Annotated in this window: 70 protein-coding genes, 1 tRNA gene and 1 pseudogene; 40 read left to right on the top strand and 32 right to left on the bottom strand. The window is 72.3% G+C overall.

Going from position 1 to position 83,528, the window contains the following annotated elements; all coding sequences use genetic code 11:
* Window positions 1-154 precede the first annotated feature (154 nt).
* From ACFC79_RS22805 to ACFC79_RS22785, 5 genes are all read left to right on the top strand, one after another.
* A complete protein-coding gene (locus tag ACFC79_RS22805) occupies window positions 155-3,505 on the top strand; it encodes an adenylate/guanylate cyclase domain-containing protein (RefSeq protein WP_376242850.1) in 3,351 nt (1,116 codons plus the stop codon).
* Window positions 3,506-3,508: 3 nt separating this feature from the next.
* The gene (locus ACFC79_RS22800; protein ID WP_376242848.1) at window positions 3,509-4,390 is read left to right on the top strand and encodes a S8 family serine peptidase; all 882 of its coding nucleotides are present in this window, start codon (window positions 3,509-3,511) and stop codon (window positions 4,388-4,390) included.
* The gene (locus ACFC79_RS22795) at window positions 4,374-4,994 is read left to right on the top strand and encodes a GAF domain-containing protein (RefSeq protein WP_376242846.1); all 621 of its coding nucleotides are present in this window, start codon (window positions 4,374-4,376) and stop codon (window positions 4,992-4,994) included. The genes ACFC79_RS22800 and ACFC79_RS22795 overlap by 17 nt, the downstream gene beginning before the upstream one ends.
* Window positions 4,995-5,125: 131 nt before the next feature.
* Complete coding sequence (locus ACFC79_RS22790) at window positions 5,126-5,914, top strand: sugar phosphate isomerase/epimerase family protein (protein ID WP_376242844.1); 789 nt, start codon at window positions 5,126-5,128, stop codon at window positions 5,912-5,914.
* A 195-nt stretch (window positions 5,915-6,109) separates the two neighbouring features.
* On the top strand, window positions 6,110-6,670 hold the full coding sequence (locus tag ACFC79_RS22785) for a hypothetical protein (protein ID WP_376242842.1): 561 nt from the start codon (window positions 6,110-6,112) through the stop codon (window positions 6,668-6,670).
* A 148-nt stretch (window positions 6,671-6,818) separates the two neighbouring features.
* Here the strand turns inward: ACFC79_RS22785 and ACFC79_RS22780 are convergent, their stop codons facing one another.
* Window positions 6,819-7,778, bottom strand: coding sequence for an EamA family transporter (locus ACFC79_RS22780; protein WP_376242840.1), 960 nt, complete (start codon window positions 7,776-7,778; stop codon window positions 6,819-6,821).
* A gap of 127 nt (window positions 7,779-7,905) precedes the next feature.
* On the opposite strand from ACFC79_RS22780, the gene ACFC79_RS22775 reads away from it, so the two are divergent.
* Together ACFC79_RS22775 and ACFC79_RS22770 are read left to right on the top strand one after the other, a co-directional pair.
* A complete protein-coding gene (locus ACFC79_RS22775; protein ID WP_376242838.1) occupies window positions 7,906-8,949 on the top strand; it encodes a LysR family transcriptional regulator in 1,044 nt (347 codons plus the stop codon).
* A 216-nt stretch (window positions 8,950-9,165) separates the two neighbouring features.
* Entirely contained in the window at window positions 9,166-11,031 is a 1,866-nt protein-coding gene (locus ACFC79_RS22770; protein ID WP_376242836.1) for a glycoside hydrolase family 3 protein, read from the top strand.
* A gap of 149 nt (window positions 11,032-11,180) precedes the next feature.
* Here the strand turns inward: ACFC79_RS22770 and ACFC79_RS22765 are convergent, their stop codons facing one another.
* Both ACFC79_RS22765 and ACFC79_RS22760 read right to left on the bottom strand, forming a co-directional pair.
* The gene (locus tag ACFC79_RS22765; protein WP_376242834.1) at window positions 11,181-12,653 is read right to left on the bottom strand and encodes a S28 family serine protease; all 1,473 of its coding nucleotides are present in this window, start codon (window positions 12,651-12,653) and stop codon (window positions 11,181-11,183) included.
* 191 nt (window positions 12,654-12,844) lie between these two features.
* Window positions 12,845-13,297, bottom strand: coding sequence for a hypothetical protein (locus tag ACFC79_RS22760; protein WP_376242832.1), 453 nt, complete (start codon window positions 13,295-13,297; stop codon window positions 12,845-12,847).
* Window positions 13,298-13,460: 163 nt separating this feature from the next.
* Between ACFC79_RS22760 and ACFC79_RS22755 the strand changes: the two genes are divergently transcribed.
* A complete protein-coding gene (locus ACFC79_RS22755; protein ID WP_376242830.1) occupies window positions 13,461-13,958 on the top strand; it encodes a hypothetical protein in 498 nt (165 codons plus the stop codon).
* A gap of 198 nt (window positions 13,959-14,156) precedes the next feature.
* On the opposite strand, the gene ACFC79_RS22750 is transcribed toward ACFC79_RS22755, so the two are convergent.
* The gene (locus ACFC79_RS22750) at window positions 14,157-18,089 is read right to left on the bottom strand and encodes an ABC transporter ATP-binding protein (RefSeq protein ID WP_376242828.1); all 3,933 of its coding nucleotides are present in this window, start codon (window positions 18,087-18,089) and stop codon (window positions 14,157-14,159) included.
* 343 nt (window positions 18,090-18,432) lie between these two features.
* Window positions 18,433-19,395 carry a serine hydrolase gene (locus tag ACFC79_RS22745; RefSeq protein ID WP_376242909.1) on the bottom strand — a complete coding sequence of 321 codons (963 nt, stop codon included), beginning with the start codon at window positions 19,393-19,395 and terminating at the stop codon, window positions 18,433-18,435.
* Window positions 19,396-19,673: 278 nt separating this feature from the next.
* On the opposite strand from ACFC79_RS22745, the gene ACFC79_RS22740 reads away from it, so the two are divergent.
* Window positions 19,674-20,054: a hypothetical protein gene (locus tag ACFC79_RS22740; protein WP_376242826.1), complete on the top strand. Its 381-nt coding sequence runs from the start codon at window positions 19,674-19,676 to the stop codon at window positions 20,052-20,054.
* A gap of 90 nt (window positions 20,055-20,144) precedes the next feature.
* Here ACFC79_RS22740 and ACFC79_RS22735 read toward each other — a convergent pair.
* The 5 genes and pseudogenes from ACFC79_RS22735 to ACFC79_RS22715 form a co-directional block, all read right to left on the bottom strand.
* Window positions 20,145-20,484 (bottom strand): annotated as a pseudogene (locus tag ACFC79_RS22735) (thiamine pyrophosphate-binding protein); the annotation flags it as partial.
* A 21-nt stretch (window positions 20,485-20,505) separates the two neighbouring features.
* Window positions 20,506-21,852, bottom strand: a complete 1,347-nt coding sequence (locus tag ACFC79_RS22730; protein ID WP_376242824.1) for a lanthionine synthetase LanC family protein — start codon at window positions 21,850-21,852, stop codon at window positions 20,506-20,508.
* 91 nt (window positions 21,853-21,943) lie between these two features.
* Complete coding sequence (locus ACFC79_RS22725) at window positions 21,944-22,090, bottom strand: hypothetical protein (RefSeq protein WP_376242822.1); 147 nt, start codon at window positions 22,088-22,090, stop codon at window positions 21,944-21,946.
* On the bottom strand, window positions 22,063-25,074 hold the full coding sequence (locus ACFC79_RS22720; RefSeq protein ID WP_376242820.1) for a lantibiotic dehydratase: 3,012 nt from the start codon (window positions 25,072-25,074) through the stop codon (window positions 22,063-22,065). The genes ACFC79_RS22725 and ACFC79_RS22720 overlap by 28 nt, the downstream gene beginning before the upstream one ends.
* Window position 25,075: 1 nt before the next feature.
* Window positions 25,076-25,909, bottom strand: coding sequence for a thiopeptide-type bacteriocin biosynthesis protein (locus ACFC79_RS22715; RefSeq protein WP_376242818.1), 834 nt, complete (start codon window positions 25,907-25,909; stop codon window positions 25,076-25,078).
* A 553-nt stretch (window positions 25,910-26,462) separates the two neighbouring features.
* Here ACFC79_RS22715 and ACFC79_RS22710 point away from each other — a divergent pair.
* The 5 genes from ACFC79_RS22710 (at window position 26,463) to ACFC79_RS22690 (ending at window position 30,762) form a co-directional block, all read left to right on the top strand.
* Window positions 26,463-26,834: a toxin-antitoxin system YwqK family antitoxin gene (locus ACFC79_RS22710; RefSeq protein ID WP_376242816.1), complete on the top strand. Its 372-nt coding sequence runs from the start codon at window positions 26,463-26,465 to the stop codon at window positions 26,832-26,834.
* 289 nt (window positions 26,835-27,123) lie between these two features.
* Entirely contained in the window at window positions 27,124-27,531 is a 408-nt protein-coding gene (locus tag ACFC79_RS22705) for a peptidase inhibitor family I36 protein (protein WP_376242814.1), read from the top strand.
* Between the two features lie 296 nt (window positions 27,532-27,827).
* Window positions 27,828-28,985, top strand: coding sequence for an acyl-CoA dehydrogenase family protein (locus tag ACFC79_RS22700; RefSeq protein WP_376242812.1), 1,158 nt, complete (start codon window positions 27,828-27,830; stop codon window positions 28,983-28,985).
* A gap of 18 nt (window positions 28,986-29,003) precedes the next feature.
* Window positions 29,004-29,879, top strand: a complete 876-nt coding sequence (gene tesB, locus ACFC79_RS22695) for an acyl-CoA thioesterase II (protein ID WP_376242810.1) — start codon at window positions 29,004-29,006, stop codon at window positions 29,877-29,879.
* Between the two features lie 145 nt (window positions 29,880-30,024).
* Window positions 30,025-30,762: an SAM-dependent methyltransferase gene (locus ACFC79_RS22690; protein ID WP_376242808.1), complete on the top strand. Its 738-nt coding sequence runs from the start codon at window positions 30,025-30,027 to the stop codon at window positions 30,760-30,762.
* Window positions 30,763-30,939: 177 nt separating this feature from the next.
* On the opposite strand, the gene ACFC79_RS22685 is transcribed toward ACFC79_RS22690, so the two are convergent.
* The 4 genes from ACFC79_RS22685 to ACFC79_RS22670 all read right to left on the bottom strand — a co-directional run bounded on the left by ACFC79_RS22685 (window position 30,940) and on the right by ACFC79_RS22670 (window position 35,957).
* Window positions 30,940-31,719, bottom strand: coding sequence for a phosphatase (locus ACFC79_RS22685; RefSeq protein ID WP_376242806.1), 780 nt, complete (start codon window positions 31,717-31,719; stop codon window positions 30,940-30,942).
* 82 nt (window positions 31,720-31,801) lie between these two features.
* Window positions 31,802-33,415, bottom strand: coding sequence for a DUF6056 family protein (locus ACFC79_RS22680; RefSeq protein ID WP_376242804.1), 1,614 nt, complete (start codon window positions 33,413-33,415; stop codon window positions 31,802-31,804).
* A gap of 148 nt (window positions 33,416-33,563) precedes the next feature.
* Window positions 33,564-35,051, bottom strand: a complete 1,488-nt coding sequence (locus ACFC79_RS22675; RefSeq protein WP_376242802.1) for a glycosyltransferase — start codon at window positions 35,049-35,051, stop codon at window positions 33,564-33,566.
* 288 nt (window positions 35,052-35,339) lie between these two features.
* On the bottom strand, window positions 35,340-35,957 hold the full coding sequence (locus ACFC79_RS22670) for a TetR/AcrR family transcriptional regulator (protein ID WP_376242800.1): 618 nt from the start codon (window positions 35,955-35,957) through the stop codon (window positions 35,340-35,342).
* Window positions 35,958-36,154: 197 nt separating this feature from the next.
* On the opposite strand from ACFC79_RS22670, the gene ACFC79_RS22665 reads away from it, so the two are divergent.
* The 4 genes from ACFC79_RS22665 to ACFC79_RS22650 are packed head-to-tail and all read left to right on the top strand — an operon-like array spanning window position 36,155 to window position 42,071.
* Window positions 36,155-37,777, top strand: coding sequence for a carboxyl transferase domain-containing protein (locus tag ACFC79_RS22665; RefSeq protein WP_376242798.1), 1,623 nt, complete (start codon window positions 36,155-36,157; stop codon window positions 37,775-37,777).
* A 13-nt stretch (window positions 37,778-37,790) separates the two neighbouring features.
* The gene (locus tag ACFC79_RS22660) at window positions 37,791-39,938 is read left to right on the top strand and encodes an acetyl-CoA carboxylase biotin carboxylase subunit (protein WP_376242907.1); all 2,148 of its coding nucleotides are present in this window, start codon (window positions 37,791-37,793) and stop codon (window positions 39,936-39,938) included.
* Window positions 39,935-40,873 carry a hydroxymethylglutaryl-CoA lyase gene (locus ACFC79_RS22655; RefSeq protein ID WP_376242796.1) on the top strand — a complete coding sequence of 313 codons (939 nt, stop codon included), beginning with the start codon at window positions 39,935-39,937 and terminating at the stop codon, window positions 40,871-40,873. The genes ACFC79_RS22660 and ACFC79_RS22655 overlap by 4 nt, the downstream gene beginning before the upstream one ends.
* A 31-nt stretch (window positions 40,874-40,904) precedes the next feature.
* On the top strand, window positions 40,905-42,071 hold the full coding sequence (locus ACFC79_RS22650; RefSeq protein ID WP_376242794.1) for an acyl-CoA dehydrogenase family protein: 1,167 nt from the start codon (window positions 40,905-40,907) through the stop codon (window positions 42,069-42,071).
* 88 nt (window positions 42,072-42,159) lie between these two features.
* Here ACFC79_RS22650 and ACFC79_RS22645 read toward each other — a convergent pair whose 3' ends face one another.
* Window positions 42,160-43,770 (bottom strand): beta-N-acetylhexosaminidase, encoded by a 1,611-nt coding sequence (locus ACFC79_RS22645; protein ID WP_376242792.1) that lies wholly within the window; start codon window positions 43,768-43,770, stop codon window positions 42,160-42,162.
* Window positions 43,771-44,078: 308 nt separating this feature from the next.
* Between ACFC79_RS22645 and ACFC79_RS22640 the strand changes: the two genes are divergently transcribed.
* From ACFC79_RS22640 to glmS, 3 genes are all read left to right on the top strand, one after another.
* The gene (locus tag ACFC79_RS22640; protein ID WP_376242790.1) at window positions 44,079-45,011 is read left to right on the top strand and encodes a DUF4429 domain-containing protein; all 933 of its coding nucleotides are present in this window, start codon (window positions 44,079-44,081) and stop codon (window positions 45,009-45,011) included.
* Between the two features lie 199 nt (window positions 45,012-45,210).
* The gene (locus tag ACFC79_RS22635) at window positions 45,211-45,486 is read left to right on the top strand and encodes a hypothetical protein (RefSeq protein WP_073783215.1); all 276 of its coding nucleotides are present in this window, start codon (window positions 45,211-45,213) and stop codon (window positions 45,484-45,486) included.
* A gap of 124 nt (window positions 45,487-45,610) precedes the next feature.
* On the top strand, window positions 45,611-47,440 hold the full coding sequence (gene glmS / locus ACFC79_RS22630; protein WP_376242788.1) for a glutamine--fructose-6-phosphate transaminase (isomerizing): 1,830 nt from the start codon (window positions 45,611-45,613) through the stop codon (window positions 47,438-47,440).
* 563 nt (window positions 47,441-48,003) lie between these two features.
* Here the strand turns inward: glmS and ACFC79_RS22625 are convergent.
* A complete protein-coding gene (locus ACFC79_RS22625; RefSeq protein WP_376242786.1) occupies window positions 48,004-48,525 on the bottom strand; it encodes a universal stress protein in 522 nt (173 codons plus the stop codon).
* Between the two features lie 937 nt (window positions 48,526-49,462).
* Between ACFC79_RS22625 and ACFC79_RS22620 the strand changes: the two genes are divergently transcribed.
* From ACFC79_RS22620 to ACFC79_RS22600, 5 genes are all read left to right on the top strand, one after another.
* Complete coding sequence (locus ACFC79_RS22620) at window positions 49,463-50,695, top strand: helix-turn-helix domain-containing protein (protein WP_376242785.1); 1,233 nt, start codon at window positions 49,463-49,465, stop codon at window positions 50,693-50,695.
* Between the two features lie 9 nt (window positions 50,696-50,704).
* Window positions 50,705-51,307 (top strand): oligoribonuclease, encoded by a 603-nt coding sequence (gene orn / locus ACFC79_RS22615; protein WP_376242783.1) that lies wholly within the window; start codon window positions 50,705-50,707, stop codon window positions 51,305-51,307.
* 201 nt (window positions 51,308-51,508) lie between these two features.
* Window positions 51,509-51,581 (top strand) — tRNA-His (locus tag ACFC79_RS22610).
* 108 nt (window positions 51,582-51,689) lie between these two features.
* Window positions 51,690-51,854: a hypothetical protein gene (locus ACFC79_RS22605; RefSeq protein ID WP_376242782.1), complete on the top strand. Its 165-nt coding sequence runs from the start codon at window positions 51,690-51,692 to the stop codon at window positions 51,852-51,854.
* Window positions 51,855-52,251: 397 nt separating this feature from the next.
* Complete coding sequence (locus ACFC79_RS22600; protein ID WP_376242780.1) at window positions 52,252-52,785, top strand: Ig-like domain-containing protein; 534 nt, start codon at window positions 52,252-52,254, stop codon at window positions 52,783-52,785.
* Window positions 52,786-53,217: 432 nt separating this feature from the next.
* Here the strand turns inward: ACFC79_RS22600 and ACFC79_RS22595 are convergent, their stop codons facing one another.
* Complete coding sequence (locus tag ACFC79_RS22595) at window positions 53,218-53,355, bottom strand: hypothetical protein (RefSeq protein WP_376242778.1); 138 nt, start codon at window positions 53,353-53,355, stop codon at window positions 53,218-53,220.
* A gap of 288 nt (window positions 53,356-53,643) precedes the next feature.
* Between ACFC79_RS22595 and ACFC79_RS22590 the strand changes: the two genes are divergently transcribed.
* Entirely contained in the window at window positions 53,644-53,913 is a 270-nt protein-coding gene (locus tag ACFC79_RS22590; protein WP_376242776.1) for a Scr1 family TA system antitoxin-like transcriptional regulator, read from the top strand.
* Window positions 53,914-53,931: 18 nt separating this feature from the next.
* Here the strand turns inward: ACFC79_RS22590 and ACFC79_RS22585 are convergent, their stop codons facing one another.
* A complete protein-coding gene (locus ACFC79_RS22585) occupies window positions 53,932-54,084 on the bottom strand; it encodes a helix-turn-helix domain-containing protein (protein WP_376242774.1) in 153 nt (50 codons plus the stop codon).
* A 79-nt stretch (window positions 54,085-54,163) separates the two neighbouring features.
* On the opposite strand from ACFC79_RS22585, the gene ACFC79_RS22580 reads away from it, so the two are divergent.
* Window positions 54,164-54,505 carry a hypothetical protein gene (locus ACFC79_RS22580; RefSeq protein ID WP_376242772.1) on the top strand — a complete coding sequence of 114 codons (342 nt, stop codon included), beginning with the start codon at window positions 54,164-54,166 and terminating at the stop codon, window positions 54,503-54,505.
* 467 nt (window positions 54,506-54,972) lie between these two features.
* Here the strand turns inward: ACFC79_RS22580 and ACFC79_RS22575 are convergent, their stop codons facing one another.
* Window positions 54,973-55,551 (bottom strand): flavoprotein, encoded by a 579-nt coding sequence (locus ACFC79_RS22575; RefSeq protein ID WP_376242770.1) that lies wholly within the window; start codon window positions 55,549-55,551, stop codon window positions 54,973-54,975.
* Entirely contained in the window at window positions 55,548-55,742 is a 195-nt protein-coding gene (locus ACFC79_RS22570; RefSeq protein ID WP_376242768.1) for a hypothetical protein, read from the bottom strand. Before ACFC79_RS22570 ends, ACFC79_RS22575 begins: the two co-directional genes overlap by 4 nt.
* A gap of 245 nt (window positions 55,743-55,987) precedes the next feature.
* Between ACFC79_RS22570 and ACFC79_RS22565 the strand changes: the two genes are divergently transcribed.
* From ACFC79_RS22565 to ACFC79_RS22555, 3 genes are all read left to right on the top strand, one after another.
* Entirely contained in the window at window positions 55,988-56,440 is a 453-nt protein-coding gene (locus ACFC79_RS22565; RefSeq protein ID WP_376242766.1) for a hypothetical protein, read from the top strand.
* A gap of 72 nt (window positions 56,441-56,512) precedes the next feature.
* Window positions 56,513-57,346 (top strand): transposase family protein, encoded by an 834-nt coding sequence (locus ACFC79_RS22560; RefSeq protein ID WP_376242764.1) that lies wholly within the window; start codon window positions 56,513-56,515, stop codon window positions 57,344-57,346.
* Window positions 57,347-57,452: 106 nt separating this feature from the next.
* Window positions 57,453-57,953: a hypothetical protein gene (locus ACFC79_RS22555; RefSeq protein ID WP_376242762.1), complete on the top strand. Its 501-nt coding sequence runs from the start codon at window positions 57,453-57,455 to the stop codon at window positions 57,951-57,953.
* Window positions 57,954-57,999: 46 nt separating this feature from the next.
* Here ACFC79_RS22555 and ACFC79_RS22550 read toward each other — a convergent pair whose 3' ends face one another.
* Window positions 58,000-58,764, bottom strand: a complete 765-nt coding sequence (locus tag ACFC79_RS22550; RefSeq protein WP_376242760.1) for a helix-turn-helix domain-containing protein — start codon at window positions 58,762-58,764, stop codon at window positions 58,000-58,002.
* A 266-nt stretch (window positions 58,765-59,030) separates the two neighbouring features.
* Here ACFC79_RS22550 and ACFC79_RS22545 point away from each other — a divergent pair, with 266 nt between their 5' ends.
* Window positions 59,031-59,216, top strand: a complete 186-nt coding sequence (locus tag ACFC79_RS22545) for a hypothetical protein (RefSeq protein ID WP_376242759.1) — start codon at window positions 59,031-59,033, stop codon at window positions 59,214-59,216.
* Between the two features lie 135 nt (window positions 59,217-59,351).
* Here ACFC79_RS22545 and ACFC79_RS22540 read toward each other — a convergent pair whose 3' ends face one another.
* Window positions 59,352-60,116, bottom strand: coding sequence for a GntR family transcriptional regulator (locus ACFC79_RS22540; protein WP_376242757.1), 765 nt, complete (start codon window positions 60,114-60,116; stop codon window positions 59,352-59,354).
* 110 nt (window positions 60,117-60,226) lie between these two features.
* On the opposite strand from ACFC79_RS22540, the gene ACFC79_RS22535 reads away from it, so the two are divergent.
* Both ACFC79_RS22535 and ACFC79_RS22530 read left to right on the top strand, forming a co-directional pair.
* Window positions 60,227-60,619 carry a hypothetical protein gene (locus ACFC79_RS22535; protein WP_376242755.1) on the top strand — a complete coding sequence of 131 codons (393 nt, stop codon included), beginning with the start codon at window positions 60,227-60,229 and terminating at the stop codon, window positions 60,617-60,619.
* A gap of 198 nt (window positions 60,620-60,817) precedes the next feature.
* Entirely contained in the window at window positions 60,818-61,030 is a 213-nt protein-coding gene (locus ACFC79_RS22530) for a hypothetical protein (RefSeq protein WP_376242753.1), read from the top strand.
* Window positions 61,031-61,103: 73 nt separating this feature from the next.
* Here the strand turns inward: ACFC79_RS22530 and ACFC79_RS22525 are convergent, their stop codons facing one another.
* The 7 genes from ACFC79_RS22525 to ACFC79_RS22495 form a co-directional block, all read right to left on the bottom strand.
* Window positions 61,104-63,251, bottom strand: coding sequence for a TerD family protein (locus ACFC79_RS22525; RefSeq protein ID WP_376242751.1), 2,148 nt, complete (start codon window positions 63,249-63,251; stop codon window positions 61,104-61,106).
* A gap of 181 nt (window positions 63,252-63,432) precedes the next feature.
* On the bottom strand, window positions 63,433-64,464 hold the full coding sequence (locus ACFC79_RS22520; protein WP_376242749.1) for a LacI family DNA-binding transcriptional regulator: 1,032 nt from the start codon (window positions 64,462-64,464) through the stop codon (window positions 63,433-63,435).
* 245 nt (window positions 64,465-64,709) lie between these two features.
* Complete coding sequence (locus ACFC79_RS22515) at window positions 64,710-66,170, bottom strand: GH1 family beta-glucosidase (protein ID WP_376242747.1); 1,461 nt, start codon at window positions 66,168-66,170, stop codon at window positions 64,710-64,712.
* Window positions 66,171-66,470: 300 nt separating this feature from the next.
* The gene (locus ACFC79_RS22510; protein ID WP_376242745.1) at window positions 66,471-67,388 is read right to left on the bottom strand and encodes a carbohydrate ABC transporter permease; all 918 of its coding nucleotides are present in this window, start codon (window positions 67,386-67,388) and stop codon (window positions 66,471-66,473) included.
* A 15-nt stretch (window positions 67,389-67,403) separates the two neighbouring features.
* Window positions 67,404-68,402: a carbohydrate ABC transporter permease gene (locus tag ACFC79_RS22505; RefSeq protein ID WP_376242743.1), complete on the bottom strand. Its 999-nt coding sequence runs from the start codon at window positions 68,400-68,402 to the stop codon at window positions 67,404-67,406.
* 446 nt (window positions 68,403-68,848) lie between these two features.
* The gene (locus ACFC79_RS22500; protein WP_376242741.1) at window positions 68,849-70,177 is read right to left on the bottom strand and encodes an extracellular solute-binding protein; all 1,329 of its coding nucleotides are present in this window, start codon (window positions 70,175-70,177) and stop codon (window positions 68,849-68,851) included.
* A gap of 726 nt (window positions 70,178-70,903) precedes the next feature.
* Entirely contained in the window at window positions 70,904-71,605 is a 702-nt protein-coding gene (locus ACFC79_RS22495; RefSeq protein ID WP_376242739.1) for a FadR/GntR family transcriptional regulator, read from the bottom strand.
* Window positions 71,606-71,770: 165 nt separating this feature from the next.
* Here ACFC79_RS22495 and leuA point away from each other — a divergent pair, with 165 nt between their 5' ends.
* Window positions 71,771-73,546: a 2-isopropylmalate synthase gene (gene leuA, locus ACFC79_RS22490; protein ID WP_376242737.1), complete on the top strand. Its 1,776-nt coding sequence runs from the start codon at window positions 71,771-71,773 to the stop codon at window positions 73,544-73,546.
* 51 nt (window positions 73,547-73,597) lie between these two features.
* On the opposite strand, the gene ACFC79_RS22485 is transcribed toward leuA, so the two are convergent.
* Window positions 73,598-74,521 carry a spermidine synthase gene (locus ACFC79_RS22485; protein WP_376242735.1) on the bottom strand — a complete coding sequence of 308 codons (924 nt, stop codon included), beginning with the start codon at window positions 74,519-74,521 and terminating at the stop codon, window positions 73,598-73,600.
* A gap of 165 nt (window positions 74,522-74,686) precedes the next feature.
* Window positions 74,687-75,136, bottom strand: coding sequence for a hypothetical protein (locus ACFC79_RS22480; RefSeq protein ID WP_376242733.1), 450 nt, complete (start codon window positions 75,134-75,136; stop codon window positions 74,687-74,689).
* A gap of 302 nt (window positions 75,137-75,438) precedes the next feature.
* On the opposite strand from ACFC79_RS22480, the gene ACFC79_RS22475 reads away from it, so the two are divergent.
* The gene (locus tag ACFC79_RS22475; protein ID WP_376242731.1) at window positions 75,439-76,794 is read left to right on the top strand and encodes a tetratricopeptide repeat protein; all 1,356 of its coding nucleotides are present in this window, start codon (window positions 75,439-75,441) and stop codon (window positions 76,792-76,794) included.
* A 157-nt stretch (window positions 76,795-76,951) separates the two neighbouring features.
* On the opposite strand, the gene ACFC79_RS22470 is transcribed toward ACFC79_RS22475, so the two are convergent.
* Entirely contained in the window at window positions 76,952-77,548 is a 597-nt protein-coding gene (locus ACFC79_RS22470) for a histidine phosphatase family protein (RefSeq protein WP_376242729.1), read from the bottom strand.
* 232 nt (window positions 77,549-77,780) lie between these two features.
* Between ACFC79_RS22470 and ACFC79_RS22465 the strand changes: the two genes are divergently transcribed.
* The 4 genes from ACFC79_RS22465 to ACFC79_RS22450 all read left to right on the top strand — a co-directional run bounded on the left by ACFC79_RS22465 (window position 77,781) and on the right by ACFC79_RS22450 (window position 83,427).
* On the top strand, window positions 77,781-78,779 hold the full coding sequence (locus ACFC79_RS22465; protein ID WP_376242727.1) for a phosphatase PAP2 family protein: 999 nt from the start codon (window positions 77,781-77,783) through the stop codon (window positions 78,777-78,779).
* 1,092 nt (window positions 78,780-79,871) lie between these two features.
* Window positions 79,872-81,485: a hypothetical protein gene (locus tag ACFC79_RS22460; protein ID WP_376242725.1), complete on the top strand. Its 1,614-nt coding sequence runs from the start codon at window positions 79,872-79,874 to the stop codon at window positions 81,483-81,485.
* Window positions 81,482-82,816 (top strand): AAA domain-containing protein, encoded by a 1,335-nt coding sequence (locus ACFC79_RS22455; protein ID WP_376242723.1) that lies wholly within the window; start codon window positions 81,482-81,484, stop codon window positions 82,814-82,816. The genes ACFC79_RS22460 and ACFC79_RS22455 overlap by 4 nt, the downstream gene beginning before the upstream one ends.
* Before the next feature lie 269 nt (window positions 82,817-83,085).
* Window positions 83,086-83,427 (top strand): hypothetical protein, encoded by a 342-nt coding sequence (locus tag ACFC79_RS22450; RefSeq protein ID WP_376242721.1) that lies wholly within the window; start codon window positions 83,086-83,088, stop codon window positions 83,425-83,427.
* Window positions 83,428-83,528: the final 101 nt, after the last annotated feature.

The following is an 83,528-nucleotide window of genomic DNA, read 5'->3' as shown; positions in this document are numbered from 1 at the left end:
GGGGGGGGGGGGGGGCCCGGTGTGGGGGGGCGCCCCCCCCCCCGGCGCGGGCCCGGGGGGGGGGGGGGGCCCGGGCGGGGGGGGGGGGGGGGGGGGGGGGGCCCCGCCCCCCGCCCCCCCCCACGGCCGGGCCGAGCAGAGGAAGGAAGCGCTCATGAACTGCACCTCGTGCCGGCACGAACTGCCCGCCGACGCACGGTTCTGCCCGTCCTGCGGCACCCCGTGCCCGGCACCCGCGGCCTCGGCGCCGGAGGACGAACGCAAGCTGGTCACCGCGGTCTTCTGCGATCTGGTGGGCTCCACGGCGCTGTCCGGGCAGCTCGATCCGGAGACCCTGCGCACCGTGACCCTGCGCTATTTCGCCGTCATGAGCGAGCGCATCGAGGCGCACGGCGGCACCCCGGAGAAGTTCATCGGCGACGCCGTGATGGCCGTGTTCGGGGTGCCCGTGATGCGCGAGGACGACGCCCGGCGGGCACTCGCCGCCGCCCTCGGCATGCGCGAGGCGCTCGCCGATCTCAACACCGAACTGGAGGCCGCCCTCGGCATCCGGCTCGGCATCCGGATCGGCGTCAACACCGGTACGGTCGTGGCGAGTTCCGATGCCAGCACCCGGCAGGCGCTGATCTCCGGCGAGACCGTGAACGTGGCCGCCCGGCTGGAACAGAACGCGGCCACCGGCGAGATCCTGATCGGTCCGCAGACCCTGGAGGCCGCCGGGCCGACCGTGGTCGTGGAGGAGACCGGCCCGCTGCGGCTCAAGGGCAAGAGCGACGCCGTGCACGCGTACCGGCTGATCGCGCTGGGCGCCGACGACCCGGAGCTGCTGCGCCGCTTCGACGTGCCGTTCATCGGCCGGGTCGCGGAGCGGGCCGCGCTGGACGAGTCCCTGGCGCTCACGGCCCGTGGGGCGGGCCCGGGGCTGGTCCGTCTCGTCGGCGACGCCGGGATCGGCAAGACCCGGCTGGCGCGCGAGTGGCTGGCCGGGCTCGCCGGGCCGACGCGGCCGGTCGTCGGCACCGGGCGCTGCCGCAGTTACGGGGACCACGGCACCCTGACCCCGCTGGCCGACGCGGTACGGGAGGCGCTCGGCTCATCCGACGCGCGCGAGGCCCTGGACGCGGCGACCGGGTGGGCGGGGGCGGCGGTGGCGGACGCGCGGGCCTTGCTGCGCGGCGGCCTGCTGCACGACGGCACGCCCAACGCCCCCTTCGAGGACATGTGTGCCGCGCTGATCACCGTGCTGAGCCGGGCCGCCGGGCGGCTTCCGGTGGTCCTGGTCCTCGACGACTGGCACTGGGCCGAGCCGCTGCTGGTACGCACGGTGGACCGGCTGGCCGGCCCGCTCGCCCGGACGGGTGTGCTCATCGTGTGCCCGGGCCGACCGGACGGACCGCCCGCCGCAGCGGATCCGCCCGAGCGTCCGGCACGAATCCTGCCGCTGGCCGGACTGCCCCGCGACGAGGCGGACCTCCTCGTCCGCGAACTCACCGCCGCGAACAGCGAGGGCGCCCGGCCCGACGGCCTCCCCGGCAGCCTTCCCGGCAGTCCTCCCCGCAGCCTTCCCGGCCCCGACGGGCCGCCGGGGCCGGGGCCGGACGGCGACCGGGACTCGTACGACCGGGACCTGTACGACCGTGCCGAGGGCAATCCGCTGTACCTGGAACAGCTCCTGATCGCGGCCGGACCGGACCGGTCGGCGCCCCGCGGCACCGGTGATCCGAGGCTGCCCCCGACCCTCCAGGCACTGCTCGGCGCCCGGATCGGCGCGCTGGAACGCATCGAGCGCACCACGCTCGACCTGGCAGCGGTCGTCGGCCGGGACTTCACCGCGCCGGAACTCGTCCGGCTGACCCGGGCGGCGCGCGAGGCGGAGGCCGCGGACCGCCCCGACCCGATGGGACGGACGGACTCCACGGACCCTGCCGATCCGACGAGCCCGGCGGAGCCCTCCGACCGCCCCGGTCCCGATCACGACGACCGCGGCCGGGTGGCGCGGGCCCTGTCCCGGCTGCGCCACCGCAGGCTCGTCGAGACCACGCCGGGCGGTGACCCGGACGCGGGCCGGCACCGGTTCAGCAGCGGTCTGGTCCAGGAGGTCGCGTACGCCTCGCTGTCCAAGCGGGCCAAGGCCGAGCGGCACGCCTGGGCGGCGGAGCTGCCCAGTGTCACGACGGCCGGCGAGGCCGCGGTCGGCGGGCACCTGGAGCGGGCCTACCGGTACCGCACCGAACTCGGCCTGGCCGACGGCCGGGCCGCCGCCCTGCGGACGCGGGCCGCCGCCGCGCTCGCGGCGGCCGGTGCGCAGGCGCTCGCCCGTTCCGACCTGCACTGGGCACAGGGGCTGCTGGACCGGGCCGTGGACCTGCACCCGGCGGGCGATCCCGCCGCGGCACCGGCGCTGCGGCGGCTCGGCGAGGTCCGGCTGGCGCTCGGTCACCCGGAGGACGGCGAACGGCTGTTGCGGCAGGTGCTCGCGATGGGGACGGCACCGGTCGAGGCGGCGCACGCCCGGCTCGCGCTGGCCGTGCTGGACCCGGCCGCGGCGAACGTGTCGTCCACCGCCCGTGCGGTGCTGCCGCTCTTCGAGTCCGCGGCGGACTCCGTCGGACAGGCACGGGCCCGGCTGCGGCTGGCGCAGCAGTTGCAGCGGGCCGGGCGGCACGAGGAGGCCGACCGCGACCTGACGCTGGCGCTGGACCACGCGGTGCGGGCCGGGGCGGAACCGGAACGGGCGGCGGCGCTCGGAGCCATCGGGATCTCACTGTGGCGGGGGCCGGAGCCGGTACCGGTGGCGGTGGCCCGCTGCCGGGACCTGCTCGCCGCGCACGGCCCCGGCCGGCCCGCCGTACGCACCACGTTGAACTGCCCGCTGGCCGTGCTCCACGCACTGCGCGGCCGGGCGGACCGGGCCGGGGCGTGCCTGGACGAGGCCGACCGGCTCGCCGCGGAACTCGACTACGCGGAGGCGGGGTTCTTCCTGCCGGTGTTCCGCGCGACCGTCGAGGCGCTGCTCGGACGCACCGGGGCCGCCCTGGACCTGCTCGTCCGGGCGGACCGGGCCGCGGCGCGCGCGGGCGCCCGCTCGATGCGGCCGGCCATCGCGCTGGAGACGGCCCGGTTGCTGCTCGACGACGGGCGGCCGGACGAGGCCGGAAGCCGGCTCGCCGACATCGGCGACACGGACTCGCTGCCGTACGCCGACCGGGTGGACCTGACGGGGCTGCGCGCCCGGCTGGCGGCTCGGGCCGGGGACCGGGAGCGGGCGAGGCGCCACGCGGACCGTGCCGTACGGGACGCCCTGCTCACCGACTCCCCGCTGGTGCGGGCCACCGCGTCGCTGGACCGGGCGCGGACGCTGGCGCTGCTGGACGACCCGACGGGGGCGACGGCGGCGGCGCGGGAGGCCGGGAAGCGGTTCGCGGAGAAGGGACATCTGCCGGGCGAGCGATGGGCCGCACGGCTCGTCGCCGAACCGGTGGCGGCCACGACGGAGAAGAGCTGAGGGATGGCGACCACGGACACGGCACCGGGGCCGGGACTTACCTGGAGTCTGCGCGGGCGCGGCCCCGACGACGTGGCGGTCCACGCGGACCGCGGCCCCGGGCACGAGGAGGACGGCCCCGTACCGGGCACCGGGCGGGGCGTGCGGGTCTGCGTGGTGGACTCCGGGGTCGAGCGCGACCACCCGGGGGTCGGGCCGGTCGCCGGGTCCTGGGTGGTGGTCAAGGATCCGGACACCGGCGACACCGAGGTCCGGGAGACCGACACCGGCGACACCTGCGGGCACGGCACCGCGTGCGCGGGCATCATCCGGCGGACCGCGCCGGAGTGCGAGCTGTACAGCGTGCGAGTGCTGGGGGAACGGTTCTCCGGCACCGGGGACGTGCTGCTCGCCGGGTTGCGGTGGGCGGTCGAGCAGGGCTTCGACGTGGTGAACCTGTCGTTGTCCACCACCCGCGCCCGGTTCGCCGAGGAGCTGCACGCACTGGCCGACCGCGCCTACTTCACCCGTACGGTCGTCGTCGCCTCGGCGCACAACAGCCCGGTGGAGAGCTATCCGTGGCGGTTCGCCTCGGTGATCTCCGTCGGCAGCCACCAGGAGGACGACCAGGACCTGCACCTCTACAACCCCGAACCACCGGTGGAGTTCTTCGCCCCCGGCCAGAACGTGTCGGTGCCCTGGCTGGGCGGTACGTCGATCCGCACCACCGGGAACAGCTTCGCGACCCCGTACATCAGCGGGCTGTGCGCACGTCTCCTGTCGGCACATCCCAGGATGACGGCCTTCCAGCTCAAGAACGCCCTCTATCTCTCCGCGGCGAACGTGCGGTTCGGCCCGCGGCATCCCGATCCGGCAGGAGAGGTCTGTGATGACTCCGAGAACTGAATCAGCGTCCGCCGCGGGAGCGGCACCGGGGTCGGTGCCCGCGGTGGTCTCGGCCCGGCGCGAACTCCTCCAGTCCGTCGTCGACGTGGCCCGGGCGATCTTCGGCGCGGCGGCGAGTTCGGTGTTCCTGCTGGACGAGGAGGCCGACGAGCTGGTCTTCCAGGCGGTGTCCGGCGAGGGCGAGGAGTTCCTGGTGGGCCGCCGGTTCCCGGCCGGGCGCGGGATCGCCGGCTGGGTGGCGACCTCCGGCGAGCCGATGGTGGTGGACGACCTGACCGCCGACCCGTCGTTCGACCGGTCGCTCGCCGAGTCCACCGAGTACGTACCGAACGCGCTGATGGCGGCCCCGCTGATCAGCGACGGCGGGGTGCTCGGCGTGCTGGAGGTGCTCGATCCGTCGCCGTGCGCCCGGACGAACCTGCGGGAGCTGGACCTGCTCGCCATGTTCGCCCGGCAGGCCGCCGCGGCGCTCCGGGTGGTGGCGTACGCCGCCGACGGTGCCGGACCGGGGGACGGCGCGGGTCCGCGGATGGGGCCCCGTCAGCGCGCCGACGCGTTGCGGCTGCTGGGTAGTCTGGAGCAGTTGCTCCGGGAGCCCTGCTGAGCCCGGACGGGACCGGCGTGCGGCCGGCCGAAGGCGTCGGCCGGCCCCGGCAAGCACTCCCCCGCCCGTCTGCGGCGTCCCGCCCGGCCCGGCGAGCAGCGGTGCACGCAGCCGACGGAAGGACCACGCACGTGAAGCTCGCTTTCTCGACCCTCGGGGTACCGGGCCTGCCGATGGCCGAGGTCGTCCGCCTCGCCGCCGAGCACGGCTACCAGGGGGTGGAGCTGCGCGCCCACCCCGAGGAGCCGGTGCACCCGGGAATCCCGGCGCCCGAACGGGCCGCCGTCGTCGAGGAGTTCACGAAGGGCGGCATCGAGATCCTCACCGTCGCCGGGTACGCCCGGGTCGCGGCCGGGGGCGACGACGGTCCCGTGCTGGACGAGCTCGCCGGGCTGGTGGAGCTGGCCCACGACCTGGGCGCGGCGAACGTCCGGGTCTTCCCGGGCGGCGGCGGCCAGGACCCCGCCGAGGCCGACGCCGCCGCCGCGCGGAGGCTGGCCGCCGCCGCACCGCACGCCGCCGAACGCAACGTGCGCATCCTGCTCGAAACCCACGACTCGCACCGCGCGGGCGCCGACGTGGCCCGGGTCGTCGGTACGGTCGGGCACGGGCAGATCGGCGCGCTGTGGGACCTCATGCACACCTGGCTCGCGGGCGAGGACCCGGCCGCCAGCCACGCGGTACTGGCCCCGCACCTGGGCTACGTCCAGGTGAAGGACATCGCCTCCGCCGAGGACCCCACCCCGCTCCCCCTCGGCGCGGGCGCCCTCCCGCTGGCCGCCTGTCTCGCCACGCTGGACGGCGACGACTGGGTCTGCTGGGAGTACGAGAAGCGCTGGCACCCGGCCGCGGCGGAACTGCCGGGCCTGCTCGCCGCGGGCCGCGAGCACCTGCTGCGGCTGGGCGCGGGCGAGCGGTAGGGCGCGGGGGGCCGGGGGACACCCAGTGCCTCGCGAAGCGCCCCGGCCGGCCGAGCCACCTGGCAAAGGGGCTGCGAGGCGCCACTGAAAGCGCAGCCCGGAAAGGGGCTTCCCCGCGTGAGCGGGGTGCTGGTCAGGTACGAAAACGACACTGCAACGGCAATTTTGCGTACGGCGGTTGATAGCGTGACCGTCGTGACGGAGCTGGAAGAACTGGTCCTGACGCCCGGCGAGCGCGCCCAGGGGGTCCGCGTCGACGGCGTGATGTTCAGCATGGACTGGACCGGTGAGGAGGCCCCGGGCGAACTGGCGGCTTTCGTCGCCGGTCGGGTACGGGCCTTCGGGACGGAGCCGACGGACGTCGACACCGACGTCGTCCACCGCGCGGCCGAGGACGACCCGACTCTGCGCCGCGGCGACTTCCCGGTCCGCCAGCTCGATCACCTCTCCGGTGTGCTGGCACGCCTCGGCTTCACGCTCGCGGTGTGGGACAGCGGCACCGACGCCTACGAGGTACTTGTCGCGTTGACCGGTGGGCGTGAGCCGACCGGGTTGACGCACGAGGACCTCCCGGTGCGGGCCTGGGGCTCGGAGCCCGAGGAGACCCTGGTCAGTCTGGACTGCCCGAACTGCTCGCAGATGCTGGTCTGGGAACTGGCCGCGGACCAGACCCTTGCCGACGAACGCTGCCATTGCGGAACCGCGTTGTTCGACGCCGCCGGGCAGCCGATGCCCGGCGTCACTCTCCACGACTGAGCCGCCCGGTACCCCTGGCCGACCCGCCCGGTGGGCCGTACTCGTCGCGGATCGCCTCCGTGGACTCGCCCGCGCGAGGCGGAAGGGGGTGGCGCCCCGGCTCCCACGACCGCCGGCCCACGGCGAACCGTCCGCCCCTGTCCGAGGTTCACCGCCGCGTCTCTCCCGCATCCGGCGCCGCACCCGCACCCGCCATGGCCCGCGCGGATTCCGGCGCCGCCGCGCCCGACCGCGCGTCACGCTCGTTGCCCCGCCGCACCCCGGCCAGCGAGGTGAGGGCCACCCCGCCCACCAGCAGTGCCGCCGCGCACCACCGCAGCGGGCTCACCGACTCGCCGAGCAGCAGCGCGGCCGAGGACATGCCGAAGACGGGGACGAGCAGGGTGAACGGGGCCACCGAGGAGGCCGGGTAGTGGCGCAGCAGGAAGCCCCAGGCGCCGAAGCCGAAGACGGTGGTGATCCAGGCGACGTAGACGATGATGCCGACGCCGCTCCAGTCGAGGGCGGCGAGCGCCTCGGCGTCGCGGTCCCAGCCCTCGAAGAGGAGGGAGAGGCCGAGGAGCGGCAGCACCGGGACTGTCGACACCCAGACCATGAAGTTGAGGGAGTCGGGCGGGGACGCCTTGCGAGTCAGCACGTTGGAGACACCCCAGCAGGCAGCGGCGACCAGCACCAGGACGAAGGCGAGCACCGGCCCGTCGGCACCCTCGTCGATCGCGGCCACCCCGATGCCCGCGAGCGCCACCCCCATTCCCAGCACCCGCACCCTTCCCGGGCGTTCGCCGAGCGTCAGGGCCGCGAAGAGCGCGGTGAAGACCGCCTGGACCTGGAGCACGAGTGAGGAGAGACCGGCGGGCATGCCCCGGTCCATGCCGATGAAGAGCAGCCCGAACTTCGCCACTCCGAGGACCAGCCCGACGCCCACGATCCACTTCCAGGCCACCTTGGGCCGGCCGACGAAGAAGACCGCGGGCAGCGCGGCGGCCAGGAAGCGCAGGGCGGAGAAGAGAAGCGGCGGGAAGTGCGCGAGACCGACCTCGATGACGACGAAATTGACACCCCAGACGGCGGCGACCAACGCGGCCAGGGCGATGTGGAGGGGACGCATGCACCGAGGATCACCCGTACCGACCATGTAGCACCAGCACGGTTTTCTTCATGGTGGAATTGAGCATTGCTAATGAATCGACGGGCGTCCTCCGCAGGAGCGGCCCCGGCCGTCCGGGGAGGTTTTGGTGCTCGATCTGTCCCGGCTGCGCGCCCTGCACGCGGTCTCCGTCCACGGTTCCGTGGCGGGTGCCGCGGCGGCGCTCGGCTACACCCCGTCGGCGGTCTCCCAGCAGATCACCAAGCTGGAGCGCGAGACGCGCACGACCCTGCTGGAGCGGCAGGGGCGCGGCGTCGCACTGACCGAGGAGGCACTCCATCTCGCCGCGACCGCCCAGCAGTTGCTGGCGATCGTGGAACACGCGGAGACCACGTTGGAGGAGCGCCGGGGGCTGCCGACGGGACGGCTCTCGATCGGCGCCTTCGCGTCCGCGGCACGCGGGCTGCTGCCCGGCGTGCTGGCCGGGCTGGGCCGGGAGCATCCGGCCCTGGAGGTGCGGATGACCGAGATCGATCCGCATCTCTCGGTCGATCTGGTGGCCAAGGGGGTGATCGATGTGGCGGTCGCGCACGACTGGGACATCGCACCGCTGCCCGCACCACAGGGTGTGGCGCAGGCGGTGATCGGTGACGACCGGTGCGATCTGCTGGTGCCCGAGGGCCACCGACTCGTGGGGCGCGCGGCGGTGCGGCGGGAGGAGCTGGCCGGGGAGCGGTGGATCTGCCAGCCGCCGGGCCGGGTCTGTCACGACTGGCTGGTACGGACGCTGCGCGCGGCGGGTTGCGAGCCCGACATCCGGCATCAGGCGGAGGAGAACCACACCCAGCTCGCCCTGATCGCCGCCGGGCTCGGGGTGGCGATGATCCCCCGGCTGGGTCGGGGGCCGCTGCCCGCGGGGGTGGTGGCGGTGCCGCTCGACCCGGTGCCGGTGCGGCGGCTGTACGCGCTGTGGCGCACCGGGGCGGCGCGGCGGCCCGCGATCACGGCGGCGGTGTCGGCGCTCCAGGCCCATGGGGCGGCGGTGGGGCTGGGCCAGGCCGTGTCTGACAATTCCACGCGGGCGGGCGCCGCCCCGCACGGGCCCTCGCCGCGTTACCGAAAAGCCCTGGTAGCTCCGCTACAAGGACTTCCCGGCGCCTTGCGATGCACCGCACAGGACGACGCCCGCTGATCCACGCGGAATTGTCAGGCACGGCCTAGTAGCCGGGCGGAGGGGCCGACGGGGTTTCCGGATGCGCCGGCCCGCCCGGATTCGGCCGCGCGGCGCCGGCGGGCCGCGCGGCCCCAAAACGGTCCGAACCCTTGACCGGAAGTTATTTTCTGTATATCCGTGCTCCTTGGAAGTTTCTTTCACCCCTCGTTCCCGAGCACGGCCGAAGGAGCTCACGTGCACCACCGCACCTCCAGACGCACCCTTCTCACCGCTACCGCCGCTTCCGCCGTGGTCGCCGCCACCGGCGGGGTCGTCGCCCCCGGCGCCGTGGCCGCACCGAAATCCGCGAGCGGCGGCCACGGCACCGGGCACCATCTGTCGGCCGCCACCACCAAACGCCTCAAGCGGCTCATCTCCCGGATGAGCCTGGAGGAGAAGGTCGGGCAGCTCTTCGTGATGCGGGTGTACGGGCATTCCGCCACCGAGCCCGACCAGGCCGACATCGACGCCAATCTCGCCGACATCGGGGTCCGCACCGCCGCCGAGCTGATCGCCAAGTACCACGTGGGCGGGATCATCTACTTCGCCTGGGCCCACAACACCCGCGACCCGCACCAGATCGCCGACCTGTCCAACGGCATCCAGCGCGCCGGCCTCGCCGGGCCCACCCCCCTGCCGCTCCTCGTCTCCACCGATCAGGAACACGGCATCGTCTGCCGGGTCGGCGAGCCCGCCACCCTGATGCCGGGCGCGATGGCCCTGGGCGCGGGCGGTTCGCACGCCGACGCCCGCCGCGCCGGGCAGATCGCCGGCGCCGAACTCGCCGCGATGGGCATCAACCAGAACTACGCACCGGACGCCGACGTCAACGTCAACCCGGCCAACCCGGTGATCGGGGTGCGCTCCTTCGGCTCCGACCCGCAATCCGTCGCCGCCATGGCCGCAGCCCAGGTGAAGGGCTACCAGAGCGGTGGCGTCGCCTCGACCGCCAAGCACTTCCCGGGCCACGGCGACACCGGCACCGACAGCCACACCGGCCTGCCGGTCATCAGCCACACCCGGGAACAGTGGGCGGAGCTCGACGCACCGCCGTTCCGGGCCGCGATCGCCGCGGGCATCGACTCGATCATGACCGCGCACATCGTGGTCCCGGCCCTGGACCCGTCCGAGGAGCCGGCGACGCTGTCCCGCCCCATCGTCACCGGCATCCTGCGCGAGGAACTCGGCTACGACGGCGTCGTGGTGACCGACGCGCTCGGCATGGAGGGCGTGCGGACGAAGTACGGTGACGCACGCGTTCCGGTCCTCGCCCTCCTGGCGGGCGTCGACCAGCTGCTCGACCCGCCGGACCTCGATGTCGCCTGGCAGGGCGTCCTGAAGGCCGTGCAGAGCGGCGAGCTCAGCGAGGCGCGGATTGACGAATCGATCCTGCGCATCCTGCGGCTGAAGGCGAAACTCGGCTTGTTCGACGACCCGTTCGTCACCCACCGGGATGTGGACCGCACCGTCGGGACACGGGCGCACCTCGACGCCGCCGACCGCATCGCCGAGCGCACCACCACGCTCCTCGCCAACGAGGGTGCGGTGCTGCCGCTCTCCCGCCGCTCCCACCGGAACCTGCTCGTGGTCGGCGCCGACCCGGCCTCCCCGTCCGGCACCACCGGGCCGCCGACCACCACCCTCGCCGCCGCCTTCACCGAACTCGGCCACGTGGCCACCGCGCTGCCCACCGGGACCGCCCCCACCCGGGCGCAGATCGACGCGGCGGTGGCGGCGGCACAGGGCAAGGACGCGGTGGTCGTGGCCACGTACAACGTCTCGGCGACGAGCTCCCAGCGGACCTTGGTGAGCGCCCTCGCGGCGACCGGGGTCCCGGTCGTCACGATCGCGATCCGCAACCCGTACGACGTCGCCCACCTTGCCGGGACCGGGTTCGTGGCGAACGTGGCCACGTACTCCTGGACCGATGTCGAACTGCGGGCCGCCGCACGGGTGATCGCGGGCCGGGCCCGACCGCGCGGGACCCTGCCGGTGCCGGTCCAGCGCGCGGACGATCCCGCCCGTGTCCTCTACCCGGTGGGTCACGGACTGAGGTACTGAACGGGCCGGGGTCGCCGGAGAAGCGCCGCCGGACGACGGACGGCACGTGGGCCGGGGCCCGCGTGCCGTCCTCCGCATGAACCGCGGCACGACGCGCCGTCCTCCGTCGAGGCACCGCGGTGTCCGCGGCCGGGCGTGTGCCGAACCGGTTACGGGCGCAGCCCGCGCTCGTTCATCACGTCGTTCCGGGTGTCGAGCCGGGCGTCGAACTTCGCGAGCGGCTTCGCCTGCGCCGGGTCCTGCTGCACCGCGGCCGGGGCGACGCCCGCCCAGCGCAGGATGGCGGCGGTGGCCGTCGCCCGGTCGTTCTCGGCGAGCTGGGCCACGCTGGACCCGTGGTTGCCGCCCGGCACGGTCATGACGTAGCTGTCCCGCGCGCCCGCGCCCAGCCGGAAGCGCTCGGCACCCCACGGGTCGTTCTCCCCGTAGACGTAGAGCATGTTGGTGGCGCGGTGCCGCACCCAGGTGTCGACGTCGCGCATCGCGGACGGGTCGAACTTCATCGGGATGGAGCGCGGCACGAAGTTGCGCGGCGGCTGGTACCCGTACCGGCTCAGCCCGCCGAGCCACGGCTGCTTGATGCTGGGCGAACCGAGCTGGGTTCCCGCCTGGTAGTAGTACGGGGTGTACTTCTCCAGGCCCTGGTCGCTGTAGGCGGAGAAGCCCGAGATCGAGTCGATCGAGTCCCATATAGCCTGGTCGGAGGCGGACTTGGCGTCGGCGGGAATGGTGTCGCAGTCGGACAGCAGGCTGTACTGCCAGAACGACCAGACGTAGTCCATGACGACGGCCTCGTAACCCCGGTCGAGCGAGCCGACCGTGTCGAAGGTGTAGCCGTTCGCGGTGGCGTACTCCCGGTACTTCTTCTCCAGCGGGCCGCGGCGGACCAGCGCCTCGCGCTGCACCCCGGCCAGCCTGTCGCGGCACTCCTTGGTGCCGACGCGCGCGAAGAACGCGTCGTACGCCGAATCCTCCTTGTTCACCACGTCGTTGGGCGCGACGTAGGCAACGACCCCGTCCATGTCCCGGGGGTGGAAGCGCTCGTAGTACGTGGCGGTCATGCCGCCCTTGGAGCCGCCGGTGGTCAGCCAGTTCTTGGTGTAGATCGACTTCAGCGCGGTGAAGATCCGGTGCTGGTCGTCGGCGGCCTGCCGGATGTCGAGCTTGGACCAGTCGGCGGGTGCCGGGCGGGACGGGGTGAAGAACCGGTACTCCAGGGAGACCTGGTTGCCGTCGACGATCCGGGTGGGCTCCGAACGGCTGGGGTTCGTCGAGACGTTGTACCCGCTGGTGTAGAAGACCGTCGGGCGGGACGTGTCCTTGTGCAGCAGCGTGAGGCGCTGCTGGAACGTCCCCTTGGACGGGTGCCGGTGGTCGATCGGCTGGGTGTATTCGAGGACGAAGTAGCGGTAGCCCGTGTAGGGCTTCTCCTCGATGAGACGCATGCCCGGGATGGCCAGGATACGGTCCTTGATGTCCGTACTCGTGCTGTCGTCGCTGCCGGCCGCGGCCCGGATCGCGGCGGGTTCCTCGGCGGTGGCCGTTCCCGCCATCGCCCCGGTCGCCCCCACTGTGCCGATGAGCACCGCGAGCGACAGGGCTCCTCTGAGCACCTTGCGCATGCACCCTCCCCATGATTCACAACCGTCGCCGTGAACCTAGCGGGGCGATTCGTCGGCCGCCAGACCCTGTTGGCGCTCAACAGGAACGAGACGGTCCGGGAACGGGAGCGCCCAGGAGCGGGACGGTCCCGGAGTGGAGCGTTCCGTCCCGGAAACGGCACTGCGGCGCCGCGCGACGCGCTGGTGCACCGTCAGCAGAGGATCCAGCCGGTGGAACCGGACGTACCGGCGATCGTGGCCGAGGCCCGGACGCACCGGTTCAGCGCGTGGACCGTCACCGGACCTGCCTGCTTGGTGAAGTTGCCGCTGTCCACGACGGGGCTGCCGCCGCGCGGTTGGATCATCACGGACATCTTGCGGCTCGGCCCGGGCTTCTTGGCGACCGCGACGGCGCAGGCGTAGGCGCGGCTCTTGAAGACGCGCAGCTCACCGGTCTTGAACGGGACCGTCTTCGCGAGCCGCCCGGCACAGGCATCCGCGGCGTCGGCCCTGCTCGCGAAGGTGCCGGTGAGCACCAGCGCGAGAGCCGTCACCAGCGCCAGCGCGAGGAACCGCGCCAACGGCTGTCTCGGCGCGCTCGTGACGCCCCCGACTCCGCCCGTTCCCCCGGCCGTTCCCGTCCCTCTGGTCACCAGCAGCCCCATCGCCCGATCGAACACACGAATCCCTGTTCGCTACATATGCATACATGCGTACGACGCAGGAGCCCATCCGGAGGTTGCGCACGGCGTGCTCCGCACCGAGGGCAACCGAATCGCCACAGCATGGCTCCACCAAGGCAGAGCCACACGAAAGGCAGGAACTGCCATGCTCCGATTCCGTACCCCTCAGCGCCACGGTGGCCGACACGTCCTCGGCGGGGCACTGCTCGCCACCGCGCTCCTCACCGCCACCGCCGCCGTCCCGGCCGCCGCGGCGGCCCCGCAGGCCCGGACGACCGCGGCGACGGTGCGCACCGGTACCGGTTCCCCGGCGTACCAGCAGGTCGCCCACTTCTACGCCGCCTACATCGACGCCATGTCCGCGGAGGGCGGCGGCAATCTCGCCACCGCGCTCAGGTCCTTCTACCTGACCCCTCATCTGCGCTCCGAGCTGAGCTCCTGGGAGAAGCGCAACCACGCGGACGGAGTGTTCCGCGCGCAGAACACCCCGCTCGCCTTCCGGGTCACCCCCAAGGACAGCGGTGCCGGACACACCTGGTCCGCCGTGCGTCTCACCTGGAGCACCGGCAAGCACCCCACGTACACGTACCTGACCGTTCGCTCGGACCTGCAGACCGGCAGGATCTCCGGCATCGGCGCGTGAGCGCGACACCGGTGGACGTCCCCCGTCCACCGGTTCATCCGCCGCCCCACGCGGTCCCGCACGTCGCGCCATGTTCCGTTCCGCGCCTCGCTTCACGCACCGTTCCGCACGTCGCCCCATGCGCCGTTCCCCGCCTCGCTTCACGCACCGTTCCGCACGTCGCCCCATGCGCCGTTCCCCGCCGGGCGGGTCCGACGCTCACACGTTCGCGGGCTCGTCCTCTCCTATGAAGGTGCGCCACAGCCCTGCGTAGTGCCCGTCCCGGGCGAGCAGTTCGGCGTGCGTGCCGTCCTCGACGACCCGGCCGTGGTCCATCACCACGACCCGGTCGGAGCGGGCGGCCGTGGTCAGCCGGTGGGCGACGACGAGGGTGGTGCGCCGCCCGGCAAGGCGGTCGGTCGCCTGGTTGACCAGGGCTTCGCTGGCCAGGTCCAGCGAGGCGGTCGCCTCGTCGAGCAACAGGATGTCGGGGTCGACGAGTTCGGCGCGGGCGAGGGCGATCAGCTGGCGCTGTCCGGCCGAGAGGTTGCGGCCCCGCTCGGCGACCTCGTGGAGGTAGCCGCCGTCCAGGGTGGCGATCATGTCGTGGGCGCCGACGGCCCGCGCCGCCGCCTCCACCTCGGCGTCGGTGGCCCCGGGCCGTCCGTACGCGATCGCGTCCCGGACCGTGCCCGCGAAGAGGTACGCCTCCTGCGGCACGACGCCGAGCCGGTGCCGGTAGGCGGTGAGGTCGAGGCGGCGCAGGTCGGTGCCGTCCACCGTGACCCGGCCGCCGGTGGGGTCGTAGAACCGGGCGACGAGCTTGACCAGGGTGGACTTCCCGGCCCCCGTCTCGCCGACGAAGGCGACCGTCTGGCCCGCCGGAATCCGCAGGTCGACGTCGCTGAGCGCGGCCTCGGCGGCCGTCCCGACGCCGTCGGAACCCGCGAGGGAGTCATCGGCGGCCTCGCGGGCGCCGTGGGAGCCTTCGTGGGAACCCCGGGCGCCCCCGTGGGAGTCCTGGGCACCCTCGTGGGAACCGTAGGCGAAGGACATGTCCTCGAAGGCGATCTCGCCGCGCAGCGAGGTCACGTCCAGCGGCTCCTCCGGGGCGTCGGTGGAGGTCGGTTCGCGCAGCAGCTCCTGGATGCGGCCGAGCGAGACGGTGGCCTGCTGGTAGCCGTCGAAGACCTGGGAGAGCTGCTGCACCGGGGCGAAGAACAGGTCGATGTACAGCAGGTACGCGACCAGCGCGCCCGCGGTGAGGGTGCCGTTGTCGACACGACCGGCGCCGACGATCAGCACGGCCGCGGCGGCGACCGACGACAGCAACTGCACGAACGGGAAGTAGACCGAGATCAGCCACTGGCCGCGGACCCGGGCCTCGCGGTAGTGGTCGCTGCGCTCCGCGAACCGTCGGGCGCCGTCGTGCTCGCGGCGGAACGCCTGCACGATCCGCAGCCCGGAGACGGACTCCTGGAGATCGGCGTTGACGGCGCTGATGCGTTCCCGGGCCAGCTCGTACGCCCGGACGCTCTTGCGGCGGAAGAAGAAGGTGCCGACGACCAGCGCCGGAAGGGTCGCGAAGACGACGAGGGCGAGCTGCACGTCGAGGACGAGCAGCGCGACCATGATGCCGAAGAAGGTGACGACGGAGACGAAGGCCGTGACCAGACCGGTCTGCAGGAACGTCGACAGCGCGTCCACGTCGGTCGTCATCCGGGTCATGATGCGCCCGGTCAGTTCACGTTCGTAGTAGTCGAGGCCGAGGCGCTGGAGCTGCGCGAAGATCTTCAGCCGCAGCGAGTAGAGCACCCGCTCGCCGGTGCGGCCGGTCATCCGGGTCTCACCGATCTGGGCCGCCCACTGCACGAGCACGACCAGCAGGGCGAGTGCGGACGCCGCCCAGACCGCGCCGAGCGCGAGCTGTGTGACGCCCTGGTCGATGCCGTGCCGGATCAGGACCGGCAACAGCAGCCCGGCTCCCGCGTCCACCGTGACCAGCGCCAGACTCACCAGGAGCGGCAGCCCGAAGCCGCGCAGCAGCCTGCGCAGCCCGTACGACCCCTCGGCGCGGACGGCGCGCGCCTCGTCGATGTCGGGGGTGTCGGTCGCCGGTGGCAGCGCCTCCACCTGGGCGAGCAGCTCGGGCGTCGCGGGCATGCCGGCCGCCCCGGTGTCGCGCGGTTCGTCCTTGCGGACCCACAGGCGGGGGCTGATCCCGCGCTCGGCGTCGAATTCCGTGTCGAGTTCCGCGTCGAATTCCTCCCGCAGCGCGCGGTCGTCCTCGGCGGTGGTGTCGTCCGGCCCGGCAGGCCGGTGTCCGGGCGAGGCTCCGCCCAGTTCGTCCGGGTCGGTGAGCAGCCGCCGGTACAGGGCGCTGCGGCCCTCCAGCTCCTGGTGCGTGCCGATGTCGGCGAGCCGCCCGTTCTCCAGGACGGCGATCCGGTCGGCGAGCCCGAGGGTGGAACGGCGGTGCGCGATCAGCAGCGTGGTGCGACCGGCCATCACCTGCCGCAGTGCCTCGTGGATCTCGTGCTCGACCCGGGCGTCGACGGCCGAGGTGGCGTCGTCGAGGAGGAGCAGCCGGGGATCGGTCAGGATGGCGCGGGCGAGGGCGATGCGCTGGCGCTGACCGCCGGAGAGGGTGAGTCCGTGCTCGCCGACCTTGGTGTCGTAGCCGTCCGGGAGCTCCGCGATGAAGCGGTCGGCCTGGGCGGACCGGGCCGCCTCCTCGATCTGTTCCCGGGTGGCGTCGGGGAGTCCGTAGGCGATGTTGGCGCGAACGGTGTCGGAGAAGAGGAAGCTGTCCTCCGGCACCAGGCCGATGGCGGCCCGCAGGGACGACTGGGTCAGTTCGCGGACGTCGTGGCCGCCGACCAGGACGGCACCGTGCGTCACGTCGTAGAAGCGGGGCAGCAGCAGGGAGACGGTGGACTTTCCGCTGCCGGACGCGCCGACGACGGCGACGGTCTCACCGGGCTCGATGGTCAGCGAGAACCCGTCGAGGACGGGGCGGCCGTCGGCGTAGCCGAACCGCACGTCGTCGAACTCGACGCTCGCCGGGGCGTCGGCGGGCAGTTCCTTGGTGCCGTCCTGCATGGTCGGCTCGGTGTCGATGAGTTCCAGTACGCGTTCGACGCCGGCCCGCGCCTGCTGACCGACGGTGAGCACCATGGCGAGCATGCGGACCGGGCCGACCAGCTGGGCGAGGTAGGTGGAGAACGCGACGAAGGTACCGAGGGTGATCTCGCCCCGGGTGGCGAGCCAGCCGCCGAGGGCCAGCATGGCGACCTGGCCGAGCGCGGGGACGGCCTGGAGGGCGGGGGTGTAGCGGGAGTTCATCCGGATCGCCCGCAGCCGCCCGGCGAACAGCTTCCGGCCCACCTCGCGGAGCTTGCCGGTCTCCTGCTCCTCCTGCCCGAACCCCTTGACGACCCGGACCCCGGAGACGGCCCCGTCGACGACCCCGGCGACGGCGGCGGCCTGCCCCTGGGCGTACCAGGTGGCGGGGAAGAGCCGGGCGCGGGAGCGGCGGGCGATGTACCAGAGGGCGGGGGCGACGGCGACCGCGACCAGGGTGAGCAGCGGTGACAGCCACGCCATGATCACCAGGGAGATGATGAAGAGCAGCACGTTCCCGATGGTCATCGGGAGCATGAAGAGCAGCCCCTGGATCAGCTGGAGGTCGCTGGTGGCACGCCCGACGACCTGCCCGGTGGACAACTCGTCCTGCCGCTTTCCGTCCAGCCGGGTGATCGTCCCGTACATCTCGGTGCGCAGGTCGTGCTGCACGTCCAGGGCGAGGCGCCCGCCGTAGTAGCGGCGGACGTAGGTGGCCGCGTACACCAGCACGGCGGCGGCCAGGAGGAGCCCGGTCCAGACGGCGAGGGACCGGGTGTGGTCCCCGACGACATCGTCGATGATCACCTTGGTGATCAGCGGGACGACGGCCATCACCGCCATGCCGGCGAGCGACGACCCGAGTGCCAGCAGCACATTCCGTCGGTAGCGCCACGCGTAGCCGCTCAGCCGCCGGACCCATCCCGGAGCCCGCGCCGCGTCCCCTGCGTCCTTAGCGCCCGTCACCGATGCCTCCCCGTTCCGCCTGCTCTGTCGCAAGGCACCAACGCGCTGGACAGCGGATTTCATCCCGCTGTCACATAAGCAGGACCTTCGGAGGAGGGCACCACGACGTTCGGCCCACACCGCCCGCACAGCCACTCCGCATGCGAACGATTGCGCGGGTCGACCGGGCACGGGCGTACGCGTCCGCCCGGGTCGCGCACGCGACGGCGCACGTCCTGGCCGGAACCGCCGCCCGACCGAGCGGGCAGGTGGGCGGGCGGGCGGGCAGGCAGGACGGACGGACGGATGTACCGAGGACGGTCACCCGGCCGGTGCTCCTGGTCACGGCCGTCACTGCGGCCGTGCGTCGCCACCGGGAAGCCCGGTGGCGACGAGCGGCGAGTGGCGAGCGGCGAGTGGCGAGCTGCTACGCGTGCGGCGTCGCGGTGAGCATCCGCACGGCAGGGGCCTCCGGCACCGCGGGCACCGCTTCCTGCGGCGCGGCGGGCGGGACGACGGTCGACGTCTTCTTCGCGGCGACGGCCGGGGTGAGGCCCTTGTGCACGGCGCGGGCGATGGCCTGGACGGTGTTGATGCCGTCGTTCATCGCCTTGTTGTCATGGGTGAGCACGGTGATCGCGTAGTCGTGCCCCTGCCCGGTGAAGGCGCCGATGCTGTGCACCCGCCAGCCGTGGGTGGCGCGCGGCAGCCAGCCGTTCTTGACCTGGACGGTCGTGCCGACCGGCGCGCCGGCCGGGGTGCCCCAGCGCTGCGAGGAGACCACCTTGCGCATCAGCCCCAGCTCATACGTCCGCGAGTTGTCGCTGAGCACGGAGTTCTTGGCGGTGAGCAGGGTCAGCAGCCGCAACTCGTCCTGGGCGGTGATCTGGGTCAGCCCCCAGTAGCCGCCCGAGCCGGGCACGGTGTGCGTCATCCCCGCGGCCTTGAGGAACCCCTCGACCTTGGCCACCCCGAGCTGCTTCCACAGGGCGGTGGTCGCATCGTTGTCGGACTTGGTGATCATGGCCGTGGCGAGGTTGATCTCGCGCTGGGTGAGGTAGCGGTTGTGCTTCTTGTTGTCCCAGAGCAGCGTCGCCAGCACGGTGGCCTTCACGACGCTGGCCGAGTCGTACTTCGTCGTCGCCCGCAGGGAGCAGTTCGTCTTTGTCGTCCGGTCGTAGAGCGCCACCGCCGCGGTCGACTTCCGCCCCTTGAGGGCGGCGGTGATGTCCTTCGACAGCTTGGCGGCCAGCCCCGCCTTGCCGGACGTGCAGGTCACCGTCGGCGCGGCCGCGGCGGCGGGGGTCGCGGCGAACGCCACCGGCGCGAGCGCACCCGCGGCGAGCACGGCGGCGAGCACGGAGCCGAGACGACGGGAGCGGCCGGACATCCGGACGGCGCGAACCGTCCCGTCCACCCGCCCCGTTCGCGTCATTCGCACTGTTCGCGATACTCGACCCATTCGTGACGCACAGACGGTTCGCCGTATTCGTAACGGCCTGGGATGATTCATGCGACTTTTCCCCCTGGATGACTTCGTACGGTGTGCCGCGGCACACCTGACACTGATGACTGCTGACGGACGCAATGGTTGTACACCGCGTACCCGCGTTCCCCGCTCGGCCCTCCCGGGTAGGGATGCCTTCCGTCGACGAACGGGGAGAGACCATGCCGGACGACCGGCCGACCGACGCCCATCTCTGCGGGCAGTTGTACGCGGCCCTGGAGGTGCTCCAGCGGCTGGGGGACGTCGGTTCCCGCGCGCTGGGGCGCGAGGACCTGAGGCTGCGGGCCTCGAAGAGGCCCCGTACGGAGATGACCGTGCCGCTGCACACCGTCGGCAAGTCGCTGTACTGGGCCCGGATGCGGGGCCACGGTGTCGCGGCAGGCGCCGTCTTCCGGACGATCCCCGACCTGATGCCCGCGGCCAAGGATCTTCCGGGCTCATTGACCGCGGATCAGCAGGAGGAGTTCCTCCGGGGCCGACTGGCCCGGCTGGAGACCATCGAGAAGACCGTGGGCGTCGCGGCGGCGGTCACCGGGAGCTGAAGCATTCCGGCCCCGGCGCCCGGACAGGAGTCCCGAGGCGCCGAAGCCCGCGATACCGGCACCCGGGAACGGCCGGGCCGCCCACGGGGGCGTCGGCTCGAACATCCGCAGCGCGGCGGGCAGCACGACCACCGAAGGTCCGGGCGCCGCAAGGGACTTCGTCAAGTCGCCGACGGGCCGCTCCGGGGGCCGTGCGGACGGCGGGGACACCGAACGCTCCGGCGGGGGCGACGAATTCCGGGCGGGCGAGTTCGGTCGCCTCGGCCGCGCCGAGGGCGGCCGGGAACGCGTAGCCGGGGCCACCGGCACCCTGGGCCGAGTGCACGGTGTTCGGGCGGCGGGCATCGAACGCGGACCACGCCCAGCAGGCGGGGATCGTCATGTCCCAGGAGCTGGGGGACGTGTCGGGCAGGGCCTGCCCGACGGCGGCCTTCTCGGACGGGTGTGCCGACTACCGCAGACCGAGGCAGGGCAGCCAGTCGCGCGGGACGTCGTGGGCGGCGGTGAGCAGGGCACTCAGGGCCCCCGGGGCCCCGACGAGCAGACCGGTGCCCGGTTCACCGGCGGCGAGGGCGGCGGGAAGCCGTCGGCCCAGGTGTCCGGCCAGGCGGTCGCGGAGTGCCGCCGCGGCCGGGAGGCGGGCGTGCCGGTGGAACGCGTCCGCCACGGCCAGCACGCCCGCGGCACCGTGGCAGAGCCCGAGCCGGTCGGTCAGTGGCTCGCCGAAGAGGTGGAACTCCTCGTCGTACCGTTCCGCAAGGGTCGTGAACGCGGTCGCCGCCCAATCGGCCGCCGACCGGTCGCCCAGGGCGTCGGCCGCGTCCCACAGGGCCCAGGCGACGCCGGGGGTGCCGTAGCACCATGCCTGGCGGGGCCGCGCCCCGGCCGGAGGCGGGCCGTCGAGCCCGGCGCCGTCCCAGCTCCGGATGGACCGGTCGTCGTCGAAGGACTGCCGCATCAGCCAGCGGGTGGCGCAGCGCAGCGCGTCCAGCAGCTCCGGCCACGGACCGACGCGGCGGACCGCGGCGGTGAGCGCGGTGACGAGTCCGGCGACGCCGTGGCCCATGCCCGTGTTGACCTTGCCCTGCAACCAGTCCGGATACGGGTGCCCGGCGTACCGGCCGGTGCGCAGCCGGCGCAGGTCGCCACTGTCGCACAGCTCCGCCATGTGGGCGGTGAACGGCAGGAGTTGGCTGCGCTTCGGCTGGGTGACGCCGACACAGAGTGCCAGCATCGTGCCGGACGGCCCGCTGATCAGGTCGTAGTCGGACAGGCCGACGTCGACCGACCGCCAGGGGCGGGCCCAGGCCCGGTCCAGCAGGTGGTTGCGCAGCCGGTCGGCGGCGCGATGCAGCGGCGGGTGGAGGCGGGCGCCGAGCCGCAGACCGACGAGGGTCCCGGCCAGCCCTCCGTCGTACAGGCCGGAATGGCAGGCTCCACGACCGATGTTCCGTGCCCACGCAGCCACCGCGCGTCCGGCGCTCGCCACGGCCTCGGGATCGGCCGCCCCCGCCCCTGCGGGGCCGGATCTCTCCGTCGCGGGGCCCGGTGCCCGCACCGCCACGCGGTCGAGCGCCCCCTCCACCGGGCCGCGCCCTTTCGCTGCCGGGCCTGCTGCTTCCGTGGCCGTGCCGCACGGTTCCGTCACCGGGCGGGCGCGCACCTCCGCGACCAGATGGGCCAGTACGGGAATGCCCGGGTCCGGTGTCGCGTGCGCGGCCGCGGAGAAGTCGTCGAGAAGTCGGACGGCGATGTCGAGTGCCGCACGGTGCGGCGGGGCCTGGCTGCCTTGATGCATCGGGACTCCTCGTCGGGGGAGCCACCCGGGAGGGTCCGGGTGGCTCCGGTTCAACTCAACGGTGCACAGACGTCGTCCGGAGAGGGAGCCGTCAGCAGAGGACGGACTCGCAGACGGTCGAGTCGCAGATGAGGATCGAGCACAGCTCGCTGCCGACCGCCTCGACGACGGGCAGCTCGGCGCCGGTGATCCTCTCGTCCAGCTCGTCGATCAGGGTGTCGAGGTCCGTGAGCTCCATGATGGGCATGATGCTTCCTCCTGTCTCCTTGGTGTTTCCTGTTGGGTGTGGACCGCCCCGGCGGCCCCCGCACCGGGTGCGGACGGGCCGGGGACGTCATGGGTGAGCGCGGCGGCGGTGGACACCGCCAACTCGTCGGCGGTGCTGTCGAAGGGGGTCCGTAGCACCAGTCCGGCGGCCACCGGTTCGCCCCGGTGCAGTGCGTCGCGCAGCACCGGCCCCCGCGGTCCGACCGCCGGGCCGGGCAGCATCTCCTCGAAGACCAGCTCGTCGCCGGGCAGCGCGGCGCAGGTCCGCTCGACGACGTTCAGCGCGGTGAGGGCTTCGAGGTCGACCGGCACCGGCTTGGCCTCGAACGCGGGCCGTACGAAGACGAATCGCGGCATCCCGGCGGACCGTCTGAGCGAGGCGAGCACCCGTACCCGGTCGAGGTCCGTGTCGTCCCGCCGCCACAGACGGGTGCGTGGAACCCGCCAGGTGGCCGGGGCGACGACCAGATGCGTGCCGACGATCAACCGCGGTGTGCGGGTGACATCGTCGCACGCGGGGAATGCGGCGGCGAGACCGTCCAGGCGGAGTACGTTCCCCGCCCAGGGGTGCCCGGCGGACAGCAGCAGCCGCACCAGCCGGTCGTACGGCGGCATCGGGTTGCGGGTGGCGTGGTAGACGGGCAGCACCCGCTCGCCGTCCACCTCGGCGACGGTCCGGCCGCCCGACCGCCGCAAGGTGATGCGGTCCAGCGGCAGGTACCGCGGCCCGGACCCACCGGACCCGCCGAACGCACCGGTGTCACCGAGCCCGCAGGACACACCGAACCCGGCGGCCCCACTGACCCCGCCCGGTCCGCCGGGGCCACCGGGATCACCGGGATCACCGATTCCGAAGTACCCGGACGGGTTGGGATCGCCCGTCCACCAGCGGGTCAGCGCGGGGCGGCGGATGGTGTTCGCGGCATGCTCCGTGACCGGCGGAACCAGCAGTTCGACGAAGCGCACACCGGAACGCCGTTCCACGGCGGCCAGGAATTCCCGGTAGGCGTCGGCGGTGTCGTAGCCGCCGTACAGGTTCCGCAGCGCCTCGGTGAACCGGGCGTCGATGATTCCGGCGGGCGATGCCGTTTCCAGTACCGCGACCGGTCCCGACCCGGACAGCGGGCGCAGCAGGCAGTCCAACGGCCAGGGCGGCACCACGTCCTCGGCAGACGGGGCCCCGAGGGCGTCCAGGAGGACATCGTCCACGTCGACCTGCACGCGGTCGCGGCAGGAGGCCAGATGGGCGAGGAGCCGGGCATACCCGGATCGCGGAACACGGGCCGGGTGCCATCCCAGGTATCGGTAGGGCTCCGGCACGGGTGGCAGCGGCGCGTCCGGTGACAGCAGAGTGGCCAGGAGCTCACCGACCGGGCGCGGGCGCTCGTCCAGCTCCTCGATACCCGGAGCCGATGACGTGCCCGATGCCGACGACGTGCCAGGGGTGGCCTCGCGATCGACGCGGCGCAGTTCGGCCAGCCGGTGCGCGGTGCGCAGCGCACGCTGGACGCGGGCGGCTGCCGCGTCGGACACGTGCGCGTCCAGGCGGCGGTAGGAGTCCAGGAACCAGCTGTCCGGCTCGCGGTCACCACGCCCCGTTCCGGACCGGACAGTGCCGCCGGCGGCCGTACCGGATCCGGTGGCTGTTCCCGTCCCCGTCCGCATTGCCGCCCTCGTACCCGCCGCCGTTCCCCTGCCCGGCGCCGCGCCCGTCCGCGCTCTCCTGACGGGATGGGGCAGCAGGCCGGTTCCGGCCGCCCGGCCCGCCGGAGTCCAGGCACTGGCCTCGTGGCGCGGGGCCAGACAGAGCTGGAGCACGCCCAACCCCATCAGATGCGCCAGGAACGCGCGCAGCACACCGGGGGCCGCGGTCGGCAACGCACCCTCCAACTCCGCGATGGTGCACGGGCCTTCGGCGAACGACGTGAGCAGTACGCGCAGCACCCCGGTACGCCGCACCGTCACCTTGCGCAGCCGTCCCGGGTCGCCCGGATCCAGCACGTAGCAGCACAACGTTCCGCCGGAGCCCCCGCCGGCTCCGCCGCCTTCGGTGAGGTACAGGGGGGCGGGCGCGAGCAGGGTCGCCGGGTCGGCCGTGCGCAGGTCCACCGCCCAGGACCCGGTGCGCAGTTCGTGGACGTTCTCCATCGCGTCGGCGGCCAGCGCCTCCAGCACGGCACCGCGGGACAGGAGGCCACCGCCGGACCCGCCCCGTCCGGCACCGCCGCCGCGCACCAGCGGCCCCCCGGCACCGTCCCCCGGCCCCCGGCGGCCGATCGGGACCGGGGCTACCTGCCCCACCCATCCCCGCGGTGTGGTCTTTGCCGCCGCCCGTCCCACGGCCCGCCACAGATACGCGGAACGCTTCCGCAACCGCTTCCCGCTCCAGGACTCGCCCGCCGCCAGACGCGCCGTCACCTCCGCCGCGAGCCCGGGTGTCGCGGCTTCCAGGAACTCCCGCAGTACCGGGCTCGCCGACACCAGCGTCCAGGCCAGCTCGCCGACCCGCGCCCACTCGCCGTCGAGCGCCCTCTCCAGCTCGCCCCGGGTCGCCCGCGCCGACTCGGCGGCCAGACACAACGCCGCGATCTCCCTGCCGAGTTGCGCGGGCACGGCGGCCAGCCCCACCAGGAACCCGTAGTCCGAGGGGCCGGGCGCCGCGCCGGAGTGCAGTCGCCGTCGCAGCGCCAGCACCGCACGGCGCTCGGAGGCCGTCAGGCGCGGGTCGGGGACGACGCGTCCCAGCCGCTCGGCCAGCAGCCGGGCCGTCACGGAATGCCGCTCGACGGTGTCGGCGTGCTCGACGACGCGCCCGAACAGCCCCGATCCGCCCGCGGCCGTCCACGTCGGGAACGGAACACCGGAGGCCCGGACAAGAGCGGTACCGCCCAGCAGTCGCGCACCGGCCACGCCACCACGGCTGTCCGTACGGGAGTTGACGCGGATGTCGACCATGTCAGTCCACCGCCCCGTCGTCCGCCAGGGCCTCGGCGATCAGGCTCTGCCGGGCGGTCGAGAGCCGTCCCCGGTTCCAGTGGAAGATCACGGCATGGGCCGCCGCACGGCGGGGTCCGCGCACCGCCTCACCGGACTCGAAGTAGCCGGTGCGCCAGCGGTCCGCCGCCCGGCGCACCGCCTCGCCGTGGAGTTCCCGCGACGTGCGCCGCCCCTCGGGCAGGCCGTCGGACAGCCGACCCCGCGGCCGTACCCAGTGGGCGCGGATGCCCCGGGCCGCCTGCCGGAGCGCGTCGTCCCGCAACCCGCCGGGCAGGGTGCGCCCGGTGTCCGTGCGCACCGCGTCCCAGACCCCCCGGTGCTCCCAGCCGACGATGTGCAGGCCGTCGAACATCTCCCGGAGCAGTGCCAGGGAGAACCGCCAGTCCGACTGGGCCCGTTCCCCACCGCTCCCGCATCGGGCGTGGTGATCGAGCCAGGCCAGGGAATCGGCGGTGAACAACTCGTGCACCCACGGCATGGACGCCGGTCCGCCGAAGAGATGCGCCTCCGGTTCGTACACCACCCACACCGGAGGCCCGGCCAGCCCGTCGAACTCCTTCAGCCGCCGCCGCAGTTCGGCCCGGAGCAGGACCGTTCCCGCCGGGCCGGGCGCCTGGAAGCGCAGTCTCAGACCCGGCGTCTTGTGCATGAAGAAGAACGCCCGAGCGGTCTGCGCGTCGAGAAGGTCGTACGCGGTGCCGGTGAGCCATTCGTACAGGCACGGCCATGACCGCTGCTGCGGGGACAGATTCACCTGTACCCAGCTCGCCTCCGGGTGCTCCACCCCCAGCATGGGACCTCCGTGTGTCATGGATCGGTCGGGACAGGGCGCCTCGCGGACCGCGGCATGCCGCCGCGGGCCCGTTCGGACATCGGGAGAGGCCCCTGATTCGTGCTGCGACTGATTACGTGATGCGACTGGTTCGTGCTGCGTCGTCCGCGAGTTCGCGGTACGTGAGAGACCGTCCGCGACGTCTGTCGTTGGGGCCTGGTCCGCCGGGCTGCGCCGGGACCGTCCCGCCCTCTCGCCTCGGCCCGTTCGGCTGAACCCCCGGGCCCTTCATCCATCCCTTTTCCCGCTTTGACACCAGCTGAAAGAGATATCGCAATTAGTCCTATCATTGGCGGTTGTGCGCTTGGCGTGGACCGCGGAAGACACGTGTGACCGTGCGCGCCGTCGCACGGACCGGGCAACGCCGGAACCGGGTCGGGCACCATCTCGGCTGTCCGGGCAACATCCCGGCCGGACCGGGCAACATCCCGGCCGGTTCGGTGAACTGCCATGACGATGGCCCGTCGTGGCGACCCGCCGACGTGCCGCCGACAGACGGGAACGGGGTTCACCGATGGTTTCTGCACAACGAATCGACGTGGACGACCCGGACGTCGACATGGACGGCAATCAGCGCTTCCGCTATCGAGGAGCACTCCTCACCGGCGAATTGGCCGAATACTCGGACGGGTGCCTGATCAGCCTGGACGAGTACACCGACGGAGTTCCGGACGGACTGTCCCGCGAGTGGTACCGGGACGGAACGCTCCGCTCCGAGGGGGTCGCGCGGGCCGGACGCGCCGTGGGCGAGTTCAGGGAGTGGCACCCCAACGGGGCCCTGGGCTGCCGGAAATTCTTCGACGGCGCTCCCGCTTCCCTCCGCGAGGAGGAGACCTGGGACGAACACGGCGTCCTGCTGACCTCGTGGCATCGCGACGACGGCTGAACGGAGCCCGCACGACCCGCCGGAACGCGCACGACCGCCGGAACGCGCACGACCCGCCCCGTCCGCGACCCCGGGGTCCCGAACGCTTCCACTCCGACCCCGGGTCACGGACGCGCCACCGGGGCCGGGCCCGGCCCACGGGCTCACGCCGGTGCGCGGCGGGGCACCACGCGCATCCGGAGCCGCTTCGAGCGCCCCACGTCCGCGCCTGTCTGCGCAGGTCACGGCCGTGCCAGGCTGCCGGTGATCGGGGGCTGGTCCCGATCACCGTCAGAGAGAGGTTTCCGTCATGAACCGCTTCACCGCGCTCGCCGTCACCTCGATCGCCATGGCTCTCGGCCTCGCCACCGGCCCCGCCGCCTCGGGCATCGGGACGGCGTCCGCCACGCCCTCCGGAGCCACAGCCGCACCCGCGGCCGCCGCATACAACTGCAGCGCCGGGTACTTCTGCATCTACAGCGACTGGAACGGCGGAGGAACGCGCTGTCAGTGGTCGGACAAGAAGCGGGCGAACACCGCCGACGACTGCTCCTTCATCCAACGCGGCCAGAACGTCCGCTCCGTGTGGAACTCGACGGGACATCGTGTGCAGTACTACACGAAGACCAACTACAACGGCCGCGTCGGTTCCACGGCCGCCGGCAAGGGCGGCAACCTTCAGGGGGACTACCAGATCCGGTCCTTCCAGCCGCAGTAGCCCGGAAGCCCGAGGGGGCGGAAGCAAGGGGACGAAGGGGAACGCTTCGCGCGGGCTCCCTCCGGTAGCGCCGACCGGAGGGAGCCCGTACGCCCTCCCGGCCCGCGCACGCCGTGGGCCGGGAGGGCGGGCGCGTGCCGCTCGTCACCCCGGGCGGGCGACCCTGGACAGCAGCGGTGACCGCCGGGTAACTTCTGACATCATCTGAGCAAGCGCTTAGCCGACCCGGCCGAAGCCCGTTTCCCGGGTCCGGGATCCCGGCTCGCAGCCGTCCGAAGTCGACCAAGGAGACACCCGTGCGCCGTACGGTATTCAACGAGGACCACGAGGCGTTCCGGGAGACCATCCGCGCCTTCATCGAGGCCGAAGTCGTCCCGCACTACGACGAGTGGTTCCAGCAGGGCATCGTCCCGCGCGAGCTCTACGGCAAGCTCGCCGAGCTGGGTCTGTTCGGCATCAACGTGCCCGAGGAGTTCGGCGGCGCCGGCCTGGAGACGCACAAGTTCGAGGCCATCCAGTACGAGGAGACCGCCCGCGTGGGCGTCACCTTCGGTGGGTCGGGCGTGCACGTGCTGCTGGCTCTTCCGTACATCAAGATGCTCGCCACCGAGGAGCAGAAGAAGCGCTACCTGCCGAAGTTCGTCTCCGGCGAGGAGATGTGGGCGCTCGCGATGACCGAGCCGGGCACCGGCTCCGACCTGGCGGGGATGAAGACCACCGCCAAGCTCTCGGACGACGGCACGCACTACGTGCTCAACGGTTCCAAGACCTTCATCACGGGCGGCGTCCACGCCGACCGCGTCATCGTCTGCGCCCGCACGTCCGCGCCGACCGCCGAGGACCGCCGTTTCGGCATCTCGCTGTTCGCCGTCGACACCACGTCCGAGGGCTACTCGATAGGCCGCAAGCTCGACAAGCTCGGCCTGCGCACGTCCGACACCGCCGAGCTGGCGTTCGTCGACGTGAAGGTGCCCGTCGCGGACCTGCTCGGCGAGGAGAACAAGGGCTTCCACTACCTCGGCCAGAACCTGCCGTCCGAGCGCTGGGGAATCGCCTTCGGTGCGTACGCGCAGGCCAAGGCCGCGGTGGCGTTCGCCAAGCAGTACGTCCAGGACCGTACGGTCTTCGGCAAGACCGTCGCGTCCTTCCAGAACACCAAGTTCGAGCTGGCGGCCTGCCAGGCCGAGGTGGACGCCGCCGAGGCCGTCGCCGACCGCACGCTGGAGGCCCTCGACGCGGGTGAGCTGACCGCCGCCGAGGCCGCGTCCGCCAAGCTGTTCTGCACCGAGGTCGCGCACCGCGTGATCGACCGCTGCCTCCAGCTGCACGGCGGCTACGGCTACATGAACGAGTACCCGATCGCCCGTCTCTACGCGGACAACCGGGTCAACCGCATCTACGGCGGCACCAGCGAGGTCATGAAGTCGATCATCGCCAAGTCCATGGGCCTGTAGAGCGGCCACGTCCTTCCCATGAGCACGGCACTCGACTCCCTGCTCGATCTGCTCGACCTGGAGCGGATCGAGCAGGACATCTTCCGGGGCACCAGCCGTTCGGCGGTCATCCCCCGGGTCTTCGGCGGCCAGGTCGCGGCCCAGGCCCTGGTGGCCGCCGGGCGTACCGTCCCCGCCGAGCGCACCGCCCACTCGCTGCACGCGTACTTCCTGCGCGCGGGCGACCCGGGCGCGCCGATCGTCTACAGCGTCGACCGCATCCGGGACGGGCGGTCCTTCACCACCCGCCGGGTCGTCGCCGTCCAGCACGGGCAGCCGATCTTCCACCTGTCGGCGTCGTTCCAGACGTACGAGGAGGGCCTGGAGCACCAGGCGGACATGCCGCCCGCCCCGGACCCGGAGACACTGCCGACGGCCGCCCAGATGCTGCCCCGGTACGCGGACCGCTTCAGCGATCCGCAGATCGTGGACCGGCTGATCGAGGCGCGCGCCGCCGTCGACCTGCGGTACGTGGACGCGCCGCCGTTCGCCACGGCGGGCGAGCCGCGCGAGCCCCGGTCCCAGGTGTGGTTCCGCACCAACGGCAAGCTCGCGGACGACCCGCTGCTGCACGTCTGCATGGCGACGTACGTCTCCGACATGACACTGCTCGACTCGGTGCTGCTCGCCCACGGGCGCGGGGGCTGGGCGATCGGCGACGTGGTCGGGGCCAGCCTGGACCACGCCATGTGGTTCCACCGGCCTTTCCGTGCCGACGAATGGCTGCTGTACGACCAGGAGTCGCCGTCCGCGTCCGGCGGGCGCGGGCTCGGGCAGGCCCGCATCCACACGCAGGACGGCCGGCTGGCAATCAGTGTCATCCAGGAGGGCGTGGTCCGCGTCCCCCGGACCTGACGGCAGCACCGCCCCGCCCCGCCCGCACCGTGTCGGAGCCATCCGCCCGTGGCGGGTCGGGGCGGGCGGCCCCGGGTGCTTCCCCGTCACCGGGAGAGGGCGAAATCCGGATGCGCGACCGGAACCGCGCTGAGACGCTGCGGCGATGAATCATGAACAGCTCTCCGGGATCGCCCACACCCACCACCCGATCAAGGCCCCGCTCGGCGACGAATCGGTACGGCATCTGCTGGACCACGGGCTGCCGCGCGGCGACGAGCGCGTGCTCGACCTCGGCTGCGGCGGCGGGGAATGGCTCCTGCGCGCCCTGGACACGCGTCCCCGGCTGCGTGCGGAGGGCGTCGACGTGTCCGAGGACGCGCTGGCACTCGCCCGCCGGAACGCATGCGGGCGCGGCATCGAGGAACGTCTGGTGCTCCACCACTGCGGCGCCGAGGAGTTCTCCTCCCCGCACGGCTTCGACCTGGTGCTCAGTGTCGGGGCCGCCCACGCCTTCGGCGGGCTGCTGCCCACGCTCGCGGCGGCACGCGAACACCTGGCCCCCGGTGGCCGGGTGCTGATCGGCGACGGGTTCTGGGAACGCGAGCCCTCCCCCGAGGCCGTGGAGATGCTCGGCGACTTCGCCGACCTGGCGACCACGGTGGACCGGGTCGTCGCCGCCGGGTGGACGCCCGTGCACGGCCACGTCAGCACCCGCGCCGAACTGGACGCCTACGAGTGGGCGTGCTGGGGCACGCTGGCGTCGTGGGCCCTGGACAACCCGGCCGACCCGGAGAGCCGGCAGGTGCTCGAAACCGCCGGCACCCGGCGCTCCGAATGGCTGCGCGTCTACCGGGACTCCTTCGGCTTCGTCAGCCTGGTCCTGCGCCGGACGGCCGACTGACCGGCGTCCCGCCCGCACGGTCCCGCCGTCCGGCCGCCCCCGCAGCGCCCGGTGCCGGGGCGGCCGGACGGCGGGCGACGGAACGACGAGCGGCCGGACCGCGACCGGTCGGACCGTGAACAGCCGGACCGTGAACAGCCGGACGCCGAACGGCCGGGCCGTGCGGGCCGCCGGTCCTCAGAGCAGCCCGGCCGCACCCAGCAGGTAGTCCGTCAACGGGTCGTAGAAACGCGGGTCGAGCACGTGGTCGTCCAGGGGGACGGCCACCTGGAGGGTGCCCTCCGCCTCGCCGAGGAACAGCGCCGGGTCGTTGCAGTCCGCGTAGCCCACCGCATCCAGCCCGCGCTGCGCCGCGCACCCCGCCCAGCCGTGGTCGGCGACCACCAGGTCCGGCAGCGGGCGGCCCTCCCGTTCCAGGCCGTCCAGGATCGCCGCCATCGGGGCGGGCGAGTGGGTGTGCCAGAGCGTCGCCCCGCGTTCCTGCACCGCGACGTCCGCGAACTGGAACACCATGCCCTCGTCGGCCACCAGCCCCGACGGAATCCGCACGATCTCGCAGCCGGCGGCCCGCAGCGCCTGCGCGGTCTGCCGGTGCACGTCGAGCAGACCGCCCGGGTGCCCGGTCGCGAACAGCACCCGCTCCGCACCCGCCGCCGCCTTCCGCAGCCGCGCGGCCATCCGCTCCAGGGCGTCGACGGTCAGCTCCGGGTCGATGGTGTCCTGCCCGAACCGGTGCTCCGGGTCGTCGTTGACCCCGCAGCGCTCGGCCATCACCGCCAGCACGTCCTGCTCGTCGCGCCACCGGTCCCCGAGCTCCAGACCCAGCCAGTAGTGGCGGTCGCCGTTGGCGAGCTTGCGGTAGTGGGAGAGGTTGTTGTCGCGCGGTGTGGCCACGTTTCCGGCGATGCGCGTACGCACGAGGTGGTCGACCAGGGCGGCCCGGCTGGGTATCGGCATGAACCCATTGTGCCGTCAGGTGTGCACAGTGTGCCCGGATCTTGATCCGACCGTGGTCGTCATGTGGCCGTCGCGTGCCCGCTCAGGGCAGCCGCGTCGAGTACGTGATCTTCTTCAGGTGGTAGTAGCGGGCGACGCACTGTCCCGGCCACAGCCGCTTGCCGTGGTCGCCGAACGGCTCCCCCATCGCGGCGACGGACACGGGCGTGTACGGGAGCACCTGGGCCCCGCGCGCCGCCCCGTCCCTGAGAAAGCGGTCCTGGCGATCCCAGCGCTGGGCCCGCACGTCCATCTGTTGTTCGAGCCGGAACAACGGCACGGCGAGCCCGACGCAGGTCAGCACGCACACCGCCGCGGCGCCGACGGCCAGGGCCGTCACCGTGCGCGTCCCCGGACGGCGGGCACGCAGGGCCCGTCCCAGCAGGGCTCCGACGCAGACCAGGAGCAGCACGTACAGCAGCAGGAAGTCGCCCCAGATACGCGGCGCGATGGCCACGCTCGTCCCGAAGGCGGGGTAGGCGACGACGGTGCACAGGTATCCCGAGACCAGGAACGCGAGAAATCCGGCGAGGAGGGGAAGCAGGGGACGGCGGACCAATGGCCCGTCCGGTCGGCTCCCGTCGCCGCGGCTGCGCGGCCCCTCGTGGCGTCGCCCGTCTCGGCGTTCCCCCTCGCGACGCACCAGCAGCCCCAGCAGGACGCCGACCGCGACCGCCCCCAGGTACTGCCAGGTGGTGAGGACGGTCCCCAGGATCTGTCCGAACCCGCGCCCCGCCGCGAGCAGGGCGTCCGGGCCGAACATGGACGTGGAGTCGGCGCCGAACCGCTCGCGCCGGGTGCGGGCCCCCGGTGACAGGTACAGGATGGCCGCCCCGGCCACGACTCCGGCGAAGGCGACCCCGCACCAGACGCGGGCCCGGGTCCGGTCGGGCCCGGGGACCGCCCAGTGGCTGAGCAGCAGGCCGGTGACGAGCAGCACGAGGGCGACGACCGCCGTCTCCTCCGACAGCGTGCCGATGAAGACCCCGGTCACCAGCGCGGCGCCCAGCGCGAGGGCCCAGCCGCGGCGGGTGCGGGCGCGCAGCAGCGGGATGACGGCGAGGCAGGCCAGAACCGGTGCCATGGTGTGGGAGACCGAGGAGGCGGGCCAGTAGAACGTCTTGTACGGGTTCGGCGTCGCCAGGAAGAAGATCACTGCCGTCGTCGCCGCCACGAGCAGCGCGAGTCCGCGCGGCGCGGTGAGCCGGGCCCTGCCGAGCGCCGAGGCGATCAGCGCCCAGAGGATGCCCAGCATGACGATCCCGCTCACCGGGGCGAACCACTGGTGCCCGGCGACGCCGAAGGCCCCGTACGCGATGACCATGAGCGCGTTGGCGAGACGTCCGTTGTCGTGGAGGTAGAACTTCGCGATCATGCCGGAGGCGCCCTCGTCGCGGATCACCGGGAGGAAGCACCAGTCGTCCGCTCCGGGGCGGACCAGGCGGCCGATCCAGAACGCCGCGCCGAGCAGGGCGAGCGGCACCAGGGTGAGCGCCACCGTCCCGGCCGTCGCGCGCCGCCGCGCGGAAGGGGAACCGGAGCCGCGGCCCGTGCCCGCGTCCGCGCCCGTGTCGTCGTCCGGGCCGGGCGTTCCCTCGTCTCCCGGTCGGTCGTCCTTCCGCCGGTCGTCGGTCGTCTTCGGCGTTTCCGCGGTCATGCGTGCTGGTGCCTTCCGTACGGTGCTCGCGTCGTGCGTCGGGGGAAGTCGGGCGGAGGGTGCGCGTCGGGGGGCGGGCGCTCGGGCGATGCGGGGAGGCAGACGGTTCGGGGAGAGGGACCGGGCGCCAGGGGTCGGGGATCGGCGGTCAGGGGCCGGTGTTGCCGGTGCTGCTCCCGGCCAGGGCGGCGCGCCGCCGGGTCCGGTCGGCGCCGGAGTCGATGGCCCAGCGGGCGAGCAGGAAGGAGCAGGGGGTGGCGATGATCCCGGCGGCCAGAGCGGCGACGTTCTTGCCCAGGCCCAGTCGGCTCACGCCGAGATAGAGCAGCACGCCGGTGAGCACGAGGTTGACGATGCTCGACAGCGGATACCGGAAGAGCGCCTGCCAGGTCGGCCTCGTGCGGCAGGTGAGGTACGAGTTGAGCAGGAACGAGCCCAGGACACTCACCGTGTAGCCGATGACGTGCGAGGCCAGATAAGGGATCCAGGTGTTCAGCGTGACGTACACCGCCAGGTATACCGCCGTATTAATGATTCCGATCGCCGCGAAAATGATGAACTGACGCACGGTACGGAATCTGGATGCACCGATCGCGGTCGCCCCGACGGGTCTCGGACGCGGCCGCCTCGCCGTGGGCCCGGGCGGTTCCGTACGGTTCGGCTCCCGAATGCGACTCGGCTCATGAATACCGGCCGCTGTTGTTTTCGGTGATTCGTTCGTTTCACGGACGACATAATGCGGGCGGTGTTTCGTCTCGCAGTAGATGCGCCCCACGTATTCGCCGATGATGCCGAGCGTCGCGAGCTGGATTCCGCCAAGTGCGACGACGGCGGTCAGCAGGGTGGTGTAACCGGGAACGCCGACGCCGTGCAGCGCCGCTTCGGTGATGATCCACAGGGCGTATCCCAGCGCCGTGAGCGCGAGCGCGAGGCCCATGTGGATGGCGAGGCGCAGGGGGCGACTGTTGAAGGAGATCAGTCCGTCGATCCCGTAGTTGAACAGCCGTCTGCCGCCCCACTTCGAACGTCCCGCCGCACGCTGGATGTTCTGGTAGGTGAAGCTGACGGTGTCGAATCCGATCCAGGAGAAGATCCCCTTGGAGAACCGGTTCGTCTCGGGCATCGCGAGCACGGCGTCCACGGCGTCGCGCGACAGCAGCCGGAAGTCGCCCTCGCCGTCGACGACCTCGACGTCCATGCACCGGCCCATGGCCCGGTAGTAGGCGGTGCTGAGGAAGGTGCGCACGGCGCCCTCGCCCGTGCGGTCCCGTCTCGCGACGACCTGGTCGTAGCCGCACCGCCGCAGCTCCAGCATGCGGGGCAGCAGTTCGGGCGGGTGCTGGAGGTCGGCGTCCATGAGGACGACGGATTCCCCGCGGGACATGCGCAGCCCCGCGAGCATGGCGGCCTCCTTGCCGAAATTACGGCTGAAGGAGGTGTAGCGGACCCGACGGTCCGCGGTGGCGAAGGAACCGATCCTGTTTCTGGTCCGGTCGCTGCTGCCGTCGTCGACATAACAGATCTCGAAGGTACGCCTTGTCGGTTCGAGGGCGGAGACCAGCGTGCGGTGAAATGCCTCGATCACCTCGTCCTCATTGAAGCAGGGGACAACGACCGAAACCTGACATGCTTTCATTCACATTCCCCATCGGGCGTGGCGGGTCAGCTCAAACCATATGCCCGGGGAACACCGCGACACCCCGACCGACAGCCCCCGCCGAGGAAAAGGAAAAGGAATACAGGAAGGGACGCCGTCCCTCGCCCGGAGTAATTCACGCATGCACGGACGGGCCGGCCCCCTCCCGGAACGCCCCGCCCGGGACCGCCCCTCCCGGGCCCCGCCCTCGCCCGAACGCCCCACCGGCGTACCGCCGGACCGGGCGCGCCACCGGAACCGCGAGGTGGCACCGGCGCCGCGGAGGCGCTACCGGCGGGCCGCCGCCGCGAAGGCGCCGCGCGCCAGCCGGTGCAGCAGGGCGGCCGTGCCCGCGCGGTCCGGCTGCGCGCCGGGGCGGGCCAGGTGCGGGGTCGAGTTCAGCAGTCCGAAGACGGCGTGGACGGCGGCCCTCGCCTCGTGTTCGGGCAGGTCCGGGTACAGCTCGCGGACCACCTCCACCCACACCTCGACGTACTCCCGCTGGAGCCGGCGGACCTGCTTGCGGTCGGCGTCCCGGAGGCGGTCCAGCTCGCGGTCGTGGAGAGTGATCAGGGGGCGGTCGTCGAGGGCGAAGTCGATGTGCCCCTCGATGAGCGCGTCCAGCAGGGCCTGCGGCGAGCCGTCCGCGCGGGCGGCGTCCTCCGACACGCGCAGCCGCCCGCCCGCGAGGAGCCGCTCGCTGATGCCGACCAGCAGTTCGGCGAGCATCGCGTCCTTGCCGGGGAAGTGCCGGTAGAGACCGGGGCCGCTGATGCCGACCGCGGCGCCTATCTCGTCGACGCCGACGCCGTGGAAGCCGCGCTCGGCGAAGAGCCGGGCGGCCTCCTTGAGGATCTGCTCGCGGCGGGTGGGGGCCGCGACGCGGGCGGCGGCATGGGTGCTCATGGGAATTCATTCTAGACAACGCTGTTAGCGATCGTTAACCTGAAACCGAGAGACGTTAACGCTCATTAACCATCGCGACCCGACGGGACTCGGTCCGACGGGGGCGGCCCCGGCGACACCACCGCCGGACCGCACCCGACGGCGACCGCCGGGTGGCGACCGCGACCACTGCGGTACGGGCAAGGGGGCTCGACACGATGCAGCAGGCACCGGTGCTGGCGAGCGCGGCCGATCCCGCCTCCGAGGCATGGCAGGCCAACGAGGCGGCACATCACGCGCTCGCCGACGAGCTGCGAGGGCGGCTCGCCACGGCCAGACTGGGCGGGGGTGAGAGGGCCCGCGCACGGCATGTGGCGCGCGGCAAGCTGCTGCCCAGGGACCGGGTGGACACCCTGCTCGATCCGGGCTCCCCGTTCCTGGAGCTGGCCCCGCTGGCGGCCGAGGGGCTGTACGGCGGCGCCGCCCCGGCGGCCGGGGTCATCGCGGGCATCGGCCGGGTCGGCGGCCGGGAGTGCGTGATCGTCGCCAACGACGCGACCGTCAAGGGCGGCACGTACTACCCGATGACCGTGAAGAAGCACCTGCGGGCCCAGGAGGTGGCGCTGGAGAACCGGCTCCCCTGCCTGTACCTGGTCGACTCGGGCGGCGCCTTCCTGCCGATGCAGGACGAGGTCTTCCCGGACCGCGAGCACTTCGGGCGGATCTTCTACAACCAGGCCCGGATGTCCGGGGCGGGCATTCCGCAGATCGCCGCCGTCATGGGCTCGTGCACGGCGGGCGGGGCGTACGTCCCCGCCATGAGCGACGAGGCGGTGATCGTCCGCAACCAGGGCACGATCTTCCTGGGCGGTCCGCCGTTGGTGAAGGCGGCGACCGGCGAGGTCGTGACGGCGGAGGAGCTGGGCGGCGGCGAGGTGCACTCCCGCACGTCCGGCGTGACCGACCACCTCGCCGAGGACGACGCGCACGCGCTGCGGATCGTGCGGAACATCGTCGCCACCCTGCCGGAGCGCGGGGCGCTGCCCTGGACGGTGCGCCCGGTCGAGGAGCCGAAGGCGGACCCCGCCGGACTGTACGGGGCGGTCCCGGTCGACTCCCGGACCCCGTACGACGTGCGCGAGGTGATCGCGCGGGTGGTGGACGGCTCGCGGTTCGCCGAGTTCAAGGCGGAGTACGGCACGACGCTGGTCACCGGCTTCGCGCACATCCACGGCCACCCGGTCGGGATCGTCGCCAACAACGGCATCCTGTTCTCCGAGTCCGCCCAGAAAGGCGCCCACTTCATCGAGCTGTGCGACCAGCGCGGCATCCCGCTGGTCTTCCTCCAGAACATCTCGGGCTTCATGGTCGGCCGCGACTACGAGGCGGGCGGCATCGCCAAGCACGGCGCCAAGATGGTGACGGCTGTGGCCTGCACCCGCGTCCCCAAGCTGACGGTGGTGGTCGGCGGGTCGTACGGCGCGGGCAACTACTCCATGTGCGGCCGGGCCTACTCCCCCCGCTTCCTGTGGATGTGGCCCAACGCGAAGATCTCCGTCATGGGCGGCGAGCAGGCCGCGTCCGTCCTCGCGACGGTCAAACGCGACCAGCTCGGCGACGACTGGAGCACGGCGGACGAGGAGGCGTTCAAGGCCCCGATCCGCGAACAGTACGAGACCCAGGGCAACGCCTACTACGCCACCGCCCGGCTCTGGGACGACGGCGTGATCGACCCGATGGAGACCCGGCAGGTGCTGGGGCTCGCGCTGACCGCGTGCGCCAACGCCCCGCTCCCCCAGAAGGACCCTGCGGCGCCCGGCTTCGGCGTCTTCCGGATGTGAGGAACAGATGACGATGTTCGACACCGTTCTCGTCGCCAACCGGGGCGAGATCGCGGTACGGGTCATCCGCACGCTGCGGGAGCTCGGCGTCCGCTCGGTCGCCGTGTTCAGCGACGCGGACGCGGACGCCCGGCACGTGCGCGAGGCCGACACGGCGGTACGGATCGGTCCCGCGCCCGCCGCGCTCAGCTATCTGAACGTGCCCGCACTGCTGGACGCGGCCCGCCGCACCGGCGCGCAGGCCGTCCACCCCGGCTACGGCTTCCTCGCCGAGAACGCCGGCTTCGCCCGGTCCTGCGCGGAGGCGGGGCTTGCCTTCATCGGCCCGCCCGCCGACGCCATCGCGCTGATGGGCGACAAGATCCGGGCCAAGGAAACCGTCTCGGCGGCCGGGGTCCCGGTGGTGCCGGGCTCCTCGGGGACCGGGCTCACCGATGACCAACTCGTCGACGCGGCCCGGGAGATCGGCACCCCGGTGCTGCTGAAGCCCTCGGCGGGCGGCGGCGGCAAGGGCATGCGGCTGGTGCGCGACGCGGCGCTGCTCGCGGACGAGATCGCCGCCGCCCGGCGCGAGGCGCGGGCCTCGTTCGGCGACGACACCCTGCTCGTGGAGCGGTGGATCGACCGGCCCCGGCACATCGAGATCCAGGTGCTGGCCGACACCCACGGAAACGTGGTCCACCTCGGCGAGCGCGAGTGCTCGCTCCAGCGCCGCCACCAGAAGATCATCGAGGAGGCGCCGTCGGTCCTGCTCGACGAGGAGACCCGGGCGGCGATGGGCGAGGCGGCCGTCCAGGCGGCCCGCTCCTGCGGCTACGTCGGCGCGGGCACCGTGGAGTTCATCGTCCCGGGCAACGACCCCGCCTCGTACTACTTCATGGAGATGAACACCCGCCTCCAGGTCGAGCACCCGGTCACCGAGCTGATCACCGGCCTGGACCTGGTCGAGTGGCAGCTGCGGGTCGCGGCGGGCGAACGGCTGGCGCACGAGCAGGCGGACATCACGCTCACCGGGCACGCGATCGAGGCCCGGATCTGCGCCGAGGACCCCTCGCGCGGCTTCCTGCCGTCCGGCGGCACCGTGCTCGCCCTGCACGAACCGCAGGGCGACGGCGTGCGCACGGACTCCGGGCTCGTCGCGGGCGGCGAGGTCGGCAGCCTGTACGACCCGATGCTGTCCAAGGTCATCGCGTACGGCCCCGACCGGGTCGCCGCGCTGCGCCGGCTGCGCGCCGCGCTCGCGGACACGGCGATCCTCGGCGTCCCGACCAACGCGGGCTTCCTGCGTCGGTTGCTCGCCCACCCCGCGGTGGCGGCGGGCGAGCTCGACACCGGGCTGGTGGAACGCGAGGTCGACGGGCTGGTGCCCGAGGGCGTGCCGCAGGAGGTGTACGCCGCGGCGGCGCTGCTGCGGCAGGACGTACCGTCGGCCCCCGGGCCCCGCTCTGCCGCCGCGGCCTGGGTGGACCCGTTCTCGGTGGCGAGCGGCTGGCGCCTCGGCGGCACCCCGGCCCCGACCGTGCACCACTTCCGGCTGCCCGGCCACGAGCCGGTGCGGGTATCGCGGCGCGCCCGCGCGACGGGCGCCGAGCTCGCCTTCGGCCTCGTCGGGGAGAGCGGCCGTCCGCCGGAGCCCGCGACCGGCGCCTGCGGGCCGTCGGCCCCGACGCCCGGCGGCCCGGAGACGGCGCGCACGGTCGAGCTGACCGGGCGCCGCATCGTCCTCGAACTCGGCGGCGTCACCCACACGTTCACCCATGCCGCGTCCCCGGACGGGATCTGGCTGGGCCGGGACGGCGACACCTGGCACGTCCAGGACCACGACCCGGTGGAGGCGTCGCTGGCCGGGGCCGCCCGCTCCGGCGCGGACACCCTCGCCGCGCCGATGCCGGGCACGGTCACGGTGGTCAAGGTGGCGGTCGGCGACGAGGTCGCGGCCGGCCAGAGCCTGCTCGTCGTCGAGGCGATGAAGATGGAGCACGTCATCTCCGCCCCGCACGCCGGGACCGTTACCGAACTCGACGTCACCGCCGGTGCCACGGTCGCCATGGACCAGGTCCTCGCCGTCGTGGCCCCGTCCGAGGACGCCGCCCCCGCCCCCGGCGGAACCACCACGGACGCGCCCGCCGTTTCCGCCGCGACTCCCGGGGAGGACGCATGACACCCCGCACCCTGCCGATGACCGTGCCCGTCCAGGACCTGCCGCCCCGGGTGCGCATCCACGAGGTGGGTGCCCGCGACGGTCTCCAGAACGAGAAGTCCGTCGTGCCGACCGAGGTGAAGGCGGAGTTCATCCACCGGCTCGCCGCGGCCGGCCTGACCACCGTCGAGGCGACCAGCTTCGTGCACCCCAAGTGGGTGCCCCAACTCGCCGACGCCGAGGACCTGTTCCCCCGCCTCGCGGACATCGGGGGCGTCGCCCTGCCGGTCCTCGTGCCGAACGAGCGCGGACTGGACCGGGCCCTGGCGCTCGGCGCCCGCCGCATCGCCGTGTTCGGCTCCGCGACCGAGACGTTCGCCGCCCGCAACCTCAACCGCACGGTCGCCGAGTCGCTCGCCATGTTCGAACCGGTCGTCGCCCGGGCCAAGTCCGACAAGGTGCACGTCCGCGGCTACCTGTCGATGTGCTTCGGCGACCCGTGGGAGGGGCCCGTCCCCGTCCACCAGGTCGTCCGGGTCGCCAAGGCACTGATGGACCTCGGCTGCGACGAGCTGTCCCTCGGCGACACGATCGGCGTCGCCACCCCCGGCCACGTGCAGACCCTGCTCTCCGAACTGAACGAGGAGGGCGTGCGCACCGACACGATCGGGGTGCACTTCCACGACACGTACGGCCAGGCCCTGTCCAACACCCTCGCCGCGCTCCAGCACGGAGTGACCACGGTGGACGCCTCGGCGGGCGGCCTCGGCGGCTGCCCGTACGCGAAGAGCGCCACCGGGAACCTCGCCACCGAAGACCTCGTGTGGATGCTCGACGGCCTCGGCATCGAAACCGGGGTCGACCTCGACGCGCTCACCGCCACCAGCGTGTGGCTCGCCGAACACCTGGGCCGACCCAGCCCGTCCCGTACCGTCCGCGCGCTCTCGGTGCGGTAACCACCCGTCCCCACAAGGAGTGACACCTGCCATGTCCCTGGACCACCGGCTGACCGCCGAGCACGAGGAACTGCGCCGCACCGTCGAGGAGTTCGCGCACGATGTGATCGCCCCGAAGATCGGCGACTTCTACGAGCGCCATGAGTTCCCGTACGAGATCGTGCGGGAGATGGGACGGATGGGCCTGTTCGGGCTGCCGTTCCCGGAGGAATACGGCGGCATGGGCGGGGACTACCTCGCCCTCGGGATCGCCCTGGAGGAGCTGGCCCGGGTCGACTCGTCCGTGGCGATCACCCTGGAGGCCGGGGTGTCGCTCGGCGCGATGCCCGTCTTCCGTTTCGGCACGGAGGAGCAGAAGCGGAAGTGGCTGCCGCGGCTCTGCTCGGGCGAGGCGCTCGGCGCGTTCGGCCTCACCGAACCGGAGGCCGGCTCGGACGCGGGCGGCACCCGCACGACGGCGGTGCGCGACGAGGCCACCGGCGAGTGGGTGATCAACGGTGCCAAGTGCTTCATCACCAACTCCGGCACCGACATCACCGACCTGGTCACGGTCACGGCGGTGACCGGCCACAAGGAGAACGGCGCCCCGCTCATCTCCTCGATCATCGTCCCGTCGGGCACCCCCGGATTCACCGTCGCCGCCCCGTACTCCAAGGTCGGCTGGAACGCCTCCGACACCCGTGAGCTGTCCTTCAGCGATGTCCGCGTCCCGCTGGAGAACCTGCTGGGCGAGGAGGGCCGGGGCTACGCGCAGTTCCTGCGCATCCTCGACGAGGGCCGGATCGCCATCGCCGCCCTGGCCACGGGCCTGGCGCAGGGCTGTGTGGACGAGTCGGTGAAGTACGCCGGTGAGCGCCGCGCCTTCGGCAGGCCGATCGGCACCAACCAGGCCATCCAGTTCAAGATCGCGGACATGGAGATGCGCGCCCACATGGCCCGCATCGGCTGGCGCGACGCGGCGTCCCGCCTGGTGGCGGGCGAGCCCTTCAAGAAGGAGGCGGCGATCGCGAAGCTGTACTCGTCGACGGTCGCGGTGGACAACGCCCGCGAGGCCACCCAGATCCACGGCGGCTACGGCTTCATGAACGAGTACCCGGTGGCCCGGATGTGGCGCGACTCCAAGATCCTGGAGATCGGCGAGGGCACCAGCGAGGTCCAGCGCATGCTGATCGCGCGGGAGCTGGGACTGCCGGCCTGACGTGACGGCCGCGGCGGCGGGCCCGCGCAACGCCCGCCGCCGAACCGCGGCTGCCGGTCCCGGAACGCCCGGACCGGCACCGTTCACCTCATTCCGTCGCCCAGGGGACCTCCGGCGCCCGGTGGTAGTCGATGCCCAGCGCCGAGAACCTCGGCCCCTGCGCACCCAGCCGCGCCTTGTACGTGTCCCAGTCGTGCGTCGACGCGGGCGACCAGCCTAGCTCTGCCACCCCGGGCAGCCTCGGGAACGCCATCTGCTCGATCTCGTCGCTGTCCGTCAGCGTCTCCGACCAGAGCGCCGCCTCCACGCCGAGGACGGACCGCTCCGGGACGCCGTCCAGGTACGCCGCCGGGTCCCAGTCGTAGCTGCGCCGGACGGAGACGTAACCGGCCCAGGACAGGCCCAGTTCCGTGTCCTTGTCGTACTTCATGTCGAGGTAGCTGCGGTCCGCCGGGGACAGCACGAGTTTCGTGCCCTTCGCCGCGGCGTCCGCCACCTGCTCGCGTTCGGCGGCGCCGGTCCGGTCGTAGCCCCAGTACTGGGCGACCGCGCCCGCGACCGGCGTCGCCCCGGTCAGCTGGTGCCAGCCGATCACGGTCTTGCCGTACCTGCCGACGACGGCCTGCGCCTTGTTCATGAAGCTCACGTAGTCGTCGTGACTGGTGGAGTGCGCCTCGTCGCCCCCGATGTGGAGGTACCTGCCGGGGGTGAGCGCGGCCAGCTCGCGGATCACGTCGTCCACGAAGTCGTACGTGACGGACTTCGGGACGCACAGCGAGCTGAAGCCGACTTCGATGCCGGTGTAGAGCGGCGGCGCGGCGCCGTCGCAGTTCAGCTCCGCGTACGAGGCGAGTGCGGCGTTGGTGTGGCCCGGCAGGTCGATCTCCGGAACGACCTCCAGGTAGCGGGACGAGGCGTAGCGGACGATCTCCTGGTAGTCGGCCTTCGTGTAGTGGCCGCCCGGTCCGCCGCCGACCTCCGTGCTTCCGCCGTACGTGGCGAGCCGCGGCCAGGAGTCGATGGCGATCCGCCAGCCCTGGTCGTCGGAGAGGTGCAGGTGGAGCGTGTTCAGCTTGTACAGGGCCAACTGGTCGATGTAGCGCTTGACCTCGGCGACGGAGAAGAAGTGCCGGGACACGTCCAGCATGGCGCCCCGGTACGCGTAGCGGGGCGCGTCCTCGATCGTGCCGCCCGCGACCTGCCACGGGCCCTTCTGACGGCTCCTCTCCTCCACCCGGGCCGGAAGCAGCTGACGCAGCGTCTGGACACCATGGAAGAGTCCGGCCGGGGTGCGCGCGGTGATGGTGACGGATTCGGGGTTCGACCTCAGGGTGTAGCCCTCGGCACCCGATCCGCGGTCCTGGGGGTCGAGCCGGAGTCGGATGCCGTCGCCGCCGCGGCCGGTGACCGGCAGCGGGTGGCCGGTGGACGGGCGCAGCAGGCCCGCCAGGTAGTCGCCGATCCGCCGGGCCTCGCCGGAGTCGCCCTCGACCCGGATCGCGGTGTCGGCGGTGAGGGAGTACGGGGATCCGGCGGGCTTCACCCGGGCGGGGGCGGGCACCGTCCCGCCGAGCGGGCGCGGCGAGGTGCCGGTGGTGGCCGGGCGGCCGTCCGCCGCCGCTCGGGCCTGCGCCGCGCCGACGCCGGAGACACCGGCCGCCGTGACGAGCAGCAGCGAGCCGAGGAGGCGGGGAAGCACGGCGCGCCGGATGCCGCTCGGTGTCCGGCGTATCCGCCGGGCCCGGCGGATCCCGTCCCCCCGACGGGCCCACCGGGGAGACCGTCGAGCCCACCATGTCCACCGCGTTCGCCGTGTTCGCCGTGTTCGCCGTGTTCGCCGTGTTCCGTGCAGTCCCACATGCAGTCTCACGAGCCAGGTCCCTTTCGACGGGGTCGCACCTGCTGGATGTCCTGACCGAACCGAACCATCACCATGCGTATCGTCGGCTCCACATACAGTCAAGGTGTAGACCACAACCTCGTGCGGCGCCTGAGAGAATCCGTCGCATGGCGGAAATAATCCAGCGCGACGGGACATGGACCTTCGACGGCGAGGCGGTGCGGATCGTGCCCGGCCGGGAGAAGGGGGTGCATCCGCTCCGCCAGGAACTGGGAGAGCGTGTCGTCCCGCTCCACGCCCTGGCGGGCATCGCCTTCGAACCGCGCCGCAAGGGCGGCAGCCTCCGCCTGCGGCTGCGCGACGGCGCCTGCCCGATCCTGCGCGCCGCGAACGGCCGGCTCAAGGACGCCGCCGATCCGTACCAGCTGGCCGTGGAGAAGGACCGCACCGGGGTGGCGGAGTACTTCGTCGACGAGGTACGCAACGCCCTGCTGGTCGAGCGGGTGCCGTCCGGGCCCACGGACGGCTTCCTGCTGCCGGGGCCCGCGGTGCCGGTCGCCGGCGGCGGCGGGGACGGCACCGCCTCGTTCGACGGGAAGACCATCCGTCTCACCTGGAACTGGAAGGCCAAGGAGGTCAAGAGCTCCGGTGGCCCGGTCACCTTCCCGGTGTCGGAGGTGACCGAGGTGCACTGGATGCCCGCCATCGGCCTGGAGAACGGCCATCTGCGCTTCGTCCGGGGCATCCCGGGCCGGAGTTCGGCCCCGGCCACGGCGGCCGAGTACGACCTGTACGCGCTGGACCTGTGGGGACTGTCCAAGAAGGAGTACACGGCGGTGCTGGTCGCGGCCGCGGTCCTGGTCCGGCTGCCGGGCGGACCGGAGGCCGACGCGGGTGACGGCGACGGCGCGACGGACGCGAGCCCCGCGGAGCTCCCGGCCCCGGCGCCCTCCCCCGCGCCCGGCGCGGACGCCCCTCCGGCCGACGACCACGACGTGCTGCTGCGACGCCTCCGGGAGCTCGGTGAACTGCATCGGACGGGAGTGCTCACCGATGACGAGTTCACCGCCGCCAAGCAAGCCGTCCTGAGGCGCCTCTGACCGCCCCGGAACCCCCCTGGCCCCTTCCCTGGCCCCGTGGAGCGCTTCCCGGGCCCCTTCCGGAGCGCTTCCGGAGGGGTCCGGGAGCCCCTCCCCCCGGTACGCGTTCCAGGGCGTCCGAGACCGTGATCACACCATCCCCTGCCCGATATCGGGCAGAATTGTTGCGTAAGCGCTCCGACCGCCGCAGTATCGACGGGTGCTCGAACGCCGTCCGTCGCACGACGACCTCATCGACCACCTGGTGCGCAGCACCGCGCTCCAGCGCGGCGAGGCCGCCCGGGTGGTGCTCGACGTGCTGGCGTACTTCGACGAGACGACCGACGACTTCGTCCGCCGCCGCCACCGGGAACTGCAGTCCGGCGGCCTGGTGAACGCGGAGATCTTCGAGCGGATCGCCGCCGAACTGCCGCACCGGGCGGTCGCACCGCCGGAGCTCTCGCTCCGCCAGTTGCGCCGCATCGTCTACGGCTGACCGGACCACCCACGGCCGGGCCACCGGCATCGGGCCCGGGCAGCAGGCAGCGGGCAGCAGGCATTGAGCGTTCGGCGTCGGGCGTCGGGCACTACAGGTTCATCGATGGAGGGGCAGAGACTCTATGTGCGGAATCGTCGGATATATCGGAAAGCGTGATGTGGCCCCGCTGCTGCTGGAGGGGCTGCAGCGGCTGGAGTACCGGGGGTACGACTCCGCGGGCATCGTCATCACCGGCAAGGCACCGGCCGGGAAGCCCGCCGTCCTGAAGTCGGTCAAGGCGAAGGGCCGAGTCCGCGAGCTGGAGGCCCGCGTCCCCAAGCGTTTCAGCGGCACCACCGGCATCGCGCACACCCGCTGGGCCACCCACGGCGCCCCGAGCGACGAGAACGCGCACCCCCACCTGGACGCCGACAACAAGGTCGCCGTCGTCCACAACGGCATCATCGACAACGCCTCCGAGCTCCGTGCGAAGCTCGTCGCCGACGGCGTCGTCTTCCTCTCCGAGACCGACACCGAGGTGCTGGTCCACCTGATCGCCCGCGCCCAGGCCGAGACGCTGGAGGAGAAGGTCCGCGAGGCGCTGCGCGCGGTCGAGGGCACGTACGGGATCGCCGTGCTGCACGCCGACTTCAACGACCGGATCGTGGTCGCCCGCAACGGCTCGCCGGTCGTGCTCGGCATCGGCGAGAAGGAGATGTTCGTCGCCTCGGACGTCGCCGCGCTGGTCGCCCACACCCGCCAGGTCGTCACCCTCGACGACGGCGAGATGGCCACCCTGAAGGCCGACGACTTCCGTACGTACACGACGGAGGGTTCGTCCACGACGGCCACCCCGACCACCGTGGAGTGGGAGGCCGAGTCGTACGACATGGGCGGCCACGACACGTACATGCACAAGGAGATCTGCGAGCAGGCCGAGGCCGTCGACCGGGTGCTGCGCGGCCGGATCGACGACCGGTTCGCCACCGTGCACCTGGGCGGCCTCAACCTGGACGCCCGCGAGGCCCGCGGGGTCCGCCGGATCAAGATCCTTGGCTGCGGCACCTCGTACCACGCGGGCCAGATCGGCGCGCAGCTGATCGAGGAGCTGGCCCGCATCCCCGCGGACGCCGAGCCCGCCTCCGAGTTCCGCTACCGCAACCCGGTCGTCGACCCGGACACGCTGTACGTCGCGGTCTCCCAGTCCGGTGAGACGTACGACGTGCTGGCCGCCGTCCAGGAACTCAAGCGCAAGGGCGCCCGGGTGCTCGGCGTCGTCAACGTGGTGGGCTCCGCGATCGCCCGGGAGGCCGACGGCGGCACGTACGTGCACGCCGGCCCCGAGGTCTGTGTCGTCTCCACCAAGTGCTTCACCAACACGGTCGTCGCGTTCGCGCTGCTCGCCCTGCACCTGGGCCGGATCCGGGACCTGTCGGTCGCGGACGGCAAGCGGATCATCGAGGGGCTGCGCAGGCTGCCCGCCCAGATCGACGAGATCCTGGCGAACGAGGACGAGATCAAGCGGCTGGCCGCCGAGTACGCGGACGCCAGGTCGATGATGTTCATCGGCCGGGTGCGCGGGTACCCCGTCGCCCGCGAGGCGTCGCTGAAGCTCAAGGAGGTCTCGTACATCCACGCGGAGGCGTACCCGGCGTCCGAGCTGAAGCACGGACCGCTGGCGCTGATCGAGCCCGCGATGCCGACGGTCGCGATCGTGCCGGACGACGACCTGCTGGAGAAGAACCGTGCCGCGATGGAGGAGATCAAGGCCCGCAGCGGCCGCATCCTCGCCGTCGCCCACCAGGTGCAGGACAAGGCCGACCACACCATCGTCGTGCCGAAGAACGAGAACGAGCTGGACCCGATCCTGATGGGCATCCCGCTCCAGCTCTTCGCGTACCACACGGCGCTGGCCATGGGCCGGGACATCGACAAGCCGCGCAACCTGGCGAAGTCGGTCACCGTCGAGTAGTGGCGCCACCCGGGCCGCCCGCCCGCTCCGGGCGGCCCACCCGCTCCACCAGGAGCCCCGCAACGGCCCCGTGCCCGCCCGTCCCGTCACGGGAGGGGGTACGGGGCCGTTCCCGTGCCCCCGTCATCCGTACCGGCGGCTCCGAACCGAACTCCCCGCGCCGGGACGTGCCCGTGTCGGCGCGCGCCGGTCGGCCTCCGCGGCGTCCCTAACCGGCCTCGCGCACGGCTGCGGGATGACCGATACCGAACGTCGACGGAACCCGGCGACGGGGCCCGGACAGCCGCACCGGGGACGCTCGCGGGTGGCGCGGGCACTCCGTCGCCCGTGCCGCACCTCCCTCACACGCGCCCGCCCTGCCGCCAGTTGACCGCTATGCGCGCTTCGCTCGCGGGCGCATCGGTGCTCCGAATCGACGGAGCGACGGATTCCGCAGACGAGTTGACGCCACATCGAGCTCATCTCATCCGGCGAGCCGCATCGGACGAGCCGTACGGCCCGCCCGCGAGCGGGCCGGCAGCGGGAGCAGGAGCAGGAACGAGAACGGCCGGGACGGGGACCGTTCAGGGGATGACGACGACCGGGCGCTGGGCGCGGCGCGCGAGGCGCCCCGCCACCGAGCCGAAGATGCGGCCGACCACACCGTGCGTGGAGCCCACGACGATGGCGTCCGCCGAGTACTCCCGGCCGACCTCCTCCAACTCGTGGCAGATGTCCCCGCCGCGTTCGACGAGCACCCACGGGACCTCGGAGAGGTAGTCGGCGCAGGCGAGCTCCAGACCGAGCACCTCGGTGCGGTGGTCGGGCACGTCGACGAAGACGGGCGGCTCGCAGCCTGCCCAGACGGTGGTCGGCAGCCGGTTGGCGACATGGACGATGATCAGGCCGGAACCCGATCTACGGGCCATGCCGATGGCGTAGGCGAGGGCACGCTCGCTGGAGGTCGAGCCGTCGAAGCCGACGACGACACCGTGCCGAAAGGCGGGATCGCAGGAATGACGTGTTTCTTCGACCGCCTGCGGGTCCGACATGGCGTCGGCCACCTGCTTGCGGTCGGCGGGTTCGGGGATTTCGTGACCGGCCATCGGTGTCTCGGCGAAGAGAGTCCTCGTGAGGAGAGCGACTTGGGGAAGGTGCGTCAGCGGGCGGTGTGGCGGTGTCCGGGAATCATCTTCCCAACCCCTTACCCCCAAGGGTACGGCGCCATTCCTCCACTGCCCAGACCCGTGCAAAGCACGCGCGACGTTTCACGGAGCATGCCCGAGGCGGACCCGGATGGCAATGCCGGTTGCCGCGTACAACGACGACGGCCGACCCGGACCGCTCCGCTCGGTGACGGACGGGTTCGTGTCCGTCACCCCGCCGCCACCCCGGAATCCCCGACTCCGCCAGGATTGCGGATCACCGCCGTCGACCGGGCATCCGGACGACGATCCGCCTCTCGAACACACGTCGCCCATCCCGCCCCATCGGTCGCACCCGGGGACGCCACGCAGCCACGGACCGATACCGGCCCTTCGATCGGAATCCGATCACCCGCCGACACCGCTCCGACATACCGCCCGATTCGACGCCGACCTGCCGCGGGGGGCGCAAAGAAGCAGTCGGCCGACAAGGTTGTGCGCCGGTCAACTGACCGAATCACGTACGCACAACCATCTATTTTCAGCCAACTTCATACCCCTGTCGGTTCCTTGTTGAAATGGCCGATCAACCCCCTTGCCACCAGGAAGGAAGAGACCGCGCGGTACGATTCCACCCGACAGGGACGGGCCATCAAGGCGAGGCCCACTTCCCTGCACGGCCGTCGAGTGAAACGCTTCGTGATCGAATGCTTCCCGCCAAGTTGCCTTGTCGACATAACGCCGGTTGGTGAACTTGTCACTCCGGCACCGCGGGACGCAGTAGATTCGATCTTGGGTATCGAGGACCGGGGACTCGTGCAGGACCGAGGGGAAACGTGCAGGAGCGACAGGCCCGCAAGGACCAGAAAGACGCGAACACCGAGGGGGGCTTAGCGTCATGAGCCAGGACTCCGCCACCGCAACGGAGGCTGTACGGAAGCTCAGCGGCCGACGACGACGCGAAATCGTCGCCGTGCTGCTGTTCAGCGGTGGCCCCATCTTCGAGAGCTCGATCCCGCTCTCCGTGTTCGGAATCGACCGACAGGACGCGGGAGTTCCGCGCTACCGACTTCTCGTCTGCGGCGGGGAGGAGGGACCGCTGCGGACCACAGGGGGACTCGAACTCACCACGCCGTACGGGCTGGAGGCGATCAGCAGGGCCGGCACCGTGGTGGTGCCCGCCTGGCGCTCGATCACCTCCCCACCGCCCACCGAGGCGCTGGACGCGCTGCGTCGTGCACACGAGGAGGGGGCCCGCATCGTCGGGCTGTGCACCGGGGCGTTCGTACTCGCCGCGGCCGGGCTGCTGGACGGCCGCCCGGCGACCACCCACTGGATGTACGCACCGACGCTGGCCAAGCGCTACCCGTCGGTGCACGTCGATCCGCGTGAACTCTTCGTCGACGACGGCGACGTGCTCACCTCGGCCGGGACCGCGGCCGGGATCGACCTCTGCCTGCACATAGTCCGCACGGACCACGGCACGGAGGCCGCCGGGGCACTGGCCCGACGGCTGGTCGTGCCGCCGCGGCGCAGTGGCGGCCAGGAGCGCTACCTCGACAGGTCTTTACCCGAGGAGATCGGCTCCGACCCGCTCGCCGAGGTCGTGGCCTGGGCTCTGGAGCACCTTCACGAGCAGTTCGACGTGGAGACGCTGGCCGCGCGCGCCTACATGAGCAGGCGGACCTTCGACCGCAGGTTCCGTTCGCTCACCGGCAGTGCGCCGCTCCAGTGGCTGATCACGCAGCGGGTGCTGCAGGCGCAGCGACTGCTGGAGACGTCCGAGTACTCGGTCGACGAGGTCGCGGGCCGTTGCGGCTTCCGCTCGCCGGTCGCGCTGCGCGGACACTTCCGGCGCCAGCTGGGCTCCTCCCCCGCCGCGTACCGGGCTGCGTACCGGGCCCGTCGCCCTCAGGGCGGTGGCCCGGACATCGGTGACGTCGTCGAGACGGTCGTGCCCGCCCAGGCGGGCCCGGTCGGCCGACGCGCCACCACCGTCTCCGTCCCGCCGCCCGCGCACGCCGTGGCGTCGTCGGCGATCGGGGCGGGACAGCCGGAGCACGGGAAGCCGGGACCCGACGCGTACGCGGCAGGCCGCCCGACCCTGCCGGGTCAACGGAGCGCCCCGTAGGGTGGGGCCATGAACGACCGCATGGTGTGGATCGACTGCGAGATGACCGGGCTCTCGCTGACGGAAGACGCACTCATCGAGGTGGCCGCGCTGGTCACCGACTCGGAGCTGAACGTGCTCGGCGAAGGGGTGGACATCGTGATCCGCCCGCCGGACGCGGCCCTGGAGACGATGCCCGAGGTGGTGCGCCGGATGCACACCGCCTCGGGCCTCCTCGACGAGCTGGCCCGGGGCACCACCCTGGCCGACGCCGAGGCCCAGGTGCTCGCCTATGTCCGCGAGCACGTGAAGGAAGCCGGCAAAGCCCCGCTCTGCGGAAACTCGGTCTCCACCGACCGCGGATTCCTGGCACGGGACATGGCCGCGCTGGAGGGCTTCCTCCACTACCGGATCGTCGATGTGTCCTCGATCAAGGAACTGGCACGCCGCTGGTACCCGAGGGCCTACTTCAACAGTCCGGAGAAGAACGGCAACCACCGGGCCCTCGCGGACATCCGCGACTCCATCACGGAGCTGCGCTACTACCGCGAGGCGATCTTCGTCCCGCAGCCCGGTCCGGACTCGGAGCAGGCAAAGGCCGTCGCGGCACGCGTCGCGCCGCCCGCCCCGTAAGGGCTCGTCCCGTAACCCCACCGGCCCCGCACGCATCCGGGGCCGGTGGGGGCAGGTCCCCGCGGACACGGCCCGCGCCTCGGTGAAGCCACTGGTCATGGGCCTTTCGGAGGCTCGGACCGGCAGCTGAACAATGGTGGCGCGAGCACCCTCCCGGACCCTGTACACTTTTTCTCGGCCGGTCGGAAACGACCGGGCATGGTGGGTATAGCTCAGATGGTAGAGCACCTGGTTGTGGTCCAGGATGTCGCGGGTTCGAGTCCCGTTACTCACCCTGAATGATCAGCCCCTGACTTGGGAAACAGGTCAGGGGCTGATCTCTTGTCACGTCACGGCCCAACCGCGGCCCAACACCCCCTCGAATCGGACCTATCGTCCTGCCATGGCGACCGTCAGGAAGCGTGAGTGGAAAGACGGCACCATCACCTACCAGGTCCGGTGGGTGCAGGGCGGCCGCGACGGAAGCAACGAGTCTGGCACCGCCACCACCGTCCAGGGCATCCTCGCCGAGCTCGCGGCCCGTATCGCCACCCTCGAAACCCCCTGACCTGGAGAACCGGCATGCCTTCCCGCGCCGCGCGCCGCTGCTCCCGCTGCCACCGCCCCCGCGACGCACAAGGCCGCTGTTCCCCGCACTGCGCGCGCCGCCGTGGGACCTCAAGGCGTTCGCCACGATGGCTGACCCCACGCCCCGCCGCCCGGTGATCGGACGGCGGGGTCCTTTTGCCGTGCTGAGACTCCCACTCCGGTAGCCCAGTGGGGCCCGTCAAGCACCGGAGCGGGCCTGGTCCCGCCGCACGGAAGCCTCGTTGGTCGTGAAAACCGATCCCATCACCCGATCAGTGGCCACGCTGAATGAGCTGGCTACCTGCGGCATTTACGGGACTGTGCGAATGTGCTGGAGGGGGGATCCAGTCCGACCTTCTCCCTACTAGGAGACGCTCATGTCCACTCCCATCGCGCCACCGCCGCAGCCCCCGCAGGGCTACTACCCCCCGCCGCCGCCCCCGCAGGGCTACTACCCGTACCCGCCCCAGCCCCCGCAGGGCTACTACCCGCCCCAGTCCCCGCAGGGGTACTACCCGTACCCGCCGCAGGGGTACTACCCGTACCCGCCCCAGCCCCCGGTCGCGGACGGGGATCAGACGAAAGTGCTTCCCCAGCTCTCCGCCGATGACGTCTCTGGCGCCGTTGTCGGAGCGAAGGCCACCTTCAGGGCAACTCTTCTCGACCCCGACGGTCAGCCGATCCAGGGCGCCACAATCACCTTCAGGATGACGGGCGGCAAGGTGATCGGGAGCACGTCGACGGGCTCCGACGGCGTCGCAACCCTCAACAGCGGAGGGCACATGACCGATCCCCTTGGCGTGTGGGGGCCGGGTCTCGGCAGCGGGTACGAGGCGCACTTCGCGGGCAACAAGAAGTTCCAGCCTGCCACAGCCAACGCCGCGATCACGCCTGCGCTCTTTGGCAGGTAGACCTCACCGACGCGGGCTGTTCGCCCGTCGTCCGAAACCGGTGCCCGGTGCCTCACCGCCGGGCACCACTCTTTAACACGGCACGTGCAGTCCAGCTCACACCGCTCGGGGCCCCCGACGGCTGCCCCACCCCGCCGTCCCTCACCGAGCGGCGGGGCGTCTCGCCGTGCGGGTTCTGCGGAAGCCTGATGAAAAACGTCGTACTGGCCGGGTAACGTCCCTGGTCAGGAAGTATGGACCTCGCGCACGCGGGGGTGGTCCCTTGCCCGACTGCCGGCTCCACAGAGCGGAGATGGTCCCCGCGCGGGGATGGTCCCGACTACACGGCCGACGACTTGGCCGCAGTGACCGGTCCCCGCGGGTGCGGGGCTTCTGCCTCATTCCGCCCCTGCCCGGCCGACGCCGGGCAGGGGCGAATTCGTGTGTTCGGGCTCAGCCGTCGTCGTCCTCGGCCGGGTGCCGGACGGCCCGCTTCAGCGCCTCCTCGACCTCGTACCGGGACTGCCCGGTCGCCGCGGCGTGCGCGGTGATCGCCTCCTGCACCCGGGCCGCGGTCTCCACCGCCAACACGCTGGTTACGGTGCGCGCCCATCACCTACCTCAGGAGGCCAGCATGACCCGGCACCTACGCAAGGTCGGCACCAACTCCGGTAACGACGGCTGCCCGACCCTGTACGAGATCCCTGGTACCGATCGATACGTCGTCCAAGGCGACCGCGTCACCGACACCGACACCGACACCGATGAACTGGACCAGCTCGATAATCTCACCGCCAAGGAGAGCGCGGTCACTGTTCCGCGTGAGCTGCTCGCGAACTTCGGCCCCAAGGAGCCGGTGAGCGAGCGTGGCAGAACTCCGTGGTCGTCGGGATACTTCAGACGCCGGACTACGCCCGCTGCGTCTTCAACGGATTCGCCGCGCTTCACCAGTCGCCACGCGACATCGACGCTGCAATGCGGGCCCGTATGCGCCGCCAAGACCTGCTCCACCGCGCCGAGTGCACCTTCCACATCGTCATGTGGGAGGCAGCGTCGCGCCTTCGGTCACTTCACCGCGAGCGCTGGAAGGCGCCCTTGAACGCTTTCCAGGTCGCCTTCGAGGGCCGCCTGACCCCCACCGACCACTGACCAACTCAACAACCAAGATCAGCCGTTGAATTGACACACCCGGACTGCGGCACACCGAGCGCGCCGGAGATGAGGGCCACTGCGTACCCCTTCGACGCGGTGGTATGTGGCCCGGTCCATGCCGGTGCGCTCCCCCACGGTCTGCTGGGTGATCCCGGCAGCCAGGCGCAAACATTCCCGCCCACAGGTAGTAGGCCAGGAGCCTGGTGATTTGTGCGGCCGTACGAGTGCTCAAAGGACGGATGACGTTATGCTCTGGTCCCTTTTACGCATCGTTCTCTACGGAGTCTGCCCGATCTGGGGCAGAGCAGCGAAGGAGAACATAGTGAGGAACGTCCAGAAGATCGCAGCGGTGGCCGTGGCCACCTGCGGGATCCTCTTCGCCGGCATCGGCGGGGCCAGCGCTGACACCAAGAACGACCACAAGGGGGACAACATCCCCGTGCTCAGCTACATCAACGAGCTCGACTGGGACGAGTCGCCCTTCTGCGGGATTCAGATCAAGACCGAGGACAGCAAGCAGAAGACGTCATGCCCGGTGGTGCACCAGGAGCACCCCCATGACAGCCCGGTCTACATCATCACCTTCTGATCTTCATAGCGGTCCGGCTGTTCGCTCGTCGGGGCGTTGGCAGGCAGGTGAGCAGCCCGGCTGTCGTGCCGGGTGGGCGCGCTGGTGGTGTACAAGCCGCCCCGCCCTCCACTTCGGGAGAGCGGGGCGGCTTGCTGTGAACCGATGTCCCCCGCCACGTGATTCGGCTGGGGCATCGGCCCTGTGCACCTGGCCGCGCCTTCGGCGACGGGACCCGCCGGAACATCCCCGCCCGCAGGTAACCCGCTCCGCGCAATCGACGCGTTCTTCGAACGGGTGAGGCGCCGTACCGCACGCCTGCGGTCGCTGGTGCCGACATAGCGCCCCTGATCCACCCCGGCTGGCCGCTCCCGTCGGCCGGCCGGGGGGGACCTTACTGCCGCCGCGACCTCCGCATCCGCCTGTGCCCGCTGCGGCACACGACCTGGGCGGCCGCGAGCACCCGGCCACCGTCAGCGATCAGCTCGTCACTCCGTTGGACAGTCAGGGTCAGGATCGGGCGACGGCCCTTCGACCAGCGTCTCTACCGCGTCCAGCGCGGCGCACCACGGGTACTCCCCGGGGTTTCCCCGCTTGGGCGGGTGGGACTCGTACCCCTGCGGGCCGTCGAGGTACAGCACACCCTGCTCCCGCAGGTCCGCGACGCTCCGGGCCACGGCAGGCTGCGCGGCCTGCGCCCGGTTGAAGTACGGCATGGCCACCACCGGCACACCGAGGTGCACCCCCTCGGAGACCAGGCCCAGCGCGACCGTGTCCGCTATTCCGTTGCCCCACTTGTTCAGGCTGGTGCAGGACAGCGGGGCAACGAGCATGGCATCCGCATTCGGCAGCACGTCCCGTTCCCCGGGCAGCTTGTACTGCGACCGAACCCGGTGGCCGGTCAGCTCCTCCAGTTCACCGAGACGCGGTTCCCACCACCGGGCGGCGGACGGGGTCAGGACGAGGCAGGTGTCCCAGCCGTGGGCCTGCGCCTGCCGGACGCCCACGTCGATGTACTGGGTCGGCCCGGCCGCGCAGGCGATGAGGTAGAGAACTCGCTTCGTCATGCGGGGAGTCCACATCGCACGGCCAAGCGGCGCAAGCCCGAGCCGGGTACCGGGGTCACGGCAACGACGTCAGCCACCAGATCGACCGTGGACCGGCGGCCGATGACCTCTTCCGGCGCCAGTCGGACCGCTTCGATCAGCGATTCGGCAGCGGACTCCTTGCGCCGTGCCAGCAGCTGAGCGCGTGCCATCGTGATGAGGTGCTGGGCCCGTCGCTCGTTCGCGAGGCCGCAGACCGCACTCCCGTCGAGCCCCTCGGCGGCATCCAGTGAGCTTGCGCCAAATTGAAGTCGCAGGTCAGAGGACTGGTGTGATTGGTCCTCGGGGTGCTCGTGCTGGTCGTCGGCGGCAGTCTGCGCAGTAGATCGTTTGCCAGAGCTGGACGGTTCGCTGATTCCTACTCGCTGGGGTCAGGCGGCCTTCTACCATTCGAGGCATGGACCCCGAGCTGTTGGAACGGATCACCGCGCGGCGTGCGGAGCTGGACGAACGTGAGGAACTGCTCGTCAAGGAGTTGGCGGAGGTGCGGGCCGAGCGGGACGAGCTCGCCGTCGCGGAGCGGGTCCTTGAGCGGGTGAGCGAACAGCTCGCCAACGAACGCGCCTCGGCTGCGCCGGCGCCCGGGCAGGTGGGCGGACGAGCGGTGATGCTGATCCCGCACCGAACGCCGGACATGGAGGAGACCTTGCTCCCGCCGGACTATCAGCGCATCCTGGCCACCGTGCGGCAGGCGGCCGGACCGGTCATGGCCCGGCAGGTCGGCGACGCCCTGGGAATCGATGTCAGCGTGCGGTCCAAGCTGGAGCCGCTGCGAGGGAAGCTGGTCAGACTCGTCGACCGCGGCTGGCTGCGCAAACTGCCCGACGGCCGGTTCACCACCCGCCTGTGACCAGGAGCGCCGGAGCTAGGAGTGGCTCCGAACGGGCGTAACCGGGTTGCCCCCGGCGCCCGTTGGGATTGTGTGACGAAAATCAAAAAGCTCCCCGAGGACACCTGCTCGCTTGTCTACCAGTGCCGTTTGCCACTGTCCACGCGCGCCGTCAACCACCTCGCTGATCTGCTCAGGCGCCATCTGAAGGCGATCCGGTCCCGATGGCGGATCCTGCCGCCGGGGAAGATCGCGGTGATCGTCCTGGCCGTACTGCGCCACGACCAGCGGTTGGCCGACATGGCCGGCGGCAACGACGTGTCCGAGTCCAGCGTCCGCCGCTGGCGCGACGAGCTGATCGGACTGCTCGCCGCCCAGGCGCCGCGCCTGGACCGCGCTCTGAAGAAGGTTGCCAAGCAGGGCGGGGAGCTGGTCTTGATCGACGGCACCCTCATCCGCACCCGGCGCCGCACCGGCAAGGCCGACCGACGAAACTACTCCGGCAAACACCGCAGCCACGGCCTGCACTTCCTCGCCCTGACCGACGAGCGGGGCCGGCTGATCTGGATATCCGCCGCCCGGCCCGGCCGCACCCACGACAACACCGCCGCCCGCCACGATCACATCCTGGCCCACCTGCGCGCCGCCGGCCTCGGGGCCCTGGCGGACCTGGGCTTTCGCGGCCTGGACAACGACGTACTCGACCCTGTGATCGTCACCGGCTTCCACGCCACCCGCACCCACAAGCTCACCGTCGGCCAGAAGACCGCCAACCGCGTCCTCGCCGTCGGACGCGCACCGGTCGAGCACGGCTTCGCCCACCTCAAGAACTGGCGGATCCTCACCAAGCTCCGCACCGATCCCGCCCGCGCTACCCACCTCCTGCGCGCCCTGCTCGTCCTGACGAACCTCGAAGTCAACCGCTGAGACAACGTCCGGCCCCGTCCTGTACCCAGCCTGCGTGTAGTGGGACGTTGGAAGGCCTGCGCCGCTCGGGCGGCAAGCCCTCCAACTGCTGCAAAAAGGATCGATCATGACCTCGGACCACGACATGCTGTGGAGTCGCTGCGCGTACCTGGGTCGCGCCCTGCTGCCACTGCTGGACCAGGAGCCATGGCGTCAGGAACGCCGCCGAGAGCGGCTGCACTCTCGGGGCATTGACGTGGCGGTGGGGGAACGGCTCATGGAGGTCTTCGCGTCCTTGGCCGCTCACGCTGTCGCGGTGGACACTTCCTTGTCCGCTTCAGAGTTCGAGACCCTGCCCCTCAGCGTCGTGGCCGACGCGGCGACCGGCAAGCAAGACTTCGAACTACTCGCTGGCCTCCCAGACACCTTCGCTGACGACCGCGACGACGTTGCAGTCAAGGTTTTCCGCTTGTACGCCTATAAGGGCGGCCAGACCAGTCTTCAGCTCTTTCGGCTGGGCACGGAAGTGCGTCATACGCTCACCGTGCTCGCCGCCCGCGAGTCGGTGCCGTCCCCAACGTGCAGAGACATCTTCGGCCGGGCAGACGAGGCTCACCTGCCGCGGTAAGCAAACCCGCTCCGAGTGCCGCCGAAAACACAGCTTGACGGATGATCTACTCCGCAGACAGCCGCCCCCGACCAGTGTGAGCATTCCGAGAGCCGGTCACACCAGCCCTTTGGCCTGTGATTTCAAGTTGGCGGAGGCTCAGTGCTGACCAGCCGTCCTCGAATCGGGCAAGGACATCGATCCGGTGCAGGGCCGTGTTCGTCGGCCCGAAGGACGTCCAGTCCGCGTTGAGGTCGGCCCCCTGCCGGTCGGCGATCTCGGCCGCCTGGTCCACGTACCGCACGGCGGTCCGTACCCGGTCCGGCGTGCGGTTCAGCGCTGAAGTGGCCACCGCAGCCGAAAGGTACAACATCCCGAGCGTGGACAATCCCAGTGGGCCGGCCCCGGCCAGGTCGTCGTGCAACCGCCGTGCTGCGGCTACCGCGAACTCGGCGGCGGTCTCCGGCTGTTGCTGTTGTGCGAGAGACTTCGCGACCCGCCGGGAGGCGGCCCCGATGGCCACCGGGTCCCCGGAGCGCTCCGCCGCGGCGAGGGCGCGGTCGGCCACGACAGCGGCCTGCGCAGCGGTCGCGGCCCCGTACTTGTGAAGCCGCTCGGGCGGGCCGTCCGCCAGGAGTTGCTCCAACGGGATGCGCAGGACGTCGACCGCACGCACCAGCACGGATATGCGCGGGTCCTGTTGGCGCTGCCCGCCCTCCAAGTCCTGCACCCACCTGCGAGTCCGCCCCATCAGGCGACCGAAGTCCGCTTGTGTGAAGCCGCGACGCTCTCGCCAATGGGCGACGCGGCGGCCGATGCGCCCTCTGTCCACCGAGGTCTCCCCGCAACAGGGCACGCAATGCGCGTACCTGCCGACGTTCTACCGCGTCCCTACGGTGTCGGCACAGAAGATCCACGGTGATTCCGCCTGGAAGGACCAGAGGCCGGCATGTCGATGACGATCAAGGTGTACGAGGTCGACCGGTACGGGCGGACGCGTGTCGTCCGCCCGAAGAGCGCGGTCGTCCCGGCCACGTCGGTGGAACCGACGGCGGGATTCCCGGCCTGCCGGTGCGACCGGTGCGGGGGTGGACGGCGATGAGCGTGCGTCCGGTGCCGCCGGAGGGCGCGGGCACCTGCTGGTGTCACTGGCACGAGGGGCCGTCCGGGACCGCGGTGCTGATCGAGATCATCGAACAGGGCTCGGGGCCGGGCCATGCCCGGTACACGTGCGCCCCGTGCCGGGAGCAGCGCCGCCTCGTTCCGTACGACGAACGGCCGTGACCGCACCGGCCGGGCGTCCGCGCCCGGCTCGGGAGCGCCTACCGGGAACGGGCCGCCGCGCGGGGCCCGCGAGCGGGGCCTCGGGGCCGGGCGAACGCCGTGCGCCGGGAAGCGCGTCGGCGATCGTGACCGCGATCAGGTGCCCGCCGGGTCGATGTCGATCTCGTAGGCGATCTCCCACCTGATGTCGGGCACGATGATGTCGGCGGTCTCGACCGGTCTCCCGTCGGCGTCGTAGTACGTGCGCTCCACCACCATGACCAGGTCACCGACGCCGATCCCGAGGAGGTTGGCCTGCTCCTGCGAGGCGCGGGCCGGGCGCAGCACCTCGACGGCGTTGGCGACATCGACCCCGATCGACCGCATCCGTTCGATCACACCGGCACCGGCGTGCGGGCCCATCTCCGGCAGGACGATCGGGGTGCCGTCGGTGATGGCCATCGGCTCCCACGAGCGCGAGAGCTGCACCGGCAGCCCGTCGGCGAGGTACTCGTAGTTCGTGACCACGCACATGTCGCCGGGCCGGATGGCGAGCCGCTCGGCGATGCGGTCAGGGGCCGCCGTCCGCGCCGCGCTGCTGGACTCCCACCTGCCGTCGCGCCCCTGCTTCTCCATGTCCGCGCGGAACGGACTGCCGCCGCAGCCCTCGCCCTGCCGGGAGCGGACCATGCGCAGGCGCTCGCGCGGGCGGCTGACGTAGGTGCCGGATCCGGCCCGTCCTTCGAGGAGACCCTCGATGATGAGCCGCTCCATCGCACGTTGCGCGACGGACTGGCCCACGCCGTATTCCTCGCCGAGCCGTGCGCGTGAGGGCAGCTTGTCGCCGACCTTCCATTCACCCGCTTTGATGCGTGCGCGCAGGGCATCGGCCACCTGCAAGTAAGGCGTTTCACGTGGCATGTGCGCAGCTCCGGACGTCGACAGCCGACATTGACAAAGCTAACCCATCAGGTCGAAGCTGAGTATTCAGCCTTACGAAAAGTGACGGGCCTGATCGACAGGGGAGAGCCATGTCTGTCGTGCCTCCGCATGCCTTCGCCCTCGCGGTCATGCTCGCCTCTGCGACCCGCACCGAGCCCCGAGTCACCTGCGTGCACGGTGTGATCCGCATCGAGACGGACCTCCCCGACGAGATGAGCCCCGTCATCCGTTCCACCATCCTCACCGCGCTCGGAACCGCCGACCGGTACGGCCACGTCCGGACCGAGGGCGGCGACACCGTCTGGGCCGAGATCGACAACGATCCGCCCCCGGTGACAACGACGGCGGGCACCCGTCCGGACCGGGAGGAGCCGTACCGCACCTTCGTCGCCCACACCTACACCTGCGCCACCTGCCTCGCCGGTGAACCCTGCCCGACCGCGGTCCGGCTCGGCCGGGCCTGGCGAAGGGCGCGGCAATGAGATGCAACCGTCCACGGTCGCGCGGTCACCGTTTCCCGTCCCGGCCGGTCAGCGGCCCGGGACGGGTCATCACCCATCCGTGAGAGAGGACAGCACCCATGCAGTGTCCCAAATGCGGCAACCAGATGAGTCAGAACGTCGGCGGTTGGTGGACGTGCTGGAGCTGCGGCAACACCCAACCCGGATATGTGGGGACCCATGATCTGCCCGCAGTGTCGCGGCCGGCTGTGCCCGTGCCGCCCGGACTCGTACCGGTGCACCGGGTGCCGGTACGAGATCGCCGCCGAGGCGTGGCAGCTGCATCAGCGGCTGCTGGCGGAACTGGACGCTGACGAGGAGGGGTTCTTCGCGCGGGTGCGGGAGCACACGGCCCGCATCCGCGCGCTGGAACCCGCCTGGTGGCGCGGCTGAGCACGGGCCCGACACCCGGGAGGGGCGGGAACGGCCGGGGCACGACCGGGTTGCTCCCGCCCCGGCCCCGGCGTCAGCCCACGGCCGTCGGCGCCTCCGTCCGGGAGCGGCGGGGCCGCTGGGCCTCCAGCAGGACGACGACGGCGGTGTGGAAGCGGCCCACCGCCGCATCGACGCTCCGGATGAAGCCGGACTCGGCGTTGCCCCGTCCGTTGCCCATGCCCTTGAAGAGCGACAGTCGGAAGCCGACGAGCTGTGCGCCGCCCTTCGGCAGGATGTCGGCGGGCTCGGGACGCAGCCGCTCCAGGGTGCCCCGCGGCCCCGCCCCGTCGCCCTCGACCAGGGCCTCGATGTGCAGATCGGCCGGGGCGGCGGCAAGTTGGCGGATCAACCGCTTGGCCTTGCTCAGCGGGTAGCCCGTCTCCGGTGCCGGAACCTCGATCGACGTGCGCAGCTTCCCGGTCCTGAGGTCGGCGACGACGCCGAGGACACCCGGTGTGCCCTCGATCCGGACAGCCGCCTGGAGACGCCCCTCCAGGCAGAGCTGGTCGGCCTGCTCCCTCCGGCGGACGTGCGGGTCGGTGCCGCGCCGGGCGGCCCGCTGCACGGGCAGCACCTTCCGGCCGAGTTCGCCGCCCAGCCTCAGACAGACCTGCCGGATCAGCCGCTCCCAGTTCTCGATCACTTCCAGGGCGCGAGGGTCGCCCTGGCACAACGTCTCGTCGTCGATGCCCTTGCGCACCGGAACCCAGGCCGACCCCATGTTCTGGAATCCGTGGCAACCCGAGTTCTCGTGCTGGAGGTAGTGGAGCAGTTCCTGGAGCAGCCAGGCATGGGCGGCGTTGCCCACTCCCTCGTGCTGGATGAGCATCTGTGCCTGGTGCGCGACCTCGGCCCAGGAGAGGTGCCTCAGTGCGACCTTGTGCTTGCGCCGACCGTCGATCTTGACGTCGACGAGCGAACTGCCTTCGAGAGCCACGTCGTTGGACAGGGTGATCACGGCCTCGTACCCGCGCCGGGCCGCGATGTCCATGTACGCCTGCACCTGGTCCGACTTGAGGGCGCTCCCGTTCGTCTTCGTCTCCACCAGCGCGGTCCACAGTTTGCCCGCCCGCTCGACCCTGATGACCCCGTCCGGGCGCCGGGGCGTGTCCCCGTGCGGGAGCGAGACCTCGGTGAACGTCTCCATGCGTCCGGCGGGCGCCCCGAAGCCTGCCGTGAGACGGCGGCCCAACTCCGGTACCTGGGCCATCACGGACAACAGGACCGAGGTGGCGCGTGTTTCGCGTTCCCGGTCGTTCTTCAGCGCCGTGACCGGGAAGAGGCGCGCCGTGCGCCACGCGTCGTTCTCGGCAAGGGACTTCCTGGGATTCCTGGGGAGCGTCACCTTCCTCCTGGCCGTACGGGGACGAGCAGCGGGGTTCTCCCGTTCCGGCGGCTGCCGGTCGGCCGATTCGGCCGCCGACGCCTGGGCAGGGATGACGGGCCGCACCGCGGGCGGGCCGCCCGCGTCGACGCCGGACGGCGTCCCGTGGTGCCCGCCCGGCACGGCGGTGTCCGCCGCGCCCGTGTCCACCGCCGCCTGCTCGTACGCCCCCGCCGCTTCCGCCCCGGCCTCGGCCGTTTCCGCCGCGCTTCCGGTGGGATCCCCCTCGCCCCCGACGGACTCCTCCTCCGCGTCGTCGATGTCGACGCCGAAGTCCGTGGCCAGCCCGGCCAGTCCGGACGCGTAGCCGTCTCCGACCGCCCGGAACTTCCACACCCCGGACCGGCGGTAGAGCTCGCCGAAGATCAGCGCGCTGACCTCTCCGGCGTCCTCGACGGCGAACTGGAGCAGTTGGCCGCCGGAGCCGTCCGCGAGCGTGAGACGCAGGTCGTCGAGGTCCTTGAACCACGATCCGTCGTAGCGGCTCGCCGCGACCACGATCCGGTCGACCTCCGGCGGGACCGCGTCGAGATCGAAACCGATCCGGTCCTCGCTGCCGTAGGCCGTGGGCGTCTTCCCGAGAAGCTGCACACTCCCCCGGCCGGCGACCGGGTTGTTGTAGAAGCAGAAGTCGGCGTCCCTCCCGACCTTGCCGTTCGTATCGAGGAGCAGCACGGAGACATCGGCATCGCCCTCACCGGTGTCGCTGCTCCACGCCAGGCTCACCATGACGGAGCCGATGTCCTCGCTCAACGTCGCCAGACCGACGTTGGAACCCTTCGTCATCGAGTGCATGAGGCCCCCCAGATGCACGGCCGCACCGGAACGCACCCGGCGGCCCATCGCGTGACGTTGTGTGGTGCGTCACACATTCGCCGTACACGGAAACCTTAGGTGAAGGACGACGCGTTCGTGGAGGACCCGTGAAAAACGGAGGTGATACCTCCGTGCGGGGCGCGACCTTGGTGGCGGGTCGTCACGAGGAGTCGCGCACGACGAGTTCCGTGGGGAGCACGATCTGCGGACGTTCCCGGCTCTCGCCGCCGATCTCCTGGAGCAGCACTTGGGTCATCGTGCGGCCCATCTCCTCGATCGGCTGGCGGACGCTGGTGAGCGCCGGGTCCATGTGACGGGCCACCGCCGAGTCGTCGAAACCCACCAGGGCCACGTCGTCCGGGATGCGCCGGCCGGCCTCACGGAGCACCTGGCGGGCCCCTGCGGCCATCACGTCGGAGGCGGCGAAGACCGCGTCGGCCCCGGGGCGCCGGGCGAGCAGTTCGCGCATGGCCCGTGCACCGCCCTCCTCGGTGAAGTCCCCCTGCGCGACAAGCTGTTCGTCCGGGGCGATTCCCGCGTCCCGAAGTGCCTCGCGGTAGCCGTCGAGGCGGCGCCGGGCACCGTAGACGTCGAGCCGGCCGGTGATGGTGGCGATGTGGCGGCGGCCCCGGGAGACCAGGTGATCGACGGCGGCACGGGCACCTTCGAAGTTGTCGGAGTCGACGGCGGCGAGCGGTTCGTCGGCGGACCGGCGGCCGCTCATCACGGCGGGCATGCCGAGCTGCTCCAGCAGGTCCGGCAGCGGGTCGTCGGCGTGCACCGAGACCAGCAGCACGCCGTCGACCCGGTGCGCGGTCAGGTACTGGGCCAGCCGACGTCGCTCGCGGTCGTTGCCGACGAGGGTGAGCAGCAGTTGCATGTCGGTGTCGGCGAGCGCCGCGCCGACACCGCGCACGATGTCGGAGAAGTACGGTTCGGCGAAGAAGCGGGTCTCCGGCTCGGGCACGACGAGCGCGATGGCGTCGGTACGGTTCCCGGCGAGCGCGCGGGCCGCGCGGTTGGGTACGTAGCCCAGCTCGGCGACGGCCGCCTCCACCGCCTCGCGGGTGTGCGCGCTGACCCGTGGTGAGCCGTTGATGACCCGTGAGACCGTGCCGCGCCCCACCCCCGCCCGCGCCGCGACCTCTTCGAGCGTGGGCCGCCCGCCGCTCCGTACTCGCGCTGCCGCCATGGCTGCCTCCCGTTCGCGGTCAATTTCTCATAGTCGGATTGGCCGGACCAAGTCCTGTCGGCGGAGCCGCGGGACATCGCCCCGCCCCGGCCGCGCCATTCCCCGAGGCGTGTGGGGAGCGCTCCCATGCGCAGGCGCCGCCGTCCCCTCCCGGGTGCGGCCGGGGCCGGGCGGGGCCCGGGAACGACGAGGACCCGGCACGGCGGCCGGGTCTCGTGGGGAGGGGCGGGTGGGGGGGGCGCGGGTCAGCGGGGAGCGGTGTGCGGGGGCAGGGCGTGGCGGCGGATCACCTCCGCGTACCAGTGGGCGCTCGCCTTGGGGGTGCGGAGCTGGGTGGTGTAGTCGACGTGGACGGCGCCGAAGCGCTTGGAGTACCCGTACGCCCATTCGAAGTTGTCCATCAGCGACCAGAGGAAGTAGCCGCGCACGTCCACGCCGTCGGCTGCGGCACGTCGCACCGCGTCGAGGTGGCCGTGCAGGTAGGCGATGCGCTCGGGGTCCTCGACCCGGCCGTCGGACGAGAGGTGGTCGTCGAACGCCGCACCGTTCTCGGTGACCATCAGCGGCAGGCCGGGGTGGTCCCGGGAGACGTCGACGAGCAGGCGGTACAGGCCGTCCGGGTCGATCGCCCAGTTCATCGCGGTGCGCTTCCCCTCGGCGAGGTGGAAGGCGACGTGTTCGGAGCCGGGCCACGGGGAGTGGTCGCTGTTGCCGTGCCCGTCGTCGCGCGAGTCTCCACGGCCGTCGACGGGCGCGGAGACCAGCGTCGGCGTGTAGTAGTTGACGCCCAGGACGTCCATCGGGCGGGAGGCCGCGGCCAGGTCGCCGTCCCGGACCAGCTTCGGCCAGTCCACCAGGTGCGCGGTGTCGGCGAGCAGGTCCTCGGGGTAGGCGCCGCGCAGCATCGGGCCGGTGAAGACCCGGTTGCCCACCGCGTCGATCCGGCGGGCGGCGTCCGCGTCGGCGGCGCCGCCGGTCAGCGGGCGGACCTGGTGGAGGTTGAGGGTGACCGAGGTGCGCGCGGTGGCGGGGAGGCGGTCGCGCAGGACCTCGATCGCCCGGCCGTGGGCGAGGTTGAGGTGGTGGGCGGCGTGCAGGGCGGCGGCCGGTTCGGTACGGCCGGGGGCGTGCACGCCGGAGCCGTAGCCCAGGAAGGCCGTGCACCACGGCTCGTTGAAGGTGGTCCAGGTGGGGACGCGGTCGCCGAGGGCGTCGGCCACGAGGGCGGCGTAGTCGGCGAACCGTTCGGCGGTCTCCCGCTGGGGCCAGCCGCCCGCGTCCTCCAGTTCCTGGGGCAGGTCCCAGTGGTAGAGGGTCGCGACCGGCGAGATGCCCGCTCCGAGGAGTTCGTCGACGAGGCGGCGGTAGAAGTCCAGTCCGCGTTCGACGGCGGGGCCGCGGCCGGTGGGCTGCACCCGGGACCAGGAGACGGAGAAGCGGTAGGCCGTCAGGCCGATCCGCTTCATCAGCGCCACGTCGTCCCGGTAGCGGTGGTAGTGGTCGGCCGCGACATCCCCGGTGTCGCCGTTGTGGACCTTGCCCGGGGTATGGCTGAAGGTGTCCCAGATCGACGGGGTGCGGCCGTCCTCGGCGGCAGCACCCTCGACCTGGTAGGCGGCGGTGGCCGCCCCCCAGACGAATCCGGGCGGGAACTGTGCAGTCTCGAATACCTGCTTCGGGGCGGTGTCGGGTCGTGCAGCAGTCATGCGGGAGCGCTCCCAGGTGTGGAGGGACGAAGGGGGAAACAGGCAGGAACGGGAGGAACCGAGGAAGGGGCGGGTACGGGGTGACGCCACGTCGGTGCCGGACGTCGCGGCATGCCGGTCCGCATCGCGGCATGCCGGTCCGCATCGCGGTACGTCGGCCCGCATCGCGGTACCTCGGCCCGTGTCGCGGTACGGCGGCCCGCGTCGTGACGCCGGACGTCGACTCGTGGCGGTCGTCGAAGTCTTGGTGGACGTCGAAGTCTTGGCGACTGGTGGCGGCGAGGCGGCTCGTGACGGCGGTCAGCCCTTGACGGCGCCGGACATGATCCCTCCGACGATCTGCTTGCCGAAGATCACGAAAACCACCAGCAACGGAAGGGTGCTGATCAGAGCACCGGCCATGACGATGCTCTGGTCGGGGGTGTAGGAGGCGTTCAGCTGGCCGAGGGCCACCTGGAGCGTGGGATTCTCCTGGCTGAGGGCGAGGTAGGGCCAGAAGAAGTCGTTCCACGCCTGGACGAAGGTGAGCATCCCCAGCACCGTCATCGCGGGACGGGCGACCGGGAGCACCACGCTGCGCACGATGCGGAAGTTGTTCGCGCCGTCGATCTTGGCGGCCTCGATCAGTTCGTGGGGCAGGGCCTCGCTCAGGTACTGCCGCATGAAGAACACCCCGAAGGCGCTCACCAGGGTCGGGAAGATCACCGACTCCAGCTTTCCGCCCCAGCCGATGTCGGACATCATCATGAACAGCGGGACGACGCTGAGCTGCGGCGGGATGGTGAGCGTGGCGATGACGCCGGTCATCAGCGCGCCGCGGCCCCGGAACCGCATCCTGGCGAAGGCGTAGCCGGCCAGCGTGCAGAAGAACAGCGTCGCGACGGTGATGCAGCCGGAGACGATGACGCTGTTGACGATCGCCGTGCCGAGGTTCGCCTGGCTCCAGGCCGCGTCGAGGTTGTGCAGCAGCCGTCCGCCGGGCAGGAACGGCGGTGTGGTGGCGAGCACCTCGTCCTGGGTGTGGGACGCGGCCACCAGCGTCCAGTAGAGCGGCAGCAGCGAGCCGATGCCGACGACGGCGAGCGCCGCGTAGGCGAACGGTCCGCCCCGGAGCTGTTGTCCCGCGCCCGGCCGAAGGCGCAGCGGACGCCGCACCGGCCGGTGCGGGGTGCTCGCGAGGACGGGTTCCGGGCCTTGGGTGGGGCTGGTCATGGTCATGGAAATCGCTCCCGGTCAGACCGCGTATGTGCGGACGAAGCGGCCGACGAGCCAGTTGACCGCGGCGACGAGCAGCAGGAGGGCGAGCATCGCCCAGGCCACTGCGGCGGCCGGACCGAGATGCCCCAGGTTCCAGCCGTAGTTGTAGAGGTAGACGCTGAGGGTCTCGTACTGATTCTCGTTGCCGCCGGTGGCCCCGAGCCTGCCGCCCTCCAGCAGCAGCGGCTCACCGAACAACTGCATGGAGCCGATGGTCGAGATGACGATCGTGAAGAGGATCGTGGGCCGCAGCGAGGGGACAGTCACCTTGCGGAACTGCTGCCAGCGCGAGGCACCGTCCAGCGAGGCGGCCTCGTACAGGTCGGTCGGCACGGCCTGCATGGCGGCGAGGTAGATCAGTGCGTTGTAGCCGGTCCAGCGCCAGATCACGATGACGGAGATGGCGATCTTCGACGTCCAGTGGCCATTGGCCCAGTTGGTGTCGCCGAGGCCGACGAAGTGCAGCACCCAGTTGAGCAGCCCGCCGTCGGCCCGGAAGACCAGGGCGAAGACGAGCGCGGCGGAGGCCACCGAGGTGGCGTACGGGGTGAGCACGACCGTGCGCCAGAAGGCACTGGCGCGCAACCGGTAGTTGAGCAGATGGGCCAGGCCGAGCGCGACCAGCAACTGCGGGACCGTGGACATGACCCCGATCAGGAAGGTGTTGCCGACGGCGGTCCAGAACTCGGAGTCGTGCAGGATCCTGTCGAAGTTCTCCCGGCCGACCCACTCCATCCGGTCGAGGCCGGTCATCTCCACCCGGTGCAGGGCGATCCAGCCGGTGTACAGCAGCGGGTAGAGCCCGAAGGCGCCGAAGACGAGGAAAAACGGGGCGACGTAGGCGTACGGGGACGCCTTGTCGTCGAACCGCCACAGCCGGCTCCGCCAGGCCGGTCGGCGAAGCGGGGGCGGGGTCTGCCGGGGACCGGCCGGGGGCGGGTCGTGCGCGTCCCGGGTGGGAGTCGAGGTGGCCACGGGCGGAAGTCCTTCCCTGCGTTGCTGGGTTACTGGGTTGCTGCGTTGCTGGGGTTGCCGTGCTGCGGACGGTGGCCCGGTACGGGGCGGGGAGGTACGGGGCGGAGAGGTGGGGACCGGGGAGGGTGCGGACCGGGGTACGGGCCGGGGCGGGGTACGGGCCGTGGCGGGACGGGTCTCCCGGGCGCGCTCGGGGGCGGGGCGGGGCGGGACGGGCCGGGGCGCGCTCGGGGGCAGGGCGCGCTCGGGGGCAGGGCGCGCTCGGGGGCGGGGCGGGGCGAGTGCGGACCGCCTGTGCGTGCCTCGGGGCGGGGCGGGACCGGGCCGGACCGCCTGGGTGCCGACCGGGCCCGGTGCGTCCCGGTGCCGGGGCCGGTGTCCGGGCCCGGTGCGTCCCGGTGCCGGGCGGGCGGCTGTTGCTGGGGCCGCCCGCACCGGCCGCGCGGTCAGCCGATCGCCTTGTCGATCGCGTCGGTGACCGCCTTCCACGCCTTGTCGGGGCTGGTGCCCCGCTGCTCCATGTTGTTGATCTGGGTGGAGATGGTGTCCTTGATGACGCCGTCCTTCGGGCCGAGGACCGCCTCGGGGATCGAGTTCGCCTCGCCCGCGTAGATCTGGCCGATGGGCGCGTCATTGAAGTAGGGGAGCTTGGCGTTCTTCACGTCCGGCAGCTCGTACGCGCCCTTGTTGGACGGGAAGACACCGATCGCCTTGAAGACGGCGGCCTGCTGCTCGGGGGCGGTCAGCCACTTCACGAGCTTGGTGGCCTCCTCGACGTTCTTGCCCTTCTTGGGCACGGAGAGGAATGAGCCGCCCCAGTTGGCGGCGGTCGCGCCGGGCGCGGTGGTGATGTCCCACTTGCCCTCGTTCGCCTCGCCCGCGTTGGTCGAGATCTGACCGGCCATCCACGCGGGGCAGGTGACGGTGGCGACGGTGCCCTTGCGCAGTGCGGCGACCCACGGGTCGGTGAACTGGGCCAGACCCTGCGTCAGCTTCTTCGACGTGGCCTCGGCGGCCAGGTTCCAGCCCTGCTGGACGCTGGGGCTCTCCTTGTAGACCGGCTTGCCGCTCTCGTCGTAGTACTGCTTCGCGTTCGAGCTCACCACGGCGTTGAACATGGCGCTCGCGGAATCCATGAAGGACGTGCCCGCGGGGGCCTTCTTCTTGTACTCCTCCCCCAGCTTCAGGTAGTCCTCCCAACCGCCCGCGACCCGCTTGGCGACCTCTTCGCGGTCGGTCGGCAGTCCCGCCTTCTCGAACAGATCGGTGTTGTAGCAGAGGGACATCGGGCCGATGTCGGTACCCGCGCCGATCACCGAGCCGCTGGACGTGGTGGCCTGCTTCGCCTTCCAGGAGACCCATTCGGAGACGTCGATCGCGCTGCCGAGGTCGACGAAGGCGTCCGCCTTGGTGTCGACGATCTCCTTGATCCGGCCGACCTCGATGCCCTGGACGTCGGCGAGACCGCTGCCCGAGTTCAACTGCTGGAGCAGCTTGGGGTAGTAGACCTTCTCGTCGGCAGTCACGTCCTCCTTGACCGTGACCTTCGGGTTCAGCTCGTGGTACTTCTCGAAGAGACCTGCCTCCTTGTAGCCGAACTGCCCGAAGTCGGCGACGGTCAGCGTGACGTTCCCGTTCGCGTCGGGGCCCGTGCTGCCCGACGAGCCCGAGTCGCTGCCGCAGCCGGTCAGCAGCAGGGCCGAGGCCGTCAGGCCCGTGGTGGCCAGAACCGCGGCTCTGCGGCTCCGGCCGGCGACGGTGCGGGGGATGCGCATTCCACTACTCCTTGTTCCGGGTGGGGCGTTCCGGGGCGGGACGTCCCGGTCGGGGCGTTCCGGTGGCGCGTTCCGGGTGGGGCGTTCCGGGGCGGACCGGCCTTCTGACTGCGTGGCACGTGCCCGGTGGTGCGGGTGCCGGGTGGTACGGAGAGGGCACGGGCAGTGCCCTTCGTACGGGAGACCCGCACGATGTGGGAGCGCTCCCATGCGTCGATGTCGGAAGGTTCCTGCCCACGAGGGGTGGGTGTCAAGAGTTGAAGACGCTTCCGTTGCGCGAGCGTGTCCGGCAAGTCACAAGGCCGTGTCCCGCACGGGCCTTGCCAAGGGTCGCGCATGTCTGCGGGCACGTACACCCTGACGAATACGCGCTGGTCAAACCGGAGTTGGCGAGTGGCGAGCGGTGCATCGACCAGCGAGGGACGCATCGGCAGCCCCGCTCCCCGGCCGCTCCGGAACGGTACCCGCGCCCCTCGCTTCACCTCGGGGAGGGCGCCGGAAGATGAACGGGCCGCCGCACCGGGACCCGTTCGGGCAGTCTCCGCGTTCCCCCTCCGAAACCGTCGCCCCGTCACGGACGCACCGACACCCCGTCACGGACGCGCCGTCGCACCCGTCGCCGTCCGGACTCCGCTCCCCGGCCCCCGCTTCCGGAACTCCGCTCCCCGCCCCCCTCTCCCCGTCCCCCGCCTCCCGGACTCCGCCTCCCGCCGCGCGCCGTCGGCCCTATGCCGACCGCAACCGGGCCAGCGTGGCCTCCAGTTCGGACCGGACGGCCCGCCCCGCGGACTCCGCGTCCCCGGCCACCACCGCCCGCACCAGCGCGTCGTGCACGGCGTCGCCGTGGTTCGGGTCGTCGTTCCGCAGCGCCAGGAGGCTCACCAGGTCGACGAGCCCCTGCCGCAGCGCGGGGGCGAACTCCGCGAACAGATCGGTGAGTACGGGATTGTGGGCGGCGGCCACCACCGCCGCGTGCAGGGCGATGTCCGCCTCGACGAATTCCGCGTCTCCCCCGGCCCCCGCGGCCCGTCGCGCGGTGAGCGCCGCGTCGAGCGTGGCGAGGTCCTCGTCGGTGCGGCGGAGCGCGGCCAGCCGGGCGGCCTCGACCTCGATCAGCATCCGGACCTCGTAGACATCGGCGACCGAGGCGCGGCGCAGCCGGGTCGGCCAGTCCTCCGCCGCGTGATCGGCGATGACGAAGACGCCCGCGCCCTGACGGGACTGGAGCAGCCCGAGGGCGGCCAGGGCGCGGATCGCCTCGCGGACCGTGGAACGGCCCACGCCGAGCGTGCGGGCGAGGGTGGTCTCGCCGGGGATCCGGGTGCCGACCGGCCAGTGCCCCCCGGTGATCTGCTCGCGCAGATGGTGCGTCGCCTGTTCGACCAGGGGGCTGGGGCGGAGTGGACCGAGCGAGGACACCGAATTCACCTGTCAGGTTGTCTGAGGACTTGCTTTCTGGCTACTGTACCGGGCATGACGCTCAGCGGTCTCCTTCTTCTCGGCTGCCGCGGCGGGGCCTGAAGCGACCGGCACCCCGCCGTGGGTGCCGTGCTGTGCCGGTCGCATCCGGCGATGCGAGAAGAGACCGTCCTCATGCCCGACCGTGTGTCCCCGCTGCACAGCTTCCCCACCCTCCGCACCCCGCGCGGGCCGGTTCCGGCCGACGCGCCCCACTGGAACCGGCAGCGCGCCGGCTCCATGCCCTCCCACCGCTACCGCTCGGCGTTCGACCGCGTCGAGATCCCGCCGATCGCCCGCACCTGGCCCGGGGCCCGTATCGAGCGGGCCCCGCTCTGGGTGCCCGTGGACCTGCGGGACGGCAACCAGGCGCTGGCCGAGCCGATGGACACCCCGCGCAAGCGAAGGATGTTCGACCTGCTCGTCGCGATGGGCTACAAGGAGATCGAGGTCGGGTATCCGTCCGCGAGCCGCACCGACTTCGACTTCGTCCGGCACCTCGTGGAGACCGACGCGGTGCCGGACGACGTCACCCCGGTCGTCTTCACCCCGGCCAAGCCCGATCTGATCGACCGGACCTTCGAGTCGGTCGAGGGGATGGGCCGGGCGGTCGTCCACCTGTACACCCCGACCGCGCCCGTCTGGCGCGACGTCGTGCTCGGCCGCGGGCGCGCCGAGGTGCGCGCGCTGGTGACGGACGCGGCGGCGCGGATGGAACGGCTGGCCCGGGCCGTGCCCGGGACGGACATCCGCTTCGAGTTCTCCCCCGAGGTCTTCGTCCTCACCGAGCCGGACTTCGTCCTTGAGCTGTGCAACGGCCTCACCGAGCTGTGGGACGCCTCCCCGGACCGGCCGGTCATCCACAACCTGCCCGCGACGGTGGAGATCGCGACGCCGAACGTGTACGCGGACCAGATCGAGTACATGCACCGCCATCTCGACCGGCGGGACGCGGTGATCCTCTCCGTCCACCCGCACAACGACCGCGGCACCGGCACCGCGTGCGCCGAACTCGCCGTGCTGGCGGGGGCGCAGCGCGTGGAGGGCTGCCTGTTCGGCAACGGGGAGCGGACCGGCAACGTCGACCTGGTGAATCTGGCCCTCAACCTGCACGCCCAGGGAGTGGACCCGATGATCGACTTCTCCGACATCGACGAGATCCGCCGCACGGTCGAGCACTGCAACCGGCTGCCGGTGCCGCCCCGGCACCCGTACGTCGGCGAGCTCGTCCACACCGCGTTCTCCGGCACCCACCAGGACGCCATCAGCAAGGGCTTCGCCCACCGGGCGGGCAACGGCGACGAGCCGTGGGCGGTGCCGTACCTGCCCATCGACCCGGCGGACCTGGGGCGTTCGTACGAGGCGGTCATCCGGGTCAACAGCCAGTCCGGAAAGGGCGGCATCGCCCATCTGCTGCGCAGCAGCCACGGGGTGGACCTGCCGGCCGGGATGCGGGCCGATTTCTCCCGCACGGTACAGACCGCGACCGACGACAGCGGTCTGGAGGCCACGCCCGAGGACCTGTGGAAGCTGTTCGAGGCGACGTACCTGGTTCCCGGGCGGGACGGGACCGTGGCCCTGACGTCCTGGTCGACGGACCGGAACCCGGCGGGTGAGCACCGGTTCGTCTGCACGCTGCGGGCGGACGACCGGGAGGGCGACTACGAGGGCACCGGCAACGGCCCGGTATCGGCGTTCACCCAGGCCCTGGCGGCGGCCGGGATCGAGGTGGACGTCCTCGACTTCACCGAGCACGCGACGGCTCCGGGGCAGGGCAGCCCGGCGATGGCGTACGCGGAGTGCCGTGTGGGGTCCGGCGGGGAGCGGTGCTGGGGCGCGGGCCAGGACACGTCCGTCCTCTCGGCGTCGATCCTGGCGGTGCTGTCGGCGGTGAACCGGGCCGCGGAGTGACGGGCCGCGCGGCCGCGTGACGCCGCCCGCCCCCTATCGCTCCCCGGGCCCTCAGCCGAACACCGACGGCGGGGGCGCCGGGGACGGTCGGGCGTCGGCGTCGCGCACCACCGCCGCGCCGCCGGTGAAGTCGGCGAGCGCCCGCCCGTGTTCGACGCGTCCGGGGTGCGGGTCGGTCGCCACCCGGCGGGTCAGTTCCGCGATCCTCGGCGGCAGGTCCGAGGCGAGCAGCACGGCGTTGCCGAAGCGGCGGCCGCGCCACACGGCGGGGTCGGCGGCGAGCGCGAGTTCGGGGAAGACCGCGGCCGCGGTGGCGACCTGGCCGCGCAGGTGGGCCAGCGGCGGCCCGTCCGCGAGGTTGGCCACGTAGCTCCCGCCGGGTTTGAGCACCCGGCGCACCTCGGTGAGGAACTCCACGCTGGTGAGGTGCGCGGGGGTACGGGCCCCGCCGAAGACGTCGGCGATGACCAGGTCCGCCCAGCCGTCCTGGATCTTCCCCAGCCCGGCGCGGGCGTCGGTGGACCGGACCCGGATCCTCGCCTGCGGGTCCAGCGGCAGTTCCCGGCGGACCAGTTGGACGAGCGCGGCGTCCACCTCGACGATCTGCTGGGTGGAGCGCGGCCGGGTCGCGGCGATGTAGCGGGCGAGGGTGAAGGCGCCGCCGCCCAGGTGCACGACGTGCAGCGGTCCTCCGGCCGGGGCGAGGAGGTCCGCGATGTGGCCGATCCTGCGCTGGTACTCGAAGGACAGGTACGTGGGGTCGTCGAGGTCCACATGGGACTGCGGGGCGCCGTCGATCGTCAGCGTCCGGGCCCGCGGGCGCTCCCGGTCGGGCACCAGCTCGGCGAGGCCGCCGTCCACCCGCTCGGCGACCGGCTCCGCCCCGCGGCCGGTGCCGGCACCGGTTCCGCCGGCGGACTTGCGGGATCGTTTGCGGGCGGCCGCGCCCCCGTTCGACGCTCCTCTACGTGCCACTGCCGCTCGTGCCCGCTCACCGCTCGTCGTTCCGGGCCGGTACGCGACCGGCCGCGCCGGAGAACCCGGCCACCGGCCCCATTATGGGCGCGGGCACGCACGGCGGCTCCCGCCGGGCCCCGGAAGCACCGCCGCACCGGCGGCGGGCGCGGGCACGCGTGGCGGTCAGCGGCAGTTGTCGGCCGCCTCGATCAGCCGGGCCGCCTGATCGAGGGCGGCCCGCAGCGCGGCCGGGTCGGTGACCGGGGCGTCCTCGCCGGGCGGCAGGAGCCAGCCGCTGCCGGTGTCCGGCGGCTCGGCGGGGATGCGCAGCCCGCGGCCGTCGGTCCGGGTACAGGCGCTGCCCGGGACGTCCCATGCCTCGGCGGTGCCCGGCGGCACCAGGAAGCCGAGGGTGTCGCAGGCGCCGTCGTGCAGGACCGGCCCCACGGCCTCCTGATCCGCGCCGCGCCGCAGGATGTCCACGGCCTCCAGCCCCTGGCGGGCCGGGACCGTCACCAGATCGCAGGGTTCGGTGCCGTGGTCTCCCGTGGCCGCGGCGGGCGCCGGGGCACCCGACGCGGCCTGGGCCGTCGCAGTCGTCCGCGAGCCGGTCTCCGTGCCGAGATGCAACAAGGGACCTCTCCTCTCATCGCCGGGCGGAGCCGGACTCCGTCTTCCGCAGGGACCAACGCGCCGACCGCGTCAAGGGCTACGGTGCCACGCCGCCGCAATGGGTGGCAGTTCATGGCAGATCACGGGCGATACACACCTTTCCTCCTCAAACGCTTCGTATGTGTCCGATCGCAGCGGGTACGTTCTTGCTCCGCCGGGACACCGGAGGGCCGGGGTCCCGGAAGCAGGAACCCCGAAGTCGGGATACCGGCTGTCCGGAACCCGGCCGCAGGAACCCGGCCGCGGAAGAGAGGTCCTGGTCCATGGTGTCGACAGGGGCGGTTCCCAACCTCGCGTTCCGGCGGCTGCGTGGACAGCGTTCCGCCGGGGAGTTCGCCGCGGCGGTCCGCAGATCCGCCCGTGAGATCGGCGAGCGGGTCGCCTGCGACGCCCGGTACATCGGGCGCGTGGAGTCCGGCGAGATCCGCTGCCCCAACTACGCGTACGAGCGGGTCTTCCTGCACATGTTCCCCGGAATGTCCCTGGCGGACCTGGGCTTCCCGCCGCGCGAAACGGTGCGCGGCCGGGGTGCGCGGGCCACCGCCGGGGCTTCATCACCCCCTGTGCCCCACAGCGACACCGACGAGGAGAGCGACGTGCTGCGTCGCGTATTCATGACGAGTGGCACCACCGCACTGGCGGCCGTGCCCCTGAGCCCCGGTCTCGGCGGCGTGTCCGCCGCGGCGGCCGCCGCATCCGACCGGCACCGGGTCGGCGAGGCCGAAGTCAGCGCCGTCGAGAAGGCGGTCCGAAGGATCCGGCTGCTCGACGACCGGCACGGCGGCGACGGCCTGTACCGCGGGGCGTCCCAGCCCCTGCGGGCGGCGTACGCGCTGCTCGACTCCGGGACCGCCGCCAAGCGGTCCACGGCCGACCGGCTGCATGCCGGGGCGGGCGAACTGGCCATCTCGGTGGGCTGGCTGGCCCATGACTCGGGCCGGTTCGAGGACGCCCGCTCGCACTATGCGGAGGCGCTCGCCACCGCCCGGCTGGCGGGCGACCCCGCGCTGGAGGCGCACTCCTTCTGCAATAAGTCGTTCCTGGCCAGGGACACCGGACGGCCCCGCGAGTCGGTGCGGGCCGCCGAGGCCGGGCAGCGGGCGGCCAGGCCGCTGGGTTCGCCGCGGCTGCTGGCCCTGCTCGCACTGCGGGAGGCGGGCGGGCGGGCCGGGCTCGGCGACCGGTCGGGCTGCGAACGGGCGATCGGCCGGGCCCGTACCGCGTTCGGGCGCGGACCGTGCGACGCCGATCCCGAGTGGATGACCTTCTTCCAGGAGGCGGAGCTGGAGATGCTGGAGGCGCAGTGCTGGTCGGCGCTGGGCGACTGGTCGCGGGCGGCCCGCCACGCCGACCGGGCGATCCGGCTCCAGGACCCGCACTTCACCCGGAACCTGGCGCTGTACCGGGCCGAACTGACCTGGGACCTCGCGCGGGCGGGCCGGGCCGCGGAAGCGGCGACGGCGGGCCACCGGGTGCTGGACCTGCTGGACCGCGTCCGCTCCTCCCGCATCCGGACGATGCTGGCCGGCGCGACACGGGCGCTGGTGCCGTGCCGGGACGCGACGGAGGTACGGGAGTACCTGGAGCGGTACGCGGCGGTGTCGGGGGCGAGCGCGTAGAGGTCCCAAGGGCGCGCCGGGAGGGCCGCGGGGCGGGCGCACCGACGGGCCCCCGCCCGGCAGGTCCCCGCGGTCGGCCCTTGCGGCCTGCGTCGCGGTCGGCCCGCGCGGCGTGCCGTCGCAGCAGGCCGACCGGAAGTACCGCTCCGCCGGCCGCCTACCGCTCCAGGTGGCCCGTGTCGTTCCAGCGTTCCATCGCGGGCGCCCCGTACGCCCACCCCAGCACCGACAGGGATGTCGGGTCGAGCCGGATGCGGGCCGCGAACGACACGTCCTCGCCGAGCCACCGCGCCCCGAGTGCCCGCAGGATGTGGCCGTGGGCGAAGACCAGGACGTCGCGGTCGGCCGCGCGGGCCCAGTCGACGATCCGGTCGGCGCGCGCGGACAGCTCGGCGAGGGTCTCCCCGTCGGGCACCCCGTCGCGCCAGATGACCCAGTCGGGTCGGATCGCCCTGATCTGGGCCGGGGTCATCCCCTCGTACGCGCCGTAGTCCCACTCCATAAGCGCGTCCCACGGCTCGGCCCGGTCCGCGAAGCCCGCGATGTCGCAGGTCTCCCGGGCCCGCGACAGCGGGCTGGTGCGGACTTCGAGGCCCGGCAGATCGGCCCACGGCCCGCTGTGCAGTCGCTCGCCGAGCAGCTTGGCGCCCGCCCGGCCGGTGTCGAGGAGCGGGATGTCCGTCCTGCCGGTGTGATTGCCCCTGACGGACCATTCCGTCTGGCCGTGCCGGGCGAGCAGGATACGCGGTGCCATGACGGCTCTCCCTGAACTGAGGTCTGAGGCCGGAGACCGTGACGACACGGACCGTCCGGTTTCCCATCATCGCGCACGCCCGCGGGACGCAACCTCCGGGGCGGAACCGGCGTCCCCCTCTCCGTATACGCACACGCGCTCGACCGGGCCCCGGGGGGAGGCGCGGTCGACCCGCGCCGTACGGTTGAACGCCCGCCGTCGGTCACATGAAAACATGATGGAGAGCAACCGGATGCAGTCTGCCAGCACCGCACCCGTGCCGCGCCCGCGGCCCCGTTGGTGGACCGAACTGCCGCTGCTGGCGCTGGTGTACGCGGCCTACTCGGCGGGGCGGCTGGTGGCGCGGGGCGACGTGTCCACGGCCGTCGACCACGGCCTGGCCATCCTGCGCCTGGAGAAGACGCTCCACATCAACGCCGAGCACCCGCTGAACCGGCTGTTCACCGCCCACCCCTCCATCGGCATACCCGCCGACTTCGCGTACGCGTCACTGCACTACCTGGTCACCCCGATCGTCCTGGTCTGGCTGTTCCGCCGCCGTGAGGCGGTGTACCGCAAGGCCCGCACCTGGCTGATGACCTCGACCATGCTCGGTCTGATCGGTTTCACGCTGATGCCGACCTGCCCGCCCCGCCTGCTGCACGCCGGCCATGGCTTCGTCGACACGATGGCGCAGTACAGCTCGTACGGGTGGTGGGGTGCCGAGGCCAGTGCCCCGCGCGGGATGGGCGGCATGACGAACCAGTACGCGGCGATGCCCAGCCTGCACGTCGGCTGGGCCCTGTGGTGCGGAATCCTGCTGTGGCGTCACGCCCGGCACCCGCTGGTACGGGCCGCCGCCGTGGCGTACCCCCTGCTCACCACGTTCATCGTGATGGGCACGGCCAACCACTACCTGCTCGACGCGGTGGCGGGAGCGGCCGTGATGGGTGTCGGGGCCCTGCTGGCCGGCCCGGTGATGCGCCTCGCGGACCGGATCGGGGCCCGGCTCGCCGCCCGCTTCCCGCGGTTCGCCCCGGCCGCGGGGTCCGCGATTGTCGGTGCCGGATGCGAGACTTCGGCGGGTGAGCGAATCCCTGGCCAGCGGACCGCCTCCGCAGACTCCACCCATGCCGCGAACACGGCCGGACCGGACGGACCGGCTCGTCGCGCCCCCCGGGCCGCCGAAGCCGCCGAAGCCGCCGCACGAGCGGGCGCTGCGGGGGACGACGCTCCGGCAGCGGCTCGCTGAGCTGCGCGGCCCGGACGTCGGGCCGCGCCCGCTGGACGCCCGCGCGCTGGCCGCCCTCGCGGCCAACCCCGGCTGCCGTCGCCGCGCCCTGCTGGACGGCGCCGGGGTGGACAAGGCGGCACTGGCCGCGGCGCTCGGTTCGCCCGCCCCCTTCGGCCAGTCGCAGTTCGCTCTCGTCCGGGGCAATTCCTTCGAGGCCAAGGTCAAGGGCGACGGCGGTACGGAGCTGATGCGGCTGCTGCACGAGCACCTCGGCGGCCCGGCGCCCGACAAGGTGCTGGTGCCCGACCTGGCCGCGGCCGGGCCCGAGGGCCGCGCGGCCCGTACGGCCCTCGCGCTGCGGGAGGCGACCGGGTCGGGCGGCTGGGCCCTGCTGGATCACCCGATGCTGTCCCTGGAGGTGGCGGGTTCCCCGGTGCATCTGGAGCCGGACGCGGTGGCGGTGCACCCCGACGGCACCTGGACGGTCGTCGAGATCAAGTCCTTCCCCATGATCGACGGTTCCGCCGACGCGGCGAAGGTCGGTGCCGCGGCCCGGCAGTCCGCCGTCTACGTCCTGGCGCTGGAGCGGATCGCGGCGCTCACCGAGGGTGCCGAGGTCGGGCATCGGGTGCTGCTCGTCTGCCCGAAGGACTTCTCCAACCTGCCCACCGCGTCCGTCGTCGACGTCCGCAAGCAGCATGCGGTGACGCGGCGGCAGCTGAACCGGCTGGCCCGGATCGAGGACATCGCCGCGGCTCTGCCGGAGGGCACCACCTTCGACCCGTCGTGCCCCGCGCAGGAGCTGGACGCGGCGGTCGAGTCGGTCGGCGCGGCGTACGCGCCGGAATGCCTGTCCGCGTGCGAGCTGGCCTTCCACTGCCGGGCGAAGGCCCGTGCGGCGGGGGCGGTGGAGACGCTGGGGCGGAGCGTGCGCGGCGAGCTCGGCGGGCTGACCACGGTGGACGCGGTGCTGGCGGCCGCCACGGGCGTGGAGGGTGATCCGGCCGATCCGACGGTCGCGGCCCTGCGGCGGGCGGCGGCTCTGCGCGCCGATGCGCTGGCCGGTGCGGTGCCGGAGGGCGGCGCGGCGGGCCGGGACGGCGGGCCGGCATGTCGCTGATCAGCACCCTGGCCCGGCTGGAGGCCGTGGAGAGCGGCCGGGCGCAGCCCCTGACGACGGTCCTGCACCGGCACCTCACCGACCGGCCGCTCGTCCTGGTGCCGCTGACCACCGCCGGTGAGGCGGGCGCGCCGCTGGGCGCGCTCGTCGGCACCGACCGGGACGCGCCCCGGCTGCTGGCGGTCCCGCAACCGCGCGACCGCGATCTGCGGTTCTCGTTCCTCGCCGATCTCGCCGAGGCGGTGCTGCCGCACATCGAGACCTTCGAGGACGTGGTCGAGCCCGCCGAACGCAACGAAACCGATCCGGCGACCGGGAAGCGGACCAAGGTCGAGGTCGAGCTCTGCACGGACGCGGCCCAGCTGATCGTGCCGAACCGGGCGGGCGTCGAATTCGTGCGGCTGCTCGGTCGCTCCATGCGGTTCCGGCGCACGGCGGAGGACGATCCCGACACCCCGTACCCCGCCCCCGCGCGGGTGCCGTTGCTGGGGCGCTGGCTGACGCATTACGGGGAGCGGGCCAGGGTGCCGGGCTCCTCGCTGTTGCTCGCCGTCACGGACCTCCTGAACCGGCACTGGGCGACCGGCCAGAGCAGCCTGGAGGATCAGCACCTGGGCGCGCTGCTGGCATGGATCGACGCGCAGGCGGGCGAGTCCGGGGCCGGGGCGGCGCTGCGGGCCGAGTCGGCGCGGGACGGCCAGGGCCAGTTGCTCTGCCCGCCGGCCGGTCCGGCCACCGATCCGGCATTCGACAACCGGCTGCTGGCACCCGCGATCGAGCGGTACGACCGGGCGCGCACCGCGCTCTCGGCGGCCGAGGACGGTCTCGTGGCCGATGCGCGGCTCGCCGGGCTGACGGCCGCGGAGCGGGAGGTCAGGGCGCTGCTGGCCGGGGTGATGCGGCCGACCTGGGACGCGGTGTGGCGGGGGCTGGATCTGTTGCGGGAACTGCCCGAGGCGTCCCGGACCGAGGACCGCTGGACCAGGGACCGCTGGTCGTTCACCGGTCACCGGGACCGGGTGCGGTCCGGTGAGCCGCCGCAGCCGCGCCGGGACGACGCGGTGACGGCGGCGCAGAAGCTTGCCTCGCGCGAGACGGCGCAGGCGCAGCTGGACGCGCAGGAGGCACTGGACGATCCGCTGGTCCTGGCCGGGCGGCGGCTGGCCGGCGAGGCGTTCGTCGGCGAGGTGACGGACGTGGTGATGGCCTACAGCGAGTCGAAGCGGCCCGCGCCCCGCCCGCTGGTCACGGTCCGCACCGACGAGCACCCGCACCTCGGGGAGCGCACCAAGGTGTACCGCTCGCTGGACGGCAGACCGCAGACCGCCGAGTTCGTGGCGTACGGGGAAGATCCGGCGGACGGGGGCGTGCCGGTGCTGGTGCTGCGCGTCACCGACCGGATGGGCCGCGGCAAGGAACCGGCGCCGGGATCGGTGCCGGAGCCGGGCGACCGGATCGCCTGGACGCTCTTCGAGCACGACCAGCGCGGCGGTCCGAAGCTGCCGGACCCGGAGGAGACGCCCTGGACGCACGGCGGCCCGCCGGGCACGGCGGCCGCGCGCGTCGAGCACCCCGATCCCGTGACCGCGGAGGACCTGTTGTGACGACCGTATTCGACGCGGGCGCACGGGCCGCGCGGGCGACCGACGCGATCCTCGCCGACACCCTGGGCGGTACGTCGCGCGGCATCGTGGTGGACTCCCCGCCGGGCGCGGGAAAGTCGACGCTCGTGGTGCGCGCGGCGCTCGAACTCGCTTCGGCCGGGCACCCGTTGATGGTGGTGGCACAGACCAACGCCCAGGTCGACGACCTGGTGGTGCGGCTTGCCGAGAAGGAGCCGGACCTGCCGGTGGGCCGCTTGCACAGCAGTGACTCCGACCCGTACGACCAGGTGCTGGACGGCCTGGCCAATGTGCGGAAGTCGGCCAAGGCCGCGGATCTCGCCGGGCTCGACATCGTCATCTCGACGGCTGCCAAGTGGGCGCACGTGAAGAACGTCGAACCGTGGGGTCACGCGATCGTCGACGAGGCTTACCAGATGCGTTCGGACGCGCTGCTGGCCGTGGCGGGGCTCTTCGAACGGGCGCTGTTCGTCGGCGACCCGGGGCAGTTGGACCCGTTCTCGATCGTGGGCGCGGACCAGTGGGCGGGACTGTCCTACGATCCGTCCGCCAGCGCGGTCTCCACGCTGCTCGCGCACAACCCGGGGCTGCCGCAGCACCGGCTGCCGGTGTCGTGGCGGCTGCCCGCCTCGGCCGCGCAGCTGGTCTCGGACGCGTTCTACCCGTACACCCCGTTCCGCAGCGGCACGGACCACGGTGACCGGCGGCTGTCGTTCGGGGTGGCGTCCGACGGCTCGGCCCCGGACCGGGTGCTGGACGAGGCCGCCGAGTCCGGGTGGGGCCTGCTCGAACTCCCGGCCCGGCACACCCCGCGCACCGACCCCGAGGCGGTGCGCGCGGTGGCCCTGGTCGTGCGTCGGCTCCTCGACCGGGGCGCCGCGGCGACGAGCGAGCGCTCACCGGACCCGGCCCCGGTGACGGCGGACCGGGTGGCCGTCGGCACCGCCCACCGCGACCAGGCCGCGGCGGTGCGGGCGGCGCTCGCGGAGCTGGGCGTGACAGGCGTCGCGGTGGACACGGCGAACCGGTTGCAGGGCCGCGAGTTCGACGTGACGGTGATGCTGCACCCGCTCTCCGGTCGCCCGGACGCCACGGCTTTTCATCTGGAGACGGGCCGGCTGTGCGTCCTGGCCTCGCGCCACCGGCACGCCTGTGTCGTGGTGTGCCGGGCGGGCGTCACGGAGTTGCTGGACGAGCATCCGTCGACGGAGCCGGTGCAGTTGGGGGTCACGGTGAAGTTCCCGGACGGGTGGGAGGCCATGTTCGCCACCTGGGACCACTGGCAGGAGCACAAGGTGTCCTGGCGGCCGTGACCCGACCGGCCGGCCGCACCCCGTGCCACGCGGGTGCGCGGAGAGCCCCGGCAGCGGGAAGGCACACGGGAGCCCTCCCGGTGAGGGCCCGCGCCCGGCAGGCGTCGCGCCGGCTCCCTTTCCGGGTCTCCGTGTCTTCCGTCGAACGGGTCGGCCCCGGTTCCGGCCGTGATCCGGGGCCACTTGCGGAACGTTGGACAATGGAGGGTGGTCCCCCGGGCCTGCGGGACCCCCGGGGCCGCCGGGCCCGCAGAAGGAGGAAACACCACATGCCACAACCGGAGCGGAACGAGAAGCAGCGGCTGCGCCCCGCGCCTCTGCTCTTCGAGCCGACGGCCGCGGTCGCCGATCCCGAGCACTTCTTCGATCTGGAGTCGATGGAGGACCCGAAGGAACTGCTGGCCCGCGCGACCGAGCTGACCCTGGCGTTCCGGGCCGCGACGGACCGTGCCATCGAGTTCCAGGCGATCGCGGCAGCACAGCTCGCCGATCCGCGCCGGTTCGACCGGCTGACGACCGCGGACATCGCGCAGCGTGCCGAGTGGACCGAGGACTACGCGAAGAAGATGGTCGAGTTCGGCCGGAGCCTGCTGGGCGGCTCGACGGCCTGACCCGTCCGCCCGGACCGGGCGGCCGCGCCCCCCCCCCCCCGGGGGGGGCGGCCCCAGGCCGATTGCCCGGCGCACAAAAAACCTACCCCCCCCCCCCCGTC

This window comes from Streptomyces sp. NPDC056061, assembly GCF_042266885.1.
Lineage (GTDB): Bacteria > Actinomycetota > Actinomycetes > Streptomycetales > Streptomycetaceae > Streptomyces.
The sequence above is the reverse complement of the archived record's forward strand: the minus strand, read 5'-3'. Positions and strand labels throughout refer to the sequence as shown.

Excerpts from the sequence above, each read along its gene's own strand:
- ACFC79_RS22805 (WP_376242850.1), top strand. The coding sequence starts at position 155 with ATGAACTGCACCTCGTGCCGGCACGAACTGCCCGCCGACGCACGGTTC.
- ACFC79_RS22800 (WP_376242848.1), top strand. The coding sequence starts at position 3,509 with ATGGCGACCACGGACACGGCACCGGGGCCGGGACTTACCTGGAGTCTG.
- ACFC79_RS22795 (WP_376242846.1), top strand. The coding sequence starts at position 4,374 with ATGACTCCGAGAACTGAATCAGCGTCCGCCGCGGGAGCGGCACCGGGG.
- ACFC79_RS22780 (WP_376242840.1), bottom strand. The coding sequence starts at position 7,778 with ATGCGTCCCCTCCACATCGCCCTGGCCGCGTTGGTCGCCGCCGTCTGG.
- ACFC79_RS22765 (WP_376242834.1), bottom strand. The coding sequence starts at position 12,653 with ATGCGCAAGGTGCTCAGAGGAGCCCTGTCGCTCGCGGTGCTCATCGGC.
- ACFC79_RS22760 (WP_376242832.1), bottom strand. The coding sequence starts at position 13,297 with ATGGGGCTGCTGGTGACCAGAGGGACGGGAACGGCCGGGGGAACGGGC.
- ACFC79_RS22755 (WP_376242830.1), top strand. The coding sequence starts at position 13,461 with ATGCTCCGATTCCGTACCCCTCAGCGCCACGGTGGCCGACACGTCCTC.
- ACFC79_RS22750 (WP_376242828.1), bottom strand. The coding sequence starts at position 18,089 with ATGAAATCCGCTGTCCAGCGCGTTGGTGCCTTGCGACAGAGCAGGCGG.
- ACFC79_RS22745 (WP_376242909.1), bottom strand. The coding sequence starts at position 19,395 with ATGTCCGGCCGCTCCCGTCGTCTCGGCTCCGTGCTCGCCGCCGTGCTC.
- ACFC79_RS22740 (WP_376242826.1), top strand. The coding sequence starts at position 19,674 with ATGCCGGACGACCGGCCGACCGACGCCCATCTCTGCGGGCAGTTGTAC.
- ACFC79_RS22730 (WP_376242824.1), bottom strand. The coding sequence starts at position 21,852 with ATGCATCAAGGCAGCCAGGCCCCGCCGCACCGTGCGGCACTCGACATC.
- ACFC79_RS22725 (WP_376242822.1), bottom strand. The coding sequence starts at position 22,090 with ATGGAGCTCACGGACCTCGACACCCTGATCGACGAGCTGGACGAGAGG.
- ACFC79_RS22720 (WP_376242820.1), bottom strand. The coding sequence starts at position 25,074 with ATGGTCGACATCCGCGTCAACTCCCGTACGGACAGCCGTGGTGGCGTG.
- ACFC79_RS22715 (WP_376242818.1), bottom strand. The coding sequence starts at position 25,909 with ATGCTGGGGGTGGAGCACCCGGAGGCGAGCTGGGTACAGGTGAATCTG.
- ACFC79_RS22710 (WP_376242816.1), top strand. The coding sequence starts at position 26,463 with ATGGTTTCTGCACAACGAATCGACGTGGACGACCCGGACGTCGACATG.
- ACFC79_RS22705 (WP_376242814.1), top strand. The coding sequence starts at position 27,124 with ATGAACCGCTTCACCGCGCTCGCCGTCACCTCGATCGCCATGGCTCTC.
- tesB (WP_376242810.1), top strand. The coding sequence starts at position 29,004 with ATGAGCACGGCACTCGACTCCCTGCTCGATCTGCTCGACCTGGAGCGG.
- ACFC79_RS22690 (WP_376242808.1), top strand. The coding sequence starts at position 30,025 with ATGAATCATGAACAGCTCTCCGGGATCGCCCACACCCACCACCCGATC.
- ACFC79_RS22685 (WP_376242806.1), bottom strand. The coding sequence starts at position 31,719 with ATGCCGATACCCAGCCGGGCCGCCCTGGTCGACCACCTCGTGCGTACG.
- ACFC79_RS22680 (WP_376242804.1), bottom strand. The coding sequence starts at position 33,415 with ATGACCGCGGAAACGCCGAAGACGACCGACGACCGGCGGAAGGACGAC.
- ACFC79_RS22675 (WP_376242802.1), bottom strand. The coding sequence starts at position 35,051 with ATGAAAGCATGTCAGGTTTCGGTCGTTGTCCCCTGCTTCAATGAGGAC.
- ACFC79_RS22670 (WP_376242800.1), bottom strand. The coding sequence starts at position 35,957 with ATGAGCACCCATGCCGCCGCCCGCGTCGCGGCCCCCACCCGCCGCGAG.
- ACFC79_RS22665 (WP_376242798.1), top strand. The coding sequence starts at position 36,155 with ATGCAGCAGGCACCGGTGCTGGCGAGCGCGGCCGATCCCGCCTCCGAG.
- ACFC79_RS22660 (WP_376242907.1), top strand. The coding sequence starts at position 37,791 with ATGTTCGACACCGTTCTCGTCGCCAACCGGGGCGAGATCGCGGTACGG.
- ACFC79_RS22655 (WP_376242796.1), top strand. The coding sequence starts at position 39,935 with ATGACACCCCGCACCCTGCCGATGACCGTGCCCGTCCAGGACCTGCCG.
- ACFC79_RS22650 (WP_376242794.1), top strand. The coding sequence starts at position 40,905 with ATGTCCCTGGACCACCGGCTGACCGCCGAGCACGAGGAACTGCGCCGC.
- ACFC79_RS22640 (WP_376242790.1), top strand. The coding sequence starts at position 44,079 with ATGGCGGAAATAATCCAGCGCGACGGGACATGGACCTTCGACGGCGAG.
- glmS (WP_376242788.1), top strand. The coding sequence starts at position 45,611 with ATGTGCGGAATCGTCGGATATATCGGAAAGCGTGATGTGGCCCCGCTG.
- ACFC79_RS22625 (WP_376242786.1), bottom strand. The coding sequence starts at position 48,525 with ATGGCCGGTCACGAAATCCCCGAACCCGCCGACCGCAAGCAGGTGGCC.
- ACFC79_RS22620 (WP_376242785.1), top strand. The coding sequence starts at position 49,463 with ATGAGCCAGGACTCCGCCACCGCAACGGAGGCTGTACGGAAGCTCAGC.
- orn (WP_376242783.1), top strand. The coding sequence starts at position 50,705 with ATGAACGACCGCATGGTGTGGATCGACTGCGAGATGACCGGGCTCTCG.
- ACFC79_RS22605 (WP_376242782.1), top strand. The coding sequence starts at position 51,690 with ATGGCGACCGTCAGGAAGCGTGAGTGGAAAGACGGCACCATCACCTAC.
- ACFC79_RS22600 (WP_376242780.1), top strand. The coding sequence starts at position 52,252 with ATGTCCACTCCCATCGCGCCACCGCCGCAGCCCCCGCAGGGCTACTAC.
- ACFC79_RS22580 (WP_376242772.1), top strand. The coding sequence starts at position 54,164 with ATGCTCTGGTCCCTTTTACGCATCGTTCTCTACGGAGTCTGCCCGATC.
- ACFC79_RS22575 (WP_376242770.1), bottom strand. The coding sequence starts at position 55,551 with ATGACGAAGCGAGTTCTCTACCTCATCGCCTGCGCGGCCGGGCCGACC.
- ACFC79_RS22570 (WP_376242768.1), bottom strand. The coding sequence starts at position 55,742 with ATGGCACGCGCTCAGCTGCTGGCACGGCGCAAGGAGTCCGCTGCCGAA.
- ACFC79_RS22565 (WP_376242766.1), top strand. The coding sequence starts at position 55,988 with ATGGACCCCGAGCTGTTGGAACGGATCACCGCGCGGCGTGCGGAGCTG.
- ACFC79_RS22555 (WP_376242762.1), top strand. The coding sequence starts at position 57,453 with ATGACCTCGGACCACGACATGCTGTGGAGTCGCTGCGCGTACCTGGGT.
- ACFC79_RS22545 (WP_376242759.1), top strand. The coding sequence starts at position 59,031 with ATGAGCGTGCGTCCGGTGCCGCCGGAGGGCGCGGGCACCTGCTGGTGT.
- ACFC79_RS22540 (WP_376242757.1), bottom strand. The coding sequence starts at position 60,116 with ATGCCACGTGAAACGCCTTACTTGCAGGTGGCCGATGCCCTGCGCGCA.
- ACFC79_RS22535 (WP_376242755.1), top strand. The coding sequence starts at position 60,227 with ATGTCTGTCGTGCCTCCGCATGCCTTCGCCCTCGCGGTCATGCTCGCC.
- ACFC79_RS22530 (WP_376242753.1), top strand. The coding sequence starts at position 60,818 with ATGATCTGCCCGCAGTGTCGCGGCCGGCTGTGCCCGTGCCGCCCGGAC.
- ACFC79_RS22525 (WP_376242751.1), bottom strand. The coding sequence starts at position 63,251 with ATGCACTCGATGACGAAGGGTTCCAACGTCGGTCTGGCGACGTTGAGC.
- ACFC79_RS22520 (WP_376242749.1), bottom strand. The coding sequence starts at position 64,464 with ATGGCGGCAGCGCGAGTACGGAGCGGCGGGCGGCCCACGCTCGAAGAG.
- ACFC79_RS22515 (WP_376242747.1), bottom strand. The coding sequence starts at position 66,170 with ATGACTGCTGCACGACCCGACACCGCCCCGAAGCAGGTATTCGAGACT.
- ACFC79_RS22510 (WP_376242745.1), bottom strand. The coding sequence starts at position 67,388 with ATGACCATGACCAGCCCCACCCAAGGCCCGGAACCCGTCCTCGCGAGC.
- ACFC79_RS22500 (WP_376242741.1), bottom strand. The coding sequence starts at position 70,177 with ATGCGCATCCCCCGCACCGTCGCCGGCCGGAGCCGCAGAGCCGCGGTT.
- leuA (WP_376242737.1), top strand. The coding sequence starts at position 71,771 with ATGCCCGACCGTGTGTCCCCGCTGCACAGCTTCCCCACCCTCCGCACC.
- ACFC79_RS22475 (WP_376242731.1), top strand. The coding sequence starts at position 75,439 with ATGGTGTCGACAGGGGCGGTTCCCAACCTCGCGTTCCGGCGGCTGCGT.
- ACFC79_RS22470 (WP_376242729.1), bottom strand. The coding sequence starts at position 77,548 with ATGGCACCGCGTATCCTGCTCGCCCGGCACGGCCAGACGGAATGGTCC.
- ACFC79_RS22465 (WP_376242727.1), top strand. The coding sequence starts at position 77,781 with ATGCAGTCTGCCAGCACCGCACCCGTGCCGCGCCCGCGGCCCCGTTGG.
- ACFC79_RS22460 (WP_376242725.1), top strand. The coding sequence starts at position 79,872 with ATGTCGCTGATCAGCACCCTGGCCCGGCTGGAGGCCGTGGAGAGCGGC.
- ACFC79_RS22450 (WP_376242721.1), top strand. The coding sequence starts at position 83,086 with ATGCCACAACCGGAGCGGAACGAGAAGCAGCGGCTGCGCCCCGCGCCT.